The organism is Vibrio sp. CK2-1, from assembly GCF_021726515.1.
GTDB lineage: Bacteria > Pseudomonadota > Gammaproteobacteria > Enterobacterales > Vibrionaceae > Vibrio.
The window spans coordinates 1-115,343 of the sequence record NZ_JAKKCJ010000007.1; the positions used below are offsets into that span (position 1 = coordinate 1).

The following is a 115,343-nucleotide window of genomic DNA, read 5'->3' on the forward strand; positions in this document are numbered from 1 at the left end:
TTACTCACCCGTCCGCCGCTCGACGCCGAAGTAGCAAGCTACTTCTCGTTTCCGCTCGACTTGCATGTGTTAGGCCTGCCGCCAGCGTTCAATCTGAGCCATGATCAAACTCTTCAATTAAAGTTTTGTTGGTCTTTCGACCGGCTCAATTAATACTGACTTCAAAACTATTCTTCATAAAAGAAGAAGTAACTTTAAAGCTATTATCTTTCCAACAGAAAGATAATGAATTGACTGTGCCAAGATTAATTACTTAATCTTGATTGGTCACTCAGTTCATTGATAAATCTTTTTGATTATCATCAACGAGTGCCCACACAGATTGATAGGTTTAAATTGTTAAAGAGCGTTGTTCTTATTGAAAGCGCTTAGCGCGCCTCGTTGAACAGGGCGGCCATTCTAGCTCAATAAACCATTGTGTCAAACACTTTTTTAAATTTATTTTCGCTTGCCTTTAAAAGGCTTGAGCCGCTTTACCAACAAGGTCTGCATTGCTGCTTACTCCGTGTCAGTGAGGGCGCATTATAGGGAGTTATTTTAGGTTGGCAAGCGCTTTTTTAAATTTAATTTTTGATTGCTTATTTTTAAATCAAACCAAGGTTTTGTGATTATAATTTAAACATTTTGAGCGGTATCACAGCAATAAGTTGGTAAATGTCGGCTATTAAACGTAAGATCTATGTGTCTACTTTATATAGACGTATTCTTATTTCCTTTTATTCAACTAGTAGTATGCAGATATGAACTCAAAAAAATCGACCATATTGGTCATCGCTCTTGCAGTACTTGGCACCGTTATCTTTTCCCTAACTAATGTAATCCCAGCTTGGGGAAGCTTTTTAATTGGTGTTGTCGCTACCTTCTTTATTACGTCTAACTCTTCTTCGTCAACGCAATCTCAAAGCTCATCTGATAAAGCTTCAACTCAAACGCTTTATGTAGGTAACCTTCCTTATAAAGCCAATGAGTCTAACGTTCGTCAGCTTTTCTCTGAATACGGTGAAGTTTTTGCTGTTCGCTTAATGAAAGATAAGAGAACTGGTAAACGTCGTGGTTTTGGTTTTGTTGTAGTAGCAGAATCAGATACGGATAGCGTGATTTCTTCACTGAACGAAAAAGATTATATGCAACGTACTTTAAAAGTTCGTGTTGCTAATGATCCTAAGCATCCTGAAACTGGAGAATCTCAACAGGACTAAAACCAAAGTGTTCCAGCCCTTTATTCAGTGCCGCGCCATCCCATGGTGCGGCACTGCTGTATATGGAGTAGTGATTTTTCTTCGATTGGCTATGCTTTTGTGACTCGACCTGTAATACCGCCCCGACTCTCATCGCAATGGCTTCACCTGAATCAATCAATGTGACCCTTGCACCAAACACTTGCTGAATTTCAGATCTTAATAACGGAAAGTGAGTACAACCAAGTACTGCTACATCTATCTTATTGATTAGTGGCAGTAAGGTTTCTTGCAATTCATCTAAATCGACCGTTTTCCCTCTGAGCTTTTCTTCTGCCATCATCACCAAACGCGTCGAACCTAATAGTTTTACCTCAACGCCGGATGAAAATTGCGAGATTAGGTCATGCGTATAAGGACGCTTTACGGTTGCAGGTGTCGCGATCAAGCCAATCGCCTGTTTTGATATTGCGGCTGCAGGTTTAATGGCAGGAACCACGCCAACAACCGGAATATTCAATGCTTGTCTCAAGTGAGGTAAAACAATTGTACTAGCGGTATTGCAAGCGATCACCACGATATCAATACTTTGCTTAGTAACGATATTAGCAACCAATTTAACCACACGCTCAATGAGAACTTGTTCTGGAAGCTCTCCGTATGGGTAAGCCTCGTTATCAAAGAGATATAGATAATCCAGCTGAGGGTATCGTGCTTGGATCTGCTGATAGACTGAAAGTCCACCGACACCAGAATCGAAGATTAATACTTTTGGAATAGAATTAGCTGAATGATCCACAACACTTACTCATGATAAACGGTACTGGTTGCATGATACTCTGCTAACTAAATGGATGGAAATAAAACACAGAGGAAGATAAAAATGCCCTCGAAGAATAGAGGGCACTTAGATTGCATAATGTTAGAATTGGTAAGCTATCGAACCATAGAATGAACGCTCTGGTTCGATATAGTTATCGATAACTTCGTAGTCTTCATCAAACAAGTTGCTTACACGCGCAGAAATCACCCAATCAGGTGTGAGATCGTAGCTAGCCGCTAAGTCAACGAGGCTAAACCCATTCAACTTTGCACCATTTGTATCGTAGCTATGACCTTGATATCGATATGAAACATTGGTTTGCCAATAATCACCTTGGTAACCTACTTGCCATTTATACTGCTGGCGAGCAATACGAGCAGCATCTTCTCCGGTATTCTTATCTTCTGGTTTTAAATATTGCAAAGAGATTTGATGATATAACGGTCCTGTATCAAAGCTACCAACCCATTCAACGCCTTTAATCTTCATATCTGCATTATCTAGGTTCTGGCCAATGTAGTTACCATCAAGAATAATTCTATTATCGATATCATTATAAAATGCAGCCAAACGCCAACTTAAGAAACTATGCTCCCCTTCCAAAGCAATTTCGTAATTAGTTGACTCTTCAGGCTCTAAATCAGGGTTTGCAGATGGGAAGCCCATAAAGTCAGGATAATAAAGGTCATTAAAAGTCGGCACTTTGAAGCCCGTTCCCACATTACCAGCCAGACGAAATTGCTCAGTAAACTGCCAGCCTGCACCTAATTGCCATGTGGTTTTATTACCAAATTGCTCATTATCATCATAACGAAGGCTCCCCTCTAATTGAAGAATCTCACCATTATGAGCTAGATTGACATAACCAGCATGGTTATATCGTTCTGTTTCCTTATAATTCGTATCAGAATCACCTACATCATCATTGGTATATTCATAACCAAAACCCAAGCTGTCTAAAGTGGTAAACAACCAATTACTACGCCAATTAACTTCATCACGATGCGTTGTAATAGAGCTTGGGTAGGATGATTGAGTCACCCGCTCATCTTGACTATAACCATAAGCAAAGCTAGATGTAAAAACATCAGTGCTATAAATTGCTTGACCATTAATTGAATAATTTTCGATCTGGTTTCTATCGTTATAGAAATTACCGACAGCAAAGGTATCATCATATTCTGTTAAGCCATTATGGTAATAACCATTCATCCTGAGAATCCAGTTATCATCCAGAGATACCCCCCAATCAGCAATGATATTGGTATTCTCATAACTATCTTTATCATTATCTGCACCATCATAAATGTCATAATTGTCAGAATATTGATATTGCGTAGTGACATTAACCCAGGATTTAGAGCTTGGAACCATTGCTATTGACCCAACATAACTTTGGTAGCCATTAGAGCCACCTGTCGCTTTAACTGAACCGGTTGTTTCCGTATTAGAACTACTGGTTATTATATTAATCACACCAGCCGTAGCATCAGCTCCGTACACAGCAGCACGAGAGCCGCGTAAATATTCGATCTTTTGCACACCCGCAAGTGGCACCTGGCTCATATCAGCATAGCCAGTCGTCGCTCCACCCATTCGCATGCCATTAAAAAGGACCACAACATTGTTACTACCACGAACATAAACTCGTGTATTTGAGCTATCACCGCCATTAGTTGTGATTTGTACGCCTGGAAGCTGACGTAAAACTTCAGTTAAAGTTTGAGCTTGGGTTTTATCAATATCTTGTTTGGTGATTTCGATAACAGGTGTAATTAAGTTTGTAATTGGCTCAGTACGCTTAGTCGCGGTCACCAACATCACATCAGTAGTGGCACTGGCTGTTGACTCTTGCGCTACAGCAAAAGGAGATAAAGAAAGGAAAACGCCACCAGCAAGACTACTGATCGCGGTTGCTAAAACCGTTTTTTTCATTGTTAATAAGTCCTAAAACGCGAGAAACATAATGAGCAATTGCTCTGAATCACTGGCAGGTATTCGGACTTAAAGCTCGACAGTATTCCTTACTATCACCTACTCCTTTCAACTTCCCACCTCATTAAGGTAGTGTCTGGCTATTCACCCAAAAGTTTCGTTCTTCTTACCGCTGCGCGTCAGTTCTGGATTTACACCAAATTCCCTTTTCAGCCATCACTATTCGTATATGAATAGGATAGACACCAGCTGATTGCATCCTAAAGTGCTAAGATCTTGATGTCTACTGATAGTTAACGGCAGGCGATGTTTTTCTTAACTTCATTCAAAAAATCAATATATCGACATCAGCTCAACACAAAACTGGACATCTGGTTCTCGATGGATAAAATCTGCGCTCCTTGTTCACGGTTTCAAATAAAAGGCTTCTTATGGCAACTCATACTAGCGACACCACCAGCTACGCTCAACAACTCGACCAAAAGTTGCTGCGCCTAGGCGACATGTTTGGTGAATTTACTACGCCAGAAATTGAAGTATTTGAATCCCCTGAACAATATTATCGTATGCGGGCGGAATTTCGCGTATGGCACGAAGGCGAAGACATGTACTACATCATGTTTGACCAAGCGACTCGCCAAAAATATCGTGTTGACCATTTCCCAACCGCAAGTCGATTGATTAATGACTTAATGCCGTTACTCATGGATGCCATGAAAGATAATGCGATATTAAGAACCAAATTATTCCAAGTAGACTTTCTGTCGACCTTAAGCGGTGAGATTTTAGTGTCGCTACTCTACCATCGCCAACTGAATGACGAATGGCAACAAGAGGCGCGTGCGCTTAAACAAAGACTCAATGAAGAAGGCTTCAACTTAGATCTCATTGGTCGCGCCCGTAAAATGAAAATTGTCATGGATCGTGACTACGTAGTAGAAAAGCTGCACGTGAATGGCAAGCCTTACATTTATCAGCAAGTTGAAAATAGCTTTACCCAACCAAACGGCATTGTGGCGCAAAAAATGTTGGAATGGGCGGTCGACTGTACTCAAGACAGCCAAGGGGATTTACTGGAGCTTTACTGCGGTAACGGCAACTTCTCACTGGCTTTAGCACAGAACTTTGAACGTGTACTGGCAACTGAACTGGCTAAGCCATCGGTCGATTCAGCGCAATATAATATTAAAGCCAATAATATCGATAATGTGCAAATCATTCGTATGTCAGCAGAAGACTTTACCGATGCAATGGAAGGCAAACGAGAGTTTCGTCGCTTAAAAGACAATGGTATTGATTTAACCAGCTACAACTGCAACACCATTTTTGTCGATCCACCACGTTCAGGTATGGATGAAGGAACATGTAAAATGGTACAAGGTTATGAGCGCATTATGTATATCTCTTGTAACCCAGAAACCTTGAAAGACAACTTAGAGATTCTAGCGCAAACTCATAACATTACTCGCTTTGCCCTGTTTGATCAGTTTCCATTCACTCACCATATGGAGGCGGGTGTGTTTTTAGAAAGTAAAAACAAATAGTTAACCCAAAAACTCACATCAAAACTCGATCTGGGTACGGCTCCGGGTACGGATAGATTTAAAAACAGTAATCTTACATCTACTATGAAATAATTAATTTCTTCTGTCTGATAATGATTACAGCTAGTGCTTTGCTGTACAGCATTATCGAGACGATAAAAGCAAACCGGTTGATACTTTTTGGTTTATGAAGGTGTGCTGGTAAAGTAAGTTTATGACTTCAATTCACATCTTCTTCGGAATTTTGCATAAAATGTCCCAAAGGATTATGGGGTGCTTAAAAAGCAACTCTCAGTCACTTTTAGTATAATGATGTTGGTTGCTTTAACAGTTCAGGGTTGAATTCGGGACCCACTATTATATTGATGGCGACTAGTTTTGCCTGAGGACGCTGGAACTGGACTAACACCACACAACGCTACAAAGCTTGATTCAGATCATAGGCACTCAGAGTTGTCGCCTAGAGTAATTAATAATTGTAGCAATTATTTTATCCCAATCAGCGATTTCATCATGAAGCTCGACGTATCTTCTAGCTAGTGACTTTAGAGTTATCTTATAGGTGGTGGTGATGTCTTTATAATTAGTTAAATCGGGGCGTGTTGATGCTAATGTGCGAACCAAATTCATCCTTGTCATATGTCTTAAGGTGTCTCGCAGTTCTTCCGGCGCAGAAACAATGCTTGCTCTGATCCAAGAACAAAATTTCTGCTTGGTGTCTGTTTAAGTTCAGTGACAGCATAGTCGAGTTAATTTAATCCAAATCCATTAATTTTCACTTAGCCTCTAATATTTAGCATTTAATAGATGCCGATTATATTGACGTCCTGTATTTTACATTTAAATTTTATGGATATGAACAATCCATGATAAGGGTTGATAGGACAAAAATTTATTCGTGCTTGTTAAGGAGGATTGGTGTTTTGATTACAATAGCATTGATTGATGATCACATCATGGTTCGGTCTGGCTTTGCACAGCTTTTATCTTTAGAAGAAGATATTGTTGTTCATAGTGAGTATGATAACGCTCGTGATGCTTACCGTGTGCTTTCTGTATCTTCAATTGATGTTGCTGTCATTGATATTTCTATGCCAGATGAAAGTGGTTTAGTGTTACTGGAAAGGCTTCGGAAAGTTAACCCCCATTTTAAAGCTATTGTCCTTTCTATTTATGATTCAGCTTCTTTTGTCAGTAAAGCTTTAGAAGCTGGGGCGAGTGGGTATTTATCGAAACGATGTGGGCCGAATGAGTTGGTTAAAGCCATTAGGATAGTCGCAAGTGGCAATCGATATTTATGTGCTGATGCTTTAGTTAATCTTAGTAACGCTTCTGGTATTCCTTCCGTTCTTGAATCTTTAACAAAGCGTGAACGAGAGGTGTTTGAATATATCATTCAGGGAAAAGATACCAAAGAAATCGGTTCCCAGTTATCAATAAGCCATAAGACAATTCATGTACACAGAGCGAACATACTCAATAAGCTTGGGCTATCCAATAATGTTGATTTGATTCGTTTTGCGATTACGCATCATTTGCTGGTTGATTAAATTTTTCGAGTGTTCATGATGTTGATGTCTACTTCTAATAAAAAAAACTCACCAGTCACGTCGCCCATTCCATCTTATTTCACTTATGCATTTTCATGTGTTTTGTATTCCATATGTTGGTTTTGTTTATGGAACATCAGCCGATATATCACATCAGATTTTTTATTAGCAGGCTTGCTCTTGCCTACGGGGTTAAAGCTGGCAATGCTTACCTTATCCCCTCGACGTTTATGGCTGGGGATGACGATATGTGAAATGCTCTTGATTGGCTCCGTGGGGTATCTATTAGAAATCAGCGGACATGAATATGTTCTATTACTTTTCTCTTTGATTGGTTATTGGATTGCCATTTTATTTCAAAGATTTTGGGTGCTTTTAAAGGATTATTGGCAACGATTATTAGCTTTGACTGGATTCACGCTTGCCTATGGAATGATATGTGGATTGAGTATTCTTTTACTGATCAAGCCACTCAACATTGACTTGTATTATGTCGCTGAAGTTACAGTTTCGACGATTACTGGTGGGGTATTGTTAACGCCCTTTTTGTTCTTACTTTATGATTATTTATATCAACAAATTTGGTCCCCACTTTCTCCAAGCCTGATCCATCACGAAGTGACACTGAGACCTTCTGCATTTTTATGGTCTTTATTTTTCTTTAGTTTTGGGCTTATCGCTGAGCTTTTTTTTATTGAAGAGTTTCAACCAATAGTTTTACTCATATTGCTTTTGCCTAATATTTTTATGGCTTACAAATATGGTTGGCAAGGTGGGGTGCTAGCCAGTGTCATAAACAGTATTTTGCTGACGACGGGAAGACAAGTTATAGGTTCATTTGAAAGCGACATGGAACTACAAAGCTTTATTACAACTCAAGCTTTAGTCGGTTTAGGGTTGGGGATTGCTATTAGTCGACAATACTTATTATCGCAACGCTTAGTCGCAACAAATAACAAGTTAGAGAATGAGTTGGCAAGTAAGAAACAACTGGCTTGCCAATTGGTCACGGTAGAAGAGCAAATTAGAAAATCAGTCTCTCGTGAGCTCCATGATGAGATTGGACAAAATATAACGGCGATTCAAATTCAATCTATGCTTGCAGGACGCTTGGCTAAAGATGAAAAAGAGCAGCATATTGCAGAGACGATCAATCAGTTAGCGATGCGTATACACCTTTCCACTCGGCAATTATTAACTCAGCTTCGCCCTCAAGTATTAGATGAATTAGGGTTAAAAAATGCTATTCATCAATTAGTTCATGAAATGAGTTTTTCTGATCGGTATATCGAATGCCAGTTCAACATTGATCCCTACACAGATAAGCTCGATGAGATCACCTCTGTAACGGTTTACCGTATTGTTCAAGAGCTCTTAAATAATGTGAGTAAGCATGCGGATGCCTCAAAGCTCCAATTGACGATCTTTTCAGAGAGTATGTTGCATCTTGAATTATACGATAACGGCCTTGGGTTACCCCGTGGATGGAAATCAAAAGGACAAGGGCTGCTTGGTATCGAAGAAAGGATCCATGCATTAGGAGGAGAATTGACGATAGATTCTGCTAGTGAAAGTACGCCCAAAGGTACTCGTATAATTGTTAACTTGCCCACAAAAACATTCAAAAAACAATCAATCTAAGAAAATTTCCTAGTCATTTATAACTTTGTCTCATTCATTTCTTGTAACAACCTACTATCATTTTTTTATCTAAACGAGAGTGTTGATATGGCGTTTTTTAGTGTAACCCCAGTAGCGTCCAAGGTTGAGGCATCCAAGGTAGACGAGACTTATCAATACTGGCGCGTACACCTAATGCTCTCAATGTATTTAGGTTATGGCATATTTTATTTTACGCGTAAAAGTCTCAATTTTGCTATGCCAGCGATGCTAGAAGATCTGGGGTTAGCGCATTCAGATTTTGGGTTATTAGGAACACTTTTTTATATCACTTATGGCCTTTCCAAGTTTGTATCGGGGATTGTGAGCGATCAATCTAAACCGAGTTACTTTATGGGATTGGGGTTGATTGCAACAGGGATCATTAATGTCTTATTTGGTCTGAGCTCTTCGTTGATGGCCTTTGTGATGCTTTGGACATTAAACGCTTTTTTTCAAGGTTGGGGATGGCCTCCTTGTGCAAAGTTATTGACCAGTTGGTATTCAAGAAGTGAGAGGGGATTTTGGTGGTCCCTTTGGAATACATGCCAGAATGTGAGTGGGGCATTAATCCCAATTAGTATTGGCTTTATTGCTGTTACTTATGGTTGGCGATATGGATTTATTGTGCCGGGAATAGGCGCAATGGTTGTCGGGCTCTATTTATGTTTTCGCATTAAAGATAAACCTATCACGCTTGGGCTTCCACCTGTTGGAGAGTGGAGAAAAGATACCTTAGAGCAGCATCAAGAAGCTGAAGGAAAGGGGTTGCACTTTTCTGAGATTTTAAAAGTTTATGTCTTGGGCAACAAATATATTTGGTTACTGTGTGGTTCCTATTTATTGGTGTATATCGTTCGGATTGCTATCAATGATTGGGGGAACTTATATCTCACTGAGAGACACCATTATGATTTGTTTTCTGCTAATACCGCGGTGGCGATGTTCGAGGTCGGGGGCTTTTTAGGATCTTTATTTGGTGGATGGGGCTCTGATCGGTTTTTTCGAGGAAATCGAGCGCCAATGAATTTAATTTTCTCATTGGGTATTTTTATTTCGGTCATGGCCCTTTGGTTGACACCCATAGATAATTTAGTGGTTTTATCATCTTGTTTTTTTTGTATTGGTTTTTTTATTTTTGGACCTCAGATGATGATTGGAATGGCGGCTGCAGAATGCTCTCATAAAGATGCTGCGGGTTCGGCAACAGGATTTGTTGGCATATTTGGATATATTGGCGCTGCTTTGGCGAGTTATCCATTATCCATGATTATTGAACAATTTAGCTGGGAAGGTTTCTTTGGAGTGATCTCTATATCTTCGGCATTGATTGGATTATTGATTTTACCTTTTTTAAAAGCTCAACAACGAAATTAATTTTAAATTAACTATTCATTTTTTCGTTGTTTTATCTATTTCTATATTAGTAATAAAAAATCGCAGTAATGTGAAAATACGCAACGTACCCTACAAAGACGTTGTGTAATAAATATAAAAAGAGGAAATAACATGAAAAAAGGACTACGTCTAAAATTACTCGCTAGCTGTATTCTAGGTGCTACATTCGCGGCTCCCCAAGCTTTGGCTGAAGGAAGATTGGTGGTTTATTGTAGTGCCACTAATGCTATGTGTGAAGCGGAAACCAAAGCCTTTTCGGATAAATATGATGTGAAAACATCGTTTGTTCGAAATGGCTCAGGAAGCACCTTAGCTAAAATTGAAGCAGAGAAAAATAACCCACGTGCTGACGTATGGTATGGCGGGACACTCGATCCACAATCTCAAGCAGGGGAAATGGATTTATTGCAACCTTATAAGTCGCCTCAACTTGAGTTTGTAATGGATAACTTTAAAGACCCAGCAAAGCGTAAAGGTAATTACTCTTCGGCTGTTTATATGGGGATCCTTGGGTTTGGTGTGAATACTAAACGCCTTGAAGAAAAAGGTGTGCCAATCCCTCGTTGTTGGAGTGATTTGGTCAAACCTGAATATAAAGGGGAGATTCAAATTGCAGATCCACAAAGTTCTGGTACTGCATATACCGCACTAGCAACGTTTATTCAATTGTGGGGTGAAGACAAGGCTTTTGAGTTCTTTAAATCTTTAGATAAAAATATCTCACAATACACAAAATCAGGCGTAACCCCATCACGTAATGCGGCTAGAGGTGAAATTGCTATTGGAGTGGGCTTCTTACATGACTACTCATTGGAGCAATCAAAAGGTGCACCATTAGAATTAATATCTCCTTGTGAAGGGACCGGTTATGAAATTGGTGGCGTGAGCATTATTAAAGGTGCTCGAAATATCGATAATGCAAAACTATTTGTCGATTGGGTAATGTCGAAAGAAGGACAGGAGCTGGCTTGGAAGAAAGGGAAATCATTCCAAATTTTGACCAATACTCAAGCTGAGCAATCTCCTAATGCATTAGACCCTACAAAATTAAAATTAATTAATTACGATATGGATACATATGGTTCATCCGATGAACGTAAGCGATTAATTAATAAGTGGGTCGATGTAGTGAAAATGGGAGAATAAATTTCTGATTGCTTTTTTGGGGTATGAATCGTTTCTATGAGATTTATACCCTAATCTCCTAATTAAATTTAAATGACGTCTTTTAAGTTGAGGCTTAAGAGCGGTTTCACACACCCCAAATTTAGGTATGTGGTAATTATTTAAATTGTTTACTTATTGTTTTGGTGCAAAAGATGAATGAATTAATAGCAGATAAACAACGAAGGGAAAATGATGACATAAAAAGAGTCGATCCTATTTTTTATTGGATCTTCACATTGTTATGTGCATTTGTATTATTACCTTCCTTCTCTTTAGATTACGGTCTATTTGAATCGACATCCGATGAGTTCTATGAAGCTATGGGATGGAGTGGGTACAACATTTCATGGTGGTGGTTTTTATTGCCTACGGTGTTATTGATAAGACCAATTTTACCAAAAAATAAACGTGCTAAATCTCGACATTATTTTGATATTAGTTATTCATCATTATGTATGTTGTTTGTCGTGGTCAGTTCTTTGTATACCCATCAAGGTTTAGGTTATTCGACCATCGCACTTTTCATTGCACTAAGCGCAGTAATGACATTAGCTTTTTCTCGTTTAGAGTTTCTAGGTGGAGATAGTTTTGTTATTGGTGCCTTGATCACGATAATTTTATTAATTTCTGTTTTTATTATTTTTCCAAGTTTAGCTATTTTTGTTCCGATGTTTAAAGATGACATGGGCAATTTTGTTGCTTGGCAATTTATTGAAATTCTAAGTCGCTCTCAAATCATTCAGATTATCTGGAACTCTGTTTTTCTTGGAGTCTCGGTTGGGATCGGGGCCACTTTCTTTGGTTTGATTTTTGCAATTTATACCACTCGAATTGCAATACGTTCCGCTTTTATTGCACGTATCTTCTCAATATTACCGATTGTTACTCCTCCATTTGTTGTCGGGCTTGGCGTGACTTTAATGCTAGGTCGTTCTGGTTATATTACTGAAATAATGGCGGATTGGTTTGGCCTTGAGCAAACCAATTGGTTATATGGATTTACAGGGATTTGGTTAGCCCAAGTACTCGCTTTTGCACCAATGTCATTTATGATTTTGGATGGAGCAATGAAATCTCTTCATCCATCTTTAGAAGAAGCTTCTTACACATTACGTGCTAATCGATATCAAACATTTTTTAAGATCGTAATGCCACTATTAAAGCCTGCTTTAGCTAATAGTTTCTTAATTATTTTTGTTCAATCTTTAGCTGACTTTAGTAATCCATTAGTTCTTGGTGGTAGTTTCGATGTGTTGGCCACTCAGATCTATTTCTACATTGCGGGAGCTCAGTTAGATTACGCCTCTGCCAGTACTCTTGGTAGTGTTTTGCTTCTCTTTTCATTAGCTATTTTTGTTATTCAATATTTATGGATAGGTAAGCGTTCTTACGTGACGATTTCAGGAAAATCGTATCGTGGTGATGTTCAAGCTTTACCAACCTTATTAAAGCATACGGTATCGGGTCTACTGTATTTTTGGATGGCATTTAACATCTTGCTTTATGGCAGCATTATCTTTGGTAGCTTTACGGTCAATTGGGGGGTTGATTACAGCCTAACATTGAAAAACTATATCCATCTCTTTGGGATGGGAATGAGTGAAGGTGCTTGGCCATCTTTGATCACGACAATGATTTATGCAGGTGTTGCCGCACCACTCACTGCCTTTTTTGGTCTACTTATCGCTTATATTGTGGTACGCCAGCAGTTTTATGGAAAGAAAGTTATTGAGTTTTCGACCATGCTTTGTTTTGCCGTACCGGGAACGGTGGCGGGGGTATCCTACATACTTGCTTTTAATGATGCCCCTATTTATTTAACAGGGACGGCGGCTATTGTCGTGATTTCAATGGTTATGCGTAATGTACCAGTCGGGATCCGCGCAGGAATTGCAGGCCTTGGCCAATTAGACAAATCATTAGATGAGGCTTCATTAAGCTTAAGAGCAAACTCATTTAAAACGATTAAAAATATTCTGCTACCGCTATTGAGACCAGCCATCCTTTCTACGCTGATCTATAGCTTCGTAAGAGCGATGACGACAGTAAGTGCCATTATTTTCTTAGTGACACCGGAAACTCGGGTTGCTACCTCATATATCTTAAACCGAGTGGAAGATGGTGAATATGGGGTAGCTATTGCTTACGGGACAATTTTGATTGTGGTCATGCTGTCCATCATTTTGATATTTGATTATATGGTTGGGGAAGCTCGAATTTCCCGTTCAAAAGCTAAGAACCAAGAATAAGAGATTGGAGATATAAATATGGAAAATGAAAACTTTGTCGTTCTTAAGAATATCTGCAAGCGCTTTGGAGATAAAACGGTCATTGGCAATTTGGATCTGGAAATTAAAAAAGGAAGTTTAGTGACTCTACTAGGGCCTTCTGGATGTGGTAAAACCACTGTACTTCGTTTAGTCGCAGGATTAGAAAAACCTACCAGTGGCCAGATTTATATTGATGGCGAAGATGTTACCAGTACCTCAATACAACAGCGTGATATTTGTATGGTGTTTCAATCTTACGCTTTATTTCCTCACCTATCTTTACATGACAATGTGGGATATGGCCTAAAAATGATTGGGTTAGGAAAAGATGAAATTAAGCAACGTGTTGATGAGGCATTAAAGTTAGTCGATCTGGAAGGATTCGGTGAACGATATGTTGATCAGATATCAGGTGGTCAACAACAGCGTGTCGCATTAGCCAGAGCTTTAGTATTAAAACCAAAAGTACTGCTGTTTGATGAGCCTTTAAGTAATTTGGATGCAAATTTGCGTCGAAGTATGAGAGAAACTATTAGAGAATTACAACAACGATTTAATATTACCTCGTTATATGTCACTCACGATCAATCTGAGGCATTTGCTGTTTCAGATACTGTCATTGTGATGAAAGATGGTGAAATTATGCAAGCGGGCTCACCGACAGATCTCTATAAACATCCTACATCTATGTTTATGGCAAACTTTATGGGGGAAGCGAATATCTTTGATGGGGAATATGATGGTCAAGATCTCATCATTAATGGTTATAAAATTCCAGCAGATGATGAAACGACGTTGAGCTTTCCCGCTGGTCAGTACCAAATTGGAGTTCGGCCCGAGGCTATTTTATTAAGTACTGAAGGTGAAGCGTGTCAGCAATGTCAAATTGATAATATTGCCTATATGGGGTCTATGTATGAAATTGTTGTAAAGTGGCACGATAAGGAATTGCTATTACAGTTAAATTCATCTCAATTTGATCCTGAAAGCGTGGATCATTTATATTTAAGTATTAATCCTGTAGGTCTGTTTTTACTTCCACCTAATGTAGAGTCGTTTTCTAAAAAATAACCTGAGAGAAAAAGGCTCATTAGAAATCCCCTTCCCCTAGTTTTCATTAGGGAGGGGGAATCTACTTATTCACAAAATTCGTCTAAGCCTTCTTTTATAGAATCACGTGTTAAATGACTAATATTTGAAATTAAATAATGTAATAGCGCTGACATTCTCTAATCTAGGGTTGGAGCATCATTTTAGTAAGGGGAAAACAAGAGAATGTGAGCATCCCCTTTGTAATGATCGCTTGAATTGGCTAATAACTCCAATCCTCATAGGCCAAAGGTAGACTATTGAGAAGATTTCTACGCTCACGCCAATCAGGCATGTTTTTATCCAGAAGAGCTTTAAAACGCTCGTTATGATGGCGCTCAATCAAGTGAACTAACTCATGCACCAAAATGTATTCCATGCACTCAGGGGGCTTTTTAGCTAGCTCCAAGTTAAGCCATAATCTTTTTGCCTGTATATTGCAGCTCCCCCATTTGGTTTTCATCTTTTTGATACTGACACTATTTGGCTCAACACCTAATTTTTTCTGCCAAACTGGGAGTAACTTATCAATAGATTCCTGCATCCGTTTACGATAAAAACCATTAAGCAACTTAAGTCGATTATCAACACTGGTATTTTCTGTTACTGCTAGCTCTAATTTACTCACACCTTTTACTGTTACTGAATGCTTACTTGATGTATTCACAATACTAAGTCTGTAGCGCTTCCCCCACAGGTAATGACTTTCACCACTTATCATCTCTCGACTTGATTGACGGGCTTGAGCAGCAAAATCGGCCTGTTGTTGCTTTATCCAAGTTAGCTTATTAATAATCGCTAGACGGATAGCCTGCTCGCCAGTGCCGTGCGGTATTGATAATCGTACACGCCCTTGAGGTGGTAACACACTTAAATGCAGGTTTTTAATCGCCTTGCGATTCACCTGAACTTCAATACCAGCAATAGTAATATTTTCACTCGCTATTACCGACATTAATGATATTCCTTCTGAGCTTTCACTCTCTCCATCACATCCACAATATCGACATCGTATCCTTTAATCTCTTCACGAATAGCATTAGCGATTTCTCGCTCTTTAAAACGATCACCTAACCAATCGGCTTTTTTAGTGTAACGGACAGCCGTATCAATTTTGGTAGTAAGTATTTCGTCATTACCAAAGTTGTCATACAAAGATTGCTTTGCGGCGGTATCTACAGAGTCAGGATAGCTAGCACTACGATTACCACCAGGATTTACCACCTTTTTAGCCAACTCCCGGATCTGTTCAAGATACTCTTGATAACTGAGTGCTTTTTCTCGACGTTGCCTAATAATCTCATCTAACAATGATGACATTTGATCGTAATATTTCGGGTTGATTGGATTTTCATCCACAATCGTTTTTCGCACATTGTTCTCAATGGCCTCAGCCATCGCGTCTTCATTCTCACGTAGGTCTTTCGGTAATGAGCCTAACCCTTCACCGTTATTATTCACCACTAAATCAATGAGACCTAATTCCTCAAAGTCCATGAGTAATTCACTATCATCAGCACGAATATACATATCAAGAAGATGGCGCATAGCTGGTTCAAAACGCTTCATTTCCAGCAAGTCGCCACTGGCTAGCTTAACCTCGTCACGTACCTTCTCAAAGTAGATCACTTCTTGTCGGATACTGTTAGCCTTGGTAGGTGAATAACCCGCTTGCTCCATCTCATTAGCCAAATTAGCGTATGCCCTTAACAGCTTAGCCACTGCTTGATACAAGGTTAAACGAAGTGCTTCTTTTTCTGAGCGCTCATCGATATCAGTGGGTTCAACACCCGACTCTCCACAAAAGTAATGAATAAAGTCTTTGGTATCACGCGGCGCTTTTACCGGTTCACATAAGGCACGAACCATTTCCAACGCATTGTCTAAGTCTTCACGGGACTGCACTAAACGATCTTTAAGCAGACCAGCAACATCATCTTGATCATATCCATCAAATGCTTCTGCGGTGTAGTCCTTAATCGCCTTATCTAAAGAACGGAATAAATCCTTATAATCGATAATATAGCCGTATTCTTTGTCTTCACCATCGAGACGATTTACACGACAGATAGCTTGAAATAGATTATGGTCAGCCATGCTTTTATCAATATAAAGGTAGGTTGCCGAAGGGGCATCAAACCCAGTTAGCAGCTTATCAACTACAATAAGCAAGCGCATTTGCCCTGGCTCGTTGATAAATCGCTCTTTTACCAGTCTCTCAAATTCTTCAACTCGTTTGGCTGCATCATCTTCACTTTGTTCAAAGTAATCAGCCAACATTTTTCGGTAAGTATCATACTTAAATAGCTTCTCTGTTAAGCCTTCTCCAGACTCTTCACCTTTAATTGAACCTGCAACTGGCTGATAACTAGTAACAATCGCACATTTACCCGCTAAATCCGTTTTGCTAAATAAATCATAAACAACGCACGCTTGATGCACACTGGCGCACACTAGCATTGCATTACCACGACCATCCATTAACCTTGGTTTTAATTCCATATCCATTAAGATGTCACTAACAATCTGCTCTAAGCGAGATTTACTCGATAGCACCTTTTGCATGGTGCCCCACTTCTGCTTAAGCTGCATTCTCGCTAGATTGGAAATACCTTTGGTTTTTGCTTCAAACCATTGATCGACCTTTTTCTGAGAAGTTAAATGCTGATCGATATCGCGAGCTTCATAGCGTAAATCTAAGACAACACCATCTTCTACCGCTTCATTAAATTTATAGGTATGAATATAAGGACCAAATATCTCTAAGGACTTTTTCTTATCCTTCTTCATTAATGGTGTACCAGTGAAGCCAATAAACATCGCATCAGGTAAAATAGAGGTCATCGCACTATGCAGTTTGCCCGATTGCGTTCTATGGCATTCATCAACAAACACAAATAAGTTTCCTTGGGCAACAAAATCATTCATAACGCTGCTAGATAAAGACTCTATATATTCTTCACTCGCTTCTTCGTTTTCACCTTCACCATTTCGGCCAAACTTATGCACTAACGAACAAATCAACCACGGGTTCGACTCCCCCAAAGTGGTAACTAGATCAAGGCCACTTTTGGTACGATAAATCTTTTCATCTACACCAGAGAAAACGGATTCAATCTGCTCATCTAACTCGGTGCGATCAGTGATAATCAGCACACGAGCGTCCGTTATATTTTCTTTTATCCATTTAGCTAGCCACACCATGGTTAAGCTTTTACCAGAACCTTGGGTATGCCAAATAATCCCACCTTGTTTATTAGTCGAGTGTGATTGGGCGTACTTTTTAGCGGCTTGAATACCAAAGAACTGATTGTGACGGCAGGTTTTTTTAACACCTGCGTCAAACACAATAAAATCATGAATGAGTTGTAAGAAGCGCTTTTTATCGCACAGTTGCGCCAAATGAGTATCTAGAATGGTTTCAGTCACCATATCGGCTGGTGGTAACGCGGTATCACAGCTTGGTTCTTTCCACTCTAGATAGTATTTCTCCGTGGTTTCAATAGTGCCATAACGAATACCTTGCGTATCGTTGCCTGCCATGACCAACTGCATACTAGTGAAGAAGTTACGAATAAAGGCTTTTTTCTGGTTATCTAGATTTTGACGAATACCTTCACTTACCGACACGGAGGAACGTTTAAGCTCTATCACACCCAACGCGATACCATTTACATAGAGAACAATATCTGGTCGTTTTTTATTCTCACCTTTGACTGTCACTTCTTCGGCAATGGCAAAATCATTCGCTTCTATATTTTTCCAATCAATTAGCCATACTGTTTGATTTTGCTCACCAGCACCTTCTTTCTCTTTTACGCCATAGCGCAATAAGCGATAGACTTCCTTATTCGCATCATAAAGCTTTTTACCTTCCCCCAAAGCTGCTGCCATATCTAACTTACGTAATGTACGGGCAATCAATGCTTCAGGTACGCCACGCTTAACTAACCAATCTCTTAACAGCTTAGGTTCAACGTTACGGTTTCCTTCTCGGTATTCCCAATTACCTAAGTAGTCATATCCTAGCTGTTCGCGAAAAAAACGAACCACGCGATCTTGGGTCTTACGCTCTTTTTGGCCTACGGTACTCATCCATTTATTCCTTTCTGTCCAATCCTTACTAATCAGGATGATTTAGAAAACCATCAAGTAACGATCAAGCAAATTAAAAAGATAAAAATCAAAAACTTAAACAAGAAGTGACACATTCAAAGTACGATTAAGCACTAACCCATCAAGCAACGATCAAGCAAATTAACTCCAATGAGGCACATAACGCATCGCTTTGGCCCCTGCTTCAGGATCGTAAGGCTTAACTAGCCCACTACTCACTGCATCTTTAATCACTCGACTCACTGTCGCGCTATTTTTTGTTTCAATACCAAAGCGTTCTCTAAGTGAGGCATTATTCATGTGCTCACGACTTACATAGCGTAAACAGCAATGCTGATAACAAGCACGAATCCGATCTTCTTTATCCATCTCAGTAAACGGCTTATGACCAAATAACACGGTTCGTGTATGCCTTTCTGTGACTTCAAAAATAGGAGCGGGAAGTTGGTACAACTCAGTTTGAGAGATTACTTTATCTATCCCCGTACCACGCTCTTCACAGATATTGATGCGACGCATAAACGAGGCCAACATTTCATTACGGCTTTGTGGTGGTGAATCGATGAAGCGATCCGTATCCACAAGTGGCACCCCCGGATTAGTGATTTCCATGCGAGTATCAAACAATTCAATCATTGGGCCAGTGCCCGTTAACGAGAAGTCTTGGTGAATGATTGCATTAGCCACCAGCTCACGAATCGCCAATTCTGGATACATTGGCACTTCTTTACGAAAGGCTTTGCCGATCTCTTCGTTCGCAGGAAGCAAAGTCTTAATGGTATCAATTAATCCCTCAAAACCTGCGGCATAACCTTTATTACCAACCAGCTCTCTCACGGTTTCAACACGGCTATTACCACGGTAATGAATCAAACGTACGGCTTTGCGACCAATATGCTGAAAACTTTGTAACTTTTTAGCAAACAATATCGCCCCTACATTCGCGATACTCCAATGTCCACTATCTGTTTTATTAATAAGTCTATCCGCTTGCAAGGCAGCCAGAATGCCATCTCGGCCCTCTGGTAATGGTTGTGCGGTTAGTTCAAAGTAGGCAGGGTAATCGAGTAGCTGCAATACTTCTTCAGCACTACTATTCTCTGTGGCGGCTTGCTGCTCAAACGGGACTTTATCAAATACCCGCCATAGCTCTCGCTCTTTCTCTGCGAACTCACGTAGTTTCTTTTTATACGAACCAACACGAATATACTCAGTGCCATCAAACTGCACAGGTGTATGGCTAGCAGCTTGTATTTCGAGAATGACCACGGGCTTTTCATTAGCACTTTCAAATGTATAAAACTGAAAGTGAATTTTGGGAGCGGTTTTTTGTAGTAACCAACTTTCTAATTCTTGTTGCTTATGGCGAGCATTCGCGGGTTTAAAATCCGTACCAATCACTTCTTGAGTATCATCATCCACACCCCATACCATGTAAGCGGATTGCTTACCTAGTAGAGCAGCAGAATTAGCCAAAGCAGAGATCTATTCTCCAATCATAGGCGCATCGGCATTGTTGTGTTTAAACTCCACCCATTCAGTTTCATTTGGCAAATGGCACAACTCACGTAGTAACCCTTGCAGCTGTGCTAGGCTTTGCTCAGTTGGCATTAATTTCTCCCTTTGAATCTGCATCGACCTTATCAAACGGCAGGCGGGTTTTACCCGTTAGTAGCTCTTGCATCATACCTTGTTTGATTTGGCGGGTTTTCGATAAGCGTTGCTGTAGTGCCTGAATTTCCTCGTCCATATCAGAAAGGATAGTGGCAATGGCAGCTTGTTCTTCAGGGTTCTTTGGCAGCAAAATTGGTAATGTCTTTAATAGACCTGCGGTATAACTCAACTGCTTAGTACCTTGACAATACTTTAGTGCTAATTCATTACCGTTATATACATACCAATGAAATAGAAACTCACTGGTAAGCTGTTTATTCGGATAAATAGCCATACAAGACTGGTTCGTTGTTGCAGGTTTTCCAACAATGCCACAAGACCCTCTAGTACCAGCAGCTTCCAATCCTGTAATTGCCATTAAAAATGTCCCCTCTGGATGCACCTTGAGGTGCGATGCTTTAATAGCCTCATTGTTAATCTTTTCTATTGTATCCGTGATCCGCCCGTACTTAAGTTCACCACTTGTTATCCAGAGGTTCGTTCCTTTATAAAAGCTTTTATTTCCTCTAAATGGAGTTCCTCCACTAGAAAGAGATTCAATCACATCATTAATAACATAGACATCCCAATCCTCAGGAATCTCACCCAACTCACTTGTTTTACTACCTTTAACTTGCCCTTGCTTATCACCATCAGTATAAGTCGCAAACTGCGATAAACGGGTTTTACCTGTCAGTAGTTGCTGCATGGCGGCAGTTTTAATATCTTGTTTTTTGGCAATGAGTTTTTCTAACTCGCTCAGTAAGGCATCTACGTCGGACAAGGCATTGGCAATGGCTGTTTGTTCTTTAATATCTTGAGGTAAAACTATTCTAACAGAATAAAAATCACCATGATTTAAATCTGGAATAGTACTTGTACCGGCTTTATCTAAAATTGATTTTTGACAATTGAAAGATCTTAAGTAATAAACTAAAAACAATTTATTAAATTTTTTTCGATCAAAATTTATCTTAAAGAAGTTGTTATGAAAGACACCATCAACATCATGGACAACAATTCCCGTATTACCAGTTCTAGTCATTAAAATATCTGAACGATTACAGCAAACTGATACAGAGTAATCATCAATATATTCGGGCCTCTCCATAGAGCTAAGATATTGAATTGTAATATATATTTTTGATCTTTGGCCGGGGTGGGATTTTCGTTGTTCAATAGGTATTTGTAAGCCTTGATTTACGGTACAAATATCACCAAATGAAAAATCAACCCAATCCTCAGGAATCACTCCAACCTCTGTTTTCTTATATCCTTCAGTTATACATTGCTCTGAACTCATAACGTCCACTCCAAACCCATAGCTTTTAGATGATTTGCAACTTTATCGCTTAAATCATCAACCGATTTAGTCAAGGTTGGCAGTGGTGAGCTGTAGCGCTCTTCCAGTTGTTTAACCCGATTCGCCATTTGCTGGGTTACTCGCTCAATCTCAGCAACAATACTGGCTTGTAGAGTCGCGAGCCATTTATCATCAACGACAAGGGCTTTTACTTCATCAGTATCAAGCTTTGAATATTGCTTAAACACCAATAAATCTAAAGCTTCTTGGGCGTCTTTTACGGCTTTTTTAGCGGCGGCATCAGCATTAAATAGCTTGATGGCTTGCTTGAGGGCGGTGAGTTCTTCGCTATCGGTAGCCACTTTAGCTCTTGCCGTTACGCTGGCTTTGTTGATTTTGTCTTTATCATTAACGGCTTCAACTAATAAACCATCCTCTGCACTCTGTTCTTCAAGGTAGCTTTCAAGCGCTTGGCTGGCAGCATCTTGCTTAGCTTGTAGATCATCAATCGCTTGTTGCTTATCGGCAAAGTAACGCGCCACGATTAAACTTGGTGGGATAAGCTCAGCTTTGTATTTCTTTTTAGCAATCACTAAATCGGGTGTTTCTTTTAGCTTCTCACCTTTAACGGCCACCAGCTCACGCAGTACTGTGCCAGCTTGCCAATCATCTTGTACCAGCACATAGACATCATCTTGTAAGGTATCTGCCCAGTAATCCATTAAGATTTGGTAAATGTCGTATTTACTCAATAAGTCACTGTTAGAGTAAGCCGTTAGCAGTTGCTCAGAGATATCGAAGATCAGCTCTTTAGGGCTGTCACCCAGTTTGATTTCTTTCAGCTGTATCTGCTTACTCCATTCTGTAAACGGCAATAAGCTACGAGTTGCGAACTCTTTAAACTCGGGGTGAGCGAGAATACTGCTTTTGACTTTACTTGCTTCAACTAAACAGTGGCTATAGCCTTCACGCGCCACTTGTCCTTGTTTTGTACCGAATAAGGTCGCACGTATACTTGGAAACACTTGCCAAAAATGCTCAAGCGCATCGATATCTTTATTTGGAATACCGCCTTGCAAGTGAGCACTTAGATCATGTAAATCTTCAGGTTCACTTGAATCGATATAACGGGGAATGTTGAGGTTGTAATCATTTTTAGCGATTTCATCAATTTTAACTAAGCGACTAAAGCGCTCTAGCTCTAAGCCTTTGTTAAATACATCCACAATTTTGTGAATATCTTGGCTACGTAGTCGGTTTTTATTGCCGTCTTTCATAAAGCCTTTGCTGGCATCGACCATAAAGATAGAACGACCCTGCATTTTGCACTCACCGCTTTCATCAATAGAGGTTACGGCTTTTTGCGCATGCTCTTTATCCAGCACAATAATACAAGCAGGAATCCCCGTACCGTAGAACAGGTTCGCAGGTAAGCCAATAATGCCTTTTATATAGCCTTGTTTAATCAAGTTCTCACGAATATCCGCTTCGGCATTACCACGGAATAACACCCCATGCGGCAAGATAACCGCCCCTTTACCCGTACTTTTTAAACTAGCAAGGATATGCAGCAAGAAGGTGTAATCACCATTTTTTTCTGGTGGTGTGCCCCACACAAAACGCTTAAACAGATCATCTTTTGGGTTTAAGCCGCTGGTCCAGTTTTTATTTGAAAACGGTGGATTAGCAACAGAAAAATCAAAAGCCTTCAATTTATCCGCAGCATCTTTCCATTGTGGCTCAGCTAACGTGTTACCTTTCCAAATCTTAGCCGTCGCGTTATTGTGCAGAATCATGTTCATGCGTGCTAATGCGCTGGTGGCGTAATCCATCTCTTGACCAAAAATAGATAAGCCACGCGGTGCTTCATCACTGGCTTTTAATAATAATGAGCCTGAACCACAGGTAGGGTCATATACTGTCGCATCTTGTGGCGTGTCTTTGGTGATCCCCACCACTTTAGCCAAAATTCGTGACACTTCTGAAGGGGTATAAAATTGACCTTTAGATTTACCGGACTCGGTTGCAAAGTGGCGCATTAAATACTCATAAGCATCACCAAGCAGATCATCACCATCAGCACGGTTATCTGACAAATCTAAGCCTTGAAAAATACCCACCAGCTTAGTCAGGCGGTCAACCATTTCCTTACCTTTGCCAAGCTTATCTTCATCATTAAAGTCAGCTACGTCGATTACGCCTTTTAAGTCGTTTTCTTCCGCAAGCGCTGAGATGATTTTATTTATTTTGTCGCCGATTTCTTTATCATTTTTAAGCGTAATCAAATCATCAAAGCTCGCCCCTGTAGGCACGACTATCATTCCGTAAGGGTCGCCTTTGTATTTGTCTGATACGTACTTCATAAACAGCATGGTTAATACGTAATCTTTGTATTGACTGGCATCCATACCACCACGCAACTCGTCACAACTAGCCCAAAGGGATGAATAGAGTTCTGTTTTTTTAATTGCCATGTTTGTAAAACCTTAAATAGAAGACGGGCAGTTATAGCTCAGCGGTATTTAAACCAGCGGCTTTTAGACGTGTCGTTAGATTGCGCATTTTGGAAAATTCAGTACCGAAACTACTCTTTAAGCCTACGCCTTCGCAGAATTCCTTCGCAGTGATGCCTTTCAGGTCATCGGCATACTTAATCATTTGCAGGTGCATCTCAGCAGTGTATTGATTACGGGGAGCATCATTTAAGGCTTGCTTGATACTATCGAATATAGATTGATCGGTCATATTAGTACGCCTTTTACATACAGTCAGGTGGTTTTAGCTAATTTATATAAATTATCTAAGCCGGGTATTGAAGGCAAGTACTATTTAAGAATACTAACGGATATGGGCGCATAAGCCACTACAGCGATACAGAGCTTTAATTTTCTGATGTATTTAGACAAAAATAACCCCCAATGCTGGTTGTCAAACTATTGGGGGTCACTTCATATTCAGCGGCTTATTTCGTTTCCCTTCTCTTATTTTCGTGGAAAGGGAAAGGCTTTTAATGATTAATCGTTCTTCTTAATTGAGCCTTTCATCAAAGTACTACCCTTCGCCAGCATTCTTAACTGCAGAATCATACGCTCTGCCAGAGCATCACGAGCATCTTCTTCTAGATCAAGCGCTTCTGCACCTGAGGTAAAGACAATCATTACTGAGGCTTCCGCTTGAATAGCCGCCACTTCTCGCGCCATTCCTGCACCGACTAAATACTCAGTTAATTCTGCGCCAAAATGTTGGATCTCACGTGCCACCGCGGCACGGAATTCAGCCGACGTCCCCGAACGTTCACGCAATAACAAACGAAACACGTTAGGACTTTGTTCAATAAACTCCATAAAGGTTTGCACCGATGTACGGATTAAGCTGCCTTCCGCGACAATACGTTGGCGAGCCTGACGCATTAATTGCCTTAATAACAACCCGCCTTCATCCACCATCACCAAACCGAGTTCATCCATATCTTTAAAGTGACGGTAAAAAGAGGTTGGTGCAATCCCCGCCTCACGAGACACTTCTCGTAGACTTAAGTTTGAAAAGCCGCGATCAGCGCTAAGTTGCCCAAAAGCGGCATCAATTAATGAGCGGCGTGTTTTTTCTTTTTGTTGAGCTCGAATACCCATTATGCTTTCTCGTTGATCACCATGTGGCTAATATACCGATAAATGCATCTATCGCCTATCTTCGCTCAATAAATTATTCAACAGCAGGCTATTTTTCTCTCTCAGCATCAATCTATGTGATCGTGGCGACTGTCTTTCACCTCAATCATTTACCCAATAATTTAATGCGTTACTATCTTAGCCCTACCGAATATCAATTTCGGTATGCGTTTGAGGATTTCACACAATATCAAGGGAAAGCATGATGAATTCAACACACTTTGATGTCATTGTCATTGGTAGTGGCCCTGGCGGTGAAGGTGCCGCAATGGGGTTGGCAAAAGCAGGACTTAACGTTGCAATAATTGAAAAAGAAAGTAGCGTTGGTGGCGGTTGTACTCACTGGGGAACCATTCCGTCTAAAGCCCTCCGTCATGCCGTAAGCCGCATTATTGAATTCAATAGCAACCCACTTTTCTGTAAAAACAACACTAGCTTAACAGCTTCGTTTTCCGACATTCTCAACCACGCCAAAAGTGTCACTGATAAACAAACTCGCTTGCGCCAAGGGTTTTATGATCGCAACGCTTGCACCCTGTTATTTGGCAGCGCCAAGTTTACTGGCCCAAACAATGTGTCGGTTGCACAATCCGATGGCACATTTGAAGAATATACTGCTGATAAATTTGTGATTGCTACCGGCTCTCGCCCATATCAGCCTGAAGATGTCGATTTTACCCATGAACGCATCTACAACAGCGACACGATTTTAAGCCTCAAGCATGATCCTAGACACATCATCATTTACGGTGCAGGGGTAATCGGTTGTGAATATGCGTCTATTTTCCGTGGTCTAGGGGTAAAAACAGACTTAATTAATACTCGAGATCGCTTACTGGCTTTCCTCGATAACGAAACGTCCGATGCCCTTTCCTACCATTTCTGGAACAGTGGTGTCGTGATCCGCAACGATGAAACCTACCATAAAGTAGAAGGCACCGATGACGGCGTGATCGTGCACCTTGAATCAGGCAAGAAAATGAAAGCCGATTGCCTACTCTACGCCAATGGCCGAACTGGTAATACCGACAAGCTCGATTTAGAACAAGTGGGATTAACGCCAGACTCACGTGGACAGCTTTCGGTTAACAAGCATTATCAAACTGAAGTTGACCATGTTTATGCAGTAGGCGATGTAATTGGCTACCCTAGTCTTGCTAGCGCGGCGTATGACCAAGGGCGCTTTGTTGCTCAAGCGATTGCGAAAGGCAAAGCTGATGGATTCTTAATTGATGATATTCCAACCGGCATTTACACCATTCCAGAAATCAGTTCGGTTGGTAAAACAGAACAAGAGCTCACCGCCTCAAAAGTCCCTTATGAAGTAGGACGTGCGTCATTTAAACATTTAGCGCGCGCGCAGATTGCCGGTAAAGATATTGGTAGTCTGAAAATCTTATTCCACCGAGAAACCAAACAAATCTTAGGCATTCACTGCTTTGGAGAGCGCGCTGCGGAAATCATCCATATCGGACAGGCCATTATGGAACAAAAAGGCCCGGCCAATACCATTGAATACTTCGTCAACACTACGTTTAACTACCCAACCATGGCGGAAGCTTATCGGGTAGCAGCGCTCAATGGGCTGAATCGTTTATTCTGAAAGCCACACCAGAAACGACACTAGTCACGAAAACAACTTAGTCACAAAACAAAGGAGCCAACTTGGGCTCCTTTTGTTTTTTAATGCTCACTATCAACGATATTGGCCATCAAACGGATTCAATAAATCGTTGCTGCTTCCATTGGGTAATAAATATCACCGCAAGCCCAATACCACGCATTCCCATAAAGGTTAGCATCGACATCCACAATGCATGGTTGCCCCAAGAAGCGAAACTGAAATACAGCGCAAAAAAGCACAACATGGCGATAAGCATACTATTACGCATATCTTTGCCTTTGGTCGCCCCGACAAAAATGCCATCTAATAAAAAACACCACATCGATACCAGCGGCATCACAATCAGCCAAGGTAGGTAAATATCCGCTTGTGCCTGCACATTAGGAATATCGGTAATCAGCCGAACCAGTTGGTGGCCAAATAGCCAAAACATCAAAGTTAAGAAAACACTACAGACTAAGCCCCAAAATGAAGTACCGATTAACGAATTGAGTAGTTGTCCACGACTTTTCGCACCTACTGCTTTGCCAACCATGGCTTCCATGGCGTAAGCAAAACCATCCATGCCATAAGACACCATCATCAAAAAGCTCATCAATACCGCATTGGCAGCGACCACATCATCACCTAGTGCCGCACCTTGAAAGGTCATAAAGCTAAATACTGCTTGTAGACACAATGAGCGCAAGAAAATATCGCTGTTTAAGCGCAGCATTCTACCCATGCCATGAGTGGCAGAAGGTAGTAGAGTCAGTACATTAGGAAGCTGTTGCTTGATCCAAGTACGCATCACGAAAAACAAGCCTAATGCTAAGCCGGTATAATCAGCTAACACGGAAGCCCACGCCGCACCTGCCACCTTCCAATCAAATACCAAGACAAACAAGACATCCAAAATAATATTGGCGAGGTTAGTCACGATCACTAGCCACATCGGCGCTTTGGCATTTTGCGTTCCTAGCAACCAACCTAAAATAACAAAGTTGGCGAGTGCTGCCGGCGCGCTCCACACCCGAATCGAAAAGTATTGCATGCCATAATGCTTCACTTCGGCGCTGGCATTACTTAAAGAGAAAATCAGCTCAGCCAATGGCGAATGAAACAATAAAAACAAGCCAGCCAGCAGCCAAGCCACCAACATACCTTGCAACCAAACATGGGCTAACTTTTGTGGGCTTTCCTCACCTTGTGCTTGAGCGGCGAGTCCGGTGGTGGCCATACGCAAAAAACCTAACAGCCAAAACGTCACGCTGATCATAGTACTACCTAGAGCAACACCACCTAGATACCAGGCGTAGTCTAAATGGCCGATCACCGCTGCATCGACTAAACCTAAAAGAGGCACGGTAATATTAGAAAGCACCATAGGAATGGCGAGCAACAACACCTGCTTATGCAAAGAGCGCTGCGAGAGAATTTGCTGAAGCAGTTGGAATGACGAAGATTGTTTGATCACGAAAACCTCACTTAGATGAGGCGACAGTTTACCTTGTCTAAAGGTCTGGATGATAGCTCTGAATTCTGCATCTTGAAGTCACTTGGGTATAAACAAAGAAATTATTAGCCGTGATTGACTACCAACTCAAATGAATCATGATTGGGGTAAGTCTATGCTTGATAAAAGGCAACTTAGAAACCAATTTCTGCCAAGCTCGCCAACGCTTACAGTTATGTTCGACAGGAGAGCGAGCTTTAATCCGATCAATCCATGGCAGCCAAGATAAAACACTGGTCACGGGATCTTTTAAGCCATGCTTATAAACTGAACAGCCCATTTTCTTGCCCCAGTGTGATTGGCTTTTATCACCCGCCAACACTAAGCAAGCTTGAGCGTGAGAGAAATGCCGCCCAAGTTTTTGCACAAAATGCGCCACTTGATTGCGAGGTTGCAGCAACAACGCTTGCTCACACACTACTAAAACCGGTGCGTTATCAGGAATCGCTAATTGATCGAGCCATTTCATATCCGGCACAGAGCCGCACATCATTTTATAACGCTCACTATGATGAAAGAGTTTTTGTCTCCATAGCAAGGTTTCATCGACATCGACTTCAATCCAATGACAAAGCCCGTTATCTAAACGATAAAAACGAGTATCGAGCCCAGCACCGACATTAATGATCCACGCATTAGGATGGCGAGTAAGAAAGCGCGATACTTCCATATCACAGAGTTGAGTAAGGGTGGCATGTAGTAACTGCTTTTGATCGATATCGCCTGCTAAACACTCAGCCGAAAGGTGGCAACGTTGGCAAGCACGCGCTGCAATCGGATCATAAACTAAACCATCATCAATCAAGCTTTCGCGACTACGTAACCACAAAGGTTGCAATAGCTCACTAGGAACTTGATAAGTTTGGCAAGTAGCGGGTTGAGTTGGATCAGAAGAAGCAGTCATCAATTAATCCCCTAGGTTGAGATTAATTGATGATAATGATTATCATTTAAATTTACAAGCAAGTTTGTGGGAAATTTGCTCATAACCGCACGTCACGTCAAGATGCAGAAATATTACATCCAAGTGTTATTGCGGATAATGCCAACTGCTAAGCCTTCAATGGTCAATTCTTGATGAGTTAAATCCACTTCAATGGGACTAAACTCTTCATTCTCAGCATGCAGAAAAACTTTCGAACCTTTACGCTCTAAACGTTTTACCGTCACATCTTCATCTACCCGTGCAACCACTACTTGGCCATCACGAACGTCTTGAGTTTTATGCACCGCCAATAAATCACCATCCACGATACCGATATCTTTCATACTCATGCCATGAACACGCAGCAAGAAGTCGGCTTGCGGGCGGAACATCGAAGGATCAACATGATAATGGCTTTCCACGTGTTCTTGCGCCAAGATTGGCTCACCGGCAGCCACTTGCCCAACGAGAGGTAGTCCTTGCTCTTCTAGCAATTCTTCCTCAGTTTGCACAATGCGAATACCACGAGAAGCACCGGGAATAATTTCAATTACATTTTTTCGAGCTAATGCCTTTAAGTGTTCTTCGGCAGCATTGGCCGAACGAAAACCTAATTCACGCGCAATTTCTGCACGAGTTGGTGGCATTCCAGTCATATCAATTTTATCTTTGATCAATTCAAAGATTTGCTGTTGGCGGGGCGTCAACGGTTTCATAATTCACCTGTCTTTTTATACAGTTGACTGTGAGTATATACAGTAAAGTAAGATAACTCCAGAGATATGAATCACTTTTTGAGCATTGATTTGGGTCTTTCTTAGCCTCATATATAGATCGATATTTTATCATTTGGTGTGATTTAACCGGAATAAGCTAATAGAACGGGCAACTTTCTGCTATTCTTGCAGCGCATTTAATATGGGGATTGAGCCCCGCTTTTTATATTTGAGGCTATACACTGTTATGTCTTACGGACACCGCGTTTCTCGCTCACTTCTAAAGTTACCCCTTTCTTTTTTGGTTAAGGGTAAAACCATTCCAGCCAATCCGGTTGAAGAACTGACGTTAGATTTAACCAAGCCCATTGTCTATGCTTTGCCTTTTGATTCAGATATCGATCTGATCAGCTTACAAACACAAACCAAAGCACTCGGTCTACCCGACCCGTTAACGCCATTACAAATCAATGGCCAAGAATTCTCGCGCTTTGTGTTTCTAACCTCAAAGGGCATGACGACTCACAGTAAACAAATTCTACCCAAACAATCCGTTGAGTTATTTACTCAATTGCTCAAGCTGCATCAAGCCGATTCTGAGCTGGATATTCAAATGCTGCCTACCTCTATTTTATGGGGCCGCAAACCGAATCAAGAAGGTAAAGAAAAGCCATATTTACAGGCGATGAGTGCTTGTCAAAAAAGTCGCTTATTAGTTTCATCAGGCCGCGATTGTATGATCCGCTTTAGCCCTGTGGTGTCATTGCGTTATATGGCCGACACTCATGGCGTAGATGAAACCATCGCTCATAAATTAGCACGCGTGGCGCGTATCCACTTTTCACGCCAAAAGTTAGCCGCCTCAGGCCCAAGCTTGCCACAACGCCAAGTACTGTTTAATCGTTTGTTAAAATCGCCAGAGATCCAACAAGCGATTCAAGATGAAGCCAAGAGTAAAAATATCTCGCTAGAAAAGGCGCAAAAACAAGCGCAAGGCATGCTCGAAGAAATTGCCGCCGACTTTTCTTATACCTTAATTCGTGTTGGCGCTCGCTTCTTAGGTTGGTTGTGGAACAAGCTGTATCAAGGCTTGAATATCAACAATATGGCAGCGGTTCGTAAATTGGCGCAAGATGGCCATGAAATCATTTATGTGCCTTGTCACCGTAGCCACATGGACTACCTACTCCTTTCTTACGTATTGCATCATGAAGGCATGGTTCCGCCACACATTGCCGCAGGGGTGAACCTCAACTTCTTCCCAGCCGGTCCAATTTTCCGTCGTGGTGGCGCTTTCTTTATTCGCCGCAGTTTTAAAGGCAATAAGCTCTACTCCACCATTTTCCGTGAATATTTAGCGGAGTTGTTTACTAAAGGCTATTCGGTTGAGTTTTTCAGCGAAGGTGGGCGCTCACGTACTGGCCGTTTACTACAAGCTAAAACCGGCATGCTGGCGATGACTATCCAAACCATGCTGCGTGGTTTAAACCGCCCAGTGACTTTAGTACCGGTTTACATTGGTTACGAACACGTGATGGAAGTGTCGACTTACGCCAAAGAATTAACTGGCAAACGTAAAGAGAAAGAAAGTGCCGGCATGGTACTGAAAACACTACGTAAGCTACGTAATTTTGGCCAAGGCTATGTGAATTTTGGTGAGCCAATTAACCTCAACCACTACCTCAATGAAGAAGTGCCAGGTTGGTCGAGTAAAGATAACCAAGCGCAAGATAGCAGCCAAAAACCACAATGGATGAATCCGGTGGTGAATAAACTTGCCAATAAAATGATGACACATATTAATGATGCGGCGGCAGCCAATGCCCTGACACTTTGTGCCACTGCTTTATTGGCCTCAAATCAACGTGCACTTTCTCGCCGCAAGCTTGAACAACAAATTAATTGCTACTTATCGCTATTAACGCAAGTACCTTACACGCCAACCAGTACCGTGCCAGATAGCAGCGCCGCACAATTGGTCGAGCATGCAGAGAAGCTAGATAAGTTTGTGGTAGAAGCTGATGAACAAGGCGATATTATTTCTCTTGATCGACAACAATCGGTTCTGATGACTTATTACCGTAATAACATCATCCATTTATTTGCTTTGCCGTCATTGATCGCTCACCTAGTGGTGCAAAAAGAACACATTTCTCGTGATGAGTTACACCAAGCGATTAGCTTGATCTACCCATTCTTGAAAGCGGAATTGTTCTTACACTACGAAGAAGATCAGCTAGACACAGTAATCACCGATTTGGTGAATGAGCTACTACGCCAAGAGTTGATTAAAGAAGACAATGACGTGATTTCGATTAATCCTTCTCAAGTACAAGTATTAATTCTACTCTCTCGTACTATTGTCGAAACCTTGCAACGTTATGCTATTGCGTTAACTCAACTAGTCGCGATGCCAGATATTGATAAAGCACTACTTGAAAAGCAAAGCCAAACTATTGCTCAGCGTTTAGGAAGATTACACGGTATTAATGCACCAGAGTTTTTCGATAAAGGGGTATTTATCACCTTATTCCAGACGCTTAAACAGCAAGGCTACTTAGCGCCACAAACTGAACAGCAGCACAAAATCGAAACCTTAGTCGATTTACTGGGTGAGCTATTATCACCAGAAGTTCAGCTAACGTTACAAGAAAGCATTATGCGTAAAGCGGATTCCAAATAATCAGTAACCCTTACTGAGACTAGAGACAAAAATGCCGCCGATGATTGAACTCACCGGCGGCATTTTTATTAGGGTAGGAATATACCCAAGTCACTTGGATATAATGGTTAAATCACGCTAATCAATATCCCAATCGCAATAACCATACCCACGTAGTTATTGTTTAAAAAGGCAGTGAAGCAGCTATCCCTTTCTCGATCTTTAATCATACGTTGTTGATAAACAAACAACGCGGCTGCCGCAAGTAGGCTCCAATAGTACGCGTGTGAAAGTCCCATCCAATCACCCAATACCATTAATAGTAATAAGCTAGCTAATTGTAATAAGCCAATGATCAGTTTATCGAAGCGACCAAATAAAATGGCTGTAGACTTAATGCCGATTTTTAAATCATCATCACGATCAACCATGGCGTATTGAGTATCGTAAGCGATAGTCCACAACACATTAATTACAAACACCAACCATACTTCAGCTGGCAATGTGCCAGATTCCGCGGCCCACGCCATTGGAATCGCCCAACTAAAGGCTAAGCCCAAAAATAATTGCGGCACATGCGTGAAACGCTTCATAAAGGGATAAATAAACGCAAGCACGACACCGACTAACGACAGCTCAATCGTCAGCGTATTCATACTTAGCACCAGTAAAAATGACACCAACACCAGTACGAAGAACAAGACTAAGGCTTCTTTGCTCGATACTAGCCCCGAAGGCAAAGGACGATTTTTAGTGCGCTTTACATGACCATCAACTTTACGATCGGCAAAATCATTAATCACACAACCGGCTGAGCGCATAGTAAACACACCTAATACAAACACGATCGTCACATGCCAACCAGGTAAACCATCCGCTGAAAGTAGCAACGCCCATAACGTCGGCCATAATAAAAGTAGTGAACCAATTGGACGGTTCATACGGGTAAGCTGCCAATAAGCCGCAGCTTTTGCCATAGTCATATCATTCATTCCTTGCGATAAATAGGCGATGGGGGAAGAAATAGCTCTGCAACCAACATAGGTTTTTGATTCATCCACAAACGAGAGCTACGTGCTGCCAACTCGCCTAATGGAGAAGATATAGTCGCTAAATGCAACTGATCTCGGGCTACTTGCTCGGCTTGAAATACCGTTAACCCTAACGGCACTTCGCCTTGTTTCGATAAATCAAATTGCTCATCGGTTAATGACGAGCGGGGAATTAGTGTACTACCTAGTAACCAAGGCTCACCATCGGCCGCTAACACCACTTCTCGTAGTAGGTAGTCTTGATCTAAAGCCTCCGCTCTTAGCAACATTTCACGTTGAAAGTCGGTTAATTGACTACTCGGGATAATTTGATTGCGCACCACCTCGGCAGACAAGTGCTGACATTGCTGAGAAAAGCGCATCGAAAGCGAGCCTTGTTCTTGCAGCCACTCGGCATCCAAACACTCAGCAAAACAAAACGACGATGCAGTTTGCCAATCAAGGCGAGTAAAATAATTAAAATATGAAGAATACATTTGCTCAATCATGTGTAAATTGTCGCTGAATATTACGGCCAATCGCCATTGTACCAATAGAATGGCTTATCGAATATCCAACGCGAAAGAAAGGTAAACCTAAAGCACAAAAACTTATACCGCTTTTGACTGCCCTTCCAAGGCGGCTAAACCACAGCCGGCAAGCAAGCCCGCTAAATGAGCGCTGTTGGCAATCGCCATGAATGGCTGAACAAAGCCTAACACCAACCAACCTAACATAAAGATCACCAATGGACGCGGAACCGATAAACCTTTGTCAGGTCGACGCCAGCCAATAATCCACAAGTACCCCATCAAGGCATAAACCACGCCCGATAGCCCGCCAAAGTTTGCCCCTTCGACCCAATATTGCGCCGCACCGGACAACGCGGCCGACAGTAGAAAAATTTGTAATAACTTACCCGAGCCTAGTTTCTTCTCAATATCGCCACCAAACTGCCACCACCATAGAAGGTTAAAGGCAATATGAGCGACCGAAAAGTGCAAGAAGGCATGACTAACCCAACGCCATAATTGCCATTTTTGTTCAGGGTTGGCAGGAAAATGCAAAGATTGGAACAATGGCTGACCAAAACCAAAGAACAACAAGCCATATACCACAAGGCAAATCGCCATAATCGCTAACGTCAAAGGGCCAGCTTTGGCTTTAATCTGAGCGATAAAGCTCGGTGAGTCATAATGAAATTGCTGAGTACGAGAGTCCGCTACTTGCCAGGAAGCCGCTTGATACTTTTGAGCGTGAGGGTTATCGACAAATAACTTGAGCTCCGCTTCTACTTCAATGTGATGTTCAGGTTGTTTTAGCCACAGCGCAAACTGTCCTTCGCCTTCTGGCGTCATCAAAATTTCAATATCTCGCGATGCCATATAATCAATAAATGATTGTGCAATCCGAGGATTATTTAAAGCGATCAAACGAATCATACGACTACCTATTAAATTTTTCGGTAATGATTAGCCGCAATGCGAACCAAACAAGGCTACCCCAAAAAAGAGTCGGCTTAGTTTAGCAATATTAAAGCTTAGCAATACCAAAGCTTAATAATATTCAAACAATGATTAAGCCATTTTTATCATTGGCAAACCACTACGCTGCCATGCTTCAAAGCCACCATCAACACTATACACTTCTTCGAAGCCTTGGTTTACCAAATATTGTGCTGCCCCTTGACTACTAATGCCGTGATAACACATTACCAATAATGGTTGATCAAACTCTAAATCTTCCATCAAAGCCACAATGGTATCGTTGGTTAAGTGCTTAGCTTGCTCGGCATGAGCTACCGCAAAAGATTGTGGGTCGCGAATGTCTAATAACACCGCTGATTGCTCGATTATCATTTTCTGAGCTTGCGCTACATCGATATGTTGAAACTGGTCCATTATTGTCTCCTTTTTCCATAATAAGGGCTGGCTAGTATAACGTATCCCACAGCAAACAAAGACAGATAGAAAGTGAGGACACAGTATTGTGTACATAATTTGTTCATTTGTGGATAAAGCTGTGAATTACGTTGATAAAGTGTTTTTCTATTTTTGGATCCACAACATGTAGTAATGATCCTGATCTAAGTGTGGGTAAGCGTAATTTTATCAACATTCAAAAAAAGCCCTTAACACTATATATAGTGTATCGTGCCCCACACCCGCCCCTAGCTTCTCCACACATTTACCCACAGAAAACGATCACTTGTGATTAACCATTAGATCATTGCTTTTGATCGCCATAAATAAACTCGATCGCATAAAAAAAGCCAAGATCATGTGATCTTGGCTTTTCATGCTTAATTAACCGTTAATGAGATCGAATTAGAACTCACCTACCGCCAATTTTAATTTTTTCATCGCGTTCTTTTCTAACTGACGAATTCGCTCTGCCGAAACACTATACGTATCTGCCAGTTCTTGTAGCGTTGCTTTTTGATCATCTAACCAACGAGAACGTACAATATGCTGACTACGCTCATCTAAGGTTGCTAATGCATGACCTAGGCGGTTATTGGTATGGTTTTCCCAATTATCCGCTTCGATATTCTCAGCAATGTCAGAATGCTTATCTTCTAAATACAAAACTGGCGCAGTATAAGAAGAGACAGAATCATCATCTTCTGATGGCATCTCAAAGGTCGCATCTTGCGCCGCTAAACGAGATTCCATTTCACGCACTTCAGTGGTCGAAACACCCAGCTCTTTGGCTACTGTTTCAACTTCACCATTATTAAACCAACCTAAGCGCTTCTTAGACTTACGTAGGTTAAAAAACAATTTACGCTGTGCTTTGGTGGTCGCAATTTTCACAATACGCCAGTTACGTAACACGTATTCATGAATTTCTGCTTTAATCCAATGCACCGCAAAAGACACCAAACGAACACCCACTTCTGGGTTGAAGCGTTTTACTGCCTTCATTAAGCCGATATTACCTTCTTGGATCAAATCCGCTAGAGGTAAACCATAACCAGAGTAGCCACGCGCAACGTGTACAACAAAGCGTAGGTGCGACAAAATTAGGCCTTTCGCTGCCTCAATTTCACCGTGGTAGTGTAGTCGCTCTGCTAAGTCACGTTCCTCTTCAGCCGTCAGCATTGGGTAGCTATTGGCTGTGCGAATATAGCTATCTAAACTATCTGAAGTGACTAAAGCCATTGGATATGCGTTTGACATTCAATTCCTCTTTTGTCTTTAAAAAATTAATAACACACTTTAAAAAAGACAGTTTGCTTAATTTCAACCCACCTATTCTGGACCTTCTGCTAAAGATCTTCAAGGGGGCAACTATTATTCATAGCAAATCTCTAGAATGCAAGAGTGAATATAAATTGAATAGAAGAAAGCCTACTAAACTCACATTCGCCTTATTTACCCACTCTAGCGCCTAAAAGAAAGACCTCTAAATTAGAGGTCTTATAACTCAACAAGTTCAGATTTTTATTAAACCGGTTCGATTTCTTTTAAATGCTTTCTGGCCGATAAATTCGCCGCTATCCAACCTAAGGTAGAACCTAGCATCAACAATAAGATACTTTCATCCCAACCTAAGCCGAGCAAGCTAAAGTGGCTGTCATATAAGCCCGCTAAGGTATCGACTGCGCCACTTACCAACAAGGTAATAATTAAGGTTAGGAACCAAGCGATTAAGGAGCCTAATAAGCCAAGCCATAATCCGGTGTATAAATAAGGTCGCAAGATAAAGCGATCCGTTGCACCAATCAGCTTCATTACTTGGATTTCTTCTTTATGCGCCAGAATGTTGAATCGCAAAGTATTGCCGACAATTAAGAACACCGACACTAGCATCAACAAAGCAAACGAATAAGCGACGATATAAGCTAAGTGTTTAATCGCATCCAGACGAGCAAACCAATCTTCATCCAAACGAACGTCGGTCACATCGTTTTCTGATTGCAGTTTTTTCGCCAATGTTTTGATGTAATCGGTTTGTTGATGCTCAGCATCTGGCATCACCACAAGGACTGGTGGCAAAGCGGTATCATTTAATAGCGACATGGCTTGTTCTAAGCCGGCAAACTGACTTAAGTCTTCTAGGCCTTGTTGCGAGGAAATGTACTGTACCGACTCTACTTCAGGCCAGGTTTCCACTTGGTCTTTTAATACCATCAAGCGCGCTTCTGGCGTCCCTTCTTTTAAATACACACTTACTTGTGAAGCGGTATTCATATCTTCAGCCACTGTCGCAATGTTTTTGCCAGCGGTATAAAAAGTCGCAGGTAGCGTTAAAGACATCGATACCACAGCTAAAGTTAAAATAGTGCCGAGAGGGCGAGCCATTAAACTACGAAAAGAATCTTTAGCTTGTTTGATGTGAGTTTGAAAAAAGCCTGCCGATTGTGGACGCGCATTCGCTTTAGACGATTTGGCCGCTTTAAGCTTCTTATTGGCCATAACGTTCTACCTCACTTAAAAAACCTTGGTTTAATTCAAAACGACGATATTGCGGGCGACTATTAACCAACTCTAAATCGTGGGTAGCAAAAATAATCGATACGCCAGCGCGGTTAAATTCTTCTAACAGATTGAGCACTTGGTGAGATAAGTCATGATCTAGGTTACCCGTCGGTTCGTCAGCTAATAATAAACGAGGACGATTCACTACCGCACGGGCAATCCCGACACGTTGCTGTTCACCGCCGGATAATTGACGTGGCAAGCAAGGCGCTTTATCCAACATTCCAATTTTATCTAAGGCGGCTGAAACGCGACGTTTGATCTCGTTTTCAGAAGCGCCTTCGATACGCATTGGCAATGCAACGTTATCAAAAACGGTTCGATCCATCAGTAGTTTATGATCTTGGAAAATAATGCCGATGTTACGACGTAAAAATGGAATATCTTTACTGGCGATACGCGTAATATCGTGATCATTAAAATGGATCTTGCCATCACTAGGACGCTCGATCGCACAAATCAACTTCAGCAGAGTACTTTTACCTGCACCGGAATGCCCTCCAAGAAAGGCCATTTCGCCGCGACGTATATGAAAGTCGACTTTTTGCAGCGCTTGGTGACCACCACGGTATACCTTGCTGACTTGTTGAAACTTAATCATTTCTTTCCCTTAATACTCACCCAATAACATGGATAAAAATTATTCTTCTCGGCTAAATAGCGCTTCAATAAAGTCTTGTGCTTGGAATGGACGCAAATCATCAATGCCTTCACCTACCCCAATATAACGGATAGGGATTTTGAATTGATCGGCCAGCGCAAAGATAACCCCACCTTTGGCGGTACCATCAAGTTTGGTTAGGTTGATACCTGTTACCGGTGCGACATCACTAAATAACTTGGCTTGGCTAATCGCATTTTGACCGGTTCCAGCATCAAGTGTCAGCATAATTTCATGCGGTGCGGAGTCGTCAATTTTCTTCATAACACGAACGATTTTACGCAACTCTTCCATCAAGTTGCTCTTATTCTGTAGGCGACCGGCGGTATCCGCAATCACTACATCAACACCACGCGCTTTAGCGGCTTCAATGGCATCATAAATGACTGAGGCACTATCCGCGCCAGTGTGTTGAGCGATAACTGGCACATCATTACGTTGACCCCACACTTGTAACTGCTCGACAGCAGCCGCGCGGAAGGTATCACCCGCAGCGAGAATCACCGACTTACCTTGCGATTGGAATTGTTTGGCCAGTTTACCTATGGTGGTGGTTTTACCGACACCATTCACCCCAACCATTAAAATAACATAAGGCGTTTTGCTGGTATCAATTTCTAGCGGTTGTTCAACATCGGCTAAGATATCGGCCATCTCTTGTTTTAAGAGGCCATACAATGCTTCACCATCTTTTAGATCTTGGCGTGATGCTTTTTCCGTCAAGCTATCAATAATTTTCACCGTGGTGTTCATGCCCACGTCAGCAATCAATAACTGCTCTTCTAATTCTTCAAATAATTCATCATCGATCTTTTTGCCTTTAAATAGGCCAAAAAATCCCGCGCCAATATTTTGCTTGGTGCGTTGCAAACTACGCTTTAAACGAGCAAAAAAGCTTTCGGTTGGCTTAACTTGCTCTTGAACGCGATCAGTTTCTAATGCTTCGGCTTGTTGAGCGACTAGGCTGTCATCATGAGTTTCATCAGATTGTTGAGTATCTTCTGAAGTAATCTCAGTGTCCGATTCAAGCGCTTGTGGGCTTTGCTCGACAATTTCTTCATCTTGTTCTGGTGTTTGCTCTACGACTGGCTGCTCAACCTCAGATTGCTCAGCAGCTTGTTCATCAGTTTGCTTAAGCGCTTCATCTTGCTGTGCTTCAATATTTTGATCGGATGAGGCTTTATTCTCTTCTTCTTCAGCAAAACCGAGCCAAGAGAGTAAACCGCGTTTCTTTTTAGCTGTCATGAACAAGTCCTAGCATGCACTTTGATTTAAAGTGGCAAATTTATTTAAGTTTGAGTGGGTAACTAACGCGTAACTAACACATTGACCAGCAATAATAGCCAAACATCCGTAATGAGAAAACGGCAAAGTTCTGCACCTTGAAGTTACTTGGGTATATAATATCACTTTATTCGAGCACTCAAAAATCTATCTGCGGTTTATTCTATGCAAAGACGTAAAGCTTCATCTTCTCAATCAGCCAAAGGCAATGTTGGTTTTGTTCGCATCATCAGTGGCTTATGGCGAGGCCGCAAGTTACCGGTCCATGATGCTCAAGGTTTACGACCAACCACAGACCGCGTCAAAGAAACATTATTTAATTGGTTAGCGGCTGATATTCCTCATGCTCGCTGTCTTGATTTATTTGCCGGTTCCGGTGGATTAGGTTTTGAATCAGCTTCACGCCAAGCAGAACTAGTGACTATGGTAGAGCTCAATAAGCAGGCTTACCAACAGTTAGTCACCAATAGCAGCCAACTCAAAGCCAACAATATTGAGATCCATCAACAAGATGCCTTGCAGTTTTTACAGCAACCTGGGCAAGCCTATGATGTCGTTTTTATCGATCCCCCTTTTCGCCAAGGCTTACTTGAGCAAACTCTCAACTTATTACAACAAAATGGTTGGCTGGCAGAAAATGGCTTAGTCTATATCGAAACCGAAAAAGAGCTGCAATTACCTGAAATTCCAGAGCATTGGCAGCTACATCGAGAAAAAACAGCCGGACAAGTTTGCTACCGCCTGTATCAACTTAGCTAAAGCCGACACACTACGGAGCAACGGATGAAAAAAGTATTAAACCTATTAGCGAAAGCCTTTATGTTGCTGGTGTGGGCGGTATTTATTACTAACCTAGTTCAGCCATTTCCGGGTATGGCGCATATTGCACTGAATGTAATGGCGGTTTTCACCTTGTTTATGCATGGACTGCAAAGTCTGCTATTTTCCAGTGCGCTTGGCGAAGGCGTGGCACTCACCCGTTGGGAAAAAATTTCGATTGTGTTGTTTGGGACCTTTGCGTTACTCGACCTGAAAAATAAATATTTAAAATAACGTCATTATTCGATCTATTAGAAACGACAAAGCCGCAGTTAACGTCAACTGCGGCTTTGTTATTTATAGAAAATTAATTATTTAACCTAAATACTGTTTCAGCCCATCTAAGAACATTTGCGTCGACATCATCACCAATAACAGCCCCATTAAACGCTCAATCGCTTTTAGGCCCTTTTCACCCAAAATCCGGTGGAAGAAGTTATAGAACATCAAGATCAAAAAGGTGCCGCCCCAGGCGAGGAATACCGCAATCGACCAATCCAACATACGATCCGGTGATTGAGTCGATAACAATAATAAAGAAGCAATCACAGAAGGACCTGCAATCATAGGGATCGCCATAGGCACAAAAAACGGTTCTTCACCGGCCGCCAATCCAACGACACCGCCAGGTTGTGGGAAGATCATTCGAATTGCGATTATAAATAAGATCAAACCACCCGAAATACTCAAGGTTTCCGCTTTGACATGCAAAAAGCCTAAGATGGATTTACCTGCATATAAAAAGAGCAACAAGATCACTAAAGCAAATAACAGCTCGCGCACCAATACAATACGGCGACGTTTCGGCTCTAGATGCTTCAAGATAGAAAGAACGACCGGTAGGTTACCAAGCGGGTCCATGATCAGAAACAGCATCACTGCTGCTGATAAAATTTCCATAAAAAATCCACTTTAAATAATAAGATGATGCGCTGTTAATGTGGCGCGTGGTTGGTGAAACCCACCAGCTATCGACTCAAATTAGCGAACATTACTTCAAGACAGTTGGCGCAATAATCAAAATATGGGCACTAAAATAACAACATAAGATCCAAGCATAAGAGTGTTTAAACGGCTTTCTAAAATAATGAAGAGCCCAAATCAATACCGTGAGAGCAAGCAATAGAGCCCCGAACAAACTACTCATATCCAGCAAGGTTCGGTTGGCATGCCAAAGCTCACCAGCGGCCCATAACATCTGCCATAAAATCAAAGCCACCATAGAAGCCTGAATCGCAAAGCTATCCAATAATGGCAGTACCAATAAGAAAGCGACCACCACTAATGCAAACGTAGGAATCGCCACCGCCCAACTCAATGCATTCACTTGGAACCAAAAATCTAAGCTGTAACAAAGGCAAGCAATGGAGAAAAAACATAACTGAAGATTTCTATATTTAGGGGCGAGCTCTTCTACCCCATAACATAAGGTAAAAAAGAGTAGTGCAGAAAGCGATAGTAACCACGCTGAGTGGCTAAGATCGTGTTGCAACAACAGACTACCAATCAAACCAATGAAAAGTAATAACTTGGAAACAGACAACCATTTAGGTTGCTCAAGCTTTATAAACACAAGCATGGGGAGCAATAAAAACCCCATCAATAGCCAATACCACATGCGTTTCCCCTTTCAATTTATCAACTTAGTGTAGAGAGAGGCTCCCAGAAGGTAAAGGTGAAAATGGCCAAGCTTAGACAAGCGGCGATCTGGATTATCGCCACCCTAATCAATAACCCAATAAAACAAGCATAAAGGGTTCAAATCCCACTCTAATAGATAAAAAGAAAGCTTTTATAGAACAAAAAATGAGCAATCATATAAAATCGATATATAACAATATGTTAAAACATAAAAATCAGCATTAAAAGTAACCAAGTAGTAAATAAAAATAATCTATTGCCAACTAAGTCAATATATCCCCCCTAAAGATGATAATAACTCTCAACACCTTTAAAAATCCCACCGACTATTCAAGTTAAACGATTAAACCTAGGGTCGTAGATTCTAGCGACCAAAATTATAAGTTTAAAAAAACAAAACTATTAAAAAACCAAAAAACCACACTTAATCAATTAAAATCAATACTTTACATAAAAACCAATAGCACCATAAATGAAACTATGATTTTCAAAAATAAAAACAAAAATATTTAATGGTCACAATGAGCGATTTTTCTGACACTAAACTTACATTTATAGGGCGATATCAAATAGATCTAGATCAACTGCATTTTTTTTGTTATATTAGCTGCATATCTAATCAACCAGAAGGAAGTTTTCACATGACAACATCTCAAAGACAAGGATTGGTATTGATTGCAGTAATGGTTGGTTTAATGACTCTACCAATGATTTCTTAATCAAATACTAAAACAAAAAAGGACGCTATTAGCGTCCTTTTTTGTTTCTATTCAACAGGTTAATTTGGTTTTATTACAAATTTAAATGATGAGCCACCACATCCCAGTGAATCGAATAAAATAAAATCGCACCTAGTGTCATTGCCAGCATTAGCACAATAGCCACTCCCCAAATAAAACGACCACTTCTTGGTGTCAGTTCCTTTTCACACTCAATACACGCCTGAATAAAAGCTGCGGTTGATTCCGGATCAACCTCATCATCATCGAGTAATTGTTGACGACTTTGAGCGATTAAATGAATTCTTTGAGCAACATCATGAGGCAAACGCGTCACGCAACTTTCGGTCAACTCAATTAAGCCTTGCCCTTTAGCATGATACTGCTCTCTCAATAAACGTTCTAAACGACGAGTATGTAAAACTACTTTTTCAATATCGGACACTCTACACACCTCTTAGCCACGAATCATATATAAGAATAAGCCAACATCAGCCCTATAAAACTAGTTATATGTCGACAAAAACGAGACTGGATCACGATTTATTCTATTAGGTTAGGTAATATCTAGCCTACCTTGGGTAATATCTACTGTAAAATTAATTATTTAGGATGTATCACAATGCCAATCACTTTATTAATTAGCCTTATTTTACTTATCGGACTGGCTGCATGGATGTACCGCCAATTCCATAAAAAGCACAACTTAGGGCTAGATGCACCTGAACAAAAAGTCAAAGTGATGGTTATTGATAAACAAACCATCGACATACCTGAAGCTCAACCGGGCCAAGAAGATCAAGAGCATTGGATTTATGTACAAAAACTTCCTGTCGGCCCGAAGCGAGAATTTAAAGTGGGTATCCACTACTACAGCGCATTAAACCCTGGAGATAAAGGCACACTCACTTATCAAGGCGATAAATTCCTTCACTTTGCTCTATTAAGAGAATAATCCCCATTCAACTACTCATCTTAAGACTTGCTTACCACAGGCAGTAACCAGCAAGTCTTATTAGAGCGAGTAATTAACCAGCTTAACCCCAACGATCCTGCGCCACTCAGCACTACCCAAACTGGAATCACCCAAATTGGATGGCCTTGATACCAACCATACGTTTTCATCGGCCACAGAAAAAGTGGATGCAAGATATATACCCCTAAACTGTGATCGCTAATAAAGCCAATCACTCGCTTCGCCTTACCTACAATAAACTCACCAAAGTAACGAGCTAGCATAAATATCATTGTAGCCGCTAATACGGTATTCAAGGTTTTATAAGAAAGCCAACGCCCGACTGTGTACTCACCGACTTCAACGCTATCTGTTATCACCGAAAACCCAGTCACCAATAATGCAGCTACGCCCAATACTGTTAGTCCCATCACAAGCGATTTATCTAACGATAGTTTTTGATAGCAGACATAACCCAATAATAAATAGCCACTATATAAATAATATTGATTACTCCATAGGCCATCAAAACTCAGTAAATAAAAGGTAGTGGTCATTAGCCACAGCATCACCAAGATAAACAGCCCAGTGTTATCAATTTTTTGCACTAAAACTTGCAAGAAAGGAGCAACGAAATATAACGGAAGGAAATAATAGAAAAATCCAAGGTGGTAGTAGGTTGCATGATGAAAACTATCCGCTAACACCGAGGAAGCAAGTTCACCATCAAAGCCATTGATTCCCCAACCAGAAAGATAAGCATAAAACAACGACCAAATTAAAAAGGGGACGAGTACTTTGCCAAATCGACGTTGCAGGTAATATTTGGCATCAAATGGACGACGATCACTTAATAACAAAGCACCAGAAATCATAATGAATACAGGTACTGCCCAACGAGAAACGCTATTGAGGCTTACCGCGGTGACCCATTGATTAAAAGGAATCACTCCCAACTCATGGCGATAAGGGGCAAGCACATGAATGGCGATAACAAAAATAGCCGCTACGCAGCGCAGTAAATCAAAGAAGAAAACCCTTGGCTGAGTAGGTTGGGTTGGTTGGCTAACTTGCGGCATAAAGTGTCACTCCATGGTTACTTTATCCATCTACCATAAAGCAACAATAACAGCATAGCTATAACCTGACCAAAACTTAACCTATTGTTACGTCATCAGTGCGTCATATTTAAAACCATAAAATGACCAACTAAAATAGCTAAGAAATCGCTACGGAAGACAAACAAAAAGTGGCATAGTTGAACGAACACTACAGAGTAAAGATTAAGCTGAATATGATTGAGCACAACAAAGATTGGCAACGTGAACAAGAACTGATCGAGTTTTCACAACAAACCTTAACCCCATTTTGGCAATCCCGAAATGAAGGATTTATTGAAGGCCAACAGGGCAAGCGATTGTACTGGGTGTCTTTCACTCGTCCAGAAAACACCAAAGTCATTTTATTGGTCAATGGCCGGATTGAGAGTGTTTATAAGTATCAAGAAGTGTTTTGGGATCTGGTTGAACAAGGTTATGACGTTTATTCTTACGACCACCGTGGACAAGGCATGTCAGAACGCTGCTGCGCCGATAAACAAATCGGCCATGTTGAGCATTTCGACTACTACATTAAAGATATGCACCATGTGGTCGAAGCGTTTGATTTCAGCCGCTATCAAAAACGCTTCATTTTGGCTCACTCTATGGGCGGAGCCATTTCAACCCGTTATCTGCAAACTCATCCAAGCCATCATTTTGATGCCATTGCGTTCAGTGCGCCAATGATCGGCATTCAAATGCAATGGTATCTGCGCCCGATTTCTGGCCCGCTGACCAAATGGATGTCATCTCGTAGCCCAGATCCAATTTATGCGCCGGGACAAAAACCGTATTATAACAAACCATTTGAAACCAACGATCTGACCCACAGCGCACTGCGTTACCAATGGTTCCGCGGCTTATATGAGCAACAACCCGAAATTCAGCTCGGTGGCGTCAGCACTCACTGGGCGCATCAATCACTAATCGCGGCCAAACTCTGTGGTAAAGAAGCGCATAAGTTGAATTTACCGGTACTCTTGATGCAAGCCAGTCAAGATACCGTCGTCGATAACAGCGCACAAAAACGTTTCATCAACAAGATCAACAAAACCAAGCCGGGGTTAGCGCAATTGGCAATAATACAAGGCGCTCGCCACGAATTGTTTTTTGAAACCGATGAACTCCGCAGCCAGGCTCTTACTCAATGCCTGAATTTTTTTGCTCAGCAATCTTAATTCCTAGGGCCTTTAATAGATAAAAGAGGAAATGAACTATGCAAGCTTTACCCTCTTTTTTCCTATTAAATTAACGTAAACTATTCCTGTTTTTAAATGATTCTATAGAGGCAATATGTCAAACCACACGCTTTCTCAACCTGCTCTACAAGATGTGCATATTGTTGCATCGGATTTAGATGGCACGCTATTGTTGCCCGATCACACCTTAGGTGAATTCACCAAGCAAACCCTGAAGAAGCTACATGAACAAGGCATGACGTTTATTTTTGCCACAGGTCGCCATCATGTTGATGTGGAAAGCTTCCGCGCCAGTGCGGGCATTCCGGCTTATATGATCACGTCTAATGGCGCGCGCGTTCATTCGCCAGATAATGAATTGTTGTACAGCAAAAACCTGCCTGAAGATGTGATTCAGCCGATTGTCGATATCATCAAACAAGATCCAGACCACCGCATTCATATCTATCGCAGCAATGATTGGCTGACGGATAAAGAAGATCTGAAACTCAGCAAGCATCACCAAGAGTCTGGCTTTAATTATTCATTATTCGATACTGATAACGCGCCAACTGAAGACATTGCTAAGTTATTCTTTACTCATACCGATCATGATCATTTAGCCGCTTACGAACAGCAGCTAAAAGAACAATTTGGCGACCGTATCAGCATTGCCTTCTCAACGCCTTGGTGTTTAGAAATGATGGCACCTAATGTGTCAAAAGGGGATGCACTATTAGCTGTGGCCAACAAGCTAGGCAAAGAACTTGAAAACTGCATTTCGTTTGGCGACGGTATGAATGATGTAGAAATGCTAGCCGCAGCGCATAAAGGTTTAATCATGGGCACCGCTCACGACAAAGTAATGAAAGCGCTACCAAACAATGAAATCATTGGTAACAGCATCGACGAAGCCGTCGCGCATTACCTAGAAGATCACTTGTTGTAATACCTAGTTCAACAAGTAACTGAATCAAAAATGGCAGCTCAATTCCGCTGCCATTTTTTTATCACTACAAGTAACCTACTCTTTAACTAAAATCGTCTGCCATTCAAATTCACTCACCGGCATGATCGACAAACGATTTCCTCTTTTCACCAAAGGCATATTTTCCAACTCGGGCATGGCTTTCATTTCCGCCAAACTAATAATGCGGCTGGTTTTACGAACAAATTCAATATCCACCATTACCCATCGTGGGTTACTCGGATCAGACTTAATATCAAAATAAGGGCTTTCTGGATCAAATTGAAAGTGATCTGGGTATGCGCCTTTCACCACTTTGGCGATGCCAGCTACGCCGATCTTTTTGCAAGAAGAATGGTAGATCAAAACCTCATCACCTACTTTCACTTCATCACGCAACATATTACGGGCTTGATAATTGCGGACTCCCTCCCAACACGCGACATTTTGCACTCGCAAAGTATCAATCGAAAAAGTGTCGGGTTCAGTTTTAAATAACCAATATGCCATAATGAACCTTCTGTTTTGCTGTCAGTCTACTAAGTGACCTGAAATTACTTGGCTATACAAAGAAATAACCAGCGTTAAATAAATCATTTGGTTGCGTACCATTAAGGAATAAAAAATACCATGAAGGCTTATACAATCCCATTGAGTTTTTCTGCACTATTGTTACTAAGTGCATGTTCCAGCCAACCGGATGAACCGCAACTACTGGCGCAAAGTGAGCCGATTGAAATGGCCAGCAGCGAAGCTCAGTCTTCTGCACATAATGACATTTCAGAGCAAGATTTCATTTTAGCTAGCCAACAACAAGCCAAAGACAAGCTAGCCGAGCAATTCGTGGGGACTTATCAAAGCCAGCCTAGCAACGGTTTAACCACCAGATTAGTACTGAATGCCGACCACACCGCGACTACCCATTATGATTATCAAAATGGTGATAAAAGCCTAGTTGAAACGGGTTATTGGCAACAACAAAATCAGCAAGTGCATGTGTTAATGACTCAACATGAAGACACTCAAATGAAAGCGCTGAGAGTGTTTACCGTCGATGGTTTTCAACTCAAAGCCCACAAAGAAATCATCAATGGTGGCGAATATAACCTAGGTACGGATGGCTTAACGCTGCAAAAAATGAAAGTCGAAACCACTATGGTCGAAGCGGGAGCCAAAAGCACTCAAGGCCCAGTTGATGCGTTAGCGTTCGCGAGCATTAAAGGCAGCAATCAATACGATGCCAAAGTCGATGCCACCTTACGTCAATACTTTAAGGACCACCGTACCGATCCAGAAAACAACCGTTATCGCTGGCTCACTTACGATATTAACAACGACCAACAACCTGAATTATTTATCTTAACCGACTGGTGTGGCTCCGGCGGTTGCACCCTCTTAATGTTTGAAAATCATAATGATGAATGGCGCTTTAACAGCCGTATCACTCAAATCCGCACGCCGATTCAAGTTAGCAATTATCATCACTTTGGCTGGCGTGATTTAATTATTCCAGTGAGTGGCGGCGGCGCCAAAGCAGCCTATCACGCCATGGAATACACCGGTGTCAGCTACCCGATTAATGCCTCTACTGCGCCAGTAAGCGATAAAAAAGGCAACGTCACGCTATTCTCCGATAACATCAGTGCAGCGCAGCAAGGGATAAAAATGTAGACTAAACTCGTTTTCAACTATTCAGCAGAGCCAGTATGTCACAGCAAAGCACTACTCACACCACAGCATGCCCACGTTGTGGTTTACGTTATCAATGTATTTGCACTCACCGTCCTATACTCGATAGCACCACGCAGATTGCTCTACTGACGCATCCAAATGAAACTCAACGCGCCACCAACACCGGAAAACTTCTCACCCATAGCTTATCTAATTGCCAAGTGCATATTTGGGATCGCGTTAACCCGCCAGCAGAGCTAGTAAAACAAATTACCGAACAACCAAGTTATTTATTGTTTCCAAGTGAAGAGGCGATTGAAGTGAGTGAGTTACAGGCTTCGATAAACACCCATGAGAGCCGAAACTCACCATTATTTATTATCTTGGATGGCACCTGGCAAGAAGCAAAGAAAATGCTCAATAAAAGCCCGTGGCTGCAAGCCTTGCCGAAAGTAATGCTATCAAGTGAACAAACGTCGAACTACCGCCTACGTCGCAATCAAGAAGCGGGAAATCTATGTACTTGTGAGGTTGGAATATCGCTGTTGCAGCAACGAGAACCACACAAGGACTTTTCATCACTACAACAGTATTTTGAGTTGTTTTTAAAGGTGTATGAGGCGGATAGGCAGCATTTGATTTACGATTTTCGTGACTAGGGCGCTTCGCTGCTCGGCGCTCGATCTACCTTTTAATCCAAAACAGGTCGAAAAAAACTACGTTCATAGCTGATGATACAATCGACTTTTTCTGCATACTCAAACGCTTTTATGCAATCCTCATCTTGCATCGATTTTATACGATAATCTTCATAAGCGGATAAGCTTTCAAAAGTAAATAAAGCGAGTGCAATATTGTTCGCCCCCTCTGATGGCAAAAAATAGCCGTTATGTTGCCCACCAAACTTTTCTACCAATGGAATCCACATTTTGGCATAAGTTTCAAACTCATTAACCTTCTTAGGATCGATAACGTAGCGAACATAACAAGTAATCACGGTATTGAACTCCTTTCAATCAATAATATTAAGCCAGATAAACGACTCGGATCTCGCAGCGAAGCGTTCTCGCCACTCGCGACCTTTTCCGAGCCACGAGAAGCAAAGCGCCCTAGCTACGAGACTCGATAAAAACCAACAAATCCTCAAGCGCGGTGATCTCCACATCCGGCAGTACTCGGCCATAATCTTCATGTTTAAGTGATTTGTGATAATCATTAATCCAGCAGGCTTGCATGCCAACGTATTTCGCTCCTGCGACATCAGAAATCAGGTTATCACCTACATGCAAAACATGTTCAGCAGGCAAGCCGAGATGTGCTAATGCGGTTTCAAACATTTGAGCATAGGGTTTTGCCCAACCATCTGGGCCGGCGTTAAGCACCAAATCAAAGTACTCACCCAACCCAATTTTATCCGGGTTGACGTTGCCGTTGGTGATCGCAATCAGCGGCATTTGCTGTTTAAGCTTCGCCATCACGTGGTGGGTCATTGGTGGTACTTCAATTTGATGACGCCAAATAACCACTTGATCCATCGCCGATTTAGCTGCTTGAGAAGCTTTTGGATCATCGTAACCCAAATGGATTAATCCCTGCCGAATTTGCTGAAAACGCCATTCAGAAACATCACTTTGTAAAAATGGCGTCTGCTCGGCTAGTTTGAATTTCAACAAGCGCCATTCTTGATGACTCATGTTTTGGCTGATCGGGTGATGTTGATGCATCCAGTCTGCGGTCTTTTGCTCAAGGCCGACAATCACAGGATGGTTATCATAGAGGGTATCGTCTAAATCAAACGTCATGGCTTTAATGGTGGGAATATTGCGATAAAAGCGTAATGACATAGGTGGCTCCTAGTTTGATTTAGTGTGGAATAAAGGGTTAATCGTCCGATTCAGAGTTGGATGGCGCGCGATTCTTCTTCGCCCTAGGGTGCGCGTTATCGTAAACCTTAGCTAAGTGTTGGAAATCTAAGCTAGTGTAAATTTGGGTAGTCGAGATATTTTCATGACCCAGTAGTTCTTGCACCGCTCTTAAATTACCGCTTGATTCCAACATGTGAGTGGCAAATGAGTGACGCAATTTATGCGGGCTAATATGGCTAGAGACGCCTTGCTTAATGCCCCATTCTTCCATACGTTTTTGCACATTACGGTGAGAGATACGAGTGCCACGTTTGGAGACAAATAACGCTGGCTCTTCTTCATTGGCCAGACTAGAGCGTACTTGCAACCAACGGTCTAACCATTGTTTGGCTTGGCCAGAAAACGGCGCTTTACGTTCTTTATTACCTTTACCGATCACGCGAATTTCACCAACACTAAGCTGTACATGATTGATATCAATGCTAACTAATTCGGCTAGACGTAGACCTGCGCCGTACATCAATTCCATAATAGCGCGATCGCGAATCGAAAGTGGGTCATCGTCATTCATTTCCAGCAACTGACCAACCGAATCGATATCAAGGTTTTTAGGTAAAGGGCGTTTTTTCTTCGGCGCTGATACGCCTTTAGCAGGGTTAGCGGTTAACTCATCAATTGAAATAAGGTAATCAAAGAAACTGCGTAAAGATGATAAACGCGTGCCAATGCTGCTGGCTTTCAATCCTTCGCGCATCCCTTTGGTGGTCAACTGTCTTACCCAAGCGGCGTCGACTTGCTGCCATTCGGTAATACCCATATCAATCAGTTGTTGAGTCATAATGGTTAACTGACGCTGATAGTTAGCTTGAGTATGGGCGCTTAAGCCTCTTTCATGATGCAAATAATCATAAAAGCGTTGTAGTGATCTCGCTAAGCTAGCAGGAAAATTAGGATTCATTGGCGCAGCTTAAGGTTTCTAGCTCGCTCGATTCCATTTGTTCATCAAGCAGCTGAACCATAAAAGTGACTAATTCGGTCAAGTGGCGCAAAAACAAGGTGTCCATTTCAGGCTGAAAATGACCGCCTTCTTGACTAGAAAAAGCCAATAAGCCCAATTTTTTACTATGCGCAGCCAAAGGCAAAACCACATAAGAGCCTAATTCGGACATCTCATTGTTAGCAAAACGATCACCGCCAAATAACGCATAACGGTCTTGGCGATTTAAACGACCAAGGTAAGCATCTTTACCATTTAAGTGATTGGTGGCAAATCTCTGGTAGGTGTCGCGCGATAACTGCCAATTTGAATTAACGTTATCAAGCTGTGTGTGATCAAGTAATAAAAGGTGTGATTTCAAACCGATCTTGCGGCTATATTGCATAATTTCTTGATCAAGCGCTTCGATAGTTTGACAAGCCAGTAACGACTTTTGCAGATCCATTAGTTGATGGAAAGTGCGATCGTTTTTGGCTGCCAAAGACATCATTTGCGTAATGTCTTCTTCAAGTTCTTCGATACGCTGACGTTGACGGCGCATTTGCACTTCAACCAAAGAAACCGCCCCTTGCTGCTGATGGGAAATGGCTAAGCGGTCCACCAGCTCAGGACGATGTAAAAAGAAATCAGGATTATCTTTTAAATATTCTGCTACCGTTTCGGCAGTCAAATGATCCGCTTGCATCACTCACTCTATGTTTGAAATGTATTGTTAACTATATGGCTATCTAAATTTAGCAGCTAATTTGTCCGTCATAAACATGCGCCACAGGGCCTGTCATGTATAGCGGTTTGCCTTGACCTTGCCAGAAAATACGCAGCTTACCGCCAGGCAATTGTACTGTCACTTCTTGATCGAGTACCCCTTGGTCAATACCGATTGCAACCGCCGCACAGGCACCGCTACCACAAGCTTGAGTTTCACCCGCGCCACGCTCATACACTCGTAGCTTAACGTTTTGACGATCAATAATTTGCATAAAGCCGGCATTCACTCGCTCAGGAAAACGCTCATGAGATTCCATTAACGGGCCGATGTTATCGACATCAAAGGTATCGACATCTTCAACAATCGTCACCACATGTGGGTTACCCATGCTGACTGCGCCACAAAATAATGTGTGTTCACCTGCACGTAAAATATAGGTCTTTTCCGCTTGTTTTGCTTTAAAAGGTATTTTGCTTGGCTCAAAAATTGGCTGACCCATGTTAACGGTCACTGAGTCTAAGCTTTCCACTTTAAGCACCATGCGACCTTTTTTGGTACTGACATTAATGCTGTATTTATTGGTGAGCCCTTTCATGCGTACAAAGCGGGCAAAACAGCGCGCGCCGTTACCACATTGCTCTACTTCGCTGCCATCGGCATTAAAGATACGGTAATGAAAGTCAGTTTCTGGATCATAGGGCGCTTCTACCACCAACAATTGATCAAAACCGACACCAGTATGGCGATCGGCCAAACGGCGGATCAGATCAGGTGAAAAGAAGATGTTTTGAGTAATACAATCGACCACCATAAAGTCATTACCCAAACCGTGCATTTTAGAAAAATGGAAATGCATATCGCCTCATTAATTCAAATAAAACGCCCTAACGAAACTAACGTTAGGGCGTAAGCTGTTATATTTATTCTGGTAGGATATTTTCCAATTCCCACAAGCTGCTCAACTCTTCTCGCTGACGTACAAGGTGAGCAACAGAGCCATCCACCATCACTTCAGCGGCGCGAGTACGAGTATTGTAGTTAGAAGACATCACAAAACCATAAGCACCCGCAGAGCGTACTGCTAGTAAATCGCCTTCTTCTAGCACTAACTCGCGGTCTTTACCTAAGAAATCACCGGTTTCACAAATTGGGCCAACTAAATCATAAGTAGCAGGCTGACCTTGACGAGGCGCTACCGGCACAATATCCATCCAAGCTTGGTACAAAGCAGGACGAATCAAATCATTCATTGCCGCATCAATCACCGCAAAGTTTTTATGCTCGGTAGGTTTTAGTAGTTCTACCTTAGTCAGTAGTACACCCGCATTCGCCGCAATGGCACGTCCCGGTTCAAACACTAGCTCTAAATGGCCGTGATTTTCTAAGCGAGATAATAAAGCTTTGGCATATTCAGACGGTTGTGGCGGTAATTCATCACGATAAACCACACCTAAACCACCACCAACATCAAGGTGACGAATATTAATGCCTTGCTCAGTCAGTTGGTCGATCAGCGCAAGTAAGCGATCAGTCGCATCGATAAACGGCGCAAGGTCGGTTAATTGAGAACCAATGTGGCAATCAATGCCTTGTACATCGAGGTTTTCTAAACTTTGCGCAAATTTATACACTTGTGGCGCACGATCAAACGCAATACCAAATTTGTTATCACGTAAACCGGTCGAAATATAAGGGTGGGTATGTGCATCAACATCTGGGTTAATACGCAAAGAAATCGGAGCAATCACACCAAGCTCACCGGCGACTTTATTTAAGCGCTCAAGCTCAGGTTCAGATTCCACATTAAAGCACTTAATACCAAGCTCTAACGCGCGCTTCATTTCAGCGCTGGTTTTGCCTACCCCAGAAAACACTACTTTTTTCGGATCGCCACCAGCAGCAATCACGCGTTCAAGTTCACCACCAGACACGATATCAAAGCCAGAACCTAAACGAGCCAGTACATTAAGCACACCAATGTTCGAATTGGCTTTCACGGCATAACAAACTAAATGCGGGTGATCGGCAACCGAGGAATCAAATGCCTTCCAATGGCGCTCTAATGTGGCACGAGAATACACATAAAGTGGTGTGCCATGTTGTTGTGCCAATTGCGTAAGAGAGACGTCTTCAGCCCAAAGCTGACCATCATCCTGATAATTAAAAAAATCCAATGTTCTCTTCCTTATTCTGCGTCTTGAGCCTCTGCAGGCTGAGTCGATTCTGTCGCGGGTTCTGGTTGATCCGTTTCCACAGGTTTAACAGTCACGGTTCCGCCATCTGCACCTGAAATAGAAACCTCACCAGTATTAACCGGAGCTGGCTCTTCATCTGGCAAGTAAAGTGGCCCAGTTTGACCACAACCGGCCAAGCCAAGTACGGTTAACGCAAGTAAGCTAAAAGTTATTTTTTTCATCGTGATATCGTGATTAATGATTCAATGCCCCCTATAATCGCACCACACACAAGAAAAGCAATAGCCAAGCTATCTCAACCAATAGGATGAAACCAATGAACGATACGGAATTCCACCAATTAGTCGATATTCAGATGACGCAAATTGAAGAAGCGATTGATGATTCTGGCGCAGATATTGATTATGACGTGTCAGGTAATGTGATGACACTCGAATTTGAAGACCGTAGCCAAATCATTATTAACCGCCAAGAGCCAATGCATGAAATCTGGTTGGCTTCAAAATCTGGTGGTTATCACTTTAAATATAATGATGGTGAGTGGATTTGCTCAAAAACTGGCGCAGAACTTTTCAGCCTAGTGAAAACCGAATGTGAAAAACACGCCAACGAAACCATTGAGTGGGCGTAACGTCTCAAGGTTTAAAAACAGAAGAAAAAAGAAAACCGCTATTCGTGGATATTCGAATAGCGGCAGCAAAATAAGCTAGTTAAGATAGATTCAGATTGGAAGCAGGAGTTAGTCCATTCCATCAATAGGAATACATTGAACTCTCACCATTAACACTAGTAAATAAAACTCGCTTTACTAAATCCCGATTGCCTTTTTTTTCTCCATCAGTATTATCTCGGTTCATTTTTCGTCACACATCACACTAAGAGTTAAACGGTTATGTCATTCGATCCTAAAAATGCCAGTAAAACATTGGATGCCCTAGGCTTGCGCTGCCCAGAGCCAGTGATGATGGTAAGAAAGACGATTCGTACCATGCAAGATGGCGAAATATTATTAATCACCGCCGATGATCCATCGACCACTCGTGATATTCCTAGCTTTTGCCGCTTTATGGACCACCAGCTATTACAAGCTAGCACTGACGACCTACCATACCAGTTCGTGATCAAAAAAGGCTTAAACTAAATATCCTTAACCAAGAATAGACCGCGGTAATATTTAAGTACTTTATTGAATGACTTCTAAGTTACTTATGCTCAAACCGAGTTAATCGCACCGTCAGCTCGGTGAGTTGTTTCTTCATTGGAATGATGTAGAGAATACGGATCCAAGACTCAACCGCCAACCCGGCTAAAATAATCGCACCCGCCACCATCGGCAGCCACATATCGGTGATCATCATACCAATTAAGGTTAAGGCCAAACCAAAGGTAAATAAGTAACTTTGGCTCTTTGGGGTCATACCTGCGTAACGTGTCAACATCGCATCACCTCACTATTAATAGGGTCTATAAATAGTATAGTGACAAGCATGACAAATGGATGAATTAAAGATCACTAAACCAATAAAAACTTAAATGCGATTCCTATCAATACCAAACCACCTAACAGTTCCGCCTTACTTTCCAACCAAGTACCGCTTTTACGGCCAATAAACACCCCAAGAAAACTAAACAAGAAAGTAACAATACCAATCAAAGCACAGGCCAAGAACGGGTCGACATCAAGCAGCGGCAAACTAAAACCCGCCGCCATCGCATCGACACTGGTGGCAATTGCCAGAGTTAACATGACTCGGTGAGTGATCTGACAAAAATCTTCTTCAATACCCTCGACAAACGACTCATAAATCATCTTGCCGCCAATAAACAATAACAACACAAAGGCGATATAAGGCGCATAACCTTCTACCCAACCTAGTACACCATGGCCACCTAAAAAGCCGATAAATGGCATCAGTGCTTGCGCCACCCCAAAGTACACCCCAGCCTTTATCGATAATGCAGTCGGCTTATTGGTTTGGCCAACTAATTTTGCACCTAAACCAATCGAAACCGCGAACGCATCCATGCTTAATGCTAACGCTAAAAATAAAACATCCCACATTGCTTATTACTCACATTTATATTTTTCGCCGTTAATGGCTTTTTGTCGCAAAAGGATATAAGTTCCCCGCTTTTCATTCAATCAATAAAGCCTTTACTGCAATAGTAGATTGAGGGTAATACATGAACTCGCTATACTGAGGAACTATTTTTTTTCAATTAAAATCGCGCGAACTGAGTAGGCAAATAAAGTTATGCAAAAATACGACGTCAAAACCTTTCAAGGGATGATCCTCGCGCTGCAGGATTATTGGGCCCAAGTCGGCTGTACCATTGTTCAACCTTTAGATATGGAAGTAGGCGCAGGCACCTCTCACCCGATGACCTGCCTTCGCGCGATTGGTCCAGAGCCAATTGCTACCGCTTACGTACAACCATCACGCCGTCCAACCGATGGCCGTTACGGTGAAAACCCGAACCGTCTGCAACACTATTACCAATTCCAGGTCATCATCAAGCCGTCTCCTGACAACATTCAAGAGTTGTACCTAGGCTCATTAGAAGTCCTTGGCATTGACCCACTTATTCACGATATCCGTTTCGTGGAAGATAACTGGGAAAACCCAACACTAGGCGCATGGGGCTTAGGCTGGGAAGTATGGCTAAACGGTATGGAAGTGACTCAGTTTACCTACTTCCAACAAGTGGGTGGCCTAGAGTGTAAGCCTGTTACAGGTGAAATCACTTACGGCATCGAACGTCTTGCCATGTACATTCAAGGTGTGGATTCAGTATACGACCTAGTTTGGACTGATGGCCCACTAGGTAAAGTAACTTACGGTGATATCTTCCACCAAAATGAAGTAGAGCAATCGACTTACAACTTCGAACACGCTGATGTGGATTTCCTATTTAGCTTCTTTGACCAATGTGAAAAAGAATGTCTGCACTTACTTGAGCTTGAAAAGCCTCTACCGCTTCCAGCTTACGAGCGCATTCTTAAAGCTGGTCACGCATTCAACTTGCTTGATGCACGTAAAGCCATTTCGGTGACTGAACGTCAACGCTACATCTTACGCATTCGTAACTTAACTAAAGCGGTTGCAGAGGCTTATTATGCTTCTCGTGAGGCGCTTGGGTTCCCAATGTGTAAAAACGATGATGTGAAAAGCAAAGGCGAGGAGAAGTAATCATGGCGAAGAATTTCCTAATTGAACTCGGTACGGAAGAGCTACCACCAACACAACTTCGCACTTTAGCTGAAGCATTCGCCAGCAATTTTGAAGCGGAATTAAAAGAGGCTGATCTAGAGCATCAAGGCGTAAAATGGTACGCAGCACCTCGTCGTTTGGCTTTAAAAGTCAGCGAACTTGCTGAAAGCCAACAAGACAAAATCGTTGAAAAGCGTGGTCCTGCGATCGCTCAAGCCTTTGATGCCGATGGTAATCCAACTAAAGCGGCTCAAGGTTGGGCACGTGGTAATGGCATTACCGTTGAACAAGCAGACCGTTTAAAAACCGACAAAGGTGAATGGCTACTTTACAAACAAGAAGTCAAAGGCCAAGCGGTTAAAGATTTAGTGGTCGACATGGCAGCCAAAGCATTAGCGAATCTACCGATTGCCAAGCCAATGCGTTGGGGTGATAAAGAAACTCAATTTATCCGCCCAGTAAAAACGCTAACTATCTTGTTTGGTGAAGAGCTTATCCAAGGTGAAATCCTAGGTGTGGCTTCTGATCGCATTATTCGTGGTCACCGCTTTATGGGTGAGCGTGAGTTTACTATCGATAACGCGGACCAATACCCAACATTACTGGCTGAAAAAGGCAAAGTAATGGCCGATTACGAAGAACGTAAAACAATTATCTTACGTGATTCACAAAAAGCGGCGGCAGCGGTTGGCGGTACTGCGGATCTAGAAGATGACCTAATCGAAGAAGTCACTTCTTTGGTTGAATGGCCAGTAGTATTAACCGCTAAGTTTGAAGAAGAGTTCTTAAAAGTGCCTTCTGAAGCTTTGGTTTACACTATGAAAGGCGACCAAAAGTACTTCCCTGTCTACGATGACAACAAGAAGCTACTACCTAACTTTATCTTCGTATCGAACATCGAATCAAAAGACCCTCGTCAAGTGATCGAAGGCAATGAGAAAGTGGTGCGTCCTCGTCTAGCGGATGCTGAGTTCTTCTTTAATACTGACCGTAAGCGCACGTTAGAATCGCACCTTCCTGAATTGGAAACAGCAATCTTCCAAAAGCAACTAGGTACGATCAAAGACAAGACCGACCGCATTACTGAATTGGCTGGCTTTATTGCTGAGCAAATCGGTGCTGACGTTGAGAAATCAAAACGCGCTGGCCTATTAGCCAAATGTGACTTGATGACATCTATGGTATTTGAATTCACCGACACTCAAGGTGTTATGGGCATGCACTACGCACGTCACGACGGTGAAGCCGAAGAAGTGGCAGTAGCACTAAACGAGCAATACATGCCTCGCTTTGCGGGTGATGACTTACCAAGCTCAGGTGTCGCTGCGTCAGTGGCTATGGCAGATAAACTGGATACACTGGTTGGTATCTTCGGTATTGGCCAAGCACCAAAAGGTTCAGATCCATTTGCACTACGTCGTGCCTCTTTAGGTATTCTACGCATTATCGTAGAGAAAGGTTACAACCTAGACCTAACGGTTCTGATCGCAAAAGCCAAAGAACTTCTTGGTGATAAACTGACTAACGCGAATGTTGAATCTGACGTATTAGACTTCATGCTAGGCCGTTTCCGCGCTTGGTATCAAGATGAAGGCTTTAGCGTTGATATCATTCAAGCGGTATTGGCACGTCGCCCGACTAAACCTCTTGATTTCGACCAACGTGTGAAAGCGGTATCTCACTTCCGTGGTCTAGATGCAGCTGAAGCACTTGCCGCCGCCAACAAACGTGTGGGTAATATCCTAGCCAAATTCGATGGTGAGCTAAGCGCTGACATCGATCTGACTCTATTACAAGAAGATGCTGAAAAAGCCCTGGCAGAAAACGTTGAAGTAATGACCGAAGCACTAGAGCCGGCCTTTGCAAACGGCGACTATCAACAAGCGCTAAGCAAGTTGGCAGACCTTCGTGAGCCGGTTGATGCTTTCTTCGATAACGTGATGGTTATGGCAGACGATGAAGCACTGAAGAAAAACCGTCTGACTATGCTGAACAACCTGCGTAACTTGTTCTTGCAGATCGCGGACATCTCTTTACTGCAAAAATAGACGTTATTGCAAAAATAAGCATGAGAATTAATCGGTAACAAAACATCGCTTTGTTAACTGATTAAAAGTATTAAGATTAAGCCCAAGCTATACTCAATGTAGCTTGGGCTTTTTTATGGCCATCATTTAGAAAGGATTCGACTCTAGTGCCAATATTGCAGTTATTACATCGCTGGATAACCGCTAAATTTAACCGCTTAACCGGGCAGAATTTACTGTTTGCCTTACTGGTTTATTTAACGATTTCATGGAGCCTGCTTTATCTCGCCAATGAGACGGCACTCACTCCCTTCGCAGATTTCATTTATTACATCATGGTGACGGGTTCTACCGTCGGTTATGGCGATATGTCACCACAAACCGAAATGGGAAAATGGGTCACCGCACTGTTTATTATTCCGGGCGGTGTTGGTTTATTCGCAATGGTGATCGGACGTTTGGCGACTAACGCTATTCAACTATGGAAAGCACGATTAATGGGGCACAGAAAAGTGAATGTAGAAAATCATATTTTAATTTTAGGCTGGAGCGAACAACGCACTCCTCATCTGATCGAAATGCTGTTACATGAAATCAAAAGCAATCATCAAGATATTGTTCTATGTTCGGCGCAACAAATTGAAAACCCCTTTCCTAGCAAGATCGAATTTGTTCATGTCAGCGCTTTCACTGATGAGCAAGACATGGCAAAAGCCGGAGTGAGCAAAGCCAAAACCATCATTATTGATCTCGATAGCGATAATGACATCATGGCCGCCGGTCTGAACTGTGCTAACGAAAATCCAGAAGCTCATATCGTCACCTACTTCCGCGATGCCCATTTAGGTACGCTACTCAAACAACACTGCAAAAACGTTGAATGTATTCCGTCTATTGCCTCAGAAATGATCGCTAAATCGGCTGTCGATCCGGGCTCTAGCCAATTGCATTATGAGCTAGTCAATAACGCCCTTGGCATGACCCAATACATGGTCAAATACCAAGGACAACCCACCAGCTTTAATACCGTTTTTTCTCGCTTTAAACAGCAATACGATGCGATTTTAATTGCAGTGAATCATGGTGATGGTTTAACCCTAAATCCGCCACTCGAACACACCATCAAACAAGATGACGTACTGGTGTATATCGCCGATGAGCGCATTACTGGGATAGATTGGAAAACCTTTATTTAATTCCTCGGACCACCTATCCACTAAAGCCATAAATGATTTTTATGGCTTTTTTGTTGCACGTGTTTATCGCTCCCTCTTTCTATCAACCACACAATCAGGTATGTTTCAGCATTCAATCGGTAACCGTAACGTTGGATGTAAAGGATATGCAGTTTTCTCAGTTTGGTGACAAGTTTAATCGCTACTCAGGCATTACCCAGTTAATGGATGATCTCAATGATGGGCTCCGCACTCCCGGTGCCATCATGCTCGGTGGAGGCAACCCAGCCGCCATTCCAGAAATGCTCGAGTACTTTAAACAAGCCAGCACTGACATGCTCAATAATGGTGAGCTGATCGCTGCCATGACCAACTACGATGGCCCGCAAGGCAAGAATGTGTTTATTCAAGCCTTAGCCGATTTGTTAAAGCAAACTTATGGTTGGGATATCAGCCCGAAAAACATCAGCCTGACCAACGGTAGTCAAAGCGCCTTCTTCTCACTGTTTAACCTGTTCGCAGGCAAACAAGCCGATGGTAGTCATAAGAAAATCCTACTACCTTTAGCGCCTGAATATATTGGTTACAGTGATGCAGGAATTGATGAAGATATATTTGTCTCTTATCACCCTGAAATCGAATTGCTGGATAATCGCATGTTTAAATACCATGTCGATTTTGAGCAAGTTCAGGTGGATGACTCAGTTGCCGCAATTTGTGCCTCTCGTCCCACCAACCCAACCGGTAATGTGCTCACCGATGAGGAAATCCGCAAGCTGGATAAGTTAGCCCGTGATAACAACATTCCGCTAATCATAGATAACGCTTACGGCACGCCTTTCCCTAATATTATTTTTGAAGACGTCACACCCTTTTGGAATGACAACACCATCTTGTGTATGAGCCTATCTAAACTGGGCTTACCCGGTGTGCGTTGCGGAATAGTGATTGCCAGTGAAGCCATGACCCAAGCGATGACCAACATTAATGGCATCATCAATTTAGCGCCTTGTAGTATTGGCCCAGCGATCGCGACTCATATGATCAAACAAGGGGATTTACTGCCATTAAGCGAAAATGTAATTAAGCCTTACTACCAACATAAAGCCCAACATGCGGTCGAGTTATTACAAAGTGCCATTCCCGACCCTAGCTTTAAAATCCATAAACCGGAAGGCGCGATCTTCTTATGGCTGTGGTTTGATGAACTGCCGATCACCACAATGGAACTCTACCAACGCTTAAAAGCTCGTGGCGTATTAATTGTTCCAGGAGAATATTTCTTCTTTGGACAAGATGATGAATGGGATCATGCTCATCAATGTTTACGTATGAACTACGTACAAAATGAGCAAGATATGCAGCGCGGTATCGAGATTATTGCCGAAGAAGTGAATAAGGCATATCAAGCAGACTAGCTTCAATAATATAAGCTTAATAACAAAAAGGGTGCCCAATTGGCACCCTTCTCTTCCTTTAATAGCTGACTAGATTAGCAATGTTCTAACTTACTGGTTTTCTAGCAGCTCTTTACCGTTAATCGCGATTTTACGTGGTTGCATCGCTTCTGGGATTTCACGTTCTAAATCGACGTGCAATAAACCATTTTCCATATTGGCACCCAACACTTTTACGTAGTCTGCGAGCTGGAATTTACGCTCAAAATCACGCTCTGCGATACCTTGATAAACGTAGTTTTTGCCTTCTTCCGGCTGACGTTCACCACGCACGATTAGCATGTTTTCATGCTGTGTAATATCAAGATGCTCTTCCGAGAAACCTGCTACTGCCATCGTAATACGGTAGTGGTTATCGTCTTTTTTCTCGATATTGTATGGAGGGTATCCGCCTGAGGTATTTTTGGCGTTATTGGTTTCCATTAGGTTTAATAAACGATCAAAACCAATGGCGTTACGGTATAAAGGTGAGAAGTCTACATTACGCATAATACTATCCTCTAATTTAAGCAATAGTGTGCAAGTTTTCGACCCGAGCCGAAACTCGCGATTTAATTTAAGTGCCTATCTATAACCCTATCGGCGAAATAGATTCAGCGTTGCAAGGGCCCACTCTTTATCTTTATCGCAAAGTCTTTATAAGAAAAAACTTCAGAGTCAGAGCTTATCGGCATCCCTTTCAAGATCATATATAAGGTCGAAAAAATGGCTTTCAAGAGGATAATTGAAAATTTTTAATCTACTTTTATCTCCCTGAAAACAAAAAACCCTTTGCGTGAACAAAGGGCTTTTAAAGATTTCAGTTAGCGTTTCAGACTACACGTCTAAATCTAAACATCCAAGTCTAAACATCTAGGTTCGCTACTTTCAATGCGTTGTCTTCAATGAACTTACGACGAGGTTCTACCTGGTCACCCATCAATGTTGTAAACAACTCATCAGATGCAACGGCATCATCAATAGTTACTTGCATCATACGACGAGTTTCTGGGTCCATAGTGGTTTCCCAAAGTTGATCTGGGTTCATCTCACCTAGACCTTTGTAACGCTGTAGTGATAAGCCACGACGTGATTCTTTGATCAGCCATTCAAGCGCAGCAGAGAAAGTCGACACTTCTTGAGTACGCTCACCACGTTTCACATAAGCGCCCTCTTCAACTAAGCCATCTAGTGCTTCAGAAAGATCCGCTAAACGGCCGTACTCTTTAGAGTTTAGTAAGTCTAAAGATACAACGTATTCGTGCATCACACCGTGAGTACGAACCACTAGTTTAGCAACGCTAACCCCTAGCTCTTCATGTTTTTCAACTTCAAGAGAGTACTGGCTTGCACCAACTTCTTTAGCATTCAATTGCTCTACTAGTTTTTGGCCCCAAGCCTGAACTTTCTCAGCATCTTGGCACATTTCAGCGGTTAAACGTGGAATGTAAGTTAATTCGTTGATCATCGCGTATGGGTAGCGACGGCTCATACGTTTAATTAACTTGATACCTTCATTGTATTGAAGAACCAATTTCTCAAGTGCTTCACCTGTCATGGCTGGTGCTTGTGGGTTTACGTATAACGCAGCGCCATCAAGTGCCAAACCTGCTTGGTAAAGCTCCATCGCTTCTTCATCTTTAATGTATTGCTCTTGCTTACCTTTCTTCACTTTATAAAGTGGTGGCTGAGCAATGTAGATGTAACCACGTTCGATAAGCTCTGGCATTTGACGGTAGAAGAAAGTCAAAAGCAGAGTACGGATGTGAGAACCATCGACATCGGCATCGGTCATGATGATGATGTTGTGGTAACGCAGTTTATCTGGGTTATATTCATCGCGGCCAATACCACAGCCTAGTGCGGTAATTAGCGTTGCCACTTCTTGTGAAGACAGCATTTTATCAAAACGTGCTTTTTCAACGTTTAGGATTTTACCTTTCAGCGGCAAAATCGCTTGGTTTTTACGGTTACGTCCCTGCTTGGCTGAACCGCCAGCAGAGTCCCCTTCCACTATGTATAGTTCAGAAAGAGCAGGGTCTTTTTCTTGGCAATCAGCTAGTTTACCTGGCAGACCAGCTAAATCTAACGCGCCTTTACGACGAGTCATGTCACGAGCTTTACGCGCGGCTTCACGAGCGCGAGCGGCATCAATGATTTTGCCACAAACGATTTTCGCTTCGTTCGGGTTTTCAATTAAGAACTCAGACAGTTTTTCGCTCATCGCCGATTCAACAGCCGATTTCACTTCAGAAGAAACCAGTTTGTCTTTAGTTTGGCTTGAGAATTTTGGATCTGGCACTTTTACCGAAACCACAGCAGTTAGACCTTCACGAGCATCATCACCCGAGGTCGCCGCTTGCGCTTTCTTCGAGTAACCTTCTTTATCCATAAAGTTATTCAAAGTACGCGTTAATGCACCACGGAAGCCCGCTAAGTGAGTACCACCATCGCGTTGTGGGATGTTGTTGGTAAAGCAGTAAACACCTTCTTGGAAAGTATCATTCCATTGCATTGCCACTTCAACGGTAATGCCGTCTTCTTCACGAGCGTGGTCAAAGTAGAAAATCTTTTGGTGAATTGGCGTTTTGTTGCGGTTTAGATGCTCAACGAAAGCACGGATACCGCCTTCAAACATGAAGTGATCACTTTTATCTTCTTCACGTTCGTCAGTTAATTTGATCGAAACACCTGAGTTTAGGAATGATAATTCACGTAAACGCTTAGCAAGGATGTCGTAATGGAATTCGATATTGGTAAAGGTTTCTTCACTTGGCCAAAAACGAATACGGGTACCGGTTTCTTCAGTTTTACCGATCACAGCAAGTGGCGCTTCTGGCACACCGTGCTTATAAACCTGCTGGAAGATTTCGCCTTGACGCTTGATCGTTAGCTCGACTTTTTCAGACAAGGCGTTAACTACTGAAACACCTACGCCGTGCAAACCACCAGAAACTTTATAAGAGTTATCATCAAACTTACCACCAGCATGCAGTACTGTCATGATAACTTCAGCGGCTGAAACACCTTCTTCTTCGTGCATTTCGGTTGGAATACCACGACCGTCATCGCTCACCGATACAGAGTTATCTTCATGAATGGTGATTATGATGTCTGAACAATGGCCAGCTAATGCTTCATCAATTGAGTTATCGACGACCTCAAACACCATGTGGTGAAGGCCAGTACCATCATCAGTATCACCGATATACATCCCTGGACGTTTACGTACAGCATCTAGCCCTTTAAGTACTTTAATACTCGATGAATCATAGCTATTTGCAGAATCATTGTTATTCGACATGAATTGTTCTCGCCTTAATTATCCTTGCTCTATTTTGCCATGTTCCACATGAAACATCCTGCTATTTTCACTTTGCATTTCAGCAATGTGACTTGCAGTAATAGAGCTTACAAAAACCTGTGCCTGCGTTTGCTTTAAATATTCTGCAAGACGCCCTCGACGTTGACCATCTAGCTCTGAGGCAAAATCATCAATTAAATAAATACACTGCTTACCTGTGGTGTCGGTTAGGTGCTGACCTTGCGCTAAACGCAAAGCACACACCATGAGCTTTAACTGCCCACGAGACAAAACATCTTCCACCGGTGTCGCATTAATTTTTAGTTTTAGATCGGCTTTATTCGGTCCACTAAAGGTGTAACCGAGTTGCTGATCGCGCTCGAAATTCTTTTGTAAAATTTCAGCATAGGGCGTGTCTTTATCCCACCCTCTATAATACTGAATTTTCACTTCAAATTCAGGTAAAAATACACCACAAATGTGTTCTGCCACTTGTTTTAACTGTGTGACATAGTCAAAGCGCCACTGACTAATGGTTTCCGCCAATTCGGCCAGTTCTTTATCCCAATAACTGAGCTCTTGATAACCACTTGCGGTCTTCAATAATGCGTTTCTTTGCTTAATTAAGCGCTTTAAACGTGCCCATTTTTCATAGAAGCTAGGTTGAGTATGAAATACACCCCAATCAATAAAAGCTCGACGAAACTTTGGCCCTTCCGTCAGCAGTTCAAAACCTTCGGTATGGATTAACTGTAGAGGCAAAATTTGCGCCAGTTGAGCAATCTTCTGCCCTGTTTGGCCACCAATTTTTACTTCACTGCTACCATCGCGTTGTTTATTGATGCCAATCGGCAACTCAAAATCATCATCAGATAAAAAGCGCCCATGGACAAATAACTCGCTTTGTTCATTTTGGATCACTCGCCCAGTTAAGGTACTTTTGAATGAACGGCCATGCCCAAGCAAGTAAATCGCTTCTAATACGCTGGTTTTGCCGCTGCCATTCGGCCCGACAAGAAAATTAAAGCCTGATGATAACGAGATATCACAGGCTTCAATATTGCGAAATTGCTTTATAGATAAACGAGTTAATGGCATTTATAAGCGAATCGGCATAACAACATACATCGCAGACGTATCTTCAATATTCTCAACTAAAGCACTCGCGTTAGCATCACTCATCGACATACGCACGGTTTGGCATTTTAGAGTGTTCAAAATATCCAACACGTAGCTCACGTTAAAACCAATTTCTAATGGCTCACCTTGGTAGTTCACATCAAGGTTTTCTTCTGCTTCTTCTTGCTCTGGGTTATTGGCCGTAATGCGCATTTCAGAGCCAGCTAAATTCACTCGTACGCCACGGAATTTCTCATTTGATAAAATCGCCGCACGTGAGAATGATTGACGCAACGTTTCACAATCCGCTTCGAGTGTTTTATTGGTTGATTGCGGCATTACGCGGCGATAATCCGGGAAACGGCCATCAACAAGCTTAGAAGTGAAGGTAAATTCGTTTACGTTAGCGCGAATATTAGAGCTACCAATTTGCAAGGTCACTTGCTCATCAGGGCGATCAAGTAGCTTAATCAACTCTAGAACCCCTTTACGCGGAACGATCACTTGCTGCTGTGAGTACTCACCCACTAGCGCAGTTTCAGCTACCGCCATACGGTGACCATCAGTTGCCACTGAACGTAATGTCGTGCCTTCAATTTCAAACAACATGCCGTTTAAGTAGTAACGTACATCTTGGTTGGCCATTGAGAATTGGGTTTTTTCGACTAAATGACGTAGCTCACCTTGAGTAACCGTGACTTCGGCTTCACTAGTCCAGTCTTCAATATTTGGGAAATCAGACGCCGGTAATGTGGCTAATGAGAAACGACTACGGCCCGATTTAATCAATAAACGCTCATCATCCAGCGTAACATCAATCTGAGCGCTATCTGGTAGACCGCGACAAATATCAAGGAACTTACGTGATGGAACGGTTGTGCTGCCCGGTTCAAAGTTACCTTCTAGTGCCAAGCGACAAACTAATTCCACTTCAAGATCGGTCGCAGTAATCGACAATTCACCATTATCAACTTTAATTAATAAGTTACCCAAAATAGGCAAACTTGAGCGACCACCAAGAGCACCAGACACCTGCTGCAAAGGTTTAATCAATTGAGTACGTTCAATGGTAAATTTCATAATCTACTCTAAATAATCTAATTCTATTAAAAACACGGCCAAAACAGCACTAAAGATAGCTTATTAAGAAGACAGAGTACGAATCAAGTTCGAGTAATCTTCTTTAATATCATGGCTTTCTTCTCGTAATTCTTTGATTTTACGACAAGCGTGCAACACCGTGGTATGGTCGCGACCACCAAAAGCATCGCCAATTTCAGGCAAGCTGTGGTTAGTTAATTCTTTCGATAATGCCATCGCCAATTGACGAGGACGCGCAACCGAACGAGAACGACGCTTAGATAATAAGTCAGCCACTTTAATTTTGTAATATTCAGCGACGGTTTTTTGAATATTATCGATAGTCACCAGCTTTTCTTGTAACGCCAGTAAATCACGCAATGCTTCACGTACGAAATCAATGGTGATTGGACGACCGGTAAAATTGGCATTAGCAATCACGCGGTTTAATGCACCTTCCAACTCACGTACGTTTGAACGTAGACGCTTAGCAATAAAGAATGCCACTTCATCAGCAAGGGTAATTTGGTGATCTTCGGCTTTTTTCATCAAGATCGCGACACGGGTTTCCAGTTCCGGTGGCTCGATCGCCACGGTAAGTCCCCAACCAAAACGCGATTTCAAACGATCTTCTACCCCGTTGATCTCTTTTGGATAACGGTCTGACGTCAAAATGATTTGCTGGTTACCCTCTAACAAGGCGTTAAAGGTATGGAAGAACTCTTCTTGCGAACGCTCTTTATTGGCGAAAAATTGAATATCATCGATTAGCAAAGCATCGAGACTACGGTAATAACGTTTAAATTCTTCAATCGCGTTATTTTGTAGTGCTTTTACCATATCTTGCACAAAACGCTCCGAGTGCATGTACACCACTCGAGCATCTGGCTTACTTTCAACAATCGCATTACCGACCGCGTGCAATAAGTGAGTTTTACCTAGACCCGTTCCACCATATAAAAACAGTGGGTTATAAGAAACACCAGGGTTATCGGAAACTTGTTTTGCTGCTGCTAGGCCTAACTGGTTCGACTTACCCTCAACAAAGTTATGAAACTTATGCTTAGGGTTAACATTAGAACGGTGATTAACATCGATAACCACTTCGCGCTCACCGGTATCCCAAGATTTATCTAATGGGCGGCTTTTTTGTAATTGCGCGGGAGCGGATGATTCTGCAGCCACATCGGCAGCGGTTCTTTTCGGCAATTCAACCGTACTTTGAACAGGTTTACTACCAACTTCAAAATGAAGATTGGGCGTATCTGAGCCACAAAACTCTTTCAATAAACGGTTAATACTATTGAGATACTTATCACGCACCCAATCCAATACAAAGCGATTAGGGGCAAATAAGGTGAGAGTATTGTCATTGAGTTCAGCTTGCAGCGGTCTTACCCACATGCTGAATTCAGTTGCGGGAAGCTCTTCTTGAAGCTGTTGCGAACACTGCAACCATAACGAAGACGACACATTAACCTCACACGAAATGAAATGATCTGAAAGGAGAGTAATTCTACAGCTATCACTATAAGATCACCAGCAATAGATCCTGAGATCAGTGAATAAGATCTAAGTTATTCACAGTTTTTTTAGATCTATCCCGATTTTGTGCGCCGTCAAGCAATTAAAGCATTTTAATAAGCCATTTTTGCAATTCGGGGATAAAGTTACCCACAAGGTTAAAGCTGAATTTTGAAGCTTTAGCAGCACCAATTGTTATGATTAATAACATCTTGTTCTTAGATTTATCAATAGGTGAATAACTATAATGGAACTCAAATAATCTGGAGAATGAAATATGAGCCGAATTTTAAATAAAATTGTTACTGCTGCCGCACTATTTTTTGCTGTTACTACCTTTGCTCAAGCAGCGAATCAAGAAGTGAAAGTCGGCATGTCAGGAACCTACTTTCCATTTACTTTTCAAAAACTTGATAAGCTACAAGGCTTTGAAGTGGATTTATGGAATGAGATTGGTCAACGTAACCACTATGACGTGAAATTTGTTACTGCCAACTTCTCTGGTCTTTTCGGTCTCCTCGAAACGGGTCGTATTGATACAATTTCAAACCAAGTGACCATGACTGATTCACGTAAAGCCAAATACTTATTCTCAGATCCTTATGTAGTCGATGGTGTGCAGATCACCGTCAAAAAAGGCAATGACTCGATCAAAGGTGTTGAAGATCTTGCAGGCAAAACCGTCGCAGTTAACTTAGGTTCAAACTTCGAACAAGTACTACGTAGTTACGATAAAGAAGGCAAAATCAATATCAAAACTTACGATGCTGGTATTGAACAAGATGTAGTACTCGGCCGTTCTGATGCCTTCGTCATGGATCGTCTATCAGCGCTACAACTAATTAAAGCGACTAACCTACCCCTACAGTTGGCAGGTCAGCCTTTTGAAACTATCGAAAATGCTTGGCCATTTGTTGATAACGAAAAAGGCAAAAAGCTACAAGCGGAAGTAAACACAGCATTAGCTGCGATGCGTGAAGATGGTACTTTGGCAACTATTTCTGAAAAATGGTTTGGTGCTGATATTACTCACAAATAATTCAGCCTTTCCCATTAACCGATTGTCCCTTTAACCGCTTGCCATTCTCCTAATACGTAAACGAGGAGTCATGGTAAGCGGTTTTGTATTTTAAGCCGCTGAATCAATCTACTACCCAAATATTGTGGTTTGTATCAAAATGTAACCCTGATTAGCACTAATGACCGGCTTGAATGAACTCTGATTGGTTATGTCGGTCTTTATAGGCTCTAGATTTTATATGAAAGGAACATCTTGATATGGCGCTTCGTTTAACGTCCTCTAGCTTTCTTGGCAAGGTTTGGCAGTTATCTAAACCTTATTGGCAATCAGAAGAAAAATGGATCGCTCGCGGTTTGTTATTGGCCATCGTCGTACTCAACCTTGGCATGGTGTACATGTCGGTGATTCTCAATAAGTGGAATTCTGATTTTTATAATGCTCTACAAGAATTAGACAAAGATGCCTTCACCCACTTAATCTTAAAGTTTTCCATTATCGCGGCGATTTTTATTGCTATTGCGGTGTATCGAATTTATCTCAATATGATGTTACAGCTGCGTTGGCGTCGTTGGCTAACTAATGCCTATTTTAGCGAATGGCTTAGTGATCGTTCGTACTTTCAACTAGAGCGTGGCAATCATCAAACCGACAACCCTGACCAACGTATTGCCGAAGATATCGACCAGTTCACCGGAGATACCCTAAATTTATCTCTTGGGCTACTCAATTCAGTCGTCACACTAGCGTCTTTTATTACCATTTTATGGGGCTTATCTTCACCGCTAAACATCGATATTGCTGGTCATCATATCAATATCCCCGGCTTTATGGTGTGGGCCGCTTTGCTTTATGCGGTAGTCGGTAGCTTTATCATGCACAAAATTGGTAAGCCGCTTATTGGTCTTAACTTTATGCAGCAAAAATTTGAAGCAAACTTCCGTTATTCAATGGTGCGTCTACGTGAAAATGCCGAAGGCGTCGCGCTATATAACGGTGAAGATAAAGAACGAGAACTACTAGAATGGCGTTTTACTGATGTATGGAAAAATACCTGGCAAATCATGCGTAAACAAAAGCAGATTGTTGGCTTTAATAGTGGTTATAACCAAATCGCTATCATTTTTCCGATCATTATTGCTGCGCCGAGTTTTTTCTCCGGTGCCATCAAGCTCGGTGGGTTAATGCAGGTCAATAATGCTTTTGCTCAAGTGATGGGCGCAGTCAGTTGGTTTGTCGACTCTTATGCAAGTATTGCTAGTTGGAAAGCCAGCGTTGACCGTTTAACTACTTATAACCAAGATATGATCGAGACCAAGCAACAAGCGGCGCATTCCAAACTGTTAGTCTCTCGCCATCAAGACGATCATTTAGCCATTAATCAATGTGCGATTAAATTACCCAATGGCACTACGTTAAGTGATTTAAGCCAACTTACCTTGCAAGCCGGTCAACATACTTTGATTTCTGGGCAATCAGGCATTGGTAAGAGTACTTTAATGAAAACCATTGCCGGGATTTGGCCGTTTTCGGAAGGCAACATTGAATTAGCCGAGCGCAGTTTATTCTTACCGCAGAAACCTTATCTACCGACAGGTACACTGCGGGAGGTATTGTGTTATCCGAATGTCGATATCAATATCAGCGATCAAGATATTGAGCAATTATTGTCTGATTGCCAATTGGCACATTTCAGCCATAAATTAGATGACACTGAGCAATGGTCACACACGATGTCACCGGGTGAGCAACAACGTGTTGCGATTGTTAGGGCGTTAATACTCAAGCCAATATGGCTATTTTTAGATGAAGCGACCTCATCACTCGATGAAGAAACCGAAAGCTATTTATATCAACTATTGGCTAGCCGATTACCCGATACCACCTTAGTGAGTATTGCGCATCGCAGTAAAGTTGCCCATTATCATCAATATCGTTTGCACGCACAGGGCTCAAAAGGCCAAGTAAGCTGGCAATTTTCACCAATACAAGGACAGTAATCTTCAACATGAATTTTGATTTCAATTACATGCTCGACCTACTGCCGATATTATTTCGGTATTTAGGCACTACTTTGCAAATGGCATTGTGGGGCATGGTCTTCGCACTCATACTCTCGGTCGTTATTGCCAATATTCGGGTATTTAAAGTGCCGGTATTGAATCAACTGAGTCAGCTATACATCAGTTTTTTTCGTGGTACGCCGCTATTAGTACAATTGTTTTTGCTCTACTACGGGCTGCCGCAAATCTTTCCAATCCTAGTCGGTATGGATGCCTTTACCGCGGCGATTATTGGTCTGACTCTACACTTTGCCTCTTATATGGCAGAAAGTATTCGTGCCGCAATTATTGGTATTGATCGCAGCCAAATGGAAGCCAGTATTTCGATTGGTATGACACCATCGCAATCCATGCGCCGGATCATTTTACCGCAAGCTTCCCGTGTGGCACTGCCTTCTTTAATGAACTACTTCATTGATATGATCAAATCGACCTCTCTCGCCTTTACGCTAGGGGTAGCTGAAATTATGGCCAAAGCACAAATGGAGGCATCTTCGAGCTTTCGTTTCTTTGAGGCCTTCTTAGCAGTTGCCCTGATTTATTGGGGAGTAGTATTGGTATTAACACGCGTACAAACTTGGGCTGAAACTAAACTCAATAAGGCTTACCAACGATGATTCGAATTTCTAATTTACATAAATCTTTCGGTAAGACTGAAGTACTGAGCGGAGTGGATATTGAGATCCAAAAAGGCGAAATCATTGTCATTATTGGTTCCAGTGGTACCGGTAAATCGACCCTACTACGCTGTGTAAACTTTTTGGAAAGCCCAGAACAAGGCGTCATCGAAATTGAAGGCACTAGAGTCGATACCCAAGACTACAGCAAAGCCGATATGCTAGCACTGCGCCGTAAAACCGGCTTTGTGTTTCAAAACTATGCGCTATTTGCTCATTTAACTGCTCGCCAAAATATTGCCGAAGGGTTAATTACCGTGCGAGGTTGGAAAAAAGACCAAGCATTGGTCCATGCTCAGCAAATTTTAGATGATATTGGGCTAGGTGATAAAGGCGATAGCTACCCAGCGGCATTATCGGGCGGTCAGCAGCAACGAGTCGGGATAGGTCGCGCAATGGCATTTGATCCCGAGCTGTTATTGTTTGATGAGCCAACTTCGGCACTCGATCCCGAATGGGTCGGTGAAGTGTTGTCTTTAATGAAGAAATTAGCCAAGCAACACCAAACCATGCTGGTGGTCACCCATGAAATGCAGTTTGCTCGAGAAGTGGCGGATCGCGTGATCTACATGGCAGATGGCAAGATTGTTGAACAAGGTACGCCGGATCAAATATTTAAAGATCCGACTAATCCACAACTTATTAAGTTTTTAAATCAAGTTGGGATCCAATAGGATCCTTGCACTTGGTTTAAGAACCCGTATAATCCGCACACAGATTTTTAGGCCAACTGGCTTTTTATTATGCGATTTCCGCGTTTATTAAGCCCTGTAGCATTGACTCTTAGCCAGTCAATGATTACAATTCCGCCTCTTTGTTGAGAGGTGTCGGATAAAACATCTTACACCAGGTTTAACAAGAACCTATAAACTACTGATCAGTAAAGGTAATTACCATGAAACGCACTTTTCAACCTACTGTTCTTAAGCGCAAACGTACTCACGGCTTCCGTGCTCGTATGGCAACTAAGAATGGTCGTAAGACAATTAATGCACGTCGTGCAAAAGGCCGTAAGCGCCTTTCAAAATAATTCTTGAATTATTTTGACTAAGTCTACTTTTACTCGGGAGTTACGTTTGTTAACTCCCGAGCATTATCAAAACGTCTTTCAGCAAGCTCATCGAGCCGGCTCCCCTCATTTCACTATTATCGCTCGCAATAATACACTCTCCCATCCAAGACTTGGATTAGCTGTTCCTAAAAAACAAATCAAAACCGCTGTTGGTCGTAATCGTTTTAAACGTTTAGCCCGTGAAAGCTTTCGTCTAAAACAAACTCAACTGCCAAATAAAGATTTTGTAGTAATAGCGAAAAAGAGTGCTCAAGATTTGAGTAATGACGAAATTTTTAAAATATTTGAGAAGTTATGGCAACGCCTGTCTCGCCCTTATCGTGGTTAGCTATTAGGTTAATTTACCTATATAAAGGAATCATTAGCCCCTTAATTGGACCTCGATGTCGCTTTACTCCAACTTGCTCTACTTATGCTATTGAAGCAATTAAAGAGCACGGTTTTGTAAAAGGGTGTTGGTTATCTGGCAAACGTCTATTAAAATGCCATCCTTTAAATGCTGGGGGATATGACCCTGTCCCACCTAATCAAAAACACGACAGAGATAAATAACAATGGATTCTCAACGTAATATCCTGTTAATCGCTTTTGCTCTAGTCAGCTTTTTGTTGTTCCAACAATGGAATAATAAAGATGCTCAACCGGCCCAAACTAGCGTGCAGCAGACTCAAACGAATACAGACAGTAGCCTACCGCATGACCCTGCTGAAGCGTCAGCTGATCCGTTAGCTCCTCAGCAAGCAAAAACTCTACCGGCCGCTTTCAACATCGAAGTAAAATCTGATGTACTGACTCTAGCGATTACCCCTGTAGGTGGTGATGTTGTTTCAGCTAAGCTGAACGAATACAACGCAACGCTAGACTCGAAAGATTCTTTTGTTCTGCTAGAAAACAACAATGAGCATCAATATATCGCTCAAAGTGGTCTAGTTGGTCCTCAAGGGATTGACGTTAGCACTGCAAACCGTCCTCAATATCGCGCGAGTGCAAAGTCTTATCAATTAGCAGAAGGTCAGGATGAATTACGTATTCCTCTTACCTACAGTGCAAATGGTATTGATTACACCAAAACCTTTATCATCAAACGTGGCAGTTATGCGATTGATGTAGTGTATGACATCAAAAACCACTCTGGCCAAGATGCGACATTAGGTATGTATGCTCACCTACGTCAAACTATGATTGAAGGTGGCGGCCATATTGGTATGCCTGTTTATACTGGTGGTGCTTTCTCAACGTCAGACACCCACTACAAAAAATACAAGTTTGATGAGATGAAAGACAAAAATCTTAACATCAAACTAGAAGATGGTCAGGGCTGGGTAGCAATGCTACAGCACTACTTTACTTCAGCTTGGATCCCTCGTGACCAACCAGGCACTACCATCTACTCACGTGTAATTGGTAACATCGCTGATATTGGTGTTCGTACACCAAACCAAGTGATTGCAAATGGTGCTAGCGGTCAGATTACATCAACCCTTTGGACTGGTCCTAAACTTCAAGATGCAATGGAAGCAACCGCTCCACACCTTGATCTAGTGGTTGATTACGGTTGGTTATGGTTTATTGCGAAACCACTGCATTCACTCCTGTCTTTCCTACAATCTCACATCAGTAGTAACTGGGGTATTGCGATTATCTTACTGACTTTCATCGTTCGTGGTGCTATGTACCCACTAACCAAAGCTCAGTACACCTCAATGGCGAAAATGCGTATGCTGCAACCTAAGATTGCTGCAATGCGTGAGCGTCTAGGTGATGACCGTCAACGTATTAGCCAAGAAATGATGGCGATGTACAAAGAAGAAAAAGTGAACCCACTGGGTGGCTGTTTCCCTATTCTTCTACAGATGCCAATCTTCATTGCTCTATACTGGGCATTGATGGAATCGGTTGAATTACGTCACGCACCATTCTTTGGTTGGATCCACGATTTATCTGCGCAAGACCCTTACTACATCTTGCCAGTATTGATGGGTATCTCGATGTTAATCATCCAGAAGATGAGCCCAACAACCGTTACCGATCCTATGCAACAGAAAATGATGATGTTTATGCCAATCATCTTCATCTTCTTCTTCTTGTGGTTCCCATCAGGTCTAGTTCTTTACTACCTAATGTCGAACATCGTAACCTTGGTACAACAAACCTTGATTTACCGAGCGTTAGAGAAGAAAGGTCTGCACTCTAAGAAATAATCTTAGCTAGACGAAAGACTAAATAAGGCGACCGCATTGGTCGCCTTTTGCTTTTTTTGCTTTATAAATTCATAAGGCGAATTACAATTGAAAAAACTTCACCTTTTGAAATGGTTGGAATTATGAACACAGAGACAATTGTCGCTCAAGCTACCGCACTCGGCCGCGGTGGTGTTGGTATTATCCGAGTCTCAGGCCCTAAAGCCACTCAAGTTGCTTTGGAAGTACTTGGTCGAGAGGTTAAACCTCGTTACGCTGAATATTTACCTTTTAAAGATGAAAATGGCGTTCAACTTGATCAGGGAATCGCGCTTTATTTTCCAAACCCAAACTCATTTACCGGTGAAGATGTTTTAGAACTGCAAGGTCATGGCGGCCCAGTGGTTATGGATATGCTGATCAAACGCATCCTAAAAATTGATGGCATTCGTGCCGCTCGCCCGGGTGAATTCTCTGAACGCGCATTTTTAAATGACAAGATCGATTTAACTCAAGCCGAAGCGATTGCCGACTTGATCGATGCGAGTTCAGAAGAAGCCGCTAAGTCAGCACTTAATTCTCTGCAAGGTGAGTTTTCCCAACGCATTAATAACCTGGTCGAATCATTAATCCATTTGCGTATCTATGTAGAAGCGGCCATTGATTTTCCCGAAGAAGAAATCGACTTTTTAGCCGATGGTAAAGTCAGCGCCGACTTACAAACTATCATTGATAATTTAGCTTCAGTTCGCAAAGAAGCCAATCAAGGTGCGCTGATTCGTGAAGGCATGAAGGTAGTGATCGCTGGACGCCCTAATGCGGGTAAATCTAGCCTACTCAACGCCCTCTCAGGCAAAGACTCAGCGATTGTGACCGACATCGCCGGTACTACTCGCGACGTACTACGCGAGCATATTCACATCGATGGCATGCCATTGCATATTATTGACACCGCAGGCTTACGTGAAGCGTCTGATGAAGTAGAAAGAATCGGTATCGAACGCGCTTGGGAAGAAATAGAGCAAGCCGACCGTGTGTTATTTATGGTTGATGGCACTACCACCAATGCCACTGATCCCAAAGAAATTTGGCCTGATTTTGTAGAACGTTTACCAGAAAATATTGGTATGACAGTGATCCGCAATAAAGCCGATCAAACCGGCGAAGCACTCGGTATTTGTCATGTTAATAATCCAACCTTAATACGCCTATCTGCCAAGACTGGCCAAGGGGTAGAATCTCTGCGTGAACACTTAAAAGACTGCATGGGCTTTGCTGGTGGCAGTGAAGGTAGCTTTATGGCTCGACGTCGACACCTAGAAGCGCTAGATAAAGCGTCTGAACATCTGTCTATCGGCCAACAACAACTTGAAGGCTATATGGCCGGAGAAATCTTAGCAGAAGAGCTGCGCATCACTCAGCAACACCTAAACGAAATCACCGGGGAATTTAGCTCGGATGATTTATTGGGTCGTATCTTCTCTTCATTCTGTATTGGTAAGTAATTAAAGGAATATTATGATCCACATTATTACAGGTAGTACCTTAGGCGGAGCTGAATATGTTGGCGATCACTTAAATGATCTGCTGCAAGCTCAAGGGTTAGAAACTCAGATCCACAACCAACCGGATCTTAGTGAAATCGAAGCTAGCGGGATTTGGTTGATCATCACCTCAACTCATGGTGCTGGCGATTATCCAGATAATATTCAACCTTTTATCGAAACGATTAAATCAGCACCACCACGTATGTCAGAAGTTAAGTTTGCCGTGATTGCCATTGGTGATTCAAGCTACGACACCTTCTGTGGCGCAGGTAAAGATGCTCGAGCGACGCTATTAGATATTGGTACTCAGGAGCTTTGCCCACATTTAGAAATAGATGTCATCGAAACCCCAGTACCAGAAGAACCAGCAGAAGCTTGGTTAAATGATAATATGCCAGCATTTATCGGCTAATTCTGATTAGACAAACTCATTTAAAAGCAGATCTCGGTCTGCTTTTTTTTGGCTTTCTCATCATGGTTAACTATTTTTTAGAGTTGGAAATCGGTTCATTCAAGTCATAAATCGAGAATGAAGAAAACTGTTTGCTGCTTTTTTGAACAAACCATCTGTGGATAAACTACATTTTATCCTGTGATCCTAACAAAGTTATTCATTGGATAACTATTCTTTAAATATCCACTGTGGATAACTAGTAATTTAGATCCCAGCTAATACAGAATTAGATCAAGGTTAGATCACAAGAAAGGATCCACTCGAACTGCATGATCTTAATGATCATTTATTCCTTATCCACAAGATCGTGCTTCCCTAATAGTAGATCTAATAAAAGATCTATATAAAGATCTTATATATATTAAAGCTCTTTGATCATTTCTTAAAATCAACAAATTGATTCTCAGTGAAGATTAAAAAAGGTAGAATATCGCTCCTTTTATTTCCTAAGATCATTTTGCTGTGATCGTTTTATTTTTAACTCTTGAGGTCTGATCATGTTTTATCACGAAAACTTTGACGTCATCGTCGTAGGTGGTGGCCATGCTGGAACGGAAGCTGCTCTTGCGTCTGCTCGTACAGGCCAAAAGACATTGCTGCTTACTCACAATATCGACACTTTAGGTCAAATGTCATGCAACCCAGCGATTGGTGGTATTGGCAAAGGACACTTGGTCAAAGAAGTCGACGCATTAGGTGGATTAATGGCGCAAGCTATTGATAAAGCTGGCATTCAATTTAGAACATTAAACGCATCAAAAGGTCCTGCCGTTCGTGCTACTCGCGCTCAAGCGGATCGTGTTTTATATAAAAACGCAGTACGGACTACCTTAGAAAACCAACCCAATTTAAGCCTTTTTCAACAAGCGGTTGATGATGTGATCGTCGAGAACGATCAAGTCACCGGTGTTGTCACTCAAATGGGCCTTAAATTTAAAGCTAAAGCTGTGGTATTAACCGTCGGAACTTTCCTTGGAGGTAAGATTCATATCGGTATGGAAAACTTCTCTGGTGGCCGTGCTGGCGATCCTCCGTCTATCGCATTAGCGGATCGTCTACGTGCTTTACCATTTCGTGTTGATCGTTTGAAAACCGGTACTCCACCACGCATTGATGCTCGTACGGTTAACCTTGATAGTCTAGAAAAACAACATGGCGATAATCCAACGCCTGTATTTTCTTTTATGGGCCAGCAAAGTGATCATCCACAGCAGATCCCATGTTTTATTACTCACACCAATGAGCAAACTCATGATGTGATCCGAGCGAATTTGGATCGTAGTCCGATGTATTCAGGTGTGATTGAAGGCATTGGTCCGCGTTACTGTCCGTCTATCGAAGACAAAGTGATGCGTTTTGCCGATAAAAATAGCCACCAAATCTTTATTGAGCCAGAAGGCTTAACCACAACAGAATTATACCCAAATGGTATTTCAACCAGTCTGCCATTTGATGTGCAAGTGAAGATCGTTCAATCGATGAAAGGGTTTGAAAATGCCCAGATCGTTCGTCCTGGTTACGCGATTGAATATGATTTCTTTGATCCTCGCGATTTAAAACAAAGTTATGAAACCAAGTTTATTTCTGGTTTATTCTTCGCTGGCCAAATTAACGGCACTACGGGTTATGAAGAAGCGGCTGCTCAAGGTTTAATGGCTGGTCTTAACGCTTCGTTATTTACTCAAGGTAAAGAATCTTGGAGCCCACGTCGTGACGAAGCTTACATGGGTGTTCTGATTGATGATCTCTCTACCATGGGTACCAAAGAACCGTACCGCATGTTTACTTCGCGCGCGGAATATCGTTTGCTGCTTCGTGAAGACAATGCCGATTTACGTTTGACCGAAAAAGGTCGCGAATTAGGTTTAGTGGATGATGCTCGTTGGGCTCGCTTTAATCAAAAAGTCGAAAATATGGAGCTGGAGCGTCAGCGCTTAAAAGAGATTTGGGTGAATCCGAAATCGGCCAATATCGATGCTTTAAACCAATTACTTAAAACACCGATTGCGCGTGAAGCCAATGGTGAAGATCTACTGCGTCGCCCAGAAATGACTTATGAGAAATTAACCACTCTAGAAGTATTCTCTTCGACGATGGAAGATCCTCAAGCGACAGAACAAGTTGAGATCCAAGTAAAATACGAAGGATATATTCAACGCCAGAAAGAAGAGATCGAAAAATCACTGCGCCATGAAAATACCAAATTACCGGCAGAGCTCGATTATTCCCAAGTAAAAGGGTTATCGAATGAAGTGGTGGCAAAATTAAATAACGCTAAACCTGAAACGATTGGTATTGCTTCGCGCATTTCAGGTATTACGCCTGCGGCGATTTCAATTTTGTTGGTGCACTTGAAGAAACAAGGTCAATTGAAGAAAGGGGATGCTGCATGAATCCCAATTTGCTCAATCAGCCATTGAGAGACAAGCTGGATAGTTTATTATCTCAAACCGACCTTGAAGTTTCGGAATTACAACGTGATCAATTAGTTGGTTATGTACAGATGCTAAATAAATGGAATAAAGCCTATAATTTAACATCTGTGCGCAACCCAATGGATATGCTGGTTAAGCACATTATGGACAGCATAGTGGTGAGTCCATATTTATCTGGCGAGCGTTTTATTGATGTCGGCACTGGCCCTGGTTTACCGGGCATTCCTTTGGCGATAATGAATCCTGATTATCAATTCACGTTACTGGATAGCCTAGGAAAGCGAATTCGTTTTATTAAACAGGTTTTACATGAGCTAGCGATTAGTAATGTAGAACCGGTACAAAGCCGCGTTGAAGAGTTTCAACCAGAAGTGGGTTTTGATGGCGTGATTAGCCGCGCATTTGCTTCTATGCTGGATATGGTTGAGTGGTGCCATCATCTTCCAAAACCTGAAAATGGTGTTTTTCTTGCACTTAAAGGTCAATTGCCTGAAGATGAGATTGCACAATTACCTGAATCATTAATGGTTTCTCAGGTGCATGTATTGCAAGTTCCAGAATTAGAGGGTGATCGTCACCTAATCATTTTGGAAAAAAAGGGATAACGGGGTACTCGTGGGTAAAATCATTTCCATTGCCAATCAAAAAGGTGGAGTAGGGAAAACGACAACGTGCGTTAACCTTGCTGCGTCTATGGCTGCAACCAAAAGAAACGTCTTAGTTATTGATTTAGATCCACAAGGTAATGCCACGATGGCCAGTGGTATTGATAAGTATGATGTTGATTTTACCGCTTATGATTTATTAGTTGAGCAAACGCCTTTTGATGAAGTTGTGTGTCGCAATACGCCTGCCGGTTATGATTTAATTGCCGCCAATGGTGACGTGACAGCCGCTGAAATTAAATTAATGGAAGTGTTTGCTCGAGAACTTCGTCTTAAAAATACCCTTGCTGATGTGTGGCAACAATACGATTATATTTTTATCGATTGCCCACCTTCGCTAAACTTATTGACGGTCAACGCAATGGCGGCTTCGCATTCTGTGTTAGTACCAATGCAATGCGAATATTTTGCCCTAGAAGGTTTAACCGCATTGATGGATACCATCAGTAAGTTGGCTGCTGTAGTCAATAATGATTTAAAAATTGAAGGGATCTTACGTACCATGTTTGATCCGAGAAACCGTTTGTCGAACGATGTTTCTGAACAGCTTAAAAAACACTTTGGCGATAAAATGTATCGCACCGTTATCCCACGTAATGTTCGTCTAGCTGAAGCGCCTAGCCATGGTAAACCTGCTATGTATTATGATAAGTATTCTGCTGGCTCTAAAGCTTACTTGGCGTTAGCTGGAGAAATTTTGCGTCGTGAAGAAGCACAAGCGATAATGGCTTAACCCCTATTGAATTAAGAAATAAAGGAAAACCCTCAGATGTCTAAACGTGGTTTAGGTAAAGGTCTTGATGCTCTGCTTTCTACTAGCTCACAAGCTCGAGAAAAACAACAAAAAGTGGCGTATAGCCAAGCACTATCTTCTGAAGGCCAACTGGCAGATATTTCTATTTCACAATTGTCTCCCGGTAAATACCAACCAAGAAAAGATATCCAACCAGAAGCGTTGCAAGAATTATCCTCCTCTATTCGCTCGCAAGGCATCATTCAGCCATTAGTCGTTCGTAAAATCAATGAATCACAGTATGAGATTATTGCTGGTGAGCGTCGTTGGCGTGCCGCTAAACTCGCAGGGCTAACTCAAGTACCTTGTGTGGTTAAGAATGTTCAAGACCGCGCTGCCATCGCGATGGCGTTAATTGAAAACATTCAACGTGAAAATCTCAATGCCATCGAAGAGGCGCAAGCGTTAGAACGCCTACAAAAAGAATTTGAATTGACCCATCAACAAGTCGCCGATGCGATTGGTAAATCCCGTACTGCGGTAACCAATTTGTTGCGCCTCAATACGCTTGATGAGTCAGTAAAGCATTGCGTTATATCAAAAGAACTAGAAATGGGGCATGCCAGAGCCCTTCTATCTCTTGAATTATGTGATCAAAGTAATGTTGCAAAAATTGTAGTTGCCAAGAAATTAACCGTTAGACAAACTGAAGCTCTAGTCAAAAAACATTTAGAGCCAGTAGAAGATAAGCCCGCTGAGGAAGATATCCCAGCGCAAGGTCTGGCGGAAAAGCTTTCTGAGCAGTTTGGTACTAAGGTGGTGATTCGCCGTAATGCTAAAGGCAAAGGCAAGGTCACCATTGATTTTGACGATATAGAGCAGCTTGAAATGCTCCTTAACACAAAGTTAGCTAGAAATTAACCTTGTTACTATAATATCGCCAAACAATTAACAGAATGTGAAAATAATCATTTTACGCCTTGCTCTTTTCTGTATTAGAAACAAAGTAAGGTGTAGTATGTTCTGCGCATACAGCTGAACCAAAAACAAATGTAATTGGGTGTAAATAGAATGTTTTTTTTAGTTTTAACTCAGTTTATTGTAGTTGGTGCGTTTAGCTTGATCAGTTTGTATGTTCAGGGAGATATGGCGAGTCAATCTGCCATTTTTGGGGGGCTGGTGTACTGCATCCCGTATATCGTAACAAGTTTGTATTTAAACAAGCCTGGGGCGGATACGGCAGCAAAAGTAATGGCGAAAGCCTATATTGGTTTAGCTTATAAGTTTGTAATCACCGTTGCTCTCTTTGTGTATTTTTTCAAGTACACGGAAGTGCATTTAATTACTTTCTTTTCAGGCTATATCTTAGCTTTTGTTGTGCAATGCATTATGTCATTTGGTTTTATCAAACGTAATTAGACAGGATATCTAATGGCTGGTTCAGGTGAATTAACTCCTCAGGAGTACATCTCACACCATCTTACGAACTTACAAGCTGGTAGCGGTTTCTGGACGTTTAATATTGATTCATTAATTTTTTCGGTCCTTTTAGGCTCGTTAATGATGTGGATCTTTTACCGTGTTGGCAAAAAAGCCACTAGCGGTGTACCAGGAAAGCTTCAGTGCTTCGTCGAAATGGTCGTTGAGTTTGTTGATGCCTCAGTAAAAGATATTTTCCATGGGAAGAACGCATTAGTGGCTCCATTAGCGTTAACCGTCTTCGGATGGGTATTTCTAATGAACCTAATGGATCTTATTCCGGTCGACTTTATTCCACATACAGCGACGCTTTTGGGAATTCCTTATCTACGTGTTGTACCTACCACTGACGTTAACATTACGATGTCGATGTCACTTGGTGTATTTATCTTGATTCTTTACTACAGCATTAAGATAAAAGGTATCGGTGGATTTGCCAAAGAGCTTGGCTTACAACCTTTCAATCATTGGGCATTTATTCCAATTAACCTGATTTTGGAAGGCGTAACGTTATTGGCTAAACCAGTCTCTTTAGGCTTGCGTTTATTCGGTAACATGTATGCGGGTGAGTTGATTTTCATTCTGATCGCAGGGCTTCTGCCTTGGTGGTCACAATGGGTTCTATCCGTGCCTTGGGCGATTTTCCACATATTGATCATCACCCTGCAGGCATTTATCTTTATGATTTTGACGATAGTTTATCTATCTCAAGCATCAGAAGAACATTAATAAAAAATTTTTTACATAACATTCAGATAAAACTTGGAGTTATAAATGGAAAACTTAAACATGGATCTGCTGTACATCGCTGCGGCTATCATGATGGGTCTAGCGGCAATCGGTGCAGCTATTGGTATCGGTATGCTAGGTGGTAAATTCCTAGAAGGTGCAGCTCGTCAACCAGATCTAATCCCTCTACTACGTACTCAGTTCTTCATCGTAATGGGCCTTGTGGATGCGATTCCTATGATCGCTGTTGGTCTAGGTCTGTATGTGATGTTTGCGGTCGCCGGATAACTTTTCATCCCGGTATTTGTTTTTAAATTGCAAACAAAGGAGAGTGTGCGGTGAACATTAACGCAACTCTGTTAGGTCAAGCGATAGCATTCGTGCTGTTTGTGTGGTTCTGCATGAAATATGTATGGCCGCCACTAATGGCAGCAATCGAAAATCGTCAGAAAAATATTGCTGACGGTTTAGCAGCCGCTGACCGCGCAGCTAAAGACTTGAGCCTAGCGCAAGCTAATGCTTCGGACAAATTGAAAGAAGCGAAAAAAGCTGCTGCTGAGATCATCGATCAAGCGAATAAGCGTAAAAGTCAGATTTTAGAAGAAAGCCAACTTGAAGCTCAAGCTGAGCGTCAAAAGATCTTAGATCAAGGCCGTGCTGAAATTGAAACTGAACGCAATCGCGCACGCGATGAACTTCGTAAGCAAGTAGCTATATTAGCTATCGCCGGTGCTGAGAAAATTCTGGAGCGTTCTATTGATCAGAACGTAAACCAAGATATTCTCGACGATATTACTGCAAAATTGTAACTAGAGGGGCAGCATATGTCTGATTTGACTACAATCGCACGCCCCTATGCTAAAGCAGCTTTTGAATTTTCGGTTGAGAAAGATGCAGTAGACCAGTGGTCTGAAATGCTTTCTTTCGCTGCTGAAGTCGCAAGAAATGAAGATGTAGTTGGTTTATTGAATAAAGCGCTTGCCGCGGATCAATTAGCCGAAGTCTTTGTTTCAATTTGCGCTGAGTTTGATGAAAACGGTAAAAACTTTTTGAAAGTTCTTGCTGAGAATGGCCGCTTAAAGGCCCTTCCTGAGATTTGTGAAGAGTTCTCTATTCTTAAAAAAGAATTAGATAATCAAGTAGATGTGAGTGTTGTTTCAGCAAGCACACTAACTGAGACTCAATTAGCAGAAATCAGCAAAAAACTCGAGCAGCGTCTTGATCGTAAAGTAAAGCTGAATTGCAGTGTAGATGAGACTCTACTTAGTGGAGTTATTATTCGAGCCGGAGACTTAATAATCGACAACTCAACTCGCGGTCGTTTGAACCGTTTGAGTGACGCATTAATGTCTTAATGGGGATTGGAGCATGCAACTTAATTCCACAGAAATTAGCGAGCTGATCAAACAGCGCATTGAGAAATTCGATGTTGTGAGTGAAGCACGCAATGAAGGTACTATCGTCTCTGTGAGCGATGGTATTATCCGCATCCACGGTTTAGCCGATGTGATGCAGGGTGAAATGATTGAACTACCGGGCGGTCTTTACGCGCTTGCACTTAACCTTGAGCGTGACTCGGTTGGTGCGGTTGTAATGGGCCCGTATGCTAACCTTCAGGAAGGCATGAAAGTAACGGGTACTGGTCGTATCCTTGAAGTACCTGTAGGTCCTGAATTGCTTGGTCGTGTGGTAAACACACTTGGCCTACCAATTGATGGTAAAGGCCCTATTGATGCAAAACTCACTTCTCCAGTAGAAATGATTGCACCAGGTGTTATCGATCGTAAATCAGTAGATCAACCAGTACAAACTGGTTATAAGTCTGTTGACTCAATGATTCCAATCGGCCGTGGTCAGCGTGAGCTTATCATCGGTGACCGTCAGACGGGTAAAACCGCGATGGCGATTGATGCGATCATTAACCAACGAGATTCTGGAATCTTCTCTATCTACGTAGCGATTGGCCAAAAAGCCTCTACCATTGCTAACGTAGTACGTAAACTTGAAGAGCACGGCGCACTAGCAAACACTATCGTGGTTGTAGCATCGGCTTCTGAGTCTGCGGCATTGCAATACCTGGCTCCATATTCAGGTTGTGCAATGGGTGAGTACTTCCGTGATCGCGGTGAAGATGCTCTGATTGTTTATGATGATCTATCTAAACAAGCGGTAGCTTACCGTCAGATTTCTCTACTTCTAAAACGTCCACCTGGTCGTGAAGCGTTCCCTGGTGATGTTTTCTACCTTCACTCTCGTCTTTTAGAGCGTGCGTCTCGTGTAAGCGAGCACTATGTAGAAACCTTTACTAAAGGTGAAGTGAAAGGTAAGACAGGTTCTTTAACCGCTCTTCCTATCATTGAAACGCAAGCTGGTGACGTATCTGCATTCGTACCGACTAACGTAATCTCGATTACCGATGGTCAGATCTTCCTACAAACTGAGCTATTTAATGCTGGTGTTCGCCCTGCGGTTGACCCAGGTATTTCGGTATCTCGTGTAGGTGGTTCAGCGCAAACTAAGATCATTAAGAAACTGTCTGGTGGTATTCGTACCGCGCTTGCACAGTATCGTGAACTTGCAGCGTTTGCTCAGTTCTCATCTGATCTTGATGCTGCGACCAAGAAGCAGTTGAACCATGGTCAAAAAGTAACTGAGTTAATGAAGCAGAAGCAATACGCTCCATTCTCTGTATTTGACCAAGCATTGGTTATCTTTGCTGCTGAGCGCGGTTATTTAGACACAATCGAGCTAAACAAATTAGCTGATTTTGAAGCCGCTCTTCTATCGTACGCTCACGGTCAATTTGCTGATTTCGTTGCTGAAATCAACAAGACGGGTGCTTATAACGATGAAATCGAAGCCACACTTAAGAAGTTGGTTGATGGTTTCGTAGCAACCCAGACCTGGTAATTCGTAGGTGATGTTTATGATTAATTTAAATTTTAGTTATCAGCATCACCAGTTAGCGAATGTCCATTAAAGGAGAGTAACGATGGCCGGCGCAAAAGAGATTCGTACTAAAATTGGTAGTGTTAAGAGCACACAAAAAATTACGAAGGCAATGAAAATGGTTGCGGCTTCCAAGATGCGTCGTACACAAGACGCGATGGAATCGTCTCGACCATATGCAGAAACAATGCGTAAAGTGATCGGTCATGTAGCCAATGCCAACCTTGAGTATAAGCACCCTTATCTTGAGGAGCGTGAAGCTAAAAAAGTAGGCTACATTATCGTGTCAACCGACCGTGGTTTATGTGGTGGTTTAAACATTAACTTGTTTAAAGCAGCATTAAACGACATGAAGGCATGGTCTGATAAAGGCGCAAGTGTTGAACTTGCAGTGATTGGTAGTAAAGCTACCTCCTTCTTCAGACATACTGGCGCTAAAGTATCTGCTCAAATTTCAGGTTTAGGTGATGAGCCTAGTCTTGAATCTTTGATTGGTTCTGTCGGTGTAATGCTGAAAAAATACGACGAAGGTGAACTTGATCGCCTATACGTAGTATTTAACCGGTTCGTTAACACTATGGTTCAAGAACCTAAGATCGATCAATTGCTACCTTTGCCTAAATCGGATAGCGATGACATGAAACGCACTCATTCTTGGGATTATATTTATGAGCCTGAACCTAAGCCGTTATTAGATACTTTGCTTCGACGTTATGTTGAATCTCAAGTGTATCAAGGCGTGGTGGAAAATCTCGCATGTGAGATGGCAGCCCGAATGATTGCGATGCAAGCAGCAACAGATAATGCGAGTAATCTGATTGAAGATTTAGAACTTGTGTATAACAAAGCGCGTCAAGCGGCGATTACACAAGAGCTATCAGAAATCGTATCTGGTGCAGCAGCAGTTTAATTTTATTGTTAAATCAGGTTTCGTTATTTGAATGAAGCTTAGGTAAATTAATAGTTTAGAGGATTAACGATGGCTACAGGTAAGATCGTACAGATCATCGGTGCAGTAGTCGACGTAGAGTTCCCACAGGACAGTGTACCTCGTGTATACGATGCCCTGAACGTTGTTGACGCAAAAGAACGTCTTGTTCTTGAAGTGCAACAGCAACTTGGCGGTGGCGTAATTCGCGCAATCGTAATGGGTAGCTCTGATGGTTTACGTCGTGGTTTGGAAGTGGTTAATACAGGCGCTCCAATCTCAGTACCAGTAGGAACAAAAACACTTGGTCGCATCATGAACGTATTAGGTGATGCTATCGATGAGTGTGGTGAAATTGGCGCAGAAGAAAACTACGCAATTCACCGTGCTGCACCAAGCTACGAAGAGCAGTCGAACGTAACTGAACTTCTAGAAACCGGTGTTAAAGTAATCGACTTAATTTGTCCATTCGCTAAGGGTGGTAAAATCGGTCTATTCGGTGGTGCAGGTGTAGGTAAGACCGTTAACATGATGGAACTTATCAACAACATCGCACTACAACACTCAGGTCTATCAGTGTTTGCTGGTGTTGGTGAGCGTACTCGTGAAGGTAACGATTTCTACTTTGAAATGCAGGAAGCCGGTGTTGTAAACATCGAAGAGCCTGAAAAATCAAAAGTAGCAATGGTTTACGGTCAAATGAACGAGCCACCGGGTAACCGTCTGCGCGTAGCATTGACTGGTCTAACAATGGCGGAAAAATTCCGTGATGAAGGCCGTGACGTACTACTGTTCATCGATAACATTTACCGTTATACCCTTGCGGGTACAGAGGTATCGGCTCTACTAGGTCGTATGCCATCTGCGGTAGGTTATCAGCCAACACTAGCGGAAGAAATGGGTGTGCTTCAAGAGCGTATCACTTCTACTAAGAATGGTTCTATCACTTCTGTACAAGCGGTATACGTACCTGCGGATGACTTAACTGACCCATCTCCAGCGACAACGTTTGCTCACTTGGATGCAACGGTTGTACTTAACCGTAACATCGCAGCTATGGGTCTATACCCTGCGATTGACCCACTAGATTCTTCATCTCGTATGTTGGATCCACTTGTTGTTGGTCAAGAGCACTACAATGTTGCTCAAGGTGTACAGACTACTCTACAACGCTATAAAGAGTTAAAAGACATCATCGCGATCTTGGGTATGGATGAGCTATCTGAAGAAGATAAGCAACTTGTATCTCGTGCTCGTAAGATTGAACGTTTCCTAACTCAGCCTTATCACGTAGCGGAAGTATTTACTGGTGACCCTGGTGTGTACGTTTCTCTAAAAGAAACACTACGCGGCTTTAAAGGTCTGATCGCTGGTGACTACGATGATATTCCTGAGCAAGCATTCATGTACTGTGGTTCGATTGACGACGCAGTAGAGAACGCTAAGAAGCTTTAAGTTTAAAAGACAAAGACGTTTAAATTTAAACACTGAGTTTATTAAGCTATAAGCTAATTAGGAGGCAACATGGCTATGACTTTTCACCTAGACATCGTAAGTGCTGAGAAAAAATTATTTTCTGGTACGGTCGAATCTTTCATGGTGACAGGTAGTGAAGGTGAACTAGGTATTTACCCAGGACACACTCCACTTCTGACTGCTATTAAGCCTGGTATGGTGCGTTTAATTAAGCAACACGGCCACGAAGAAATTATTTATGTTTCTGGTGGCATGGTTGAAGTTCAACCGGGTACTGCAACAGTACTGGCTGATACCGCAATCCGTGGTGAAGACTTAGATGCAGCTAAGGCTGAAGAAGCCAAACGCAAAGCTGAAGAGAATATTAAGAATCAGCATGGCGACATTGACTTCGTTAAAGCGACCAGTGATCTGGCGAAAGCAATTGCTCAGTTACGAGTAATTGAATTAACGCGCAAATCACATCGTTAAGTTTTAGCGGTAATAGAGTAAGAATAAAAGGCGGCCTAAGGTCGCCTTTTTTGTTGTTTTTTTGTCAGTACGTCTCAAATTTTGGTCAAAGTGACTACTTTTAAGGTAGAATCTTTGCAGATTAATCTTATAGGTAATGCTTTATGAATTTTAGCGCTGTCATTCTTGCCGCGGGTAAAGGTACTCGCATGTATTCTGAAAAACCTAAAGTCCTACACCGCTTGGCTGGTCGTCCGATGGCAAAACATGTCATTGATACTTGTGCCAAAGTGGGTGCGCAAAATATTCATTTGGTTTATGGCCACGGTGGCGATCAAATGAAGGAAGCTTTAGGTTCTGAGCCAGTTAATTGGGTGCTACAAGAAAAACAACTTGGAACTGGCCACGCGGTGAACCAAGCGGCTCCCGATTTTGCTGACGATGAAAAAGTTCTTATTTTGTATGGTGATGTACCATTAATTTCTAGTGAAACCGTTGAAAACTTACTCGATGCTCAACCAAATGGTGGTATTGCACTACTAACGGTTATCTTGAAAAAGCCAGAAGGTTACGGCCGTATTATTCGTAAAAATGGCCCAGTGGTAGCGATTGTTGAGCAAAAAGATGCCACGGAAGAACAAAAGCTAATTAAAGAAATCAACACCGGCGTGATGGTTGCCACTGGTGGTGATTTAAAGCGTTGGCTATCCGCGCTTAAAAATGAAAATGCTCAAGGCGAATATTATCTTACCGATATTATTGCCGCTGCTCATAAAGAAGGCCGTGCAGTTGAAGCGGTTCACCCTGTTAGCCCGATAGAGGTTGAAGGCGTTAACGATAGAGCTCAGCTAGCAAGACTGGAAAGAGCCTATCAGTCAATGCAAGCGCAAAGACTATTAGAACAAGGTGTGATGCTACGCGATCCAAATCGTTTTGATTTACGCGGAGAAGTACACTTTGGAATGGACGTTGAAATTGATGTGAATGTTATCTTAAAAGGTAAAGTTACCATTGGTAATAATGTCCAAATCGGCGCTGGCTGCATATTAAAAGATTGTGAGATTAAAGATAACGCGATTCTTTACCCTTATAGCATTGTTGAAGAGTCTGTTGTTGGTGAAGAGTGTACCGTTGGGCCTTATGCGCGTTTACGCCCAGGTTCTGAGCTGAAAAAAGCTGCTCACGTGGGTAACTTTGTTGAAATCAAAAATGCCACTCTAGGTGAAGACTCTAAAGCTGGCCACTTAACTTATTTAGGTGATGCACAAATTGGTGATCGTGTGAATCTTGGTGCTGGTGTGATCACTTGCAACTACGATGGTGCAAATAAGTTTAAGACCACCATTGGTGATGATGTGTTTGTGGGGTCTGATTCTCAATTAATCGCGCCTGTTACGATTGCCGATGGTTCAACCATTGGTGCTGGTACCACATTAACGAAAGATGTGGCTGAGAATGAATTAGTGATCACGCGAGCGAAAGAGCGTGTCATTGCTGGTTGGAAACGCCCAACGAAAAAATAGAACAAAGTTCGTAAAGAGCCGTTTCTCGAAACTCGAAAAAGCCCACAGTTATGTGGGCTTTGTTATATCTAGTCTCGAGAAACGTATTAACTATACTTCTTCTACTAACTCAGCAGTTACTTCTACTTTTGATACTGAGAACAAGTAGCCAGCTAATAAGCCAAGCGTACATAAAACAGCAACAAAACCAGTGGTTGGCAGTGCTTGGCTAGCAAACGCCGCTACTAAAGCACTGGCTAAGCCACTGATACAAATCTGTAAGCTATTTTGTAGTCCCGCTGCGGTAGCAGGGCTGTTTTTGCAACTTGAAAGCGCACGATTGACTACGATTGGGTATAACGCACCGTTCGCGACGGCAATAAAGCAGAACGGGATCAACACCGGCCAAATCGTGCTGATGTCCATTTGCGAAGCAATAAACATCACGATAGATGAAACTGTGAATAGGGCTAATAAAGCTTTTAATACCTTGCCATCACCGAGTTTGGCGACATAACGTTTACCAAAGTAACCACCCGCCATAAAGGCAATGGTTTGAGGAACAAAGCTTAAGCCGATATCTTTTGCATCATAGCCCATAGAAGTCATGATTTCTGGCATACCGGTAAGGTAGGCAAAGAAACACGCTGAAGCCATCGCAAACATCAATACGTTACCTAGGTAAACTCGAGAGCCAAACAAGCCTTTAATATCTTGCTTGATAGACGTTTGTTTTGGTTCGGCTGCTGGATCTTTTGGTTGAGCTAGTGTCATCCAAGTTAGCGCAGCACCGACTACGGTTAAGAAAATAAAGATGCTCGACCAACCAAAGTGGCTCATTAAGAAAACGCCAAGTTGTGGTGCGATAGCAGGTGATAAAGCCACTAATGGCATGATGGATGCAAACACTTGTTGGCTAACTGAGCTTGAGTAGCGCTTAATCACCATCGCTTGCCAGATCACTGCTGGCGCACAAACCCCAATCGCTTGAATAAAGCGTAGAGTCAATAATTGCCATACTTCTTGGCTAAAACCTAAACCCAGTGATGCTAAAGAGAACAGCACTAAGCCAGTCGCGAGCGTATTACGATGACCAAACTTATCAGAAGCTAGACCCCATAACAGCTGACCAGAAGCCATACCGGCTAAAAAGATCGATAAAGACAAAGCAATCGATTCTGGACCAGTAGAAAAATGCGCTTCTAAGGTTTTGAATGCTGGCAAATACATGTCGGTGGCAACAAAGCCCAACATAGATAATGCAGCAAGATAAAATAATTGTGTTTTTGCGATATTCATAAAGCGACCATTCAGGATAGAAATTGACGTAATGCCAAAGATTAACCGCATTATAAATTCTTCTATCTGAGAAATTAAACGTTATAATTTTAACTCATCGTTCAATTTTTTTGATGGATAGAAAAATCAGTTAAGTGGAAGGGAATATGTACTCAAAGCAATCATTACAAATGCTCGATACCGTAGCGCGTATGGGCAGTTTTACTGCAGCGGCAGAGCAATTACATAAAGTTCCTTCGGCGATAAGTTATGCGGTTCGTCAGGTTGAACAAGAGCTTGGTGTGAAACTATTTCATCGATTAACTCGCAAAGTGCAATTAACCGAAGCCGGTGAACACTTTATTAAAGAAGCACGCCAGTTATTGCGTCAAATGGAAGAAGTGAAAGCGCAAACCAAACGAGTCGAAAGTGGTTACCATAAAACCGTTAAGCTAACCCTAGATAACATCGTAAAACTTGAGCAGTTAAAGCCTTTAATTGAGGACTTTTATAACACTTTCGATTATGCCGAATTGCAGATCAACATGGAGGTGTTTAATGGTTCATGGGAAGCGATTTCTGAAGGACGTGCAGATGTTGTGATAGGAGCAACCTCTGCAATTCCAGTGAGTGGCGATTATGGTGTTAAACCTATGGGTAGTATTGACTGGGCGTATGTGATGGCCGCCGACCACCCATTAGCGAGTCAAAGCGAATTAACCGATGACGATTTAGCCGCGATCCCAGCTATTTGTTTGGATGATACCTCGACCATTCTACCTAAACGCCATACTTGGCATTCTGCACAGCAGCGTCGTTTATTACTGCCTAACTGGTTTAGTGCGATTGAGTGTTTAAAAAATAAAGTCGGAATGGGGTATATGCCGCGTCACATGGCGACGTTTTTTATCGAGCAAGGTGATTTAATTGAAGTGAATCTCACCGGCGATAAACCTTTAAGTGCTTGTTGTTTGGTATGGCGCAAGAACCAAGATAATAAGCTGGTGGAATGGTTGATAGACTACCTTGGCGATAGCCAGAAAATGTATCAAGACTGGCTTAAATGAGTTGTGAGCTATGGGAATGACTATTAATCGAAAAATGAAAAAAAGCGCCTTTACCGTTAAATGATTTTACTGGTAAAGGCGCAAGCTAGGATCTAGGGGGGAATCTAGCTTAAATAATAATTAACTTAACTCTGTTAATTAAGAGATTGTTAATTAAGAGATTGTTATCTCAAAGAGGCTTAGCTTAAATCCACATCCTTAGTGCCAAAGAAATAGGTCGCAAGGAAGCCAACAATGTAAGAAATCAGTAGTCCGACTAAGAACACCATCATTGCAGGGAAGATACCGCTAGCGGATGTCATCAGTGGTAGAGCAACAATACCGGATGGACCAAATACGGTATTTAAGCCGACAGGTAATCCAAGATAAGAGACTAAGCCAATAAAGAAGCCACCAGCTGCGCCACCTAAACAAGCCGTCACAAAAGGTTTCACACGAGGTAGAGTTACGCCATAAATCAGTGGCTCACCAATGCCTAAAATTCCCGGAATAATAGCGCCTTTTACTTGCGTTCTTAGTAGAGCATCTTTGTTAGCTTTAAAGTAAAGCGCCATTGAAGCACCCACTTGACCGCCGCCCGCCATGGCTAGAATAGGGAACAGTGAGTTAAAGCCTTGTGTTTCCATTAACGCAAAGTAGACAGGAACAAAACCTTGGTGAATACCAAACACCACTGAGATTAGGAATAAGCCGGCGAGAATAGCGGCACCAATCGGGTTGTCATTTAGGTTTAAGAACAACCAAGACATACCTTTAAACAGCTCGCCACCAATTGGCATGATCACGACAAAAGTCACAACACCCATAATTAATAAGGTGACGACCGAGGTTAAGATCATATCGAGGTCATCGGGCATGTATTTGCGTACAAATTTCTCGACCTGCGCACCAATGATCGCCGCCATCAATACGCCGATAATATTACCGCGTGGATCGATAGTCATACCGAAGAACTCACTCATGCCAGAGTAAATGCCTGAGGTCGCATCTGGGTTATAGCCTAGTACGAACAGTGACGCTAAGATGGCACCGTTAACTCCTGAACCGCCAAAAGCCTGTTGAGCGTTATAGCCAATTAAGATACTTAAGAAAGCAAATAGGCCTTTACCAAATACTTTCATATAAGCGATCAGATCGACCATAAAAACACTTGGCGTTTGATCGAGAACGTAAATTTGCTCAAGTAGGGTAGCAAAACCGAGTAGTAAACCAGCCGCAATAAAGCCCGGAATTAACGGGGTAAAGATGGTGGCAAACTTACTTAAGAAGCGTTGTACACCGCTAGTTTGTTTACTTTTCATCTGCTTTTTTTGATCAGATGCGATGCTCGATAAATCTTGGTTTTCTACTGGTTGTGCTGTTTCTGAGCTTGAATTGGCAATTAAGTCATTCATCAGATCGGCAGCGGTTTGCGCTTTACCTGGGCCTAAAATAATTTGCAGTTGTTCGTCACCTTCAACCACCCCCATTACGCCAGCGACTGACTTTAAGCTTGTTAAATCAATCACACCGTAGTTGTTGAGTGATAGGCGTAAGCGCGTCATGCAGTTGCCGCATTTATTGATATTTGCACTACCACCAACGGTCGCTAAGATGGTTTCCATCATTGCAGAAGTAATTTTCGCCATGATTTTATTCCTTTAGTGATTGTGAAATCAGTTAATTAAAGCGGCACGAATAAAGCCGTTATGTTGAGTTAAACGCTGTTTTGCTTGCTGCGCATCAATATCAGCTAGGATCATCAAAATAGCGGTTTTGCAGTGACGGTCACATGCATTCAATGCTTGTTCAGCTTGCTCAGTCGTCGCGCCGGTTGCTTCCACCACAATATTGGTTTGGCGCTGAATGAGTTTGGCGTTAGTGGCTTCTACATCCACCATTAGGTTGCCAAAGACTTTACCACTGCGAATCATTGCGCCAGTGGTTAACATATTCAGTACTAGTTTTTGTGCGGTGCCAGCTTTCATGCGAGATGAGCCAGTAACCACTTCGGCACCGACAATCGGAGTAATCACTATTTTGGCTTGTGCTTCCATTGGGCAACCCGGATTGCAAGCCAGTGAGACTGTGGTCGCGCCTACTGAATTAGCATATTTCAAACCGCCAATCACATAAGGAGTACGGCCACTGGCGGCGATTCCCACTACTACGTCTTTGTTGGTTAGATTTAGTGATTCAAGATCCGACTGGCCGAGTTCGACATTGTCTTCAGCATTCTCGACCGCTTTTAAAATAGCTTGATGACCACCCGCAATTAAACCGACTACTAGCTCTGGGTTGCTTCCATAAGTTGGCGGGCACTCACTTGCATCAAGAATACCTAGTCGGCCAGAAGTGCCTGCGCCCATATAAATCAATCGACCACCAGAGGCAAACGCTTGGGTGATCACATCGACTGCTTGAGCAATTTTGGGTAGTTCCGCTTTCACCGCCAGAGGGACTTTTTGATCTTCTTGGTTAATGATGGTCAGCATCTCTTGTGTTGAAAGGGTATCAATCTCAGCACTGGCAGTATTTCGGCTTTCCGTCACTAAGTGGGTTAAATCAATTTTCATAATATGTCTCTTTGGTGGAAGGTGATTTGATGGCGATAATATGGAATAAATTATTCTTTGTTGGTGATCGGGATCACAGCTGAAGTTATTCTTTTTAGGCTTATTTATGGAATAATGGCGTGATAATTTTGTTTAATATCTCAGCGATTTTCATTAGTGTTTAATTAAATTAATGAGTTAAATTAGCTTGTTGTTATTCCTATTGTTGGAATAATTTATTCTTTTTTGTGAGTTGTTTAGGGTGGTTTATGTCGGTTTTTCATAAAATGATTAAACAAAGGGATGGTATTTCATCGAGTGGACGAAAAATTATCGACTGGATAAATCAAAACCCAGAGCAAGCTTGCCATTTAACCAGCCAAGAGATGGCCGATTTAATTCAGGTTAGCCAATCAAGTATCGTTAAGCTTACGCAAAAGCTCGGCTATAAGGGTTACAGTCAGTTTAAATTGGCGATTAATGAAGATTTAATTCGTCGCCATTCCTCTCAAGTGACCCCTTTACATCATGATATTTTGGCCGATGATCCGGTTACTGTGATTGCTCAGAAGCTAGTCCAAAGCAAGATTGATGCAATGGTCAATACCACCAATGCATTGTCGATGGCGGTGTGCGAGCAAGCGATTCATTGGATTGATAATGCTGAGCGAGTGCAAATTGTCGGCATTGGTGGCTCAGCATTAACCGCCAAGGATTTAAGTTATAAATTACTTAAGTTAGGTGTCACAGCGTTAACTGAATCAGATAGTCATGTCCAATTGGCGGTAGCGCGCATTTTAACCCCGCAAGATGTGCAAATCGTGATTTCATTTTCAGGGGATAGAAAAGAAGTGTTATTAGCCGCGGAAACCGCCAAGCAGCAAGGCGCGAAAGTGATCGCATTAACCTCACCCAAAAGCAGTAAATTAAGAAAAATTGCCGATCTATGTTTTGATACCATTGCCGATGAAAGTCAAAACCGCAGTTCTTCTATTGCATCGCGTACAGCACAAAACGTAATTACCGATTTATTGTTTATTCAGCTAGTCCAATATAAAGAAGATACTGCCAGAGTGCTAATTGATGAAATTCGCTCGGATGTTGAACGCTTTTCTTCAAAGTGATCTTTAATAAAAATATCAAGATAAAGCACTTATCAGCGTTATGTATTGGATGATAAGTGCTTTGATTTTGTAGACTAGCTTATTGTTAAAGTTAACTTAAAAAGAACTTATACGACGGGCTGTCATTTTCATCTTTATATTGGTAACCCAACTCTTTTAGATGAGCGGAAAAACGCTCTAAGTCGGAATCTTCTAGCTCAAAACCACATAACACTCGACCATAATCCGCGCCATGGTTACGGTAGTTAAATAAGCTAATGTTCCAATGAGTACCTAAAGTACTAAGGAAGTTCAGTAGTGCACCAGGGGATTCAGGAAACTCAAAGCTGTATAAACGTTCTTTCAATGGTTTAAGAGGCTTTCCGCCCACCATATAACGAACATGCAGCTTCGCCATTTCATCATCAGAAAGGTCTGCTACTGGATAGCCGCCTTGGCGTAGTTCTTCAACAATATGATCTAACTCTTGTTGACCATCTTGCAGGCGAACACCGACAAAAATATTGGCTTGAGTGTCATCGTTATAACGATAATTAAACTCTGTTACCGCACGGCCACCAATTAGATTACAAAACTCAAAGAAGGCGCCTTTGCGTTCAGGAATCGTGACCGCTAACAAACCTTCACGTTTTTCACCAAGTTCGCAGCGTTCTGAAACATAACGTAGCCCGTGGAAGTTGGTATTGGCGCCAGACAGTACCGTACCAAGTTGTTTACCTTGCAGTTGATGTTGTTCAGTAAACTTCTTCAAACCCGCTAAGGCAAGTGCCCCTGAAGGCTCAGCAATCGCGCGAGTATCTTCAAAGATGTCTTTGACTGCCGCGCAGATTTCATCGCTAGAAACCGTAATGTGTCCATCAAGGTATTCTTGGCAGACGCGGAAGGTTTCATTGCCTATGATTTTTACCGCCACACCATCGGCGAACATGCTAACGCGATCAAGTGGTACTGGTTTACCGGCATCGAGCGCGGCTTTTAAACAGGCGGAATCTTCCGGCTCAACCGCAATCACTTTAATCTCTGGCATTAATTGTTTGATTAATACCGCCACACCGGCGGCTAAACCACCGCCACCTACTGGCACAAAGATATAATCTAAGTGGCCATTTTGTTGCAGCATTTCCATGCCGATCGTGCCTTGACCAGCGATCACTAACGGGTGATCAAAGGGCGGCACATAGGAATAGCCATGTAATTCGGCTAAACGCTCGGCTTCGGCTTTGGCTTCATCAAAGTTACTACCGTGAAGTAATACTTCCCCACCAAAGTTACGTACTGCCGTGACTTTAATGTCTGGTGTGGTGGTCGGCATCACGATAATGGCTTTGATATTCAGCAAATTACCAGATAGCGCGATACCTTGGGCGTGATTACCTGCCGATGCAGTGATTACACCGGCCTGCTTTTGCGCTTCAGTTAAACTGGCGACCATGTTGTAGGCGCCACGTAGTTTAAAAGAGTGAACCGGTTGGCGGTCTTCACGCTTGATTTGTACTTTATTGCCTAAGCGCTCCGATAAGCGGGTCATTTCCTGAAAAGGAGTAACGATCGCCGCTTCATAGACTGGTGCGCGCAAAATGTGGCGCAGGTATTCTGCGCCAGTATGTGGCAAATTGAGCGATTGGGATTCATCTGGCATAAGGATTACTCCTCTAGCTTAGATTTATCACGTACCGCGCCTTTATCTGCGCTGGTGGCTAACATCGCGTAAGCTTTAAGGGCAAAAGACACACTGCGCTCACGAGCGGCAGGTTTCCAACCGAGTTGGTCTTGTTTAGCGCGACGTTCTGCTAATTCTTGCTCGCTCACTTCGAGTTCAATCGTACGGTTAGGAATGTCGATGGTGATCGTGTCACCTTGGTTAACTAAACCTATCGTGCCGCCATTAGCCGCTTCTGGAGAGGCATGACCAATCGATAAACCTGACGTACCACCAGAAAAGCGTCCATCAGTTAGTAGCGCACATTCTTTACCTAAGCCCATAGATTTTAGGTAAGTGGTTGGGTAAAGCATTTCTTGCATGCCCGGGCCACCTTTAGGGCCTTCGTAGCGGATCACTACCACATCACCAGCTTTGACTTTGCCACCTAGAATGCCTTCAACCGCATCTTCTTGGCTTTCAAATACCACAGCAGGGCCTTTGAATTGTAAGCTGTTTTCATCAACGCCTGCGGTTTTAACAATACAACCATCGAGTGCAATATTACCGCTGAGTACCGCAAGACCACCATCTTGGCTAAAGGCGTTTTCTTTGGTGCGAATACAACCATTTTCACGGTCATCATCGAGCGTATCCCAACGACAATCTTGTGAGAAAGCTTTGGTGGTACGAATACCCGCAGGGCCCGCGCGGAAGAATTTCTTCACTTCTTCGGATTCGGTTTGCATGATGTCGTACTGCGCTAATTGCTCAGACATACTTAGACCAAGGACGGTTCTGGTTTGATTATGGATAAGACCTGCACGATCAAGTTCTGCCAAAATCGCCATCACACCACCAGCGCGGTGAACATCTTCCATGTGGTATTTCGGTGTGGAAGGGGCCACTTTACAGATGTTGGGAATTTGACGAGACATGCGATCGATATCGTCCATCACAAAGTCAATGTCACCTTCTTGAGCCGCGGCTAATAGGTGAAGTACGGTATTGGTTGAGCCGCCCATTGCGATATCGAGCGCCATCGCATTTTCAAAGGCATCTTTATTAGCAATATTACGTGGCAGTGCTGAGTCATCATCTTCTAGGTAGTAACGTTTTGTTAGTTCAACAATGCGTTGGCCGGCTTTAAGGAAAAGTTGTTCACGGTCAGCGTGCGTCGCTAGCATTGAACCATTACCCGGCTGACTTAAACCAAGCGCTTCAGTTAAGCAGTTCATTGAGTTGGCGGTAAACATACCTGAACATGAGCCACACGTTGGGCAAGCAGAGCGCTCGACTTGTTCGCTTTGTTCATCGGATACTTTTGGATCCGCGCCTTGGATCATGGCATCAACTAAATCAAGCTTGATGATCTGATCTGAAAGCTTAGTTTTACCCGCTTCCATTGGGCCACCAGAAACAAAGATCACTGGAATATTAAGACGCATTGATGCCATTAACATTCCCGGAGTGATTTTGTCACAGTTAGAGATACAGACCATAGCATCGGCGCAGTGGGCATTAACCATGTACTCTACGGAGTCGGCAATCAGTTCGCGCGATGGTAGAGAATACAGCATGCCGCCGTGCCCCATCGCGATACCATCATCCACGGCGATGGTGTTAAATTCTTTAGCGATACCGCCTGCTTTTTCAATTTCAGCAGCAACCAGTTGGCCCATGTCTTTTAGGTGCACGTGACCGGGAACAAACTGAGTAAATGAGTTAACTACGGCAATAATTGGCTTACCGAAGTCTTCTTCTTTTACACCGGTGGCACGCCATAAAGCACGTGCGCCAGCCATGTTACGGCCGTGAGTGGTAGTGGCGGAGCGATAGATAGGCATAGTGTTAAATCCTTTTAAATCTTAATAAATTGGTCAATCAATATTGGTAAACTACTCGTTATTTAGGCTTATTTACCTTGAGGGTAAACTGGATCTAACCAGTCCCATTTGTCTTCGGTAGTACCATCAAATAAGCCAAAGAAGCTTGATTGAATATGTTCGGTAATTGGGCCGCGTTTGCCAGCGCCAACCGTAATTTGGTCGACACTACGTACCGGTACAATTTCAGCCGCGGTGCCAGTCATAAAGATTTCATCGGCAAGGTAGAGTGCTTCACGGGCAATGTTGGCTTCTTCAATTTCATAGCCGAGCTCTTTGGCTAGGATAACAATTGAATCACGAGTAATACCTGGCAGAATCGAGCTGGTGGCAGGAGGTGTGACAATCTTGCCATTCTTCACTACAAAAATATTTTCACCCGCGCCTTCTGAAATATAACCATTCACGCTCAATGCAATTCCTTCATCGTAACCATGACGACGAGCTTCACCACCGACCAATAAAGAAGAAAGGTAGTTACCACCGGCTTTAGCGGCGGTTGGAATGGTGTTTGGCGCAGCGCGGTTCCAGCTAGAAATCATCGCATCGACACCATTAGCCAGCGCTTCTTCACCTAGGTAAGAACCCCAAGGGAAAGCGGCAATGATTACTTCCATTTCTGAATCGACTGGTGGGCAAACCCCTAGACCAACATTACCGACAAAACCTAATGGACGAATATAAGCTGAATCTAGCTTGTTAACGCGTAGCGTTTCGCGACAGGCTTCCATCATTTCTTCTACTGAATATGGAATTGGGAAACGGTAGATTTTTGCTGAATCTTTTAAGCGATCCATATGTTCTTTATGACGGAACACAATTGGGCCATTTGGCGTGTTGTAGCAACGAATACCTTCAAATACCGAAGTACCATAGTGCATAGCATGCGTTAAGACGTGGACATTAGCCTCAGCCCAAGGCACCATTTTTCCATTAAACCAAATAAAATCTGCGGTATTTGTAGCCATCTTGGTCTTCCTTTTCAATTCGATGTTTTTATTCTTCTACTAAATGCGTTTGCAGCAGTTGAGTTTCGACGGTGCGAATGTCCCATAGCTTTTCAATCTGATTGATCAAAATCGTGATAGGTCGGTTGCTATCCACAATAATTTCCACTGTTGCAACATTACTTTCGTGGTTCACGGTGGCGATCACTTGTCGGATTATAAAACCACGATGTCGAATCACGCGCAACACTCGCTCTAACAATACGGGTTTGTCGTCTGCTTTTATGTTTAATTGATATCTGTCCATTAGGTGTTCTCCAACATATCTTGGTTTGCGGCGCCCGGTGGCACTAATGGCCAAACATTTTCTTCTTCTGAAATTAAAACGTGTAATAAGTAAGGCGTTTCACTGGCAAGCATTTCTTTTAATGCCGGCTCTACTTCTTCTTTGCGAGTAATAGTTTTGCCCGGAATATCGAACGCTTTAGCTAGCATGATGAAATCTGGGTTGTCATCCAAAATGGTTTCACTGTGGCGACCATCAAAAAACAGTGATTGCCATTGGCGAACCATGCCTAAACGTTGGTTATTCAGTAGCACCATTTTGACTGGGATTTTGCGGCGCTTTAATGTGCCAAGCTCTTGGATGTTCATCATAAAAGAGCCATCGCCAGTGATCAGAATTGACTCATCATTTGGACGAGCGACTTTAGCTCCCATTGCCGCAGGCAGACCAAAGCCCATGGTGCCAAGACCGGCTGAGGTGATGTAGTTTTGCGGCGCGCGCGGTTGAATATGTTGCGCTGCCCACATTTGGTGTTGGCCTACGTCAGTCGAGATCATCGAACTGTCCGGCATCATATCTGACAGTTGTTTCAACAGTTTTGGCGCATAAATCAAATCACCCGGATGATCGTAGCGCCATTTGAATTTCTTTCTTAAACGGTCGCAATGCTCATTCCATTCAGTAACATCATTGCTTACTTCCAGTTGCGGTAGCAGTAGGTTGAGATCGCCGCGTAATGGTGCGTGAGCATGACGTAGTTTATTAAATTCTGCCGCATCAATATCTAAATGAATTACTTTAGCGTGTGGTGCAAAGGTATCTAGCTTGCCGGTTACTCGGTCATCAAAACGCGCACCGACTACGATTAATAAGTCACATTCTTGCACCACTAGGTTAGCGGCTTTGGTGCCGTGCATGCCGAGCATACCTAGGTAGTGTGGATAGTGACGCTCAACCGTACCTAAGCCTTTTAGAGTGCTGACGGTTGGGATTGGATTTAACTTTAAAAACTCACGGACTGTATCGGTTGCATGAGCGAGTTGAACGCCGCCACCGACATATAAAACCGGCTTATGACTATTGGCTAAAACTTGTTGAGCTTCTTCGATGGCTTGCTGAGTTGCAACTGGAATAGCAGGGGGAGTAAATTCAGGCAGTATCTTGGTTGGCGCTTGAGCTAATTGAACATCTTTAGCGATATCGACTAATACCGGACCGGGGCGACCGGATTTGGCTAACTCAAAGGCTTCAGAAAGAGTGGGAGCGAGTTCGTTGATATCCGTCACTAAGTAGCTGTGTTTACAACACGATAGCGACATGCCGATCACATCCATTTCTTGGAAAGCATCGGTACCGATATGAGTACTGGCAACTTGTCCTGTGATGGCAACGATAGGGATCGAATCCATTAAGGCATCGGCAAGACCGGTCACTAGGTTAGTGGCACCGGGGCCGGAAGTGGCCATACAAACCGCAACGTCTTGTGTAGAACGAGCCATTCCAATGGCTGCCATCGCTGCGCCTTGTTCATGGCGGCATAAGATATGTTCGACATCACCATCATACAGCGCATCATAGATTGGCATGATGGCGCCACCAGGGTAACCAAATACGGTTTTTATGCCTTCTTGCTGTAGTGCGCTGACTACCAACTCTGCTCCATTCATCGTTTAGTCTCCTGCGCGTTTTGCGGTTTGTCTTCCATGTGTTGTGTCTGCATGAGGCGTATTCCTTGTCCTACTGTATTGGTATTAATTTATTATTATTGTCATGACCAATGGTAAATTTTTATGTTTAAAAAGAGATAAAAAAAGCCCCCGACTTAAAGTGCGGGGGCTTGATAGTGTTTGGTGTTACTTATCGCTCACTAATCCCCGCGCGGACCGAATAATGACCACGACTAGGAGAATAATCAGAGTGTGAATACGAGCGATAGGGTTCATTCCAATTCCATTTGAAAGCGTAACGTAATCTGTACTGTTAGTGGTATCACATAAATTGATCATATTACAAGCAAAAACTCACACTTTTTTAACCATACGGCTCACTTCAAAGCTTGTATACAGGAGTACTTAATCAAAATATAAAAGAAGTGGATAGATAAATGGAATTAGCAATCATACATAGTCGAGCCTGCGTAGGGGTAGAAGCGCCAGAAGTGACCGTCGAGGTCCATATAAGCAACGGAATGCCTGGATTTTCGTTAGTTGGCCTACCGGAAACCACGGTCAAAGAAGCTAAAGACCGAGTACGCAGCGCGATTTTAAATTCGAACTTTGAATTTCCAGCAAAAAGAATCACGGTCAATTTAGCGCCGGCCGATTTACCCAAAGAAGGCGGTCGTTTTGATTTGCCGATTGCACTAGGCATTTTGGCTGCCTCTCAACAAATCGCAATTAATAAGCTCGATAGCCATGAGTTTGTTGGAGAGTTGGCTTTGTCTGGCGAACTTAGAAGAGTTAAAGGCGTACTTCCCGCAGCATTAGCTTGTATTAAACAACAGCGAACCTTAGTCGTCCCCAAAGACAATGGCGATCAAGCCGCACTTGTTGGCCAAGAAGTACATAAATCCGCGACTACCTTATTGGAAGTGTGCGCCGATCTATGTGGTCAGCAGACCATGGGATTATTTACCACAGACAAAGCGCAACCCAAGGCAAATAATGACCGTGACTTACAAGATATTATTGGTCAACAGCAAGGTAAGCGGGCACTCGAAATTGCCGCGGCAGGTTCGCATAATTTGCTCTTTTTAGGCCCACCGGGAACCGGAAAAACCATGTTGGCTTCTCGCTTGTGTGATTTGTTACCCGAGATGAGTGATGATGAAGCGTTAGAAAGCGCTTCGGTGGCTTCATTAACAGAGTTAGAAATTAATCACCATAATTGGAAAAATCGCCCCTTTAGAGCGCCTCATCATTCTAGTTCTATGGCGGCGCTAGTTGGCGGTGGCTCGATCCCAAGACCGGGAGAAATTTCATTGGCGCACAATGGCTTGTTATTTTTAGATGAAATGCCGGAATTTGACCGCAAGGTACTGGATTCGCTGCGTGAGCCGTTAGAGTCGGGTGAAATTATTATTTCTCGCGCTGCCGGAAAAACCCGTTTCCCAGCGCGCTTTCAATTGGTAGGTGCGCTTAACCCAAGTCCGACAGGCTATTACGAAGGCGCCCAAAGCCGCGCTAATCCGCAAACTATTCTGCGTTATTTGAGTCGTTTATCTGGCCCATTGTTGGATCGCTTTGATATGTCGATTGAAATCCCTGCACTACCAAAAGGGACGCTATCGCAAGGCGGTGATCGCGGAGAGCCAACTCAGGTAGTTAAACAGAGAGTTTGGCAAGCCCGTCAATTGATGTTGGCGCGTAGTGGTAAGGTGAATGCGTTATTAAACAGCCGTGAAATTGAGCAAGTATGTAAGCTCGACAAAGCGGATGCGGAATTTTTAGAACAAGCGCTGCATCAGCTGGGATTATCGGTGCGTGCTTATCATCGAATATTAAAAGTCGCCCGAACTATTGCTGATTTATCACAAGCAGAGTGGATTGAAAAAGCCCATTTAGCGGAAGCACTAGGTTATCGCAATATGGATCGCTTATTGAAGCAATTAACCGCGCAGGCAGTATAGCGTGCAAAACATAGCTCTAAACAGGATCAACAAAACAGCAGAAAGGTATATAATGCCGGGCTTTGATCTATAGGTGAGTGTTGAGGGTGTCATGACGGTTATTCGGTTTTTAATCAGCTGCTTGATAGTGATAATAAATACAGCATTGGCATCGTTAGGGATTTTCTTAATGGCGGTGGTGAAATGGTTAGTGCCTATTTCCATCGTGCAGCGCGCCATGTCTTATACTGCCAATCGTGTGATGTGGTTATGGGCCAGTATCAACAATGTCACTCTTAATGCGATTAACCCCGTTGAGTGGCAGATTGAAGGTGGCGAAGCATTAACTCAGCAAGGTTGGTATCTAGTGATTTGTAATCATCAAAGCTGGGCCGATATTGTGGTGTTATGCAGTGTGTTACGCAATCGCATCCCGATGCCGAAGTTTTTCCTGAAATATGAATTACTGTATGTGCCGTTTGTTGGCCTAGCTTGTTGGGCGCTTGATATGCCGTTTATGCGTCGTTATAGCAAAGAGTACCTTGCCAAGCATCCCGAAAAAAAAGGTCAAGACTTACAAACGACTCGCCGTTCTTGCGCCAAATTCCAGCACACTCCAACTACGGTCGTTAATTATGTAGAAGGCACTCGACATAGTTATGATAAAGCGAAAAACCGTCGCTCACCGTATCAGCACCTGTTGTCGCCTAAATCTGGTGGCATTGCTTACACTTTGGCGGCAATGGGAGAGCAATTTGAGTATGTGGTCGATGTGACTTTAGCTTATCCTGATAATATCGATAAGCCATTTCGCGATATGCTAATGGGCAGATTAACCAAGATTGTCGTCAAAATTGACATGATCCCAATGTCACAAGTGCCGCAAGGTGATTACTTTAACCAGCCAAGCTTTAAGCGTGAATTTCAAACTTGGTTAAGTGGTCGTTGGAAAGAGAAAGATCAGTATTTAGACAATCTATATCGTGATGGACAAGTGACAGAGTCTAGCCTTGATAAGGCGGCTTAAGTTATTTAATGCGATGTTGAATGTGCTAAAAAAACAAATAAAAAACGGGAAGCGAATGGCTTCCCGTTTTGTTTATGAGCTGTTTAATTACTTCTTCAATAAGAAATCAATTAAATCAAAATACTCGTTAATATCTTTAACTTTGCTCGCATCAACAATGTACTTGTTGTTTACCACAACGGTAGGAACACCAGAAAGGCCGCTATCTTTAAAGGCTTTATCAAAGCGACGTACCATAGAATCAACCGCAAAGCTGTTGTAAGTACCATCAAAATCAGCCGCAGATACACCGTTATCTAGGAAGATTTGGCGTAATTCAGCTTCATCTTTTGGAGGATTACGTTGTACATGAATACGGTTAAACATAACTGGAACCAGTTTGTCTTCTACATCTAGAGAAACCATAGTCGCGTAAGCTTTACTCATTGGCTTGCCCATATTGCCACCCATGAATGAAACCGGCACTTTTTCAAAATCGGCATTACCATCAAGATGTTTTTTCAGTGCGCCAATCATAGGTTCAAATTCATGACAGTGTGGGCAGTAGAAAGAGAAAAACTCAGTCACGGTTGGTGAGCTAGCCGCTGGTAGATCAACCACTTTGTAGTAATCACCTTCAGGAAAGCGTTCTGCTTGAGCAGCAAAACTCAGTACCAGAGCAGCGAACAGGGTAAAGATTTTTTTCATTGTAGAATTAACTCCATTTCATTTTAGGTGAGTTACCATTGTGGTGTTAACGATAACGTCGGTTCTTGCAAAGCTGAAATTTGTTCTTTAAACGCCAGCACTTGGTTCTCCCAGTATTTTGCATCGTTAAACCAAGGAAATGCAATCGGAAAAGCCGGATCATGCCAACGTTTTGCCAGCCAAGCCATGTAGTGGACCATTCTCAGACCACGTAATGGTTCAATCAGTTTCAATTGATTAGTATCAAAATGTGAAAACTCGCTATAAGCCTCAAGAATAATATCGAGCTGCATTAATTTTTCTGAACGTTCTCCACTGAGTAGCATCCATAAATCTTGCACCGCAGGGCCATTACGCGCATCGTCAAGATCAACAAACATTGGTCCATCACGCCATAAAATATTGCCGGGATGACAATCGCCATGCAAACGAATGAGTTTCTTAGGTTCGAACCAATGTTGTTCTAATTGTTCGATCAGCATATCAAGGTCGCTGAAAAAGCTTTTCTCTAAATAGCTTGGGATAAAGCTTGATTGCTGCAGTAATTTACGCGGTTGATATAAGTATTCATCTAGGTTGATGGTAGGTCGATGCTCAAACGGCTTGGCTTGACTGACTTGGTGAATACGCCCCATAAAACGGCCTACCCATTCCATTTGATCGAGATTATCCACTTCAAACTGACGGCCACCAACACTTTCAAATAGCGCAAAGTAGTAGCCTTGGTATTGATGCAGTGTCATGCCATTAATCACGCAAGGGGGAGCAACCGGAATATCTTGTTCCAGTAATTCTTGGGTGAATTGATGCTCCTCGATGATTTGCGCCTGTGACCAACGTTGTGGGCGATAAAACTTCACTACATAACGTTTTTTATCTTCATCGACAAATTGGTATACCCGGTTTTCATAGCTGTTAAGAGCCAGCAAACCAGACTCGGCTCTAATGCCAATGCTTTCTAAGGCGTACCACATAAAGTCAGGGGTTAAGGCTTCAAAATTAAAAGCCATGGTTGGCGCATTATCGTTGTGCATATAATAAAAAGGGCCAATTACTTAGCCCTTCCTTATGTGATTGTTAACTTGTGATGTGGATTAAAGCTTCTTAATAAAGCGACTTTCTACATTTAAGTTAAACCCGCTATCGTCGCTGAGTATAAACTCAAACTTGATGATCGGCGAGGTTAACTCATCAGGATTCACCGCCAGCGTGAGTGGCTTACTCACCAATTGACCGGCAGGAACTTGAATGGTTTGGCTACCGTACCATTTCACATCGGTTAACCCATTCACATCAATATGATATTGCTGAGTTTGCTGGGTTTTGTTTAAGATTTTTAAGGTGTAGGTATTTTCTATCCAACCTTGGTTATCGACACGATACATTTGGTTGCGATCACGCAGAACACTCATATTCACTGGATCGACCGTTGCCACTTGACTGATAAACAGCCCTAGCATCAAGACTAGAGTAATCCCGTAGCCAATTAATTTAGGGCGCATGATTTTGGTTTTGTTGCCCGCCAGTTTATGTTCGGTGGTGTAGCTGATTAAACCGCGAGGGTAGCCCATTCGATCCATGGTTTGATCACAAGCATCAATACAAGCGCCACAGTTGATGCATTCATATTGTAAGCCGTCACGAATATCGATTCCGGTTGGGCAGACTTGTACGCATAAGTTGCAGTCGATGCAATCTCCTAAACCTGCTGGTTTTTCTGCTTTACGTGAGCGTGGGCCTCTTTGTTCGCCGCGCTTGGCATCGTAGCCAACGATGTAGGTGTCTTTATCAAACATTGCTGATTGGAAACGTGCATAAGGACACATGTGTAAACACATAATTGAGCGCATCCAGCCGGCATTGCCATAAGTACAAGCCGCGAAGAACCATACCCAAAATGCAGGCCAAAAGCTTAATTCAAAGGTGGCAAATTCGCTAAAGAGTTCGCGGACGGGAATAAAGTAACCGACAAACACTAAACCAGTAATAATCGAAATCGCCCACCAAGCGATGTGCTTTATGGTTTTGCGCAGCATAAGATTGGAGGTGTATTTACTATTATCTTGTTTGCGTCGCTTATTCGCTGGGCCTTCTAGCTTTTCTTCTAACCAAATAAAAATAAAGGTCCATACGGTTTGTGGGCACAGGTAACCACACCATACTCGGCCTAAAAAGGTGGTGATAAAAAATAAGCCAAAGGCAGCAATCACAAAAATGATGGCTAATAAGGTCAAATCTTGTGGGAAGAAAGTCGCGCCAAAGAAAACGAATTGCTGTTTGGCTAAATCAAATAAAATGGCTTGGCGGTCTTGGTAGGTGATCCAAGGCAGAATGGCAAATAAAACCATCAGGAACCAGCCGCCATAACGACGCATTTTTTGGAACGTCCCCTGGCTTTTTCTTACGTATATTTTGCCGTTGGCATCCCGGTTGGTGTTCGGGGTAATGACTTTGACATCAATTCTATCTTGGCTCATTGCTGCTTCCTTGGTCCGACATAAAGATACGTTGTCTTTATTTAGTTATGCGGAAATTATTGTGCCACAGTATATCTGATTGAGTTGTGATGAGGTGTAATGAGGATCTAGCTTTGCGATTATTTTCATTGAAAATGTACTAAAAAAGCCAAGTATCATTATGACTTGGCTTTTCCGGTCATCATTACTCAATAATGCCACGCGCACGTAACAGCGCGGTTTTAAAGTCATCTTCTTGATCTTTTGCTAGGCCAGGAATCATTTCTTCTTTACCACTATTACGCATTTTGAGATGGTAGATCAGAACATCATCAGTAAGGTCTTCTAATTTACCTTGATAGCCCGCTTCTTGACTAAGCTTAACGATGAACTCTAGTAGGTTTAGATCAGGATCTTTTTGCCATTCAGGGTGGAGTAGTTCAATTAATTCATTAACGCGGTGGCATTTCATTTTCTTCACCATAGATAAAGTAAGGGTTATTGCGGTACGGTAGCAAATTCTAAAAAAAAGCGCAGCACCTAAATGATGCTACGCTCTTGGGATATCGAGTTTTGAACCGCATTACTTTTGCTCTGGGGCTTCTACTGGCGCTTTGGCTGTTTTCGCTACAGGAACCGTAGCAAAACAGTGGCGGCGACGAGAAGCTGAACCGCGAGAAAATGAAGCTCGAACAGGAACAGGACGCATATAGTTATTGCCTATAAAAACGCACATCCATGGCTATTGTTACCTGATCCAACCATTATATATTTTTGATTGTTTGTCCTAAATTTGACCAGTAATCGAATAATTTTTCGACTGTGTAATAGTATAGTCACAAAGAATTGCTAAAGCGATAAGCTTTTTATCGCTAAGTGAATAAATTGACAGGAATTTAAAAAAGCGAGGAGCAGGTATGTCGTTTTTTAAGAAAACATTAGCGAGCTTAGGTATTGGTTCGGCGCGCGTCGATACGATCTTAAAGCAAGATGTTGTCTATCCGGGGCAAACTGTGTCGGTTGACGTGCATGTTTATGGTGGAGCAACTGAGCAATCGATCGATAATATTTATCTAAAGCTGTGTTGCCGTTACCGTACTGAGCGAATTAATCCTGAAGGGCGCAAAGTAGAAGGCAGTAAAGTGGCGAAAACTTATGTGTTGGATAAATGGTCTTTGCCTGAAGCATTCGATATTAAGCCGAATCAAGATAAAGTATTTTCGGTCGATTTACAGGTACCTTGGAACACTCCGATCACACTAGGGGACTCTAAGGTGTGGCTAGATACCACTTTAGATATTGCCTTGGCATCCGATCCTAAAGATACCGATATTTTAACTGTGCGCCCGGATCCATTGGAAGATGGTATTTTCTCGGCTTTAGAAGAAGCGGGGCTGCGTATTCGCCAAGTAGAATGTGAAGCGGTGAAGGGCTTTGATTTACCATTCGTGCAAGAGTTTGAGTTTGTGCCAGTTCATGGTGATTTTCATGGCCGTTGGCGTGAATTGGAAATCGTCACTTACCGAACTGAACACGAATTGAAGATCTGGTTTGAAGTCGATCGTCAAAAGAAAGGCATGGGCGGCATGCTATCGAGCTTAATTGGCAGCAATAAATTGAAGCGTGAATTGGTGTTGCAACATAATGAATCACCAGTTGAAGCGGGTAAGAAGGTGCTGGAGTTTTTAGAGCGAAGTACTTAATTGCAATTATGATTATTTTGGGCTTACAGTTGTAAGCTCAATGTGTCAAAATAGATACTTCATTTTTGTGCTTTAGAGGGTAGGCCATGTCGTCTGCAGAATATACCGCTCGTGAAGAGCTAGCCAACAGTATTAGCCATGGCCTAGGGGTAATATTTGGTGTCGTGGCTTTAGTGGTGTTGTTAATGAAATCTTATGCCGCTCACGCAGACACTATGACCTATGTCAGCATGGCTGTGTATGGCGCGAGTGTGATTGTGCTGTTTTTAGCTTCCACCTTGTATCATTCAATTTCTTCCCCTAAAGCTAAGCGTTGGCTAAAAACTTTAGATCACAGCGCTATTTATTTATTAATCGCCGGCAGTTACACCCCGTTTTTGTTAGTTGGTTTGCGTACTGATTTAGCGATTGGATTGATGATTGTGATTTGGTCGATAGCCCTTTTAGGGGTGATCATGAAGGTATCATTTGTCTATCGCTTTAAGGCTTTTTCGCTGATCAGCTATTTGATTATGGGCTGGTTATCTTTGGTGGTGGTTTATCAATTGGCGACGCATTTAGATATTCGAGCGGTAGTCTGGTTGGTAGCAGGCGGAGTGATTTATTCGTTAGGAGTATTTTTCTACACTAACAAACGAATTCCTTATAACCATGCGATTTGGCATCTGTTTGTGCTCGGTGGCTGTATTTGTCATTTTGTGAGTATCTATGGATATGTACATCCAGTCGCAAACTAGTTCAGTCGATTGAGGCTGTCTGTAATAGTTGCATGACAATAGCGGTATAAGAATAAAAATGGCGAGCTGATTAGGCTCGCCATTTTTGTATCTGTTAGATACGCAGATAGATAATGAGTGGGATTGCTATAAGGTTATGTGCGCCAGAAAGCAGGGAAGAAAATCACTAAGATAGTCAGAATTTCCAAACGACCCATCAACATGCCAAAGCTGAGCAACCATTTTGCCGCATCCGGCAGAGGGGCAAAGTTACCGGTTGGCCCAATCACGCTACCCATTCCTGGGCCGACATTGGCCACCGCCGTCATGGAAGCACTGATACTAGTAATCGGGTCTAAGCCCATAGCACTTAATGCTCCCGCGATAAAAATTACCGTCAGAATAAAAGTTAATACAAAGGCAACCACTGAACGCACGATGTCATCGTTCACCGGACGTTGATTGTAGCGCTGGACAAATACCCCGGACGGGTGAATCAATCGCATGATTTGTTTATTGAGTAGAGTGGCGGCTATTTGAAAGCGGAAAATTTTAATCCCACCGGCGGTAGAGCCTGAACAGGCCCCGACTAACATTAAGAAAGCAAAGACGACCGATGGCAATCCACCCCAAGCGGTAAAGTCATCTAGGCCAAATCCGGTGGTAGTTAATACTGAAATAATGTTGAAGGTTGAAATTCGAATCGCATCTAAAAACGCATAATGATCACGGAAAGTCATCCATAGCGCGACTAATAAACTAGTAGTGACTACTAGATAAAAGAAGCCACGTACTTGAGCATCAAGGAATAGCGCTTTGGGAGTTCTTTTACGCAGAGCGGTGACAAATAGTAAGAAAGGTAAACCGCCTAAAAACATGAACAGAGAACCTACCCAATGCGCGCCATTGGAAAAGTGATTCATTGAGCTGTCGCTGGTGGAATAACCGCCCGTCGACAAGGTGGTAAAGGCATGGTTAATAGCATCAAACAACCCCATTCCTGTGTACAGATAACCCAGAATACATAAAAAGGTTAACGTGACGTAAACCACCACGATGTTCTTCGCGACACTTTTGGCTCTCGGGCTGCTTTTATCTGACCAATCAGAAGATTCAGTTTGGAACAGTTTCATCCCCCCGACGTTGAGCATTGGTAGAATTGCTACCGCCATGACGATAAAGCCAACGCCACCAATCCATTGTAGGGTAGAACGCCACAGTAGAATGCTGGGCGACATATTATCTAAACCGCTTAATACCGTAGAGCCTGTGGTAGTGATGCCTGACATGGTTTCAAAGTAAGCATCGGTAAAGCTGATATGGTTGATAAAGACAAAGGGTAGAGCCGCAAAACAGCTTGAGACACTCCAAACCAAGGTAGTGATCAAGAACATATCACGCACCCCAAGACGGAAGTTTTTGGTGCGGCCAAGTGACAGAAAAACAAACGCGGCAAAGTGGGTAATTAATAAAGATTGGCCGAATTCAATAAAACCGTCAGTACCGGTGAAGAATGCCAGTAAGGTTGGCACGTACATAAATAGCGCGATTTTTGATAGCACTAAACCGAGTACAAACGATATGGGACGATAGTTAACCATGCGATTGTCTAACTCTTATAAGAAGAATGGGCTTGGTTGGAATAAGCGTTCTACATCCGGCACATATTTCTTATCGACTAGGAACATCACAACGTGATCATCTTGTTCGATAACCGTTCTATCGTGAGCGATCAGTACTTCTTCACCACGTACTATTGCGCCAATGGTGGTGCCCGGCGGTAGTTTGATATCACCAATTGCTTTGCCGACTACTTTTGAAGTGGTTTCATCACCGTGGGCGATCGCTTCAATCGCTTCTGCTGCGCCGCGACGCAATGAAGATACGTTAACAATATCGGCGCGACGTACGTGGGTCAGTAGGGCTGAAATGGTCGCTTGTTGCGGAGAAATTGCCACATCAATCGCACCGCCTTGTACGAGATCTACATAAGCACTGCGTTGGATTAGTACCATCACTTTCTTGGCGCCGAGACGCTTGGCTAGCATCGCAGACATGATGTTGGTTTCATCTTCGTTAGTTAGCGCGATGAATACGTCAA

Annotated in this window: 107 protein-coding genes, 1 rRNA gene, 2 pseudogenes and 1 riboswitch (1 of these 111 running past the window's edge); of the genes and pseudogenes, 53 read left to right on the plus strand and 57 right to left on the minus strand. The window is 42.4% G+C overall.

Annotated features, from left to right (window positions below; translation table 11 throughout):
• Window positions 1-120, minus strand: a 16S ribosomal RNA gene (locus L3V25_RS14690); the annotation flags it as partial.
• Between the two features lie 620 nt (window positions 121-740).
• Between L3V25_RS14690 and L3V25_RS14695 the strand changes: the two genes are divergently transcribed.
• Window positions 741-1,199, plus strand: a complete 459-nt coding sequence (locus tag L3V25_RS14695; RefSeq protein WP_027695124.1) for an RNA-binding protein — start codon at window positions 741-743, stop codon at window positions 1,197-1,199.
• On the opposite strand, the gene murI is transcribed toward L3V25_RS14695, so the two are convergent.
• Entirely contained in the window at window positions 1,162-1,977 is an 816-nt protein-coding gene (murI, locus tag L3V25_RS14700) for a glutamate racemase (protein ID WP_237296236.1), read from the minus strand. The two genes, L3V25_RS14695 and murI, sit on opposite strands and share 38 nt — an antisense overlap.
• Window positions 1,978-2,100: 123 nt before the next feature.
• Window positions 2,101-3,936, minus strand: a complete 1,836-nt coding sequence (locus L3V25_RS14705; protein WP_237296237.1) for a TonB-dependent receptor — start codon at window positions 3,934-3,936, stop codon at window positions 2,101-2,103.
• A 36-nt stretch (window positions 3,937-3,972) separates the two neighbouring features.
• Window positions 3,973-4,201: riboswitch (cobalamin riboswitch) on the minus strand.
• A gap of 166 nt (window positions 4,202-4,367) precedes the next feature.
• On the opposite strand from L3V25_RS14705, the gene trmA reads away from it, so the two are divergent.
• Entirely contained in the window at window positions 4,368-5,480 is a 1,113-nt protein-coding gene (trmA, locus tag L3V25_RS14710) for a tRNA (uridine(54)-C5)-methyltransferase TrmA (RefSeq protein ID WP_237296238.1), read from the plus strand.
• 350 nt (window positions 5,481-5,830) lie between these two features.
• On the opposite strand, the pseudogene L3V25_RS14715 reads toward trmA, so the two are convergent.
• A pseudogene (locus L3V25_RS14715) lies at window positions 5,831-6,164 on the minus strand (transposase); the annotation flags it as partial.
• 239 nt (window positions 6,165-6,403) lie between these two features.
• On the opposite strand from L3V25_RS14715, the gene L3V25_RS14720 reads away from it, so the two are divergent.
• The 6 genes from L3V25_RS14720 (at window position 6,404) to fbpC (ending at window position 14,595) form a co-directional block, all read left to right on the plus strand.
• Complete coding sequence (locus L3V25_RS14720) at window positions 6,404-7,030, plus strand: response regulator (protein ID WP_237296239.1); 627 nt, start codon at window positions 6,404-6,406, stop codon at window positions 7,028-7,030.
• 24 nt (window positions 7,031-7,054) lie between these two features.
• A complete protein-coding gene (locus L3V25_RS14725) occupies window positions 7,055-8,671 on the plus strand; it encodes an MASE1 domain-containing protein (protein WP_237296240.1) in 1,617 nt (538 codons plus the stop codon).
• 87 nt (window positions 8,672-8,758) lie between these two features.
• A complete protein-coding gene (uhpC, locus tag L3V25_RS14730; RefSeq protein ID WP_237296241.1) occupies window positions 8,759-10,066 on the plus strand; it encodes an MFS transporter family glucose-6-phosphate receptor UhpC in 1,308 nt (435 codons plus the stop codon).
• A 132-nt stretch (window positions 10,067-10,198) separates the two neighbouring features.
• A complete protein-coding gene (locus L3V25_RS14735; RefSeq protein ID WP_237296242.1) occupies window positions 10,199-11,233 on the plus strand; it encodes an ABC transporter substrate-binding protein in 1,035 nt (344 codons plus the stop codon).
• Between the two features lie 173 nt (window positions 11,234-11,406).
• Window positions 11,407-13,503 (plus strand): iron ABC transporter permease, encoded by a 2,097-nt coding sequence (locus tag L3V25_RS14740; protein WP_237296243.1) that lies wholly within the window; start codon window positions 11,407-11,409, stop codon window positions 13,501-13,503.
• Between the two features lie 18 nt (window positions 13,504-13,521).
• Window positions 13,522-14,595: a ferric ABC transporter ATP-binding protein gene (gene fbpC / locus L3V25_RS14745; protein ID WP_237296244.1), complete on the plus strand. Its 1,074-nt coding sequence runs from the start codon at window positions 13,522-13,524 to the stop codon at window positions 14,593-14,595.
• Window positions 14,596-14,836: 241 nt separating this feature from the next.
• On the opposite strand, the gene L3V25_RS14750 is transcribed toward fbpC, so the two are convergent.
• From L3V25_RS14750 to fabR, 8 genes are all read right to left on the minus strand, one after another.
• Window positions 14,837-15,568, minus strand: coding sequence for a SprT family zinc-dependent metalloprotease (locus L3V25_RS14750; RefSeq protein WP_237296245.1), 732 nt, complete (start codon window positions 15,566-15,568; stop codon window positions 14,837-14,839).
• Entirely contained in the window at window positions 15,568-18,708 is a 3,141-nt protein-coding gene (locus L3V25_RS14755; RefSeq protein ID WP_237296246.1) for an HsdR family type I site-specific deoxyribonuclease, read from the minus strand. Before L3V25_RS14755 ends, L3V25_RS14750 begins: the two co-directional genes overlap by 1 nt.
• Before the next feature lie 162 nt (window positions 18,709-18,870).
• Window positions 18,871-20,205, minus strand: a complete 1,335-nt coding sequence (locus L3V25_RS14760; RefSeq protein ID WP_237296247.1) for an ATP-binding protein — start codon at window positions 20,203-20,205, stop codon at window positions 18,871-18,873.
• Window positions 20,206-20,214: 9 nt separating this feature from the next.
• Window positions 20,215-20,340, minus strand: a complete 126-nt coding sequence (locus L3V25_RS16530; RefSeq protein WP_267135504.1) for a hypothetical protein — start codon at window positions 20,338-20,340, stop codon at window positions 20,215-20,217.
• Window positions 20,330-21,685: a restriction endonuclease subunit S gene (locus L3V25_RS14765; protein WP_237296248.1), complete on the minus strand. Its 1,356-nt coding sequence runs from the start codon at window positions 21,683-21,685 to the stop codon at window positions 20,330-20,332. Before L3V25_RS14765 ends, L3V25_RS16530 begins: the two co-directional genes overlap by 11 nt.
• Window positions 21,682-24,159, minus strand: coding sequence for a type I restriction-modification system subunit M (locus tag L3V25_RS14770; RefSeq protein WP_237296249.1), 2,478 nt, complete (start codon window positions 24,157-24,159; stop codon window positions 21,682-21,684). The genes L3V25_RS14765 and L3V25_RS14770 overlap by 4 nt, the downstream gene beginning before the upstream one ends.
• A gap of 31 nt (window positions 24,160-24,190) precedes the next feature.
• On the minus strand, window positions 24,191-24,430 hold the full coding sequence (locus tag L3V25_RS14775) for a transcription factor (protein WP_237296250.1): 240 nt from the start codon (window positions 24,428-24,430) through the stop codon (window positions 24,191-24,193).
• Window positions 24,431-24,699: 269 nt separating this feature from the next.
• Window positions 24,700-25,314 carry an HTH-type transcriptional repressor FabR gene (fabR, locus tag L3V25_RS14780; protein ID WP_237296251.1) on the minus strand — a complete coding sequence of 205 codons (615 nt, stop codon included), beginning with the start codon at window positions 25,312-25,314 and terminating at the stop codon, window positions 24,700-24,702.
• A gap of 241 nt (window positions 25,315-25,555) precedes the next feature.
• On the opposite strand from fabR, the gene sthA reads away from it, so the two are divergent.
• Complete coding sequence (sthA, locus tag L3V25_RS14785) at window positions 25,556-26,956, plus strand: Si-specific NAD(P)(+) transhydrogenase (RefSeq protein WP_237296252.1); 1,401 nt, start codon at window positions 25,556-25,558, stop codon at window positions 26,954-26,956.
• Window positions 26,957-27,065: 109 nt separating this feature from the next.
• On the opposite strand, the gene dinF is transcribed toward sthA, so the two are convergent.
• The 3 genes from dinF to lexA form a co-directional block, all read right to left on the minus strand.
• Window positions 27,066-28,433 carry an MATE family efflux transporter DinF gene (gene dinF / locus L3V25_RS14790; RefSeq protein WP_237296253.1) on the minus strand — a complete coding sequence of 456 codons (1,368 nt, stop codon included), beginning with the start codon at window positions 28,431-28,433 and terminating at the stop codon, window positions 27,066-27,068.
• 118 nt (window positions 28,434-28,551) lie between these two features.
• Window positions 28,552-29,376: a class I SAM-dependent methyltransferase gene (locus L3V25_RS14795; protein ID WP_237296254.1), complete on the minus strand. Its 825-nt coding sequence runs from the start codon at window positions 29,374-29,376 to the stop codon at window positions 28,552-28,554.
• 113 nt (window positions 29,377-29,489) lie between these two features.
• Complete coding sequence (gene lexA / locus L3V25_RS14800; protein ID WP_237296255.1) at window positions 29,490-30,113, minus strand: transcriptional repressor LexA; 624 nt, start codon at window positions 30,111-30,113, stop codon at window positions 29,490-29,492.
• A 247-nt stretch (window positions 30,114-30,360) separates the two neighbouring features.
• Here lexA and plsB point away from each other — a divergent pair, with 247 nt between their 5' ends.
• Window positions 30,361-32,796: a glycerol-3-phosphate 1-O-acyltransferase PlsB gene (plsB, locus tag L3V25_RS14805; RefSeq protein WP_237296256.1), complete on the plus strand. Its 2,436-nt coding sequence runs from the start codon at window positions 30,361-30,363 to the stop codon at window positions 32,794-32,796.
• 107 nt (window positions 32,797-32,903) lie between these two features.
• On the opposite strand, the gene ubiA is transcribed toward plsB, so the two are convergent.
• The 8 genes from ubiA to ftsY form a co-directional block, all read right to left on the minus strand.
• Window positions 32,904-33,758, minus strand: coding sequence for a 4-hydroxybenzoate octaprenyltransferase (gene ubiA, locus L3V25_RS14810; protein WP_237296257.1), 855 nt, complete (start codon window positions 33,756-33,758; stop codon window positions 32,904-32,906).
• Between the two features lie 5 nt (window positions 33,759-33,763).
• Window positions 33,764-34,303, minus strand: a complete 540-nt coding sequence (locus tag L3V25_RS14815) for a chorismate lyase (protein ID WP_237296258.1) — start codon at window positions 34,301-34,303, stop codon at window positions 33,764-33,766.
• A gap of 114 nt (window positions 34,304-34,417) precedes the next feature.
• Complete coding sequence (gene glpG, locus L3V25_RS14820; RefSeq protein ID WP_237296259.1) at window positions 34,418-35,248, minus strand: rhomboid family intramembrane serine protease GlpG; 831 nt, start codon at window positions 35,246-35,248, stop codon at window positions 34,418-34,420.
• 135 nt (window positions 35,249-35,383) lie between these two features.
• Window positions 35,384-35,707 carry a thiosulfate sulfurtransferase GlpE gene (gene glpE, locus L3V25_RS14825; RefSeq protein WP_237296260.1) on the minus strand — a complete coding sequence of 108 codons (324 nt, stop codon included), beginning with the start codon at window positions 35,705-35,707 and terminating at the stop codon, window positions 35,384-35,386.
• A gap of 426 nt (window positions 35,708-36,133) precedes the next feature.
• A complete protein-coding gene (rpoH, locus tag L3V25_RS14830) occupies window positions 36,134-36,988 on the minus strand; it encodes an RNA polymerase sigma factor RpoH (protein WP_237296261.1) in 855 nt (284 codons plus the stop codon).
• A gap of 267 nt (window positions 36,989-37,255) precedes the next feature.
• The gene (gene ftsX / locus L3V25_RS14835) at window positions 37,256-38,227 is read right to left on the minus strand and encodes a permease-like cell division protein FtsX (protein WP_237296262.1); all 972 of its coding nucleotides are present in this window, start codon (window positions 38,225-38,227) and stop codon (window positions 37,256-37,258) included.
• Window positions 38,217-38,891 (minus strand): cell division ATP-binding protein FtsE, encoded by a 675-nt coding sequence (gene ftsE, locus L3V25_RS14840; protein WP_089125068.1) that lies wholly within the window; start codon window positions 38,889-38,891, stop codon window positions 38,217-38,219. Before ftsE ends, ftsX begins: the two co-directional genes overlap by 11 nt.
• 39 nt (window positions 38,892-38,930) lie before the next feature.
• Complete coding sequence (gene ftsY, locus L3V25_RS14845; RefSeq protein ID WP_237296263.1) at window positions 38,931-40,196, minus strand: signal recognition particle-docking protein FtsY; 1,266 nt, start codon at window positions 40,194-40,196, stop codon at window positions 38,931-38,933.
• Between the two features lie 204 nt (window positions 40,197-40,400).
• Here ftsY and rsmD point away from each other — a divergent pair, with 204 nt between their 5' ends.
• The gene (rsmD, locus tag L3V25_RS14850; RefSeq protein ID WP_237296264.1) at window positions 40,401-40,994 is read left to right on the plus strand and encodes a 16S rRNA (guanine(966)-N(2))-methyltransferase RsmD; all 594 of its coding nucleotides are present in this window, start codon (window positions 40,401-40,403) and stop codon (window positions 40,992-40,994) included.
• 24 nt (window positions 40,995-41,018) lie between these two features.
• Window positions 41,019-41,288 (plus strand): DUF1145 domain-containing protein, encoded by a 270-nt coding sequence (locus tag L3V25_RS14855; RefSeq protein WP_237296265.1) that lies wholly within the window; start codon window positions 41,019-41,021, stop codon window positions 41,286-41,288.
• A gap of 81 nt (window positions 41,289-41,369) precedes the next feature.
• On the opposite strand, the gene L3V25_RS14860 is transcribed toward L3V25_RS14855, so the two are convergent.
• From L3V25_RS14860 to L3V25_RS14870, 3 genes are all read right to left on the minus strand, one after another.
• Window positions 41,370-41,954, minus strand: a complete 585-nt coding sequence (locus tag L3V25_RS14860; RefSeq protein WP_237296266.1) for a YhgN family NAAT transporter — start codon at window positions 41,952-41,954, stop codon at window positions 41,370-41,372.
• Between the two features lie 91 nt (window positions 41,955-42,045).
• Window positions 42,046-42,672, minus strand: a complete 627-nt coding sequence (locus L3V25_RS14865) for a lysoplasmalogenase family protein (RefSeq protein WP_237296267.1) — start codon at window positions 42,670-42,672, stop codon at window positions 42,046-42,048.
• 815 nt (window positions 42,673-43,487) lie between these two features.
• Complete coding sequence (locus L3V25_RS14870; protein WP_237296268.1) at window positions 43,488-43,859, minus strand: DUF4145 domain-containing protein; 372 nt, start codon at window positions 43,857-43,859, stop codon at window positions 43,488-43,490.
• Between the two features lie 177 nt (window positions 43,860-44,036).
• Between L3V25_RS14870 and L3V25_RS14875 the strand changes: the two genes are divergently transcribed.
• Complete coding sequence (locus tag L3V25_RS14875) at window positions 44,037-44,369, plus strand: DUF2500 domain-containing protein (RefSeq protein WP_144389001.1); 333 nt, start codon at window positions 44,037-44,039, stop codon at window positions 44,367-44,369.
• A 20-nt stretch (window positions 44,370-44,389) separates the two neighbouring features.
• Here the strand turns inward: L3V25_RS14875 and L3V25_RS14880 are convergent, their stop codons facing one another.
• Window positions 44,390-45,448, minus strand: coding sequence for an acyltransferase (locus L3V25_RS14880; RefSeq protein ID WP_237296269.1), 1,059 nt, complete (start codon window positions 45,446-45,448; stop codon window positions 44,390-44,392).
• Between the two features lie 215 nt (window positions 45,449-45,663).
• Here L3V25_RS14880 and L3V25_RS14885 point away from each other — a divergent pair, with 215 nt between their 5' ends.
• Both L3V25_RS14885 and L3V25_RS14890 read left to right on the plus strand, forming a co-directional pair.
• Complete coding sequence (locus L3V25_RS14885) at window positions 45,664-46,647, plus strand: alpha/beta fold hydrolase (protein WP_237296270.1); 984 nt, start codon at window positions 45,664-45,666, stop codon at window positions 46,645-46,647.
• Window positions 46,648-46,762: 115 nt separating this feature from the next.
• A complete protein-coding gene (locus L3V25_RS14890; RefSeq protein WP_237296271.1) occupies window positions 46,763-47,596 on the plus strand; it encodes a Cof-type HAD-IIB family hydrolase in 834 nt (277 codons plus the stop codon).
• Between the two features lie 75 nt (window positions 47,597-47,671).
• On the opposite strand, the gene L3V25_RS14895 is transcribed toward L3V25_RS14890, so the two are convergent.
• On the minus strand, window positions 47,672-48,124 hold the full coding sequence (locus L3V25_RS14895; protein WP_237296272.1) for an EVE domain-containing protein: 453 nt from the start codon (window positions 48,122-48,124) through the stop codon (window positions 47,672-47,674).
• Window positions 48,125-48,244: 120 nt separating this feature from the next.
• Between L3V25_RS14895 and L3V25_RS14900 the strand changes: the two genes are divergently transcribed.
• Both L3V25_RS14900 and L3V25_RS14905 read left to right on the plus strand, forming a co-directional pair.
• Window positions 48,245-49,285, plus strand: coding sequence for a hypothetical protein (locus L3V25_RS14900; RefSeq protein WP_237296273.1), 1,041 nt, complete (start codon window positions 48,245-48,247; stop codon window positions 49,283-49,285).
• A 35-nt stretch (window positions 49,286-49,320) separates the two neighbouring features.
• Window positions 49,321-49,944: a DTW domain-containing protein gene (locus tag L3V25_RS14905; protein WP_237296274.1), complete on the plus strand. Its 624-nt coding sequence runs from the start codon at window positions 49,321-49,323 to the stop codon at window positions 49,942-49,944.
• Window positions 49,945-49,976: 32 nt separating this feature from the next.
• Here L3V25_RS14905 and L3V25_RS14910 read toward each other — a convergent pair whose 3' ends face one another.
• The 7 genes and pseudogenes from L3V25_RS14910 to L3V25_RS14940 all read right to left on the minus strand — a co-directional run.
• Window positions 49,977-50,282: an NIPSNAP family protein gene (locus tag L3V25_RS14910; protein WP_237296275.1), complete on the minus strand. Its 306-nt coding sequence runs from the start codon at window positions 50,280-50,282 to the stop codon at window positions 49,977-49,979.
• A gap of 112 nt (window positions 50,283-50,394) precedes the next feature.
• Window positions 50,395-51,129: a 5-amino-6-(5-phospho-D-ribitylamino)uracil phosphatase YigB gene (yigB, locus tag L3V25_RS14915; protein ID WP_237296276.1), complete on the minus strand. Its 735-nt coding sequence runs from the start codon at window positions 51,127-51,129 to the stop codon at window positions 50,395-50,397.
• Window positions 51,130-51,166: 37 nt separating this feature from the next.
• Window positions 51,167-52,108: a tyrosine recombinase XerC gene (gene xerC / locus L3V25_RS14920; RefSeq protein ID WP_237296277.1), complete on the minus strand. Its 942-nt coding sequence runs from the start codon at window positions 52,106-52,108 to the stop codon at window positions 51,167-51,169.
• A complete protein-coding gene (locus L3V25_RS14925) occupies window positions 52,098-52,832 on the minus strand; it encodes a DUF484 family protein (protein WP_237296278.1) in 735 nt (244 codons plus the stop codon). The genes xerC and L3V25_RS14925 overlap by 11 nt, the downstream gene beginning before the upstream one ends.
• A gap of 49 nt (window positions 52,833-52,881) precedes the next feature.
• The gene (dapF, locus tag L3V25_RS14930; protein WP_027695091.1) at window positions 52,882-53,712 is read right to left on the minus strand and encodes a diaminopimelate epimerase; all 831 of its coding nucleotides are present in this window, start codon (window positions 53,710-53,712) and stop codon (window positions 52,882-52,884) included.
• Between the two features lie 64 nt (window positions 53,713-53,776).
• Window positions 53,777-55,030 carry a diaminopimelate decarboxylase gene (gene lysA, locus L3V25_RS14935; RefSeq protein WP_237296279.1) on the minus strand — a complete coding sequence of 418 codons (1,254 nt, stop codon included), beginning with the start codon at window positions 55,028-55,030 and terminating at the stop codon, window positions 53,777-53,779.
• A gap of 152 nt (window positions 55,031-55,182) precedes the next feature.
• Window positions 55,183-55,340 (minus strand): annotated as a pseudogene (locus L3V25_RS14940) (lipoprotein); the annotation flags it as partial.
• 27 nt (window positions 55,341-55,367) lie between these two features.
• On the opposite strand from L3V25_RS14940, the gene cyaY reads away from it, so the two are divergent.
• Window positions 55,368-55,682 (plus strand): iron donor protein CyaY, encoded by a 315-nt coding sequence (gene cyaY, locus L3V25_RS14945; protein WP_027695089.1) that lies wholly within the window; start codon window positions 55,368-55,370, stop codon window positions 55,680-55,682.
• Between the two features lie 261 nt (window positions 55,683-55,943).
• On the plus strand, window positions 55,944-56,192 hold the full coding sequence (tusA, locus tag L3V25_RS14950) for a sulfurtransferase TusA (RefSeq protein ID WP_027695088.1): 249 nt from the start codon (window positions 55,944-55,946) through the stop codon (window positions 56,190-56,192).
• Window positions 56,193-56,253: 61 nt separating this feature from the next.
• On the opposite strand, the gene L3V25_RS14955 is transcribed toward tusA, so the two are convergent.
• Window positions 56,254-56,490 (minus strand): hypothetical protein, encoded by a 237-nt coding sequence (locus tag L3V25_RS14955; RefSeq protein WP_237296280.1) that lies wholly within the window; start codon window positions 56,488-56,490, stop codon window positions 56,254-56,256.
• A 74-nt stretch (window positions 56,491-56,564) separates the two neighbouring features.
• A complete protein-coding gene (locus tag L3V25_RS14960) occupies window positions 56,565-57,113 on the minus strand; it encodes a manganese efflux pump MntP family protein (RefSeq protein WP_237296281.1) in 549 nt (182 codons plus the stop codon).
• 193 nt (window positions 57,114-57,306) lie between these two features.
• Here L3V25_RS14960 and glyQ point away from each other — a divergent pair, with 193 nt between their 5' ends.
• From glyQ to L3V25_RS14980, 4 genes are all read left to right on the plus strand, one after another.
• A complete protein-coding gene (gene glyQ, locus L3V25_RS14965) occupies window positions 57,307-58,242 on the plus strand; it encodes a glycine--tRNA ligase subunit alpha (RefSeq protein ID WP_237296282.1) in 936 nt (311 codons plus the stop codon).
• A gap of 2 nt (window positions 58,243-58,244) precedes the next feature.
• Window positions 58,245-60,311: a glycine--tRNA ligase subunit beta gene (gene glyS, locus L3V25_RS14970; protein WP_237296283.1), complete on the plus strand. Its 2,067-nt coding sequence runs from the start codon at window positions 58,245-58,247 to the stop codon at window positions 60,309-60,311.
• Between the two features lie 146 nt (window positions 60,312-60,457).
• Window positions 60,458-61,486 carry a potassium channel family protein gene (locus L3V25_RS14975; RefSeq protein ID WP_237296284.1) on the plus strand — a complete coding sequence of 343 codons (1,029 nt, stop codon included), beginning with the start codon at window positions 60,458-60,460 and terminating at the stop codon, window positions 61,484-61,486.
• A gap of 146 nt (window positions 61,487-61,632) precedes the next feature.
• A complete protein-coding gene (locus tag L3V25_RS14980) occupies window positions 61,633-62,883 on the plus strand; it encodes a valine--pyruvate transaminase (protein WP_237296285.1) in 1,251 nt (416 codons plus the stop codon).
• 90 nt (window positions 62,884-62,973) lie between these two features.
• Here the strand turns inward: L3V25_RS14980 and L3V25_RS14985 are convergent, their stop codons facing one another.
• The 5 genes from L3V25_RS14985 to dnaA all read right to left on the minus strand — a co-directional run bounded on the left by L3V25_RS14985 (window position 62,974) and on the right by dnaA (window position 69,877).
• Entirely contained in the window at window positions 62,974-63,411 is a 438-nt protein-coding gene (locus L3V25_RS14985) for an Hsp20 family protein (protein WP_237296286.1), read from the minus strand.
• Window positions 63,412-63,766: 355 nt separating this feature from the next.
• Window positions 63,767-66,205 carry a DNA topoisomerase (ATP-hydrolyzing) subunit B gene (gene gyrB, locus L3V25_RS14990; protein ID WP_237296287.1) on the minus strand — a complete coding sequence of 813 codons (2,439 nt, stop codon included), beginning with the start codon at window positions 66,203-66,205 and terminating at the stop codon, window positions 63,767-63,769.
• An 18-nt stretch (window positions 66,206-66,223) separates the two neighbouring features.
• The gene (gene recF / locus L3V25_RS14995; protein WP_237296288.1) at window positions 66,224-67,303 is read right to left on the minus strand and encodes a DNA replication/repair protein RecF; all 1,080 of its coding nucleotides are present in this window, start codon (window positions 67,301-67,303) and stop codon (window positions 66,224-66,226) included.
• The gene (gene dnaN, locus L3V25_RS15000) at window positions 67,304-68,404 is read right to left on the minus strand and encodes a DNA polymerase III subunit beta (protein ID WP_237296289.1); all 1,101 of its coding nucleotides are present in this window, start codon (window positions 68,402-68,404) and stop codon (window positions 67,304-67,306) included.
• Window positions 68,405-68,467: 63 nt separating this feature from the next.
• Complete coding sequence (dnaA, locus tag L3V25_RS15005) at window positions 68,468-69,877, minus strand: chromosomal replication initiator protein DnaA (protein ID WP_193000017.1); 1,410 nt, start codon at window positions 69,875-69,877, stop codon at window positions 68,468-68,470.
• Between the two features lie 328 nt (window positions 69,878-70,205).
• Between dnaA and L3V25_RS15010 the strand changes: the two genes are divergently transcribed.
• The 24 genes from L3V25_RS15010 to glmU all read left to right on the plus strand — a co-directional run bounded on the left by L3V25_RS15010 (window position 70,206) and on the right by glmU (window position 92,306).
• Window positions 70,206-70,967: an amino acid ABC transporter substrate-binding protein gene (locus L3V25_RS15010; protein ID WP_346656339.1), complete on the plus strand. Its 762-nt coding sequence runs from the start codon at window positions 70,206-70,208 to the stop codon at window positions 70,965-70,967.
• A 239-nt stretch (window positions 70,968-71,206) separates the two neighbouring features.
• The gene (locus tag L3V25_RS15015) at window positions 71,207-72,946 is read left to right on the plus strand and encodes an ABC transporter ATP-binding protein/permease (protein WP_237296290.1); all 1,740 of its coding nucleotides are present in this window, start codon (window positions 71,207-71,209) and stop codon (window positions 72,944-72,946) included.
• An 8-nt stretch (window positions 72,947-72,954) separates the two neighbouring features.
• The gene (locus tag L3V25_RS15020; protein ID WP_237296291.1) at window positions 72,955-73,626 is read left to right on the plus strand and encodes an amino acid ABC transporter permease; all 672 of its coding nucleotides are present in this window, start codon (window positions 72,955-72,957) and stop codon (window positions 73,624-73,626) included.
• Window positions 73,623-74,360 (plus strand): amino acid ABC transporter ATP-binding protein, encoded by a 738-nt coding sequence (locus tag L3V25_RS15025; protein ID WP_237296292.1) that lies wholly within the window; start codon window positions 73,623-73,625, stop codon window positions 74,358-74,360. The genes L3V25_RS15020 and L3V25_RS15025 overlap by 4 nt, the downstream gene beginning before the upstream one ends.
• A gap of 221 nt (window positions 74,361-74,581) precedes the next feature.
• A complete protein-coding gene (gene rpmH, locus L3V25_RS15030; RefSeq protein ID WP_017024264.1) occupies window positions 74,582-74,716 on the plus strand; it encodes a 50S ribosomal protein L34 in 135 nt (44 codons plus the stop codon).
• Between the two features lie 46 nt (window positions 74,717-74,762).
• Complete coding sequence (gene rnpA, locus L3V25_RS15035; protein WP_237296333.1) at window positions 74,763-75,086, plus strand: ribonuclease P protein component; 324 nt, start codon at window positions 74,763-74,765, stop codon at window positions 75,084-75,086.
• Complete coding sequence (gene yidD / locus L3V25_RS15040) at window positions 75,053-75,310, plus strand: membrane protein insertion efficiency factor YidD (RefSeq protein ID WP_089125101.1); 258 nt, start codon at window positions 75,053-75,055, stop codon at window positions 75,308-75,310. The genes rnpA and yidD overlap by 34 nt, the downstream gene beginning before the upstream one ends.
• A 2-nt stretch (window positions 75,311-75,312) precedes the next feature.
• The gene (gene yidC, locus L3V25_RS15045; RefSeq protein ID WP_237296293.1) at window positions 75,313-76,959 is read left to right on the plus strand and encodes a membrane protein insertase YidC; all 1,647 of its coding nucleotides are present in this window, start codon (window positions 75,313-75,315) and stop codon (window positions 76,957-76,959) included.
• Between the two features lie 122 nt (window positions 76,960-77,081).
• Window positions 77,082-78,443 (plus strand): tRNA uridine-5-carboxymethylaminomethyl(34) synthesis GTPase MnmE, encoded by a 1,362-nt coding sequence (mnmE, locus tag L3V25_RS15050; protein WP_027695071.1) that lies wholly within the window; start codon window positions 77,082-77,084, stop codon window positions 78,441-78,443.
• A 13-nt stretch (window positions 78,444-78,456) separates the two neighbouring features.
• Window positions 78,457-78,897: an FMN-binding protein MioC gene (gene mioC / locus L3V25_RS15055; RefSeq protein ID WP_237296294.1), complete on the plus strand. Its 441-nt coding sequence runs from the start codon at window positions 78,457-78,459 to the stop codon at window positions 78,895-78,897.
• Window positions 78,898-79,436: 539 nt separating this feature from the next.
• A complete protein-coding gene (gene mnmG, locus L3V25_RS15060; RefSeq protein ID WP_237296295.1) occupies window positions 79,437-81,332 on the plus strand; it encodes a tRNA uridine-5-carboxymethylaminomethyl(34) synthesis enzyme MnmG in 1,896 nt (631 codons plus the stop codon).
• Window positions 81,329-81,979 carry a 16S rRNA (guanine(527)-N(7))-methyltransferase RsmG gene (gene rsmG / locus L3V25_RS15065; protein WP_237296296.1) on the plus strand — a complete coding sequence of 217 codons (651 nt, stop codon included), beginning with the start codon at window positions 81,329-81,331 and terminating at the stop codon, window positions 81,977-81,979. The genes mnmG and rsmG overlap by 4 nt, the downstream gene beginning before the upstream one ends.
• 10 nt (window positions 81,980-81,989) lie before the next feature.
• Window positions 81,990-82,772, plus strand: coding sequence for a ParA family protein (locus tag L3V25_RS15070; RefSeq protein ID WP_237296297.1), 783 nt, complete (start codon window positions 81,990-81,992; stop codon window positions 82,770-82,772).
• Window positions 82,773-82,808: 36 nt separating this feature from the next.
• Window positions 82,809-83,693, plus strand: coding sequence for a ParB/RepB/Spo0J family partition protein (locus L3V25_RS15075; RefSeq protein WP_237296298.1), 885 nt, complete (start codon window positions 82,809-82,811; stop codon window positions 83,691-83,693).
• Window positions 83,694-83,843: 150 nt separating this feature from the next.
• Window positions 83,844-84,191 (plus strand): ATP synthase subunit I, encoded by a 348-nt coding sequence (locus tag L3V25_RS15080; RefSeq protein WP_193000029.1) that lies wholly within the window; start codon window positions 83,844-83,846, stop codon window positions 84,189-84,191.
• A gap of 12 nt (window positions 84,192-84,203) precedes the next feature.
• Complete coding sequence (gene atpB, locus L3V25_RS15085) at window positions 84,204-84,980, plus strand: F0F1 ATP synthase subunit A (RefSeq protein ID WP_089125109.1); 777 nt, start codon at window positions 84,204-84,206, stop codon at window positions 84,978-84,980.
• A gap of 45 nt (window positions 84,981-85,025) precedes the next feature.
• Window positions 85,026-85,268 (plus strand): F0F1 ATP synthase subunit C, encoded by a 243-nt coding sequence (gene atpE / locus L3V25_RS15090; RefSeq protein ID WP_017024253.1) that lies wholly within the window; start codon window positions 85,026-85,028, stop codon window positions 85,266-85,268.
• Window positions 85,269-85,318: 50 nt separating this feature from the next.
• Entirely contained in the window at window positions 85,319-85,789 is a 471-nt protein-coding gene (gene atpF, locus L3V25_RS15095; protein WP_237296299.1) for a F0F1 ATP synthase subunit B, read from the plus strand.
• Window positions 85,790-85,804: 15 nt separating this feature from the next.
• Window positions 85,805-86,335: a F0F1 ATP synthase subunit delta gene (gene atpH, locus L3V25_RS15100; RefSeq protein WP_237296300.1), complete on the plus strand. Its 531-nt coding sequence runs from the start codon at window positions 85,805-85,807 to the stop codon at window positions 86,333-86,335.
• 13 nt (window positions 86,336-86,348) lie between these two features.
• Window positions 86,349-87,890, plus strand: a complete 1,542-nt coding sequence (gene atpA / locus L3V25_RS15105) for a F0F1 ATP synthase subunit alpha (RefSeq protein WP_237296301.1) — start codon at window positions 86,349-86,351, stop codon at window positions 87,888-87,890.
• Window positions 87,891-87,972: 82 nt separating this feature from the next.
• Entirely contained in the window at window positions 87,973-88,839 is an 867-nt protein-coding gene (gene atpG, locus L3V25_RS15110; RefSeq protein WP_237296302.1) for a F0F1 ATP synthase subunit gamma, read from the plus strand.
• Between the two features lie 69 nt (window positions 88,840-88,908).
• Window positions 88,909-90,312: a F0F1 ATP synthase subunit beta gene (atpD, locus tag L3V25_RS15115; RefSeq protein ID WP_237296303.1), complete on the plus strand. Its 1,404-nt coding sequence runs from the start codon at window positions 88,909-88,911 to the stop codon at window positions 90,310-90,312.
• A 69-nt stretch (window positions 90,313-90,381) separates the two neighbouring features.
• Window positions 90,382-90,804 carry a F0F1 ATP synthase subunit epsilon gene (locus tag L3V25_RS15120; protein ID WP_027695057.1) on the plus strand — a complete coding sequence of 141 codons (423 nt, stop codon included), beginning with the start codon at window positions 90,382-90,384 and terminating at the stop codon, window positions 90,802-90,804.
• 143 nt (window positions 90,805-90,947) lie between these two features.
• Window positions 90,948-92,306 carry a bifunctional UDP-N-acetylglucosamine diphosphorylase/glucosamine-1-phosphate N-acetyltransferase GlmU gene (gene glmU, locus L3V25_RS15125; protein WP_237296304.1) on the plus strand — a complete coding sequence of 453 codons (1,359 nt, stop codon included), beginning with the start codon at window positions 90,948-90,950 and terminating at the stop codon, window positions 92,304-92,306.
• Between the two features lie 90 nt (window positions 92,307-92,396).
• Here glmU and punC read toward each other — a convergent pair whose 3' ends face one another.
• Window positions 92,397-93,584, minus strand: a complete 1,188-nt coding sequence (gene punC / locus L3V25_RS15130) for a purine nucleoside transporter PunC (protein ID WP_237296334.1) — start codon at window positions 93,582-93,584, stop codon at window positions 92,397-92,399.
• A 146-nt stretch (window positions 93,585-93,730) separates the two neighbouring features.
• Between punC and punR the strand changes: the two genes are divergently transcribed.
• Entirely contained in the window at window positions 93,731-94,630 is a 900-nt protein-coding gene (punR, locus tag L3V25_RS15135) for a DNA-binding transcriptional activator PunR (protein WP_193000038.1), read from the plus strand.
• Window positions 94,631-94,809: 179 nt separating this feature from the next.
• Here the strand turns inward: punR and murP are convergent, their stop codons facing one another.
• Window positions 94,810-96,258, minus strand: coding sequence for a PTS N-acetylmuramic acid transporter subunit IIBC (murP, locus tag L3V25_RS15140; protein ID WP_237296305.1), 1,449 nt, complete (start codon window positions 96,256-96,258; stop codon window positions 94,810-94,812).
• Window positions 96,259-96,285: 27 nt separating this feature from the next.
• Window positions 96,286-97,185, minus strand: coding sequence for an N-acetylmuramic acid 6-phosphate etherase (gene murQ, locus L3V25_RS15145; RefSeq protein WP_237296306.1), 900 nt, complete (start codon window positions 97,183-97,185; stop codon window positions 96,286-96,288).
• A gap of 248 nt (window positions 97,186-97,433) precedes the next feature.
• On the opposite strand from murQ, the gene L3V25_RS15150 reads away from it, so the two are divergent.
• Window positions 97,434-98,288, plus strand: coding sequence for an SIS domain-containing protein (locus L3V25_RS15150; RefSeq protein WP_237296307.1), 855 nt, complete (start codon window positions 97,434-97,436; stop codon window positions 98,286-98,288).
• Between the two features lie 91 nt (window positions 98,289-98,379).
• Here L3V25_RS15150 and ilvA read toward each other — a convergent pair whose 3' ends face one another.
• From ilvA to ilvG, 5 genes are all read right to left on the minus strand, one after another.
• Window positions 98,380-99,927, minus strand: coding sequence for a threonine ammonia-lyase, biosynthetic (gene ilvA / locus L3V25_RS15155; RefSeq protein ID WP_237296308.1), 1,548 nt, complete (start codon window positions 99,925-99,927; stop codon window positions 98,380-98,382).
• Between the two features lie 5 nt (window positions 99,928-99,932).
• On the minus strand, window positions 99,933-101,774 hold the full coding sequence (ilvD, locus tag L3V25_RS15160) for a dihydroxy-acid dehydratase (RefSeq protein ID WP_237296309.1): 1,842 nt from the start codon (window positions 101,772-101,774) through the stop codon (window positions 99,933-99,935).
• A gap of 68 nt (window positions 101,775-101,842) precedes the next feature.
• Entirely contained in the window at window positions 101,843-102,781 is a 939-nt protein-coding gene (gene ilvE, locus L3V25_RS15165) for a branched-chain-amino-acid transaminase (RefSeq protein ID WP_237296310.1), read from the minus strand.
• 28 nt (window positions 102,782-102,809) lie between these two features.
• The gene (gene ilvM / locus L3V25_RS15170) at window positions 102,810-103,067 is read right to left on the minus strand and encodes an acetolactate synthase 2 small subunit (protein WP_193000045.1); all 258 of its coding nucleotides are present in this window, start codon (window positions 103,065-103,067) and stop codon (window positions 102,810-102,812) included.
• Window positions 103,067-104,713 (minus strand): acetolactate synthase 2 catalytic subunit, encoded by a 1,647-nt coding sequence (ilvG, locus tag L3V25_RS15175; RefSeq protein WP_237296311.1) that lies wholly within the window; start codon window positions 104,711-104,713, stop codon window positions 103,067-103,069. Before ilvG ends, ilvM begins: the two co-directional genes overlap by 1 nt.
• A gap of 437 nt (window positions 104,714-105,150) precedes the next feature.
• On the opposite strand from ilvG, the gene L3V25_RS15180 reads away from it, so the two are divergent.
• On the plus strand, window positions 105,151-106,674 hold the full coding sequence (locus L3V25_RS15180; protein ID WP_237296312.1) for a YifB family Mg chelatase-like AAA ATPase: 1,524 nt from the start codon (window positions 105,151-105,153) through the stop codon (window positions 106,672-106,674).
• A 91-nt stretch (window positions 106,675-106,765) separates the two neighbouring features.
• Window positions 106,766-107,680, plus strand: coding sequence for an acyltransferase (locus L3V25_RS15185; RefSeq protein ID WP_237296313.1), 915 nt, complete (start codon window positions 106,766-106,768; stop codon window positions 107,678-107,680).
• A gap of 87 nt (window positions 107,681-107,767) precedes the next feature.
• On the opposite strand, the gene L3V25_RS15190 is transcribed toward L3V25_RS15185, so the two are convergent.
• The 5 genes from L3V25_RS15190 to L3V25_RS16535 all read right to left on the minus strand — a co-directional run bounded on the left by L3V25_RS15190 (window position 107,768) and on the right by L3V25_RS16535 (window position 111,532).
• Window positions 107,768-108,367, minus strand: coding sequence for a thiol:disulfide interchange protein DsbA/DsbL (locus tag L3V25_RS15190; RefSeq protein WP_237296314.1), 600 nt, complete (start codon window positions 108,365-108,367; stop codon window positions 107,768-107,770).
• A gap of 32 nt (window positions 108,368-108,399) precedes the next feature.
• Window positions 108,400-109,377 carry a serine/threonine protein kinase gene (locus L3V25_RS15195; RefSeq protein WP_237296315.1) on the minus strand — a complete coding sequence of 326 codons (978 nt, stop codon included), beginning with the start codon at window positions 109,375-109,377 and terminating at the stop codon, window positions 108,400-108,402.
• 84 nt (window positions 109,378-109,461) lie between these two features.
• Window positions 109,462-110,844: a cytochrome c oxidase accessory protein CcoG gene (gene ccoG / locus L3V25_RS15200; protein ID WP_237296316.1), complete on the minus strand. Its 1,383-nt coding sequence runs from the start codon at window positions 110,842-110,844 to the stop codon at window positions 109,462-109,464.
• Window positions 110,845-111,028: 184 nt separating this feature from the next.
• Window positions 111,029-111,295, minus strand: a complete 267-nt coding sequence (locus L3V25_RS15205) for a YihD family protein (RefSeq protein ID WP_027695038.1) — start codon at window positions 111,293-111,295, stop codon at window positions 111,029-111,031.
• 111 nt (window positions 111,296-111,406) lie between these two features.
• The gene (locus L3V25_RS16535) at window positions 111,407-111,532 is read right to left on the minus strand and encodes a hypothetical protein (RefSeq protein WP_267135505.1); all 126 of its coding nucleotides are present in this window, start codon (window positions 111,530-111,532) and stop codon (window positions 111,407-111,409) included.
• A 208-nt stretch (window positions 111,533-111,740) separates the two neighbouring features.
• On the opposite strand from L3V25_RS16535, the gene L3V25_RS15210 reads away from it, so the two are divergent.
• Both L3V25_RS15210 and L3V25_RS15215 read left to right on the plus strand, forming a co-directional pair.
• A complete protein-coding gene (locus tag L3V25_RS15210; protein WP_237296317.1) occupies window positions 111,741-112,526 on the plus strand; it encodes a sporulation protein in 786 nt (261 codons plus the stop codon).
• 86 nt (window positions 112,527-112,612) lie between these two features.
• A complete protein-coding gene (locus L3V25_RS15215; RefSeq protein WP_237296318.1) occupies window positions 112,613-113,263 on the plus strand; it encodes a hemolysin III family protein in 651 nt (216 codons plus the stop codon).
• Window positions 113,264-113,397: 134 nt separating this feature from the next.
• Here the strand turns inward: L3V25_RS15215 and L3V25_RS15220 are convergent, their stop codons facing one another.
• Both L3V25_RS15220 and trkA read right to left on the minus strand, forming a co-directional pair.
• A complete protein-coding gene (locus L3V25_RS15220; protein WP_237296319.1) occupies window positions 113,398-114,843 on the minus strand; it encodes a TrkH family potassium uptake protein in 1,446 nt (481 codons plus the stop codon).
• Window positions 114,844-114,858: 15 nt separating this feature from the next.
• Window positions 114,859-115,343: the final stretch of a Trk system potassium transporter TrkA gene (trkA, locus tag L3V25_RS15225; RefSeq protein ID WP_237296320.1), read on the minus strand. 892 nt of this gene lie beyond the right edge of the window; only the last 485 of its 1,377 coding nucleotides appear in the window; the start codon falls outside the window, past its right edge — the gene reads right to left on this strand; the stop codon is at window positions 114,859-114,861.

Coding starts and splice junctions, on each gene's coding strand:
- glyQ (WP_237296282.1), top strand. CDS start 57,307: ATGCAAAAATACGACGTCAAAACCTTTCAAGGGATGATCCTCGCGCTG.
- yigB (WP_237296276.1), bottom strand. CDS start 51,129: ATGTCATTACGCTTTTATCGCAATATTCCCACCATTAAAGCCATGACG.
- cyaY (WP_027695089.1), top strand. CDS start 55,368: ATGAACGATACGGAATTCCACCAATTAGTCGATATTCAGATGACGCAA.
- L3V25_RS15020 (WP_237296291.1), top strand. CDS start 72,955: ATGAATTTTGATTTCAATTACATGCTCGACCTACTGCCGATATTATTT.
- L3V25_RS14855 (WP_237296265.1), top strand. CDS start 41,019: ATGAAAAAAGTATTAAACCTATTAGCGAAAGCCTTTATGTTGCTGGTG.
- punR (WP_193000038.1), top strand. CDS start 93,731: ATGTACTCAAAGCAATCATTACAAATGCTCGATACCGTAGCGCGTATG.
- lexA (WP_237296255.1), bottom strand. CDS start 30,113: ATGAAACCGTTGACGCCCCGCCAACAGCAAATCTTTGAATTGATCAAA.
- atpD (WP_237296303.1), top strand. CDS start 88,909: ATGGCTACAGGTAAGATCGTACAGATCATCGGTGCAGTAGTCGACGTA.
- L3V25_RS14775 (WP_237296250.1), bottom strand. CDS start 24,430: ATGACCGATCAATCTATATTCGATAGTATCAAGCAAGCCTTAAATGAT.
- glpE (WP_237296260.1), bottom strand. CDS start 35,707: ATGGACCAGTTTCAACATATCGATGTAGCGCAAGCTCAGAAAATGATA.
- L3V25_RS15150 (WP_237296307.1), top strand. CDS start 97,434: ATGTCGGTTTTTCATAAAATGATTAAACAAAGGGATGGTATTTCATCG.
- rsmG (WP_237296296.1), top strand. CDS start 81,329: ATGAATCCCAATTTGCTCAATCAGCCATTGAGAGACAAGCTGGATAGT.
- glmU (WP_237296304.1), top strand. CDS start 90,948: ATGAATTTTAGCGCTGTCATTCTTGCCGCGGGTAAAGGTACTCGCATG.
- L3V25_RS15215 (WP_237296318.1), top strand. CDS start 112,613: ATGTCGTCTGCAGAATATACCGCTCGTGAAGAGCTAGCCAACAGTATT.
- rpoH (WP_237296261.1), bottom strand. CDS start 36,988: ATGTCAAACGCATATCCAATGGCTTTAGTCACTTCAGATAGTTTAGAT.
- L3V25_RS15080 (WP_193000029.1), top strand. CDS start 83,844: ATGTTTTTTTTAGTTTTAACTCAGTTTATTGTAGTTGGTGCGTTTAGC.
- murP (WP_237296305.1), bottom strand. CDS start 96,258: ATGGCGAAAATTACTTCTGCAATGATGGAAACCATCTTAGCGACCGTT.
- uhpC (WP_237296241.1), top strand. CDS start 8,759: ATGGCGTTTTTTAGTGTAACCCCAGTAGCGTCCAAGGTTGAGGCATCC.
- mioC (WP_237296294.1), top strand. CDS start 78,457: ATGATCCACATTATTACAGGTAGTACCTTAGGCGGAGCTGAATATGTT.
- L3V25_RS14880 (WP_237296269.1), bottom strand. CDS start 45,448: ATGCCGCAAGTTAGCCAACCAACCCAACCTACTCAGCCAAGGGTTTTC.
- L3V25_RS14795 (WP_237296254.1), bottom strand. CDS start 29,376: ATGACTGCTTCTTCTGATCCAACTCAACCCGCTACTTGCCAAACTTAT.
- sthA (WP_237296252.1), top strand. CDS start 25,556: ATGATGAATTCAACACACTTTGATGTCATTGTCATTGGTAGTGGCCCT.
- L3V25_RS15195 (WP_237296315.1), bottom strand. CDS start 109,377: ATGGCTTTTAATTTTGAAGCCTTAACCCCTGACTTTATGTGGTACGCC.
- L3V25_RS14985 (WP_237296286.1), bottom strand. CDS start 63,411: ATGCGTAATGTAGACTTCTCACCTTTATACCGTAACGCCATTGGTTTT.
- L3V25_RS14755 (WP_237296246.1), bottom strand. CDS start 18,708: ATGAGTACCGTAGGCCAAAAAGAGCGTAAGACCCAAGATCGCGTGGTT.
- L3V25_RS15180 (WP_237296312.1), top strand. CDS start 105,151: ATGGAATTAGCAATCATACATAGTCGAGCCTGCGTAGGGGTAGAAGCG.
- atpH (WP_237296300.1), top strand. CDS start 85,805: ATGTCTGATTTGACTACAATCGCACGCCCCTATGCTAAAGCAGCTTTT.
- tusA (WP_027695088.1), top strand. CDS start 55,944: ATGTCATTCGATCCTAAAAATGCCAGTAAAACATTGGATGCCCTAGGC.
- L3V25_RS14815 (WP_237296258.1), bottom strand. CDS start 34,303: ATGTATTCTTCATATTTTAATTATTTTACTCGCCTTGATTGGCAAACT.
- L3V25_RS14865 (WP_237296267.1), bottom strand. CDS start 42,672: ATGTGGTATTGGCTATTGATGGGGTTTTTATTGCTCCCCATGCTTGTG.
- L3V25_RS14860 (WP_237296266.1), bottom strand. CDS start 41,954: ATGGAAATTTTATCAGCAGCAGTGATGCTGTTTCTGATCATGGACCCG.
- L3V25_RS15075 (WP_237296298.1), top strand. CDS start 82,809: ATGTCTAAACGTGGTTTAGGTAAAGGTCTTGATGCTCTGCTTTCTACT.
- recF (WP_237296288.1), bottom strand. CDS start 67,303: ATGCCATTAACTCGTTTATCTATAAAGCAATTTCGCAATATTGAAGCC.
- gyrB (WP_237296287.1), bottom strand. CDS start 66,205: ATGTCGAATAACAATGATTCTGCAAATAGCTATGATTCATCGAGTATT.
- ubiA (WP_237296257.1), bottom strand. CDS start 33,758: ATGACTATGGCAAAAGCTGCGGCTTATTGGCAGCTTACCCGTATGAAC.
- punC (WP_237296334.1), bottom strand. CDS start 93,584: ATGAATATCGCAAAAACACAATTATTTTATCTTGCTGCATTATCTATG.
- plsB (WP_237296256.1), top strand. CDS start 30,361: ATGTCTTACGGACACCGCGTTTCTCGCTCACTTCTAAAGTTACCCCTT.
- L3V25_RS16535 (WP_267135505.1), bottom strand. CDS start 111,532: ATGCGTCCTGTTCCTGTTCGAGCTTCATTTTCTCGCGGTTCAGCTTCT.
- ilvD (WP_237296309.1), bottom strand. CDS start 101,774: ATGCCTATCTATCGCTCCGCCACTACCACTCACGGCCGTAACATGGCT.
- L3V25_RS14695 (WP_027695124.1), top strand. CDS start 741: ATGAACTCAAAAAAATCGACCATATTGGTCATCGCTCTTGCAGTACTT.
- rsmD (WP_237296264.1), top strand. CDS start 40,401: ATGCAAAGACGTAAAGCTTCATCTTCTCAATCAGCCAAAGGCAATGTT.
- L3V25_RS14765 (WP_237296248.1), bottom strand. CDS start 21,685: ATGAGTTCAGAGCAATGTATAACTGAAGGATATAAGAAAACAGAGGTT.
- L3V25_RS15015 (WP_237296290.1), top strand. CDS start 71,207: ATGGCGCTTCGTTTAACGTCCTCTAGCTTTCTTGGCAAGGTTTGGCAG.
- yidC (WP_237296293.1), top strand. CDS start 75,313: ATGGATTCTCAACGTAATATCCTGTTAATCGCTTTTGCTCTAGTCAGC.
- L3V25_RS15010 (WP_346656339.1), top strand. CDS start 70,206: ATGAGCCGAATTTTAAATAAAATTGTTACTGCTGCCGCACTATTTTTT.
- L3V25_RS15185 (WP_237296313.1), top strand. CDS start 106,766: ATGACGGTTATTCGGTTTTTAATCAGCTGCTTGATAGTGATAATAAAT.
- L3V25_RS15205 (WP_027695038.1), bottom strand. CDS start 111,295: ATGAAATGCCACCGCGTTAATGAATTAATTGAACTACTCCACCCTGAA.
- glpG (WP_237296259.1), bottom strand. CDS start 35,248: ATGATTCGTTTGATCGCTTTAAATAATCCTCGGATTGCACAATCATTT.
- L3V25_RS15220 (WP_237296319.1), bottom strand. CDS start 114,843: ATGGTTAACTATCGTCCCATATCGTTTGTACTCGGTTTAGTGCTATCA.
- atpA (WP_237296301.1), top strand. CDS start 86,349: ATGCAACTTAATTCCACAGAAATTAGCGAGCTGATCAAACAGCGCATT.
- ftsE (WP_089125068.1), bottom strand. CDS start 38,891: ATGATTAAGTTTCAACAAGTCAGCAAGGTATACCGTGGTGGTCACCAA.
- L3V25_RS14885 (WP_237296270.1), top strand. CDS start 45,664: ATGATTGAGCACAACAAAGATTGGCAACGTGAACAAGAACTGATCGAG.
- L3V25_RS15210 (WP_237296317.1), top strand. CDS start 111,741: ATGTCGTTTTTTAAGAAAACATTAGCGAGCTTAGGTATTGGTTCGGCG.
- glyS (WP_237296283.1), top strand. CDS start 58,245: ATGGCGAAGAATTTCCTAATTGAACTCGGTACGGAAGAGCTACCACCA.
- atpB (WP_089125109.1), top strand. CDS start 84,204: ATGGCTGGTTCAGGTGAATTAACTCCTCAGGAGTACATCTCACACCAT.
- L3V25_RS15025 (WP_237296292.1), top strand. CDS start 73,623: ATGATTCGAATTTCTAATTTACATAAATCTTTCGGTAAGACTGAAGTA.
- fabR (WP_237296251.1), bottom strand. CDS start 25,314: ATGGGTATTCGAGCTCAACAAAAAGAAAAAACACGCCGCTCATTAATT.
- atpG (WP_237296302.1), top strand. CDS start 87,973: ATGGCCGGCGCAAAAGAGATTCGTACTAAAATTGGTAGTGTTAAGAGC.
- atpE (WP_017024253.1), top strand. CDS start 85,026: ATGGAAAACTTAAACATGGATCTGCTGTACATCGCTGCGGCTATCATG.
- L3V25_RS14890 (WP_237296271.1), top strand. CDS start 46,763: ATGTCAAACCACACGCTTTCTCAACCTGCTCTACAAGATGTGCATATT.
- trmA (WP_237296238.1), top strand. CDS start 4,368: ATGGCAACTCATACTAGCGACACCACCAGCTACGCTCAACAACTCGAC.
- ftsY (WP_237296263.1), bottom strand. CDS start 40,196: ATGACAGCTAAAAAGAAACGCGGTTTACTCTCTTGGCTCGGTTTTGCT.
- L3V25_RS14705 (WP_237296237.1), bottom strand. CDS start 3,936: ATGAAAAAAACGGTTTTAGCAACCGCGATCAGTAGTCTTGCTGGTGGC.
- fbpC (WP_237296244.1), top strand. CDS start 13,522: ATGGAAAATGAAAACTTTGTCGTTCTTAAGAATATCTGCAAGCGCTTT.
- L3V25_RS14925 (WP_237296278.1), bottom strand. CDS start 52,832: ATGCAAGCGGATCATTTGACTGCCGAAACGGTAGCAGAATATTTAAAA.
- L3V25_RS14750 (WP_237296245.1), bottom strand. CDS start 15,568: ATGTCGGTAATAGCGAGTGAAAATATTACTATTGCTGGTATTGAAGTT.
- ilvG (WP_237296311.1), bottom strand. CDS start 104,713: ATGAATGGAGCAGAGTTGGTAGTCAGCGCACTACAGCAAGAAGGCATA.
- ftsX (WP_237296262.1), bottom strand. CDS start 38,227: ATGGCCAATAAGAAGCTTAAAGCGGCCAAATCGTCTAAAGCGAATGCG.
- L3V25_RS14735 (WP_237296242.1), top strand. CDS start 10,199: ATGAAAAAAGGACTACGTCTAAAATTACTCGCTAGCTGTATTCTAGGT.
- mnmE (WP_027695071.1), top strand. CDS start 77,082: ATGAACACAGAGACAATTGTCGCTCAAGCTACCGCACTCGGCCGCGGT.
- rpmH (WP_017024264.1), top strand. CDS start 74,582: ATGAAACGCACTTTTCAACCTACTGTTCTTAAGCGCAAACGTACTCAC.
- dnaN (WP_237296289.1), bottom strand. CDS start 68,404: ATGAAATTTACCATTGAACGTACTCAATTGATTAAACCTTTGCAGCAG.
- mnmG (WP_237296295.1), top strand. CDS start 79,437: ATGTTTTATCACGAAAACTTTGACGTCATCGTCGTAGGTGGTGGCCAT.
- L3V25_RS14980 (WP_237296285.1), top strand. CDS start 61,633: ATGCAGTTTTCTCAGTTTGGTGACAAGTTTAATCGCTACTCAGGCATT.
- L3V25_RS14905 (WP_237296274.1), top strand. CDS start 49,321: ATGTCACAGCAAAGCACTACTCACACCACAGCATGCCCACGTTGTGGT.
- L3V25_RS14895 (WP_237296272.1), bottom strand. CDS start 48,124: ATGGCATATTGGTTATTTAAAACTGAACCCGACACTTTTTCGATTGAT.
- L3V25_RS14955 (WP_237296280.1), bottom strand. CDS start 56,490: ATGTTGACACGTTACGCAGGTATGACCCCAAAGAGCCAAAGTTACTTA.
- L3V25_RS14740 (WP_237296243.1), top strand. CDS start 11,407: ATGAATGAATTAATAGCAGATAAACAACGAAGGGAAAATGATGACATA.
- L3V25_RS15120 (WP_027695057.1), top strand. CDS start 90,382: ATGGCTATGACTTTTCACCTAGACATCGTAAGTGCTGAGAAAAAATTA.
- L3V25_RS14875 (WP_144389001.1), top strand. CDS start 44,037: ATGCCAATCACTTTATTAATTAGCCTTATTTTACTTATCGGACTGGCT.
- L3V25_RS16530 (WP_267135504.1), bottom strand. CDS start 20,340: ATGCCAACTGAGCAAAGCCTAGCACAGCTGCAAGGGTTACTACGTGAG.
- L3V25_RS14960 (WP_237296281.1), bottom strand. CDS start 57,113: ATGTGGGATGTTTTATTTTTAGCGTTAGCATTAAGCATGGATGCGTTC.
- ccoG (WP_237296316.1), bottom strand. CDS start 110,844: ATGAGCCAAGATAGAATTGATGTCAAAGTCATTACCCCGAACACCAAC.
- L3V25_RS14900 (WP_237296273.1), top strand. CDS start 48,245: ATGAAGGCTTATACAATCCCATTGAGTTTTTCTGCACTATTGTTACTA.
- ilvE (WP_237296310.1), bottom strand. CDS start 102,781: ATGGCTACAAATACCGCAGATTTTATTTGGTTTAATGGAAAAATGGTG.
- ilvM (WP_193000045.1), bottom strand. CDS start 103,067: ATGGACAGATATCAATTAAACATAAAAGCAGACGACAAACCCGTATTG.
- L3V25_RS15190 (WP_237296314.1), bottom strand. CDS start 108,367: ATGAAAAAAATCTTTACCCTGTTCGCTGCTCTGGTACTGAGTTTTGCT.
- xerC (WP_237296277.1), bottom strand. CDS start 52,108: ATGAATCCTAATTTTCCTGCTAGCTTAGCGAGATCACTACAACGCTTT.
- L3V25_RS14770 (WP_237296249.1), bottom strand. CDS start 24,159: ATGGCAATTAAAAAAACAGAACTCTATTCATCCCTTTGGGCTAGTTGT.
- L3V25_RS14725 (WP_237296240.1), top strand. CDS start 7,055: ATGTCTACTTCTAATAAAAAAAACTCACCAGTCACGTCGCCCATTCCA.
- dapF (WP_027695091.1), bottom strand. CDS start 53,712: ATGCATTTCCATTTTTCTAAAATGCACGGTTTGGGTAATGACTTTATG.
- yidD (WP_089125101.1), top strand. CDS start 75,053: ATGGCAACGCCTGTCTCGCCCTTATCGTGGTTAGCTATTAGGTTAATT.
- murQ (WP_237296306.1), bottom strand. CDS start 97,185: ATGAAAATTGATTTAACCCACTTAGTGACGGAAAGCCGAAATACTGCC.
- ilvA (WP_237296308.1), bottom strand. CDS start 99,927: ATGCCAGATGAATCCCAATCGCTCAATTTGCCACATACTGGCGCAGAA.